The organism is Micromonospora sp. NPDC007230, from assembly GCF_042869115.1.
In the GTDB taxonomy this organism is placed as follows: domain Bacteria; phylum Actinomycetota; class Actinomycetes; order Mycobacteriales; family Micromonosporaceae; genus Micromonospora.
The window spans coordinates 57,672-173,014 of record NZ_JBIAFE010000012.1 but is presented as its reverse complement, the minus strand read 5'-3'; the positions used below and the strand labels follow the sequence as shown (position 1 = coordinate 173,014).

Genomic DNA, 115,343 nt, shown 5'->3' with positions numbered 1-115,343 from the left:
AGGCCGGGCAGTTGTCCCGCTCGAACGAACCGTGGCGCAGGCTGAGCACCATGTCGGGCGTACCGAGGTGCTGCACGAGCAGGAAGCCGGGGCGGTCGACCGGGCTGGCCTTGCCCGCCGCTTCGAGCACGTCGCGGCCCAGGTTGTAGCCGAGCAGGCCGAATGCGCTGGAGACGGCGTGCGCGTGCCAGCGCGGTCGGGCAGCGCTGGCCGGGGCCACGTCAGCCTCGAAGGCGGCCCGGGCGGCGTCCGCGACCAGGTAGTTCTTCAGGTCCAGGGTGTACCACAGCGTGACGCCGTGCTTATCGTGCATCGTGGCGGCGTACTCGTCGACGAACGCGCGGCCGAGGGCCTTGACACCCTCCGGGTCGCTGCCGGTGTACCGCAGCAGCGGGTTGACCTGGCGCGACCGCGGATCGGCGGCCAGCGCGTCGTGGCGGAACTTGTGCCGGGCCGACTGCGGTGCCAGCACCACGATGGACAACTGCTCCGGCGTCACCAGCCCGGCCGCGTAGGCACGGGCCACCGAGTCGCGCAGCGCGACGCCCTTGTTGCCGGAGGTCGGCGTGAAGATGCACAGCCGGGTCCCGGTGCGCCGGACGTGTTCCACCGCGCGGGCGACGATCACCATCGACGCGAACGTCTTGGTGGTCTGGGTACCCGGGTTCGCGGTCAGGTCGAGCAGCTGGAGGTGATGCCCGCCATATTCGCCCAGCTGCGACCAGCTCGCGGTGGCGGCGGCGTAGTACTCACGCACCATTGGGGTCAGCTCGGGCAGGTCGAAGCCGGGCGCGAAGCCGGGCGTCCCGGCAGGGCCACCGGGGACGGCGCCGCACTGATCCACCGCTGAGGCGATGACGTCGTAATAATCGGTGATCAGGTTGCGTGTGGTCGGGGCGGTCACGGACATCGGGATTCCTCCAACACACGAGGGGCATGCGCCGGCGTCGGTGGCGCCGTTCGCAGATGGTCGCGCAGGGCGATGAACCGGGCGAAGACCTCAGGCAGTTCGGTCACGGGCCAGCCTTCGGCCAATTCCGGCTGGTACGCCGACAGCGCTGCCCGGGCACGCTCCGGATAGCGCACGTGGCCGTCGCTGACCTCGACGCCGTCACGGTGCCCGGCGGCGCTGTTCCAGGCGACGGCCTGCGCCGCGCTGACCTCGGGCGGCAGCCGCAGCTCGGCCCGGCCACCGCTGAGCCGAACCGGATAGCCGCCCGGCAGCCCCAGCGGCCCGGGCAGGCTCGCCACGACCTCACCCGCGTCGGCGGCGAGCCCCGCCACCAGGGCGGCAGCGGCATGCCCGGCCAGCGCGTTCAGCTGCGGCCGGGGCACGGCACGGTAGCCGGCCAGCAGCCCGGTGACGTCCGGGACGGGCAGGCCGTCCAGCCAGGCGCGTACCTCGGCGGTGTCGTCCCCGGTACGGTCCGGGTCGGGCGCGGCGAGGTGGGCATGGTGGCCGAGCACCGCCAGCCGCCGCGGCCCGGGACGGCCCAGCGCGGCGTCCAGACACGCGGCCAGGGTCGCCACGTTGCCGATGCCGCACAGCACGGGCAGATTCAGCGCTGCCAGCAGCGGGTTGACCGCGTCCGGGAAGCAGCCGTTGACCAGCAACGCGTCCGGTGCGCCGCCGGCCAGCGCGGCGGCCAGCCGGGACACCAGCTCGGCCTGCAACGCCAGCGTCACCCCGAAGCCGGCCGTGGCGACCAACTCCGTCCAGGCCGACGGCGCGTGCACCCGCTCGTACGGCGACTGGGGCGATGCGGCGCAGACCAGCACGTCAGGGCGGAGCCGGGCCATCGACACGGCGTCGGCGGCGTACCCGTCGCCGGGGTCGGTGGACGGTTCGGCGGTGAACGGCTGGGCGGTGAAGCTGACCCTGGTCCCGGCGACCGCAGCGCGCACCTGCGCGCCCCGGGCCGCGCCGAGGGCGGCGGCCAGGTCGCGGGCCAGCACGGTCACGCGTACCGGGTGGGGGGTGTGAATCGAGGCCAGGGAATCGCACAGCGAGCGGGCGAGCTGGCCGCTGCCGACCACGACGACGTGCCGCGGCGCGTTATCGAGGGGGCCTGACATCGTGTCTCGCGTCCGTGACCCGGGCCAACCAGTCGGCGAAGGACCTGGCGCGCAGGCAGCTCGCCGGGGACACTTCCAGGTCGGCCATCTCGCGCACCCGGTGCGCCACCCGCAGCGCGGTCAGCGAGTGCCCGCCGAGGGCGAGGAAGTTGTCGTCGTCGTGGACGGCATCGACGCCGAGCGTGACCCGCCACGCCTCGCGCAGCCGGTCGGCGAGGGCGCTGCCCTGCTCCGGGGCCGCTTCCGCATGCCGGCGGGGTGGCGGCGGCAGCTCCAGCCGGGCCACCTTGCCGTTGGGCAGGCGGGGCAGGCTGTCGACGAAGACGAGCTGGTCCGGGTGCATCGCGGGCGGCAGCACCGACGCCAGGTATCCCTGGAGCAGCCCGGTCGTCAGCAGCTGGTCGGCGGGCTCGTCCCAGGGCGAGGACGTCTTCGGCTGCTCCTGCGGCCGCATCGCGTAGATGTAGCTGACATCGGCGTCCGCGCCGACGTTCCAGTCACCGATCTCGTGCACCTCGAACCCGGCCGCTGACAGCAGCTCGCGTACCTGCGGCGCGGTCACGCTGCTGCGCTCGACCTCCAGGCATATCTGGCCGATGCGGGGCCAGTGCTCCGGGCGCAGGCCACGCAGCACACTCAGCTCGGCGCCTTCGGTGTTGACCTTCAGCAGGTCAACCCGGTCCAGCTCGAACCGGTCCAGCAGCTCGGACAGGGTCATCGTCGGCACCACGTGCGCCACCGAGGTCAGGCGCCGGTGCGCGTCGGCCAGCAGCGCGGCCTGCTCGGCCTCGTCGGCGTCGCCGCCACCCTGCCGGTAATGCGACCGGACCAGGTCCGATGCGGCTTCGACCCGGTCGGCGCCCAGGCCGGACAGGTAGCTCAGCTCGGGAAACGAGATCAGCTCGGCCGTGCCCGCCACATCGGTCACCGCAGCCTCCACGACGGATGCGGACTCGGCGTAGAGGCTGAGGTTGGCCCGAAGGTAAGGCAGCGTGTCCGGGTTCGGCTCGACCGCGATCAGGTGCACGTCGCGCGCCTGCCGGGTCGCCCAGAGCGAGAACAGGCCGATATTGGCGCCCACATCGACAACGACCGCACCGTCACCGAGCCGTACGCCGAACCGCGAGTATTCCGCGTGGTCGAAGATCTGCCGGTAGAGGAAGACCGCCTCGTCCGGCGACGCCGCCGTCACCGCCATGCCGTTGGGCAGCCGGAACCGGGGCAGCCCGCCGATCGTCGGGGCCCGCCGTGGCTGCGGCACCACGTACCCGACCAGGCGCGGCCCGGAATCCTCGTCCGGCACGGCCACGACCACCGCGTCGTGCACGGCGGGATGCTTGCGCAGCATCGCGGCGACCTCGCCCGGCTCCACCCGGATGCCCCGGATCTTGACCTGGTCGTCAACCCGGCCTCGGAACTCCAGGTAACCCGCCGGCGCGACCCGCACCAGGTCACCGGTGCGGTAGAGCCGGGCACCCGGCTGTGCCGGATCGGGCCGGAAACGTTCCGCCGTCCGCTCGTCGTCGCGCAGGTAGCCCAGGCCGACCGCGACCCCGCCGATCCACAGCTCACCGGTCTCGCCGTCGGCGACCGGCCGGAACTCCTCGTCCAGCACCCGGGCCGACACCCCGCCGATGATCCGACCGACCGGGGCGATGCTGCCGGCATACGCCTCAGAGCAGTCCCAGTAGGACACGTTGATCGAGGTCTCGCTCGGGCCGTACCCGTTGAACAGCGAGCACGGCAGCGCCTCACGCCACCGCCGGACCAACTGCATGTCCAGCGCCTCACCGCCGCACAGCACCCGTCGCAACGTGACGCATCCGGCGAGTTCCGGCTCGTCGAGCACGTGCCGCAGCATGGTCGGCACGAAATGCACGGTGGTGACGGCTTCCCGCTGGATGAGCCGGACCAGGCCGAGACTGTCGAATTGCAGGCCCGGCCCCGCGATGACCACCGTGCCTCCCGCGATGAGCGGGGAGAAGATCTCGTGCACCGACGCGTCGAACCCGATCGACGCCTTGTGCAGCACCCGGTCGTCGGCGGCGAACCCGAACCAGTCGTGGCCCCAGGCCAGCCGGTTGACCAGCCCGGCGTGGTGCAGCACGACACCCTTCGGCTGGCCGGTGGAACCCGAGGTGAACAACACCAGCGCGGGCTGCTCCCCCGGCGGCAGCCAGCCCGCGCGATCCAGCAGATCGGTCCCCGCCACCACCTTGGCGGTACGCACATCGCGCCAGCGAGTGCCCGCCGGCGCGGCGACGGTAGCGGGCCGGTCCGCGTACAGGACGAGCCGGGGTGCGGCTATGGCGAGCATCTGCTCGGCCCGGCCGGAGGGCAGCTCGGGATCGACCGGCACCGCGACCGCGCCCACCGCGAGCGTCGCCAGCAGCGACGTCACGTAGTCGGCGGACCGGTGCAGGTAGAGGCCGACCAGGTCACCCGGCCCGATCCCGGCCCGGCGCAGCAGTTCGGCCGTCGCGCCGATCCGCTCCCACATCTGTGTGTAGCTCAGCTCACCGTCGGGGGCGACGATCGCGGGCCGGCCGGCGTCGGCGCCCGAGGGCCGGTGTACGAGATCGAGCAGGTAGCGCGGGCTGGACATGGAGGTCACGCCGCCCTTGTCGCGACCGCGACGATCGCCATCCGGGGCACCTCGGCGACGAACTGCCCATCGGCCCGGTAGACCACCGGCCGCGCCGGGATGCCGTCACGGCCGCCGAGCGCGGCCAGGTAGCCGGTGTGGTCGAAGTGGTGCGTCAGCAACCGCCACACCTCGTCATCGCTCAGCGTCGCGAAAAACTCCCGTACCCCGTACATGTCGCCGACATAGTCGCGAATCCGAGCGCACGCGGACTGGGCGGTATCGGCGCGCACAATCAGCGGGTCATAGAGGTCGACGATGCGCACCGGCAGATCGGCCTGGGCGAACAGGCTGGCCAGTTCCGCCCGGCTGAAGTGCTGGTAGTCGTGGCCACCGGAGGCGTGCGAATGCACCACCTCAGCGAAGAATCCGGCCATCGGGCTCGACTCGTCGAAGTCGTGCAGCACGATCCGGCCACCAGGGCGGACCACCCGGGCCGCCTCCCCCACCGCCAGCGGCCGCTGGCGTGCCGGGATGTGATGCGTTCCGTAGGCGAGCAGCACCGCGTCCAGGCTGGCGTCGCGCAGAAACAAGAAGTGCGCGGCCTGACGTACGGCGGGCAGGCCGTGCGCGAGCGCCTTGTCGACCATGTGGCCGGACAGGTCGCCGGTGATGAACGCCAGCTTGGACTCGAAACAGGCGGACTGGCTGCTCGCCGCGCGCGCCACGGTGCCGTCGCCGCCGAGCACGTCCAGGATGAGGGTGACCGGCTCGGATCCGGCCGGAGCGGCCAGCTCCAACAGTTGCCGCATCCCGGTCCAGCGCACCAGGGTGTCGCGCTGGGCCCGGCGATAAGAGTCGCCCCGGCCGGTGGAGTCGGTGTCGAACTCGCTCACCGTGGCGGCCAACTCCGCCAGCGCCGCGGCCGCACCCGGGCGCTCGAAATCAAGCACCTCGCGCAGCTGGGGGTGGAGGGTCGCCACCGTATGCAAGTACTCACGCAGAACCAAGGACGGCAAGTACGACGGGCTCATGAGCACCTCGGCGCACGCAACGGTTTGCCGCCTCGTCAGCGACGTCCCTTCGATGAACGGATGGCGAACTCTAGCACCGCATTTCGCCGGTCCGCCAGGTCGCACACCCGACACAAAGGAAGCCCTGGTGTGGACAAAAGTCCTTACACATCCTTTGTCGAGGATTACGTCACAGCGGTGTGACTGGCGACGATGCGGCGCATAAGTTCCAAGATTTCCGACTGGTAGTCAGTCAGGAAGAAATGCCCACCGGCGAACACATGTCGCCGTGGCGGAGCCGTGCATTCCAGCGCCCACCCGGCCGCCCGCTCCAGGTCCACGTGCTCGTCCCCGTCGCCGAGCAGCACGTGCACCGGCAGTTCCAGCGGCGGCTCGGCACGGTAGACGTACCGCTCGGACAGGGCGAAGTCGGCCCGGATACCCGGCAGGATGATCTCCATCATCTCCCGGTCCACCAGCAACCCGGCCGGGGTGGCCCCGAAGTCGCGCAACGCCTCGATCAGGCCGGTGTCGTCGAGTTGGTGATAGCGCTGCGTGATCAGGCGGGTCTGCGGCGCCTCGGCCCCGCTGACCAGCAGCGCCAGCGGATCGGGCGCACCCCGGCGACGCAGCTCCCGGGTAACCTCGAACGCCACCAGCGCACCCAGGCTGTGCCCGAACAGCAGGAACGGCCCCGACGCCCGCTCGATGACCGCCGCCGTCAGCTGATCCACCAGCTCCGTAATGTCGTCCACGGGCGGCTCGTGCAGCCGGACTCCCCTGGCCGGCATCAGCGCGACCTGCAACGACAACTCCGGCTCCGCCATCGCCTGCCACTCCATGAACGACGCGGCGATGCCACCGGCATACGGGAAGACGAAGACCTGCGCATCGCCGGTGGACTGCGCCAGCGACCCGAACCAGCGGCTCGCACCGCCCGCACTCACCGGGGACATGACCGCGAGCATAGGTCAACCAAGGAGCAGAGCCGCCCAGACCGTGACCCCGAGCGGCTCCGCAACGGATAACGGTCAGACGGCCAGCAAGGTTCCCCAGCCGGTCAGCGGTACGCACGCCCCGGACAGCCGCAGGCAGTGGCTCCCGATCGGCGCAGACTTCCACTACCCGGCAGACAGTGATGGGAACACGGTCGGACTCATACTGGGGGTGTGGAAATGAGCTCGTACGCGGACGTGAACGTGGTCTGGGCGGGAACGTCGCCGGCCTCGGGGCGGTTCCACCCAGCCGAGATCAAGTCGACTGCGGCTGAGCTGTTCGACCGCTTCGGGGAACTCAGGTCCCGAGGGGAAGGGTATCGGGAGGTCCGGATGCCTGATCAAGACTTCCCGCTGCTCACCGTGGGCTTTCGGGGGGAGTATGCAGTGATCCACCGTGCTGATGCGCCGGATTCAATGTCGCTCCTCCAGGGAGGCAACTCGATGCCCATCGATGAGGCTGTCGAGGTCCCGGTCATGGACGATCCTGTCGATTTCACCGGCGATTTCGTGTCATCGGTAGACCACGCGTGCCGGACCTTGCAGGAGTTCGTGCGAACCAGTGAGTGAACAACTGGGTGACGACCGGGGCGGCCAACGCCGGACGCCCACGGACGATGGTGGACTGTTCCGGCAGCTCGTCCCGGCTACACGCTCAGCTCATCAACGATTGATCATTCTTCGGGACGAAACGATCGTGGATCTTCCACGGGCTAAATGCGCCCAATCAGGAGGAGGGCTCGAGCTGTGGTCAAGGTGCCGCACTCGCGTATTGACGAGAACTTCCGACGATTTCGCGCCGCACTCGTCGAGCTGCGCGACTTGCTCCGTCGGCATGACAACGAACATTGGGCGCAGTGGGCAGATCGGGCGCTGATCCGAGTCGACGCCGGAGACGCAGGCGGGCTCGACCATTGGCTGAGCGCGTACGGCGGCATGGGGAGCATCAACGACCTGTCGCCCAACTGGAGCAAGCTGCCGCCACCGGATCAAGAGCGGAGCGCCTACGAGCGGATCGACGAACTCCGAGGCCTGTGTTACGGGTTAGCGGGTCAGCTCAAGATCGACCTTCGAGAGAACGACCCGTAGGCATTCAGGGCCGAGGGTGCCCGTTGCGTGCCCGTCGGGTCGGTCAACAGGGGTGAACAACGGACGCACCTAATACTCCAGCCGGGGATCGTGATCACGGCTCGATTAGGGCTTGTCGGGCGTAATGGCTGTTCATGGCGCGGGCTTGGTGGCGGCGTCGGCGGATCGACCAGAGCAAGGGGTCGGTGTGGCGGCGGGTGGGCTCGATGATCAGGACGTTGAACAGGTGGCGTAGCTCGTTGACGGTTAGCGGAATCAGCCCGGCTGGGTCGGGCCGGTCGCGGTGAGCGGTGGCAGCGGCGAGGAAGGCGTGGGCGAGGATCGCCAGGGTGGTCCAGCGGTGCCAGGACGTCCAGCGGCGGTTTTGGTGCTGGTCGAGGCCGAGGCCGGTCTTCGCGGCTTGGAACGACTCTTCAATTTTCCAGCGGCGCCCGGCCACTGTGACGAGGGTGTGCAGCGGGACGGGTTCGGATGACCAGCAGCGGTAGAAGGCCAGCTCGCCGGTTGTCCGGTTGCGGCGGATCAGGAGCCAGTGGTGTCCGCCGTGCTGGTCGCGGTGGGCGGGTAGGGCGGTGAAAGACCAGTCGTAGTAGCGGTGTCCCTTGGCGCCTCGACCGGCGGACACGCGCTGCCAGGCAGAAGCGGGCAGTCCCGTGGCCAGCGCGTCCACGCGGTAGATGGCTGGTGGTCACCTGATGCGAGCAGGCCACCGCCAGGACGTAGCCCAGTTGCAACTGACGAAGCCGGGCGGCCAGGCGCGGGTCAGCGCCGTAGGCTTCGTCGCCGGCCACCCAGCGGCAGGGCAGCCCGGCGGTGACCGCGGTCTCGATCATCCGGGACGCCAGCTGCGGCTTGGTCGCGAACCGCACCTGCTCCGGGACACCCGCCTCAGCCCGGCGTTGCGTGTCGTCGCACCACGATTTCGGGAGGTAGAGGGCTGCGTCGAGCATCGCGTGAACCACCTCGGTGGCGTAGACCAGATGCACGGCGAGCTGGCAGTTCTCGATCTTTCCGGCGGTGCCGGAGTACTGCCGCTGAACGCCGACGGTGTGCCGGCCCTTCTTCAGATCACCGGTCTCGTCGATGACCAGTACCGCTTCGGTGTCGCCGAACTGCTCGCAGACGAACTCACGCACGTCGGCGCGGACCGCCACGTCGTCCCACTTCACCCGGGTCAGTAGGTCCTGCATCCCGTCCGGACCGGCGTCGCCGGCGTGTTCAGCGATCGTCCAGCAGTTCTTACGCGGTAGCGGCGCCAGCAGGCCCCGGACAAAGTCCCGTACCCGCCGCCGGGGCTCCGGCCTGCGGAAACGTTGGCCGACAGTGAACAGTAGGTCGTCGAACAACATCCGCCATCGTTGGGCGTCTACCCTGTATCCGGCAGCCACCGCTGCGTCATGGTCAGTCCACACAACCGTCCATGATCGACGGTGGCTGCCCTCATTCCCGCGCCGCATCACGCCACAGCTCAGCCAAGGTCAACATCCCCGGCTGGAGTACTAGGGACTGCCGGTATCCAGCGGCCCCGGTCGGGTGACCAAGGCCGGCCCGGAGGGCAACTCGACCTGTTCTGCGTCGAGCGCAGTCAGGAGCATCATGGCCCATGTCAATCGTCCCGCTGATCTAGGGTGACCTGGTGCCTTCGAAACCCGTGACAACCGTCCTGTTCGATTTCGCTTGGACCCTGTTCGCCAGGGACCCCAACCGCTGGGTCGGCAGCGCGGCGGCCTTGATCGGCCGGGAGGTGGCCGCCGGTGAGGCGGAGCGCATCGCCTCGGATTTCGCTGAGTTGCTGCGGACGACGGCTACGGACCCTGCTCACATCGCCCGGGACTTGGACCCACAGGTGTGGGACCGGGCGATTCTGGCTGTCCTGCAGCAAATCCGTGGGGTGGACTTGCCGTTTGCGCGAGCCCTGCACGAAACGCGCGCCGAAGCGCTGGCGCCGTACGCGGATACGGCGTCCACTCTCGCCGCGCTGAGTGCCCGCGGTATTCGCCTTGGCGTGGTCAGCAACGTGGGCTGGGACATTCGCATCTGCTTTGCGAGGCACGGGCTTGACCGCTACATCGATGCATTCGTTCTTTCCTACGAGGTCGGCTTCGTCAAACCCGATGTACGGATCTGGCGCACCGCAGTCGAAGCCCTGGCGGCACAGCCAGATCGAACGTTGATGGTTGGCGACCATCCCGGATGCGACGGCGGTTCCGTGGCCGTCGGCATACCGGCCCTGGTGCTGCCGATGGTGAGTTCGCCAGCCCAGCTTCGCGGGTTCGATCAGGTGCTGGCGTTGGCCGGAATCTGAAGCCGGTTCGGTTCCTGGTTTGGTCGAGGTTGCCCAATGCGCTGTGGGAAAGATCTCCGATTCTTCCAGCATGAAGTCGAGCCGAAGGCAGTCAAGAACCGGATGCACTTCGATATCCACGTCGGCGGCGGCCGGCACGAGCCGTTGGAGGTGCGCTGGCCGCGGGTCCAGGCGATCGTCGACAAACTGGTGGCAGCAGGCGGGACCGTCCTCCGGGTCGACGCACCTGACGGTGCCCTTGACCATGTGACGATGGCCGACCCAGAGGGCAACGAGTTCGACGTCCTTGAGGCCCGTTCGGCCGGGCAGTTGGCCAAGCCGTAGCCGTCGACAGCGTCACGCAGGTCCTGATACCGACCGTGTCATGCAGGACCCGAGACCGGACAGCCGGCTGCCGGCATGTCGGGTCTCAGGACGTGCGTGACAGATCGGTCTCGGGACGTGGGTGACACATCCGGCTAGGCGACCCGGAGCGCCGATGAGATCTCCAGCAGGTCGGCGGGCGAGTGCGCGGTCGGCCCCTCGGGGTTGCGCCGGCTGTACCGGTCATCGCAGACGAGAGCATCGCCTTGCTGACGCCAGTGCGGCCAGTCCTCTGGGTCCTCCAGTAACCATTCGGCGAGTGCACCGGCCCGCGACCCGGCGCCGCAACTCGTCAATGCGGCCGTCAGCATCGCCGTCGCATCCGCCGGCAGGTCCGCATCCCCGAACGCGGGTAGTAGTAGCAGCAGCCGGGCGTCCGGCTCCACCACCCCATACGGCGCGCTCGACCAGGTCGCTGCGGCGATCAGCTCGGACCAGCTCAGCCCTGGACGGAACTCGTGTCCACCCACGTTCGCCAGGTCTAGCTTGTGCTTCCCACCGGACCGGCACAGGACGTACTCCGTGCCCATGTCTCCGGTCAGGTTCCGGTAGACCACGTCGATCTCGTGCCCATCGCGCAGCCCGAGCCGAAATACCGGCCATGCGTCCGGATCCGTCAAGCGATCGAAGTAACTGAAACAATCCTCCTGCTCGACCTCAAACGCGGCGGTGACCAGCGAGTCATCGTGGGAAGCCATCGTGGCGGACAAGTAGGTCGGCCAGAAACAGCGAGTCAGTCAGGAACGGACGGCCGTCGACCAGCGGGTCGTTCTCGTACCCAGGAATCAGCACCTCCGCATAGTGCCGCCAGGGCAGAGACCACGCGACCCCGACCCATGCTCGGCTGACGCGCTAGCGCCTCGCAGAGTGTCACGCAGGTCCTGATACCGATCTGTCACGGAGGTCCTGAGACCGGACAGCCGGCTGCCGGCGATGCCTGGTCTCGCATGAAGGTTGACGAAACGGCGTCGCAGGACGCTTGACGCCAGGTCATGATCGAATACTGGTGATCTGGTGTTGGCTTCGATGGTATGGCGCGGCGGTAGTCTGTCTGGCCGGCGGCTCCGCGTGTCGTGTTAGAGGAGCCGGAGGACCTCGACGAGTTGAGAGAAGGTCGGGGCGACGGCCTGCCAGGAGCATTGCTTCGGGTCAGTCCAGAAATCGCTGGCGACGACCTGGGGGTCGGCGGGGTCGGTGCGATAGTCGAGGGCCATCGCGACGTCATCACCGGGGATGCGGTTGACCGCGATCAGAACTGCCTGCTCCACGTCGAGCCAGGGCAGCTCGACGCTGGCGGTGGCGATGCTTCCCCGTGTTTGCCGGAACAGGTGCGAGGAGGGCGGGTCGTCGGCAAGCAGGGTGAGCGATCTGCTCTCGCGGCGCATCCCTTCGATGCTGGTGAGAAAGTCCAGCGGAGATTCGAACCAGGGCATGAGATCACGCAGGACGTCGTCACCTGGGTGCCGCCAGCGGCCACCGTTGAGCAGTTCGATCAGCAAGGCGGGCAGCACCAGGCCATTGACGTGCAGGGCTTTCTCCACGCGGTCTTTCCCGTTTCCTCGGCATGGTGCTGGCGGACGCGTTGGCCTGCGGGCACGGTGTCGATGACGAGACTAGGCGTCGTGTCGAGGTCATCGCCGGGAGGTAGTTATCTGGTGCTTGGCCTTGGTTCGGTTCAGGTCGGTGGTGCTGCGGCGGGGAACGGCTGTTATCGGGGTGTCGGCGTCGTAGACGGTGACGGTTGCGGCGGACCGGTCGCGGTCAGTGCGCCTCCGGCGGGGGCGCAACGACTCCAGGATGGCCGGGGCTCCGTCCGCGCCTTGCGGTCCGTGGGTGGTTGCGCCGGGCCATCCCGCCAGCCGCCGACTCGGGCGAGCCGAGCAGACCACCGCCCGGCCCGCCAGCGTCCGTACGAGCCGTCAAGACATCCCATGAGCTTTGTTGTCAAGCAGCGGCTTGTAGATCTTGTTGATGGTGGACCCATGCGGTGGCTTCGTCATAGGTGGTAGCGGTCTTGAGACAGCCGTGCAGGATGCCGACCAGGCGGTTGCCGAGCTGGCGTAGTGCCGCCTGGTGGCCGATGCCGCGGGCACGCAGCCGGTCGTAGTAGGCGCGGGCGCCGGGGGAGGCGTGCAGCGCGGAGAACGCTTGGCGGTTGAGGGCATCGATGAGCCGATCGTTGTGCACGTGGCGGGCAAGCACGGTCTTCTTCTTGCCGGACTGGCGAGTGATCGGGCTGGTCCCGGCGTAGTTTTTGCGTGCTTTCGCGTCGGCGTAGCGGTTTCTGTCATCGCCGAACTCGGCGAGCACCCGGGCGCCGAGAATGGCGCCCAGACCGGGCTGACTGAGGTAGATCTCAGCGTCCGGGTGCTTGCCAAAATGCGCCTCGACCTGCTCCTCCATGGTTTTGATCTCGGTGTGGAGGGTGCTCAGGATGGCCACCTGAGCCCGGACGCTGGCCCCGTAGGCGGCGGTCACCACGGCCGGCTGGCCCAACTGCTCGGCGCGCAGGGCAGCCCGGATCGCCTGCGCCTTCTCGGCGATGTTGCGGCGGCGGGCATGCTTGAGCGCCGCCGTGATCTGGCCATTGGTCAACCGGCCCGCTGAAATCGGATCGGGCGCGGCGCCCAGCAGCTGCAAAACATCCGGGGCGGTCAAGTCATCGAAGGCGGCCAGCGCGGCCGGGAAGAACTCCCGCAGAGCGTGGCGCAGCCGCAGCATATGCCGTGTGCGTTCCCAGATCAGCGTCTTGTGGGCCCGGGTGATGACCTTGACCGCCTCCGCTTCGACGCTGTCGCCGGCGACCGGGCGTAGCTGATGACGGTCGATGCGGACCATGTCAGCCAAGGTATGCGCGTCGCGGGTGTCGCTCTTGCCGCCGGACACACTGTGGCGCTCCCGGTAGCGGGCCACCTGCAACGGGTTGACCGCGTAGACCTGGTAGCCGGCCGCGACCAGCGCCTGCACCCAGCCGCCGCGGTCGGTCTCGATGCCGACCACCACCTGCGTCGGCTCGTCATCCTCCCCAACATGCTCGCCGATCATCGCGTGCAGCCGGGCAATCCCCGCGACACCCTCCGGCAGCTTCGCTCTGCCCAGCACCCGCCCGGTCGGGTCCTGCAGCTCGACGTCGTGGTGCTCCTCGGCCCAGTCATCGCCAACGAACAGCAATCCCATGCTCCCATCCATAGCGGACATCACGCCTACGGCGGCCCGCGGGAGAACTACCAGCGACCTAATGAACAAGTGCTCACGCCAGAGCCAGCGGGCACGACATCCCATCAGCGGTCTGATCTCCCGACCACCAGCAGGGGCACGATCTTGACATAGGACTGCAAGCGTCCCGGTCCGCAGAGTGCTCACCCACCGGCGGCTACCGGACCGGAGTCTGCCCGAAGGCCGACCCGGTAGCTCTCATTAGGTCCGCTTGACGTGGCGGACCGGGCGGCGGCCCGCTCCCCAGGAGGGCGGGCCGGCGGCAGACAGTGAGGATGGTGGGGTGGGTCGCCGGGCCGGTCTGACTCACCGGCAGCCCGACGGTTGCTGTCCTCATCCCGATCCGTCGGCCGGCCCGGTGGCTCCGCGAGCTGCATGTCACCGGTCCGGCGTCGTGACCTGATAGGAGCCTGTGCGAGAGGCGCCCACCACTGTGTTGTCCCTCTGCCTGACCGGTGACGTGTCCACACATCTCGACGCAGACGAGAAGGGCGGACCTCACCAGCATGGCAGCCAAGAAGCGACCCGTGATCGGTGGTGTCGACACCCACCGCGACACTCACCACGCCGCCGTCATCGACAGCACAGGCGGACTACTGGCCGACGCCGAGTTCCCCGCGACCACCGCCGGCTATGCGGAACTGCTGGCCTGGATGCGCTCCTTCGGCCGCTTGCTCGCCGTGGGCGTCGAGGGCACGGGCAGCTACGGCGCTGACCTGGCGCGTCACCTGACCAGCGCAAAAGTCACCATCGTCGAGGTGGACCGGCCGGACCGCCGGACCCGCCGGACCAAGGGCAAGTCCGACCCGATCGACGCCATCGCCGCCGCTCGGGCCACCCTCGCCGGCACCGCCATGGGCACCCCGAAGACCCGCACCGGCCCCGTCGAGGCGATCCGCGCCCTGCGGGTCGCCCGGCAAGGCGCGGTCAAGGCCCGCACCGCCGCGATCAACCAGATGCGCGGCCTGGTCACCGCCGCCCCCGAACGTCTGCGAGCCCAGCTGACCAAGCTCAGCGCCGCCGTGCTGATCAAACGGTGCGCCACCCTCGCCCACGACCCGGCCATGCTGCACGACCCCGAACACGCCACCGCCGCCACCCTGGCAGGACTAGCCCGACGGGCCACCGCCCTGACCGAGGAAATCACCACCCTCGACCGGCAACTCACCCCACTGGTCCGCCGAGCCGCACCCCGCACCAGCGCCCTGTTCGGCGTCGGCACCGACGTCGCCGCACAACTGCTCACCACCGCCGGCGACAACCCCGACCGACTCCGCTCCGAAGCAGCACTGGCCCACCTCTGCGGCGCCGCACCCATCCCCGCCAGCTCCGGACGGGTACGCCGCCACCGCCTGCACCGAGGAGGCGACCGCGGCGCCAACCACGCCCTGCACACCATCGCCCTCTGCCGCCTGCGCTACGACCAGAGAACACGCGCCTACCAGCAACGACGCGTCTCAGAGGGCTTGAGCAAGCAGGAAATCCTGCGCTGCCTCAAGCGCTACATCGTCCGCGACGTCTACACCGCCCTCCGCGCCGACTTCGCCGCCCTCACCCCTTGACCTCCATAGGAGCATCGGGTTCGAACCGCCTGCCGGATAACGCAGCGGCCCGGACTAGCGGCCGGTGTGGATGAGAAGAGGAGCGATGACCGCTGCGATCGCGGCGGCGCCAGCGTCGTTGGGGTGCAGGTGGTCGCCGGAGTCGTAGGTTGGCCGCAGCGCATCCCGATCAGCCGGGTCGGCGAGCGCCCGGTCCAGGTCGGCCACCGCGTCGTACTCGCCGCCATTGCGGATCCAGGTGTTCACGGCGTCGCGGACCGCCTCATTGGCCGGCGTGTCGTAGCCGAACGCGTCCTTCATCGGCAGCATGGTGGCTCCGATAATCCGCACGCCCCGGGCGTGCGCCGCCCGAATCAGCTGCCGATGCCCGTCGATGACCTGTTCGGCAGTCACCACGGGGGACGCGCCGCAGCCGAAGTCGGGGTAGCCGCCGCCACCGATGTCGTTGACGCCCTCGAGGACGACCACAGCGCGGACTCCCGGTTGGTCCAGCGCGTCCCGGCCGAACCGGGACACGCCCGCCTCGCCGAAACAGGTCGAGTCCGCGAGCAGTTTGTTGCCGTTGATACCGGAGTTCACCACGCTCATCGGGCGACGACCGGAGGCGAGCCGTTCGGCCAGCTCATCCGGGTACCGGTTGTCGGCGTCGACCGTGGTGCCGTACCCGTCCGTGATCGAGTCGCCGAACGTCACCACCACGCCGTGGGCGTGTCCCGGCTGGCCGGCCGTGTCGATGCCGGCGAGGAAGTACCAGGATGTGCTGGTCTCGGCGAAGGCGCCGGCCCGGGCATCGAACCGCCGGTCGCCGGCCGTTCGGTAGGTGGTGGCCGTCGCGTTCTCGTGGACGGTCGCCGGACCGGTGGGGCCGGCGAAGTACAGCGTCACCGCGAGGGAGTCCAGCGCGCGTGTCGGCAGCGGCGCGGGGTCGGAGGTGAGCTCGCCTCCGGCGGGGATGATCGCCGTCGTCGATCGGCCGAAGGTCAACGAGCGGAGGCTGCCCGGTCGCACGGCCGCTCCGCCTGCGGCGAGCGCGATCGTTGCGCCGGTCACCGTCAGCGGTCGGTCGCCGAAGCGGTTGGACAGTCGTACCCGCACCGTCGAGCCGCCGGCGCTGACCCGGACCACCTGCCGCAGCGACTGGTTTGCAAAGCCGTTGACTGACCAGTTCGGCGTACCGAACCCGTCGAACGGGTGGTGCGCGGCGGCGGTCCACGCCGCCCGCCAGTCGGCGGAGGAGAATGCGCCGGCGTGGCCGGACTGCGCCGCCGGCGCCTTGGCGGTCGCCGCTTGGGCGGGCGCGGTCAGGAACAGTGCTGCCGCGACGCCGGCTGCGAGCGGTTGAAGCTTTGGATGTCTCATTGGGTGTCCTTTGCAGGCGTTTCTGATGGGATGGGTGCTGGCCGGGCCGGCGTGAGGGCTACGCCGGTCCCGGTGCGGTCAACCGGCGATGCCCGCGCCGGTTTCCAAGAGCGACTTGAGGTCGCTGAGCACGAAGGACCAGCCGCCCCCGGTGCCTGGGGTGGCGCCCGTGACCAGTGCCGCGGTGTGTGGAGCCCCGGTGAGGTCGTGCGTCACGGTTAGGGTGGTCAGTCCGCGCTCGTCCTGGCCGATGTCGTACGTGAGTCGGGTGGGTCCTTCGGCCGCCATGGCGGGGTCGGCGGTCATCCGCCAGGCCAGGGCGAGCCGCCGGTCGGGTTCGGCCTCGATGATCTCGCCCTCGATGATGACCATGTCGACTCCGCTGCCCACCAGGGCCTCGCTCGCGTAGCCGCGGTAGGCGCCACCGGGGCGCGGGTCGATGTCGATCCGGCCGCCGTACCCGTAACGCCTGGTCAGCTCCGAGCGGGTGAGCGCGGCCCAGACCTCCTCGGGGCTGGCCTTGAGATAGATGCGGTGAACCACTTCACCTGGCTGCTGCACCGTGCCCGTCATGGCTACTCCTCTGATCACGAACGCCGGAATGGCGTTACCGTCGGTGATCAGCCTCCGCCGCACGGCTCGCCGGCACATCCGTGGCCACACGGATCCGACCACGGAACGCACCACGGAACGGGGACGGCGGTCAGCCCCCCATTGCCGCCAGACCCAGCGACCTCAGCTCGGCTCGGCCCTCGGCTTCCCGGCCGGGCAGGAGCGCCAGCGTGCAGGCGTACTCGATGCGGGCTCCAGCCTGCTGAAACCCGGCCAGCCCCGCGGCGAGCGCCTCGACGTCCCCAGTCAACCGGCCCCGAGCCCGGGCCAGGCAGGCGGTTGCCCACGCGTTGTCGGTGATCGCCTCCTCGGCGAGCGTGAGGCACCGCGCCGCGCCCGGCAAGCCGGCGGCGACCGCCAGCTCCGCGGCGGCGGCGCGGGCGTACGTCTCGTACCGGTAGCCCGGAAAGGCGTTGAATGCCAGCCCGACCAGCCGGGACGCGTCGTCGAACTCACCGAGGTGAAGGGCGGTGCGACAGTCCGCGTACACCACCGACGCGAGTGCGGACAGCTCGATCCCGGCGGCGGAGGCGCACGCCGCCAGCCGGTTCCGCCACCGCGACAGGCCTTCCCGATCGCCTCGGAACCCGCACGCCACCATGGCGAATGCCATGGCGCCGGCCACGCGCCCCGTCGGTGGGCGGCCGACCCGCTGCCACCCCTCCCACAAGGCCTCCGCCTGCGTCAGCGACTCGTCGAGTTCACCGGTGAGCGTCAGGGCGGGCACGAGGGTGCCGGTGGCATGAGTACGGCCTCCGAGCAGGTCGTCATCGATCATCCGTCGCGCGACGTTCAGTGCGGCGGGCAGGTCACCGGCCTGGAACGCAACGGTGGCCGCGACGTGGAAGGTGTCACCGATCTCCGGTGCCGCCTGCGGGTCGGTGGGATCGAGCGCACTCAGCAGCGCGAAACGCTCCGCCCCGATCCGCCGCGCCTCGGCTGGTCGTCCGGCCTGCGCCGCAGCCGTAGCCAGCAGGTCCAGACCCGCGCTGACCAACACCGGCACGCCACAGCGGCGGGCGGCCGCAGCGGCGACGGCGGCGAGATCCGGGTCCGGGTGGAACCGGCGGCCTCCGGCGTACCACGCCTCGGCGATCGCCACGGCGGCGGCGACTGCGGGATCGGCGGGGTTGCCGGCGGCTCGGGCCCGTTCCAGCAAGACGGTCAGCCGTTCGCGGGACATGTCGCTGCTGATGCGGCCATCGAATCGGTGGACCATCTCGACCACCCGGGCCAGGGCAAGCGCCTGGGCGTTGCCGTCGCCGGCCGCCCCGGCAAGGTCGGCGCAGGTCAGCATCAGGTCCAGCACCTGCTGTCCGGTCGCGGTGCCCACCAGCGCGCAGTCCGCCGCGTTGCGCAGGTCCGCCACCGCCTCGGTGGGGCTCGGTGCCCGTGCGGCCGCCTGCCGGTAACAATCCAGGGACTCGGCCAGGAAGCGACGGGTGTACGTCAGGCGACCGAGCGACCGAGCCAGTTGGTGCGGGGCCGAGCCGACGCCGCTGCGATGGCCGAGCAGCGCTGCGCGCAAATCGTCGGCAACGAGATCGAAGTCCTCGCGCCACACACCGTTCAACCGCCCGACGAGCTCGGTGGCCGCCGATGTCGCCCATTCGAGGTACCGATCGAGCACCTCACCCCGGACCGGGTCAGTGACGAGTTGTTCCCGCGCGAACGCCCGGACCGTACCCAGCATCCGCCAGCGACGCACATCCGGGTCACGGGTCACCAGGCTCTTCTCCACCAGTCGGCCGAGCAGGTCGGCGGTCCCGGCCACATCGCCCACCATCGGCACCCGGGCCGCGGCGGCCAGGTCGAACCCACCCACGAACACGGAGAGGTGCCGCAACAGCGTCTGCTCGGCTGGGTCCAGCAGGCCGTAACTCCAGTCCAGGACGGCCCGCAGCGAGCGGTGCCGCTGATCGGCGTGTCGCGCGCCGGTCAACACCCGCAGCGGATCGGTGAACGCCGCGAGCAAGCCTTCCACTCCCAGCGAGGCGCTGCGGGCAGCGGCAAGCTCGATCGCCAGCGGTACGTTATCGAGCTGGGCGCAGAGCTCACCGACCACCATCGGGTCGCCGGGCACGTCGGCGCCGGCCGCCCGGGCGCGGTCGTCGAAGAGGGCCCGCCCATCGGGCTCGGGCAGCGGCAGCACCTGCACGACCTGCTCCCCGGGCACCCCCAACCGTTCCCGGCTGGTGGCCAGCACGGTGACGCCGGGGCACCCGTTGAGGACCTGCTCGGCGAAGGCCGCTACCGCGTCCAACAGGTGTTCGCAGTTGTCCAGCACCAACAGCGACCGTTGCGCGCCGAGTTCGTCCGCTATTGCCTCGGACATGGGCTGGCGCGGGGCGGGGGTGAGGCCGAGCGTGGCGGCGACGGCCTGGGCCACGGAGCCGTCGCGCACCGGCACCAGGTCGACGAAGGCGCCGCCGGCAGGAAACCGGGACACCAGATCGGTCGCCAGTTCGACGGCGAGTCGGGTCTTTCCCACCCCTCCGGCACCCACCAGTGTGACCAGCCGGGCGTCGCGTAGCGTTCTGGACAGTGACTCCCGCTCCTGTCGGCGACCGACGAAGGTGGTCCGCGGTACGGGGAGTCCGGCGACGACGGCGTCCGCCCGGTTCGTTGTCGCCCCCGGGGCGGCCGATGCCAGTGCCGACAAATCGTGTCGATCGGCGACGCCGTACTTGCGCAGCAATGACGAGACGTGGCTTTCAACGGTGCGAACGGAGATGAACAGCCGCTGCCCGATCTCGGCGTTGCTGCACCGCTCGTTCAGCAGGGCGAGCACCTCGGCTTCCCGTGCCGAAACCTCGATCTTCACCGTCACAGCCCCCTCACCGCCTCATCCTCGCCGATGCCGGCCCGATCCGTCACGTCCCGCCACACCGCCGCGCGGGGCGGCGGCGGGAGGTGCCGCACGCGTCGGTACGGCCCGGATTCAGCAACTGGCGGCACCGGCGCAGTCGCGCCGCGGTGGTCGGGAAACCGGCCGCCGAATCGCCGGTACACCGCCTGTCCGGAGGCGAGGCCGGGTGGGAGTTTGAGGCGAGTGAGCGGCGGTCGCTGCTTGGGCGAATGAAGATAGCTCCGATTCGGAATAGTCAGCTCCAGCGGATCTGGCAGATCTCAGCCCCTGCGCGGCGGGCAGCGGAGCAGGAAGGCCGGCGGTACTCTTCGGCGGATCGGCCGTCGCCGAGGTCGCCCCGCTCTGTGGGCAACCGATCGCCGAACCCAGGCGTCTTGTCAGATGTTCGCCCGAAGTGATCGAGTTAGGGGTACGGGTGCGAAGGCTTTTGTCACTCTGCGTCCTTGCGATGTTTGTGGCCGCCGCTGCCGGCTGCAGCGAGCCGAGCGCGCAGGCGGAGACGCCTGGTCTCGCACCCCGCGGCACGACAATGACCACCGTGCAGCCCACCCGCCAGGACCTTGCAAACAAAGTGAGCCTGTCCGGCAAGGTGACCATCAACCCGGTATTCGGGATCGTGGCCCCAGTCGCAGGGCAGGTGCGGTATCGCGATGTCACGCCGCCGCGGAGTACGCCGACCAAGCCGACGAGGGTGGCGAGCGTCTGGGCGTCCGGCAAGGCGCACCGCATCGAGGTCCCGGCGGGTGCGGTGTTCGCCGGCCGACTGGTGGACGACGGCTCCAAAGTGACCGCCGGAATGCCCATCGTTTCGGCTAAGAAGGTCGGCTACGGGCTCGTCGCCGACATCGACGGTGCCCAGGCTTACCAGATCTCGGATGCCCTCGCGACGGTCCAGGCCCAGATCAAGAACGGCCCCGGGCCTTTCCCGTGCAAGGTGCTCGGCACCATCGCGGCCCTGCCCGCCGGCACCATCCCGGACCCGCCGGCCGTCGAGCCGTCCGCCGCGCCGTCCGGCCAGCCGTCCGCTCCGCCAGTCGTCCAGGCGTCGCCAAGCCAGCAAGAGCGGACCGAGCCGTCGGAGCCGACCGGGATGCGCCTGGTGTGCACCGCGCCCGCCAACGTGAAGCTGATCAACGGTGCCAGCGCGACGCTCGAGGTGGTGACCGCGAGGGCCGCCAAGGCGCTGGTGCTCCCGGTCGAAGCGGTCGCCGGCGGGCAGGGCCGCGGCAAGGTGGACGTGGTCAAGCCGGACGGTACCCGGGAGACCAGGGATGTCGTGCTCGGGCTCAGCGACGGCAAGGTCGTGCAGATCAAGTCCGGTCTCACCGGCGAGGAGACGGTCGCCGTCCCTGGCCCCAACCTCCCACCCGCCAAACCAGGCGTTGAGGGCGACCCGTCCGCTCCGATGGGTGGAAAATGACGGCGTTGCTGCAGCTCCATGGCATCACGAAGACGCTGAAGGGCCAGAAGACGCCGCGCATCATCCTCGACGGAACCGACCTGACCGTCGACGGTGGTGAGAGCGTGGCCATCCTCGGACGGTCGGGATCCGGCAAGAGCACGCTGCTCAGCCTGATCGGCCTCTTCGACCGGCCCGACGGTGGACAGTATCTGCTGAATGGCCGGGACATCACCCGGCTGCCGGAGCGGAAGGCGGCAGCTCTGCGCAGCGCCGAGTTCGGCTTCGTGTTCCAGCGGTTCTTCCTGCTCAAGCACCTGACCGCCGCGCAGAACGTGGCGATGGCCCTGGTCAACGGCCAGGGCTGGCTACCGCGCCGCAAACGCAGGGCCCGCACCCTGGAGGCCCTCGACCGGGTCGGCATCGCCCATCTGGCCAAGCACCGGCCGGCCCGCCTGTCCGGCGGCGAGCAACAGCGGGTGGCGATCGCCCGGGCGCTCGTGCGGCAGCCGCGTCTGCTGCTGGCCGACGAGCCAACCGGTGCGCTGGACACGGAGACGGGCAACCTGGTGATCGAGGTGCTGCGCTCGGCGACCGACCGGGGCTGTGGCCTGATCCTGGTCACCCACGACTGGGACCACGCCAACAAGATGCAACGCGTGCTGCGCCTCAGCGACGGAAAACTCCACCCGGCTACCGACACGAGGAGCGTGCGTCAGTGAGCGGGCCAGCACGGCACACAGCTGAGGTCGGAACGGTGCGAGCCGATGCTGAGCGAAGCGGGGTGGCCGCGTGATCCGGCTCTCCGGGCGGTTCCGGTCAGCTCTGATCATCGGTGGTCAGGGCATCCGAGCCCGCAAGACCCGCACCCTCCTGTCGATGGTGAGCCTGTTCCTGGGGGTGCTCGCCGTGGTGGTCGTCCAGGTCGGCGCCGAGACCGCCAAAAGCGCCCGGCTGGCTGACCTGGAACTGCACATGGGCAAGGACGGCACCCGACAGACCTACCTGCCGGGCAACGCCGACACCATCCAGATCAGCCAGGACACCCTGAAAGGGCGCAACGACGCAGTCGCCGTCTCCACCACCCAGGCGATCATCGGAGAGCCGAACGTCAGCCCGGTCAACCCCGGCGCGGCACCGTTCGACCAGCCGGGCGGCGGACCGTACGCGGGCCCCGGTGGCGGCGACATGTACTGCGACCCCCGCGGCTACTGCCAGCCGATGAACGGGCCCGACGACGCCCCAGCCGTTCCCGTGCCCGGCAAAGCGATCGAGCTGAGCCTCAACGCGCTCACCGGCGACATCCGCCAGTTCCGGCCCTTCCGGCCGGTATCCGGCCAGTGGCTGGACTTCTCCTCCGACCCGTCGCTGTCCCCCCGGATCGTCATCAACCTCGAAGCAGCCAAAGGCTTCACCCGCCACCAGGTACCAGCCGAGATGCGCATGGAAGGGGTCACCGCCAACCCGACGCCACGCATCATCGGCGTCATCGACGACGGCAACCCGCAGCCCACCGCCTACACCCGAGCCGATGAGCTACAGAACTGGGTACCCCGCGCGAGCAACGGCGGCGACTACGGACCCGGGCTGCAAGTGATGCTCGCGCCCACCGCGGCCGACGTGGAGCAGCTACTACGGATCCGCCTCACGGCCAGCGGGATACCCGCCGACCAGATCCACTTCGAGACGATCCAGGCGCGCAAGGACATCGCCAAGGAGCTGGCACTCATCCGCTGGATCTTCCTCGGCATGGCCGGCCTGGTCCTCCTCATCGGCGTCGCCGGCATCCTCAACGTCGGGCTCGCGACCGTCGGAGAGCGGGTCGAGGAATTCGCGCTGCGGCGCGCGGTGGGCACCTCACGGTCGCCGCTGGCCGGCATCGTCCTCGCGGAGACGCTGTTGACCGGCCTGCTCACCGCAGCCGCCGCCATCGGACTGTCCGCGCTCGCACTCACCGCGATCAGCACGCTGTTCGGCGATCGGGAGCAGCTCCTACGGGACCTCGTGTTCCCCTGGCAGGCAGGGGCCGCAGGTGTCATCGCCGGCCTGATCGCCGGACTGCTCGGCGGCCTCGTCCCGGCCATCCGCGCCGCCCGCATCCCGATCGCCACCGTCATGCGCGCCTGAGCGGGTATGACGGATCGGCACGCACATCGCCCGAACAGATATTGGGAACGCTGCTAAGCCCGGCGGTGGCCTGGACTTCATGCACCCCGGCGACACCCTCGTCATACCGGGCACTGGACCGGCTCGCGCTCGGCATCAGCCCCGGCACGCTCTACCACCACATCCCCGACCTGCGGGAGCTGCGCGCCGCCGGCCGAGCCCGCCACCAGCTGCCCGCCGGCGTCACCGGCTGACCGGATACAGGATCACCGGCGTTCGGGCGGGCGAGCGGCGGGACAGCAGGCATCCAGTCAGCGCGGCGGCGAGGCCGGCCAGCCCGGCTGCCGCGAAGCCGCCCGCTGGCACGGAGACGTCGATCGCCAGCCCGACGATCGGGGATCCGAGCGCGAAACCCGCGCTCTGCGCCGAGGATTGCAGACCTGTCGCCTCACCCCGCACGCTGGCCGGCGCCAGCCGGCTCACCGCGTCGGCCACGGTGGAAAGGGTCGGCGCGGTGAGAAGCCCGGTGCCGACAACGGCCACGCACAACCAGGGCCAGTCGTGGGCCAGCCCGGCGGGAATCGTCACGAGCCCGAGCAAGCCGAGCAGCAGCCACGTGGGCAGCGGTCGGGGCAGCGCGCCATAAATCAGCCCGCCGGCGACGGAGGCCACGCCGAACACGGCTACGACCACGGCGGCCCAGGACACCTGACCTGCTTCTTCGAGCGTGGCGACGATGGCGAGGTCGACGCCGCTGAGCAGCGTCGTGGTGCCGAACGCCATCATCAGCACGGCGATCATGCCGGCGCCCAGCCATTCCCGGCGCGGGGGCCGTCCGGGCGCGCCGGCATCCGCCTCGTCCTCGGCACGCAGCGGCGGGTTGAGCAGGGCGATCCCGGCTCCGCCAGCCGCGATCGCGGCGCCGACCCCCCACGCGACCACACTGGGGGACATCGTCGCCGCACACAGGATCACTACCGCCGGGCCCACGATGTACGACAGCTCGCCCTGCACCGATTCGAGCGCGAACGCGGCCTGGCGCTGTCCCGCCGTGGTCATCGCGGCGATCGCCTGCCTGGTCACCGGCTGGGCCGGCACCATCAGCAGACCCGCCGCGAAGGCAGCGCCCAGCAGGATCCCGTACGGCAGGGCCGGCACGCTCAGCCAGAACACGACCTGCAGTACGACAGTTCCCAGCAGCACAGTGCGCGGGCCCCGCCAGTCGATCATGCGGCCTAGCAGTGGCCCGCCCAGCGCCACCCCGGCGGTCAGAGCCGCCGCGACGCCACCGGCTGCCGTGTAGCTCATTTCCAGGCCCAGCACGACATACATCGTCAGCGCCATCACGTCAGCCGTGATCGCGGCACGGGCGAGCAGCGAAACACCCAGCAGCGGTGCCATCCCTGGCACGGCGAGTACCTGTCGATATCTGGTCACCTGCGGGACGCTAGGTCGTCCGTAAGATCATAGGAAGTGCTTAACTTCTTGGGCCTGGCATAATGAATGCTTATGGCAAGGGATCTTGAGACCGCGCTGCTGCGGTCGTTCGTCACCGCCGTGCGGGCGGGCAGCATCACCCGCGCCGCGACCGCGCTCGGACATACCCAGCCCGCGCTCAGCCAGCAGCTGCGCAAGCTCGAGAGCGTCGTCGGCCGCCCGCTGCTTCACCGATCGCCGTCTGGCGTCTCGCCGACCCGGGCGGGTGAGGAGCTCCTGCCCTACGCCGAACGCATCCTCTCGCTCTCCGCACAGGCACTCACCGAAACCGGGCGCGCGCTTACCGGCCGCTGCGGCGTCGGGTTACTCGAAGACCTCGCCGCGTCCCAGCTTCCACAGGCCCTCGCCGACCTCGCCCGGCTGCACCCCGGCGCGACGCTGGAGGTGCTCACCTTCTCCAACGCCGCGATGCGGGAGGCCTACGACGCGGGCCGCGTCCAACTCGTGCTCGACGAGGTGCCGTACCTTCCCGGGCCGCCGCGCTGGACGGTACGCCGCCCGCTGGTCTGGGCAATCGGCCAAGGCGTGGACGTCGCTGCCGATCCGCTGCCGGTGGTGCTGTTCTCCAACCCGTGCTTCTGGCGTACGTCAGTGCTGGAAACGCTCGAACGTGCCGATCGGCGCTGGCGGGTGGCGTTCGAAAGCAACAGCCTGCTCGGTGTGCTCGCCGCGTTACGGGCCGGGCTCGGCGTCGCGGCGCTCATGCCCGCGAACCTCGAACCGATCATGGCCTGCCACGACGCGGACGCCCTGCCGACCCTGCCGGACGTCGAGCTCGGTCTCGCACGGCACCCACGGACCGAAGGTGATCCGCTGATCGATGCCGTGGAGACCGCGCTACGACGCACGATTTGAGTTTCGCGGCTGGTCAGCGCGCGGTTTCGAACACGCCTCGCGGCCCCGCTCGGCAGCTGCTTGACGAGCCGGCATTCCCGGACCGACTACCAGCTACGCCCCAGTCGATCGGTGTCACGGCCGTGCATCGAGGAATCGCGTGATTGCCGCCGCGACGGCTTGGTGGTCTTCGAGCATCGGTAGGTGCCCCGTATTCAGGTCGTTCTGCCAGGCTGCGCCGAGTCGCTGGGCGCATCGTTGTTGCAGCGCCATCGGCAGCTCATGGTCGTCGGTGGTGCGCAGGTAACCGCGCCACCCGCTCCACGACCGGTGGGCGGTCCGGTCTCGGTAGAGGGCGGGTGACTCGGGGGTGAAGTCGGCGATGATGCGGTCGGCGACCTCCTCGTCCAGACCATGGGCGAGGCCACGTCTGATCGCCGAGTCCGGCGGCCGGGTACCGGCGAGTCGCATCGCGGCGTTGAGCACCCACCGGTTCGGCACCGGCATCGCCGAGATGAACGATCCTCCCGGCTGCGGGATCACGGCACTGATCGCCAGGAACGCGCTGACGCGTTCGGGCACGAGCCGGGCGACCTCGGCGCCGATCACACCACCGGCCGAATGCGCGACGATCGCGAACCCACCGGGCGGTGCGGAGTCGATGACCGCCTGGGCGTAGTCGCGCAACCGGGCCCGGCCGCCCTGCGGTCGGGAAGCGACACGGGTCTGCTGCCCTTCGCCGAGGTCGCGGCGGACGTCATCCCAGATCCAGGCGGGAAGCCCGGCGCCGCTGAGGAACATGATCGGATCGCGTGCAGTGCTCATGACACCAGCGTCACCCCCAGCGATGTCACCGGTATGTCACTATTTATTGGATGAACCGAACCGACCGTCTCTACGCCCTCCGCGAGGACCTGCGGCGCGCGGGGTCCGCCGGGCGCTCGGCGGAACGACTCGCCGAGGTCTTCGAGGTCAGCGTCCGCACGATCAAACGGGACATTTCGGCTCTGCAACACGGCGGCTTCCCGGTCTGGGCTCGACCCGGACCCGGTGGTGGCTACGTCGTTGACGCCGCCGCGACCCTCCCGCCGGTGAACTTCACCGACGCCGAGGTCTCCGGCCTCGCCGCCGCCGTGGCCGCCCACCGCGGACAGCCCTTCGACAGCCACGCCCGCGCCGCCCTCGTCAAGGTGCTCAGCGTGATGGACACCCGCACACGAGAAAACGCCACCGCGTTGAACGGTCGTGTCTGGATCGACCACACCGACACACCCGGCGACGCCCGGACTCGGCACGCCATCGAGCAAGCACTCCACGCACAACGCGTCCTCGTCGTGGACTACCGCGACCGGCATGGCACGCCCACCACCCGGCAACTCGATCCCGTGCTCCTGGCCCGCACCCAAGGACACTGGTACCTCGTCGGGCACTGCCACACCCGTCAAGCGATCCGCTGGCTCCGCCTCGATCGCATCAGCGCCGCACGCCTGACAACCCAGCCCGCCACTCGTATCCCCATCGAAGCCGTTGGCACACCGCCCAGCACCGCCGAAGCCATCGCTGAACTGTGACGCCACCCTGTGCGGCTCGAATATTCGATTCGGCCGTCTGAAGTGCGGCTCGTCGCTCGCGCACGACAACGCCGGAACGGCTACCTGCACACCGATCCCGAGGACATCGCCGGCGTCGCCACGCAACTGCGGCTGTACGACCTCACCCGACGGCGCACCGTGGCGGTGGCCGACGGGGTGGGGCTGGTGTTCTGCCGGGGCGACGTGCTCTGGTGGTCCACCGGCCGGCGTACGGTGACCGCTTGGCAGACCCTGGACCTGCGCACCCTGACCTGAGCCGGGCGGTGCCCCCGGCCGGTCAGACGTTCAGGTGGAAGTGCACCGCGAAGTAACCGGTGTTCGCCGTGGAGTTGGACGCCTCCACGCCGACCCACCCGTGGAACGTCCCAGTGTCGCCGATCACCTGGAGCTGCGGCTTGCGGTGCGAACCGCCGGTGTAGCAGGTGCTCGACGTCAGGCAGGTGCACCAATGCTCGTAGAAGTTTCGCCGGCCTGCTCCCGCGAGGTAGTAGCGGATCGGGGCGGAGGTCGCGCCGTTCGGGCAGGACGAACAGGTGGCGGTCGGGGGGCTGAGCCAGCTCAGGCAGTTCCCGTTGCATCGGGCGAACGACCGGAGGTCCATCCCGCTGGGGCCGGCGGCACCGGTGCTTCCGCTGTAACCGGCGTACCGGCCGGTGTACTGGGCCAGCGGGATATTGCTGACCGGCGTGTACGCGTCGCTCGAGGCAGAACTGCCGAAGCCCCAGCCGACGGTGACCCCGTAGTTGGAGCTGACGAAGTCGAGCCGGGCCAGGTCGCTGGCGGGCTGGCTGACCGCCCAGGTTTCCTGGACATCCCCGCTCCAAGTGATGGTGATGCTGTCACCGGAGTTGGTGTACGTGCCGCTCAGGGACTTCACGACGCCACCGGGCTGGAACTCGGCGGCCGTCCGCACCTCGCAGTCGTGGCCGGTGCAGCCGGTCGTCCGGACGCCCGTGCCGGCGGCCCCGACGACGGTGGCCCGGTTCCAGTACCAGAAGCTCTCGGTCACCGTGCCGTTGCCGAAGAAGTAGTAGGTCGCCAGCCGGACCCAGACCGGACCGGTGGCGGGCGCGCCGGCGGCGGGGATGGCCCCGAGCGCGACGCTGTAGATGCGCCGCCCGCCGGGGTAGTCCACCGCCTGCGCGGGCGCCGGCAGGACGACCGCTCCCATGGTCAGCGCCAGCAGCGCGGCGGCGAGATACCGCCAGGTGATCCTCCGTCGACGACCCATACGTCACTCCCCTTACGACCGACCGGTCGACATATCGTATCTGATCGATGCCGACCGGATGGTCCGGCGACGCGGGACGCCCAGCGAAGCCGCGCCGGGCAGGGGCCGAACGGGTCGGGCCGACGTTCCAGGAGTTCGTGCAGGGTCGGGAGTGTCAGTTAACGGCTGATGACCTGTTCAAAGAGCGGGGCGTACCCGAACCTGGCCAAGCACATCGAGGCGGCGCAGAACAGCGGGCTACCGGGCGAGTACCCGAACGGCACGCCCCTGCGGCGGCTCGTCGACTCCGCGCAGAAGCGCCTCAACGGCGACACGGCCCGCCCGCAGGGATTGATCCGGCCGGGAATACTTCATCTGGCTCACCCCGTGAGGGCGCGTACGGACGTCCTGCAATATTTACCGTGCGGCCGAGGCGCCGCTTCGTGCGGGATCCAGGGGCTGCTCCCCCACCGGCCAAACAAAGCGACAGGATCTCATCCGGAAAACCGGGCAATGGCGAGTAGTTGTCGGCCATGCGGCGCAAATTCCGCCCATCGTGCCGAGTGGTGTGGTTGGCCGGTCATCGCCGACAACACCAGCGACAGCACGTAGGTCGGCCGTGATGTAGGTGGCGAAGATCCGAGGCTGGCGGTGTGGCCCGCTCGATTGCCGCACCGGGCTGCCCCGGTGCGGCACGCTCAGCGGGCGGGCGAGATCGCCTTCACCTGGAACTCCCCGGTTGGCCCGACCTCGATGACGGGCAGCCGCCGTCCGACGGCGTTGCCAGTCGTGGCGTCCAGCGTGAAGGTGCCGCCGGCGCCGTGCACCTGGTTGCGCTCGCGGTCGGAACGCCCCAACTCGGAGCGCACGGTTTGCCGCGTGGGTAACTCCCCGGGCTTCAACCCGTTGGCGGTGCGGCTGATCGTCTCCGTCAGTGCCAGCATCGCATCGTGCATCATGACCCCCCACCCGTCGGCAAGGTCGGTCGTGTCGAAGCCGAGGCGTTCGAACTCGGCGGTGAGCCGATCGAACTCGGCGATCCCCATTGCCCGCGCGGCCTCCGGGTCGACGTGCGGGGCGTAGACGATGGACAGGCCCGGCTCGCCGCTCCGAGGGAGCAGGTCTGGCCTGGTACGCAGCATCGACGCGTCTGAACCGGTGACGAGGGTGATCCGACGGTCCCGCGCGCAGCCGCGCTGGCGCAGATTGTTGATCAGATCGTCCACCAGCACGGCGCGGCCAGCGTAGAGCACGGTGTCCGGGGCGCCGTCACCGCAGAGGTCTTTTGTGATCTCGCGGAACTGGGTGTCCAGCGACGCCTCGGTGTCGAATCGGCTCTCCACACTGATCGAGAGCGTCCCTGATCAGCTTAGCGATCTTGAGTCGGATGGAGTTTCCGGGATCGTTTCCCACCGTGGTGGAGATGCATGGACGTGGAGATGGAATCCTGCGCCCAGTGCGGCTCCGCGTGGCCGGTGGCCGGCGATGGTGGGTGTGCTGATCGTGTTCACGCCCTGGTGCCGGTGGGCTGCACGGGGCAGCCTGGGCCGGTCCGTTGGTGCGTGTCCCTCCGGACGCTTACCCGCCTGACCGTGAGGCCGGGTGGGGGAGGGTGCCCTGCGTCGCCTGGGCGCGGGGCGTGAGGTGCGGGGCCGGGTGGGGCCGGTCTTCGACCGGTCTCTCCGGGTGGCATTAGAGGTGCTGGGGGTGACGACGGCTGCGGCTTCGAGGGTGTCGACGACCGTGCGGATCACCATGGCGCCGGTGGTCTTGTCGGTGACGGTTTTGCCCTGATGGGTGAGTCCGCGGGCGGCGATCCTGCGCCAGGCGCCGTGGTCACGGTCGCCCTGCCAACCGCACCCGGTGTTGGGGCAGATGGCCCACTTCCATCCGGGTGTGGTGGGCCGGTCGGGGGCTTTGCGGTGCTGTAGCGGGGTCAAACATTGGGGGCAGTGCTTGGAGGTGTTGCGGGCGGGGACGGTGACCACGGCGATACCATGCTCGGCGGCGAGGTGCCGGATCCGGTCGCTGATCTTTCCGCGGACCTGTTGGGACAGGCGAGTATTCAGGGTGCGCCCCATACCCTTGGCTTCCATCGATCGTAGGTCTTCGAGGTAGATGACGGTCGCCCGGGCGGCGATCGCCTGGTCCACCATCCAGCGGGCGGCAGCCCACGCGAGCGCATTGTTGAGGTTGGAGCGGCGGGTGGACACGTGGCGGATCTCGCCGGCCAGCACCTCCTGTTTCGCCCTCAACTGCTCGTCGGGGCGGCCGCCGAGCAGCCGCGCGTACTGGTCGGCCTTCGCATGCAGCCGCTCTGACAGGCGCCGGAGCCGGTGCTGCTTGGCCAGGATGCCGGCGGCCCGGAACTGTCCACCCGCCCCCAACGCCGTGACCCGCCCGTCCGCCTGTAGTCGCAGGGCACCCGCGCTGAGGAGCGTGTTGAGGCCCCAATCCACGCCAAGCGCCACCGAGTGACCGGTAGCCCGGGCCTTCGGCACGGCATGCGTGTACGCCATGTCGGCACGCACCGTCCCGTCGGTGACGCGGAGGGTGGGCAGGTGCAGCACCGCCGAGGCAGGAACCGTGGACGGCAGCCTGATCGGACACGCCACCCACGTCCAGTCCCGATACCCTCGCGGATCCGGACGGGTGGGCAACTGCAGCCGCAGCAGCGCCCTACCCGGGTCGGTGTCGCTGCGTTCGATGATGGCCTGCTGCCGGTCACACGCGGCCAGCAGCAGCATCCGCGGAATCCGCGGGACGCCTTCCAACTCGAACACGTCCACCGGCAGCCGGCCGTTGGCCTTGGCGAACGTGGCAATCTGGCGGGTGCGGCCCTTGATGACATTCGACGGCAGATGCTGCCCGCCGGGGATCGAGGCCCGAACCTGATCCCACTCGGCGGGGGTGCGCTTGCGCGAATCGGCCGGCCACGCCGCCAGGACCCCGACGGTCACGTCAGCGCGCCACTTCACCGACCGCAGCGCACGCCCCGCCTGCTCCTGCGCCATCCGCACGACCCGATCATTGACCCTCACACCCCCAGGCGCGGTCACCGCCCAGCCCAGACGCCGCAGCGCCATCCACGCGTTCGACGGCAACCGCCGCCCGCCCGGGTCCACCCCGCCGGCCAGCACCTCCACATCCACGCGGTTCCAGTGCTCGCCGATCAGCGTGGCCACCATGCCCGCCACCAGATCAGCACACCGACCGACCCGCTGCGCCAGCACCGCCCGAGACAGCACCTCGCCGGTTGCCTCATCCACCCCCGCGCGCAGCACAGCACGGGCACACGCGGTCCGGGCAGCCTCACCCTCGACCAGCCGCAGCTTCCCGCTCACCGACTCAACGCCTCAACACGCATCCAGAAAAACCGGCTCTCACCGCCGACCCACACCACCGGAACCCTCCCCGAGCCAACCCAGATGTGATGCGTCACGGGGTGAACACCGACACGCTTCCCGACCTTGGAAAGCCGAAAACGTTCCACACAGGCAATCTATGATCACTGATCATCGATCATCAAATCGGTTAGCCTTGTCACGACTCCTGTGTCGAAGGATCGCACAGGCTCCGACCCTCGCGCCGCACCAACACCAGCCGCCATTTGAGACGCTGCTGATAGGAGCAGGAAGACGTGGACACGTCCGCCACGTGATCGTCTCTACGTGGACTCGAAAATGAACCGCGACGGGCGAAGTGGGCGGCGGTGGAATTGGCTGACGTCACCGACGTGACCGAGGATCTTGGGAACAGCACGATGGCGGTGCCGTGGACTTCGGACAAGGTGCTGCCGGTTGCGGTGACCGCCTCACCAACGCACCCCTGCCCACCCAGGGCATCGGCGCCGGCAAGAAGATCGCCGGATGGTGGAGAAGGTGGCCTCGACGACGGCGTTGCCGAAGCACGACCGGACCCGGCCCATCGACTGGCGCACCTTCCATCGGGCGCCTGGGCGAAGCCGCCCTCACTGCCGCTGTCGCTCTGAAAGATCACCCCTTCGACGTGACCACCGCGGGTGACGGCGGCCATGTTCAACGCCCTCCCCAACCACCCGACCTGACCCATTCAGCAGACCCAAAGACGAGCGCCTGGTTTTGATGTCTATTCGGTTACCGCCAGTGCTGCCGCCCGCGGGGATGGATCCGGCCAGGAAGCAAGTCTTGCTACGAGTACCCGGGTCGACGAAAGCAGGATGCGGCGCAGCCACCCCACGGCACGGCCCGCATTTTCGCACCGCCCAACACCTCATGGCGCGAGATGGATCCCGCGTGGCCCCCGACCGGCATCACCGGCCCGACTAGCTGGTCCTCGTGCATCCGTCCGGCTACCGCACGCTCAACCCTGCGGGAAGCTTCGTCGCCACCACGGCAAAATCCCCGCCTCTCGGGACGAGATCACGCAGGACACGAAAAACCATCACGCTTCGTGTGGAATAACGTGTCCGGTTCGATCACAAATACACGACACCCATGCTCAGGGCGGGTGCTCATGCCGTGAGCGCACCAGCGTAGCTTTCATCGACCACGCGTCTGCTGCATCGTGCGGCGGATCCACCCACGCTTCTGGGCGAGGTGGTGAGTGCCGACCGATTCACTTTTGTCGGTGCTGTGCCCGGCCGCAAGCGGCCGGGAACAGCCGGTCCACGACGTGTCAGTCGACGACGGGTGGCGCCGTCTTCGCCGCGGCCGCCAGGGCCGCCGCCGCGCTGGCGTACGGGTTGTAGGCGTACGTCCGAGACATGCTGCCCGGGATCGTGAAGTACTCGACGGACAGCTTCGCGGGGTCAGTGGCGATCTGGCCCCGGGCGGGCAGGTCGTCGCGGTCGTCCCAGCCCCACGGCGCGTTGGCCGAGTTGATCGAGCAGTCGAGCGTGTCCACGCCACAGTCGCCGGAGTCGTCACCGGCGAAGGTACCGAGGTTCGCGAACAAGCTGGTGTTGGCCCGCTGCGCCCACAGGCCGTCACTGGCGAAGATGTCGATAAGCTTGTATTGCACGTCGCGGTCGTCGCCGCTGCTCGGCGTCTCCGCCACGGTCGACGGGTAGTACACGATGCCGTCGCCGACGATGTTGTACTGCGGGTATGCCTTCAGGCCGTGGCCCTTCGCCTCCTGCGCGGTCACCGGGTGCAGGAACGCGTCGTGCGGCGACGCCTGGAGTTGTAGGGCGCCGTCGACGCTTTCCCGGCCGCTCGTCCAGGTGCTCCCGGCCGGGGTGTACGAGAAGAAGTTCGTGTGCGCCACGGTGACCGCGGAGCGCAGCACCCCGTACATGGATCCGTCCCGCTGGATCGCGAGAAGCACACCCTCGCCGTCGTTTTCGTGTTCGGTATCGAAGAAGTTGTCCGTCCAGTCCCGCGGGTGGAAGAACAGGTACGTGATGTACCAGTGCGTGCTCGTCTCCAGCACGGAGTAGTAGGCATGCGCGGCGAAGGATACGCCCGCCTGGCCGGCGCGGTCCCAGTTGTTGCGCCCGTTGAGATCGCCGTCGAAGTCGATCTTCGTGATGTAGTCGGACCTGCCACCGAGCGCATGGCTGCCCGTGACGTCGACGTCCTGGTAGTGGATCGGCGCCCAGCGCAGCGCCATCTGCGCCCTGGTGACCGTCGCGCTCGCCGGTGCGGGCACCGCGAACCCCGCCGTCACGAGCGCCGCAGCCGCCACGGTCGCCACCAATGATCTCCCAGCGATCCTGCTTTTGTTGGGCATGCGTGCTCCCCCGTCCCGGGGTATAGATAGACCGATGACAATCTATCTGGTTCGCGGCCCCCGGCGCGTGACCACCGGACGAAGAAAATCAACGGTGGTGAGGTAGATGAGCAGGAACGGCAGCGGGAGCCCGCGCCCCACCGCAGACAGGCGGACGTCGACTAGAAACGGTCGCCGTTCCATCCTGGAGGGTAGAGCTCGCTGCAACAAGTGCCTGTTCTCCTGCCCTGCATTCCGCACCGTCGTCAGAAGCCCGCCCGCAACCAGGGCGGCGGGGATTTCCGATCCGAATGTCATCGAGCATGCGGCGGCGGCTTGTATCAGTCGGCACCAGCGGCGCGCCCGCCCAAGCAAGGCCGGCCGGCGGTAACCACCCGGGTCGGGAACAGGCGTCGACTGTTGACGCGGGCCTGGTTACGTGATGTGCTCGGAGCGTAACGCTAACGGCAATCATGGTCGTTAAGCCTTGAAGGAGGACCATGTCTCTCACCGTGCCGCCTGCCCTGCTCGAAGCCGCCGAGACCGGCCCCGTGGACGACGAGGCTTTCGTCGCCTGTGTCCGGGATTCCCTCCCGTACGCCTGGGACACCGTCAGTCGTGTGGTCGCCGACCTGGAATCGTCCGACGCCGAGTTCGCCGACAACGTCGTACCGCCGCCTACTGAGGCGGAGCGTGGGCAGCTGCTGCGTGCGCTGGCCAGCGATGCCATCCGGGCGAGCTTGGAGCGCCACTTCGGGGTGAAGCTGGCGTTCCAGAACTGCCATCGGGTGGCGGCGTTCCGGGTGGGTGCCGTGGACTCCGGCACGTACCGTCGTTTCATCTCGACTCGGGGACAACTGCTCAACCAGTCACCAGAGCTGCGTGACTGCTGAACCGCCCGGCAGTTCGCGGCCCGGCGAGCAGGCCCAATGGCACCTGTTCCTGCTCGCCGGGCACCGCGCCGGCCGCGCCCACGCGCAGGCGCTGGCGGACGCGCACCGCTACGGCCTGGCCGCGGAGGCCGCCGGCTACGCCGGCGTCTGGGTCGCCGAGCACCACTTCATCTCCTACGGGGTATGCCCGTCTGCCATCACCTTCGCGGCGCACCTGCTCGGGGCGACCCGCCGCATCACTGTCGGCACCGCCGCCTGCGTGCTGTCGGTCCGGCATCCGGTGAGCGTGGCGGAAGAGGCGGTGCTGCTCGACGAGTTGTCCGGGGGCCGGTTTCGGTTGGGGGTCGCCCGGGGCGGGCCGTGGGTCGACCTGGAGGTTTTCGGCACCGGCCTGGATCGCTACGCGTACGGCTTTGCCGACGCGGTGGAGATCGTAGTGCGGTGGTTGTCGGGCGCGGCGCAGGTCGCCGGCAACGGGAGGTTCCCCTTCCGGCCGGTGCAGGTGGTGCCGCGGCCCCGCCGGCGGGTTCCGACGTGGGTCGCGGCGACCTCGCCCGCCACCGTGGACCTCGCCGCCCGCCACGGCCTCCCGCTGCTGCTCGGGCTGCACGCCGACCTGCCGGAGAAACGGTCGTTGCTCGACCGGTACGCGCAGGTCGCCGCCGTGCACGGTCACGACAGCACGCAGGTGCCGCATGCCAGCGCCCATCTGGCGCACGTCGAGGACGCCGACGCGGATGCAGCTCGGACGGTACGAGAGCAGATGCCCGGGCTGCTGGCCGGCACCAGGGAGTACGTCCGTCTCGACGGCGCCGCGGCCGGTCCGCCCGACATCGACGAGTACGTCCGGCGTCTGATCGCTATGCATCCGGTCGGGTCGCCGCAGCGGTGCCGGGCGGCCGTGGACGCGGCCGTGGCACTTCCCGGTGTGCGGCATCTGCTGTTTCTGGTCGAGGTGACCGGGGACCGCGCGACGACCCTGCGCACCATACGGCGGCTCAGCAGGGAGGTGTTGCGCCGGAGGTAGTGACGACCGAGAAGTGGGTGAACTGCCCGATGGCGAATCGTTACGGCGAGTCGCGGGGATACCGCTCGGCAGGCCTGAACCATCACGTACGCTCGCGCTCATGGCAACGGTTTCCAATAGAGTGGGAGGGCATCAGCGGTGAAGGTCGCGTTCGTGGGCAAGGGCGGCAGCGGCAAGACCACTCTCGCCGCGCTGTTCGCCCGGCATCTCGCCGGCCAGGGCGTGCCGATGCTGGCCGTCGACGCCGACATCAACCAGCACCTCGCTGCCGCCCTCGGCGGGGATGCGGACGCGCCGCCGCCGGTGAAGCCGCTCGGTGAGCACCTGCCGGCCATCAAGGACTACCTTCGCGGCGCCAATCCCCGCATCACCAGTGCGGATCGAATGGTCAAGACGACTCCGCCGGGGCGCGGTTCGCGGCTGCTGCGGGTGGTCGAGGACAACCCGATCTACGCCGCCTGCGTACGGGAGGTCGGTGGGGTGCCGCTGGCGGTCACCGGCGAGTTCGCCACGGAAGATCTCGGCGTGGCCTGCTACCACTCAAAGGTGGGAGCGGTGGAGCTGCTGCTCAACCACATGCTCGACGGCCCGGGCGAATACGTCGTGGTGGACATGACCGCGGGCGCGGACTCGTTCGCCTCCGGGCTGTTCACCCGCTTCGACCGCACGGTGCTGGTGTGCGAGCCGACGGTGCGCAGCGTCGGGGTCTACCGGCAGTACGCCGGCTACGCCCGCGACTACGGAGTGGCCCTGTCGGTGGTCGGGAACAAGGTCGAGGACGCCAGTGACCTCGAGTTCCTCCGCGAGCACGTCGGCGGCGACCTGTTGGCCTGGTTCAGCAGGTCAGACTACGTCCGCCGAGCGGAGCGGGGCAGGGTCGGCGCACTGGTCGAACTCGAGGCCGCCAACCGGGCAGCCCTTGTCCGACTGACGGAGGCGGTGGACGACACCATGCAGGACTGGGCGGCCTTCACCCGGTGGGCGCATGAATTCCATCGGCGCAACGCCGCCGCGTGGGCCAACGAGCGCGCCGGGGCGGATCTCACCGATCAGATCGACCCGGAGTTCCGGATGGGACCGCAGGCGGTCAGCGAGCCCGCGGTGGTGGGTCGCTGATCCGGGGAGCCCCTGGTCAGGCGGCGCACTTATCGCAGGTGCCGAAGATTTCCAGGGTGTGACCGACGTCGGTGAAGCCGTGCTGGCTGGCGACCTGGTCGGCCCACCGCTCCACGGCCGGGCCGGCGACCTCGACCGCACGCCCACACTCCCGGCACACCAGGTGATGGTGGTGCCGGCTCTGGCTGCACCGCCGGTACAGGTACTCCCCGCCCGGCAGCCGCGTCGAGTCGATCTCGCCGCCGTCGACCAGCATCTGCAATGTCCGGTAGACGGTGGTCAGGCCGACCCGCGCCTTGCGGTCGACGAGCATCTGGTGCAGCTGCTGCGCGCTGTGGAAGCCCTCCACCTCGCGCAGCAGCGCCAGCACCTCGGCACGCTGCCGGGTGTTGCGGGTCGCTGTGGGCATTGCCTCGGTCACCGTCCGCCGTCTCCGCTCGTCACAGCGCCTGCTCGACGCCCGATTCCCTGTCCTCCGTGACGCTGGTGGTCACGTGATATCCGAACCCATTATGCATTGCGCATATGTTCACACCGCCTGTCACCGCCCGGCACCGGTGGTCCAGCGAATGAAGGAGTCGTGGGTGCGGCTCCAGGCGGTTGACGGTATGCCCGCCTGGAGGCAGGTCGACGGCTAGGCAACGCCAGCGGACATCGCCGAGTTCGACTACCGGGACTCCCCCGCCTGGACGCGGTCACCGCCCCGGGGCACGGTGACTCTCTGGCCAACGATGCGGGCGCCACCGCCACCGGCGGTCACAGTGAATGCCACGCCCGCTGCCGGCCGGCAACTGTTCGGCGGGCTCAACCTGATCACCGACGAAGGCGGGGTCGTGGGCCGCAGCGCAATCGGCGCTGCGAAGAGGTCCCCATTCGCGATGTCCGTCCCCGGCTCCCCAGGGTTCTTGTCCCCGGGCCGGACCGGCAGCCCATGCTCGCCCGCATCGTGCTGTCCTGCTGCGCCGCCGACGGCGTCCCCATCAAGATCGGCCTGCGTGGCCAGGTTCCGCAGGCGCCGGCGAACACCTGGGTACGGGCCACTGGCCGGTGGATTCCGCACACTGCCAAGGACCCCGTCAACGACGCCGATGTTCCCTATTTCCAGGTGGAGGACTGGCAACACATCCCCGCACCCGCCGAGCCGTACGAGTAGGACCGGCGATGGTTGCACAGGTGCTGATATGAGCACCTGACAGCTAGACCCAGTTATTGGAAATGACTACCGTTCCGCTCATCCAATGAGCAAGGAGCGGTTGTGACCCTATCCATCCGTACGCTCGGCACCGTCCTGGCGATAGCGACGATCGGCGCCGCCGCCGGCTGCGGTGCCGACACCAACACCGGCACCGCGACCGCGGCGAAGAACGGCACCATCGCCGTGGTCGCCACGACGCCCGAGGTCGCCGATTTCACGCGCAACGTCGGCGGCAACGCCGTCAGCGTCACCCAGATCATCAAACCGAACGTCGACCCCCACGACTACGAGCCCACCCCCGCCGACATCCAGGCGATCGGGGCCGCCAAGCTCGTCATCAAGAACGGCGTCGGACTCGAGGAATGGCTCGATGACACCATCTCCTCGGCCGACTTCAAGGGCACGGTCGTCGACACCTCGCAGGGAGTGGCGCTGCGCAAGGGCGACCCCGGCGACGAAGAGACGAAGGACGGCGATCCGCACATCTGGCACAACCCCCGCAACGCCAAGATCATGGCGGAGAACATCGAGAAGGCCCTCGTCACCGCCGACCCCAGCCACGCCGACACCTACCGGGCGAACTTCCAGGCGTACGCGGCGAAGCTGGACAAGCTCGACGCGGACAACGAGCGCAAGTTCGCCGCCCTGCCGGCAGACGCCCGCAAGCTGGTCACCAACCACGACGCGTTTGGCTACTACATCGACCGCTACCAGCTGCAGTTCATCGGCGCGGTGATCCCCAGCCTGGACACCAGCGCCGAACTGTCCGCCACCCAGATCAACGACCTGGTGGCGAAGATCAAGGCCACCGGCACCAAGGCGATCTTCAGCGAGAGTTCCCTGCCGCCCAAGGCCGCCGAGGCAATCGCCCGCCAGGCAGGCGTGAAGGTGGTCGGCGGGGAGGACGCCCTCTACGGCGACAGCCTCGGCCCCGAAGGCACCCCCCAGGGCACCTACCTCGGCGCCGAGGAACACAACACCGACACCATCGTGGCAGCCCTCGGTGGCTGAGCCCACCGGCGCGCCGGTAGCCGATTCCGCCCTGCACCTCGCGCAGGCCGACGTCGGCTACCGGCGCCACGCCGTCCTCACCGACGTGAACCTCACGGTGGAGCCCGGCCAGATCGTCGCCCTCGTTGGCGCCAACGGCGCCGGCAAGTCCACCCTCATCAAGGCCGTCGTCGGGCTCGCCGACGTCCTCGCCGGCACGATCACCGTCGCCGGACAGCCGGCGCGGCAGGCCCGCGGCGCGGCCGCCTACGTGCCGCAGGTCGACACCCTCGACGCCGACTTCCCCGTCACCGCCGCCGACGTCGTGCTCATGGGCCGCTACCATCCCACCCGCTGGCTGCGGCAAATCCGTGCGACCGACCGCGCCGTCGCCGCGGACGCATTGGAGCAAGTCGGGCTGGCCGACCGCGCACGCACCCGCTTCGGGCTGCTGTCCGGAGGCCAACGCCAACGGGTCCTGCTCGCCCGCGCCATCGCCGCCCAGACCCGACTGATGCTCATGGACGAACCCTTCAACGGGCTCGACGTCACCAGCCAGGACGTCATCGTCGCGCAGCTGCGGGACCTCGCCGCCGCCGGCACCGCCGTTCTGCTCAGCACCCACGACCTGCGCCTGGCCCGCGACCTCGCCGACACCGCCTGCCTCATCCACGGCGGGCACGCCGTCACCGGCCCCACCGAACAGATCCTCGCGGAGCTGCCCGGCACCTACGGCTACGGCAGCCAGGCCGCCGACCTGCACGCCGCGCGGCCCGGACGGTGACGGCATGAGTGCACTCGTCGCCCCGTTCAGCGTGCCGTTCATGGGCCGCGCCTTCGCCGAGCTGCTCCTGCTCGCCGTGGTGTGCGGGCCGGTCAGCGTGCTGGTCTTCCTGCGCCGGCTGGCCTTCGTCGCCGACGCGCTGACCCACACCGTCTTCCCCGGCGTGGTCATCGGATTCCTCGTCGCCGGCTGGACCGGCATCGCTGGCGGCGCACTCGTCGCCGCCCTGCTGACCGCGGTCGCGCTCACCGTGCTGACCCGCTGGGGACGGCTCAGTGACGACACCACGGTGGCTGTGCTGCTGACCGCCATGTTCTCTCTCGGCGTGGTGCTCGTGTCCCGTCAGCACTCCTACACCAGCGACCTGACCGCGTTCCTGTTCGGCCGGCTGCTCACCGTCACTCCCGCTCAGCTCGCGCAGACCGCCGTGCTGGCCGCGATCGTGCTCACCGGCCTCGCCGTCACCGCCCGGCCGCTGATCCTGCGGGCCTTCGACCCCATCGGCGCCGCCACCGCCGGGTACCGCCTCACCCTGCTCGATCTCGGGCTCAACACGGCCGTCGCGTTGGTCGTCGTCGCCGCCGTGCAGGCCGTCGGCACCATCCTGGTGATCGCCCTGCTCATCGTGCCCGCCGCCACCGCGCGCCTGCTGACCGACCGGCTCACCGCCATGGCAGTGATCGCCACCGCCGTCACCGGCCTTGCCGCCTACCTGGGCCTGCTGGCCAGCTGGACCGCCTCCGTCCGATACGGCGTCCGGCTCACCTCCGCCGCTGCGGTGGTGCTCACCCTCGTGGCCTGCTACCTGCTCGCCCTGCTCGCCGGCCAGCTCCGCCGCCGGCCGCACCCGCCCGCCGCGACGGTGACCCGGTGAGCTGGCTACTGCAGGACACCTTCGGCCGCGCCCTGGTCGAAGCCATCGCCGTCGGAGTGCTCACCGGACTGGTCGGCGTGCACGTCGTGCTGCGCCGGCTGTCGTTCTTCACCATGACCATGGCCCACGCCACGTTCCCCGGGGTGGTCGCCGCGTCCATCCTCGGCATCAACATCTACCTCGGCGGCGTGGTCGCCGGGCTGCTGACCGCCGCCGCCGTCGCCGCGCTGGCACGTACCCGCGGCCAGGAGAACACCGCCGCGACCGGAGTGATCCTCTCCGCCGGCTTCGCGCTCGGCGTCGCGCTGGTCGCCACCCAGAATGGTTTCAGCCGGGACCTGTCCGCCTTCCTCGTGGGCTCGATCCTCACCGTCACCACCGAGAACCTGGTCGTGACCGTCGTCCTGCTGGCGCTGACCGCGGTCGCGCTCGCCGTCGGCGGCCGACACCTGCTGTACGTCGGTTTTGATCCCGCCGGCGCCCGCGCCGCCGGATACCGCGTCCGGCTGCTCGACCTCGCTCTCCTGCTGCTGGTCGACCTCGTCGTCGTCGCGATCGTGCCCGCCGTCGGCACCATCCTCGCCCTGGCGCTCATCGTCGCTCCCGCCGCGGCTGCCCGCGCCTGGACCGACCGTCTCGCCCCCATGACCACTCTCGCCGCCACACTCGGTGCCGGCAGCGCCGCCGCAGGACTGTGGTTCTCCCGGCTATGGGATGTTGCTGCCGGTGGCAGCATCTCGCTGACCGCCGCCGCCGTCCTGCTCGTGTCGCTGGCGGCACACCGCCTGCGCGACGGGTTCCGCACGACCTTCCTCACCGCGCCGTGACCGGCGAGCCCGCCTCGATTGAGGAGATCAGCGAGCTGCTACGCACCATCGCCCACCCGGCGCGCATCCGCATCCTGCAGCAGCTCACGCGAGCCGACGCGTGCGTCACCGAACTCTCGGGCGCGCTGCAGCTACCCGCCTCACACGTGTCGCACCAACTTCGGCACCTGCGCCACGCCCGCCTCGTACGCCGCTACCGCCAGCAGGGCCGGATGCACTACGCGCTCACCACCGTCCCCGCCGTCTCTCTCGTCCTGGACGTGCTCAAACACTGCACGTGAGCGTGCCAGGCGTCGACGGGCACGACGCCGGACGAACTGTCGATGCAGCGTGGCTCCTCGCCTGGCCCGGAGAGGAGCCACGCCGCATCGGGTTGTCCAACCGGACTCACCAGTCCCCCTGCTGAGGCATCCGCTCCAGTTGCCTCCGCTGTCGGCAAGGACGAGCGCCCGCGCCGACAGCGGCGCGGGCGCTCAGCGCGGTGGTTGGCGTTGTTACCAGGACGCCTTGCGGATCCCCGGCAGCTCGCCCCGCAGCGCCATCTCCCGGAACCGCACCCGCGACAATCCGAAGCGGGTCAGCACGCCTCGCGGCCGGCCGTCGATGACGTCCCGGTTGCGCAGCCGCACCGGGCTGGAGTCGCGGGGCAGCCGCGCCAGGTGGCGGACGGCGTCGTCCCGCACCGCCGGGTCGGTGTCCGGGTGGGCGATGGTCTGCTTCAGCTCGGCGCGGCGCTGCGCGTGGCGAGTGACCAGGTCGACTCGGCGGGCCTGTCGGTTGGCGAGACTCTTGCGGGCCATGTCAGCGCGCCTCTCGGAACTCGACGTGCCTGCGGACGACCGGGTCGTACTTGCGCAGCACCATCCGGTCGGGGTCGTTGCGGCGGTTCTTGCGGGTGACGTACGTGTAGCCGGTGCCGGCGGTGCTGCGCAGCCGGACGATCGGGCGGACGTCGGTCTGCCGGGCCATCAGACCGTCACCCCCCGGGCGCGCAGCTCCGCGACGACCTTTTCGATGCCCTTACGGTCCACGGTCTTCAGCGCCTTGGCGGTCAGCGTCAGGCGGACCCAGCGCCGCTCCGAGGGCAGCCAGTAGCGGTGGTTCTGCAGGTTGGGGTTCCACCGGCGGCGGGTGCGCCGGTGGGAGTGGGACACGGCGTTGCCGAAGCTCGGCTCCGCGCCGGTGACATCACAGCGACGGGACACAAGTACTCCTCAAGGTTGCCATAACGATAATGGTTTTCATTCTTACCTTGGCTGACCGGGCGGCCTCCACTCGGGGTCCCCAACGACCTCGACCGGCACTGACGAACCGAGCCAGCACCTCCAGGGCAGTGGCCCGAGAGCGGGACCGCCGGCAGAGTCGCGGACCCAAGAGGAGGCGTGCCCGGCTCGGCACCAAAGCGGGCGCCACGTCTGTGCCGACCAGACGCCGGGGCGTGACACCCGCACCACGACCCCACGCCACCGGCGTCGCCGGGCCGCCCGGCACTTCCTGCGAGAAGACCTCGCCTGCCACTCGCCGTTGACCACGTGCCTATAATGACAATCGTTTTCAACTAAGTCGAGAGGACTGTGATGTCGACGTCCCCGCTCGCATCGGCCGACGCCGGAGTTCCGGCGTCCGACGCCCGACCGTCGTTGACCGTGCTCAGTGGCTTCTGGCCGTCCACCACGTACGCCGTAGCCCGCAGCCTGCTCGCGGCGGACCCGTCGTTGCTGCTGATCCGGCACGACCTCGCCGGCCTCGGCACCGGCACCGTCCACCGGATCGTGCGCGACGGCGAGGGAATACTCGAGGACGAGCGCATCACGCTCGCACATGGCTGTGTCTCCTGCACCCTGCGCGAGGACGTACTGCCGACCCTCGCCCGGCTGGCGCGCGCCCACCCGCACCGCGACCTGGTGCTGATGCTGCCGGAGGTGGTCGAGCCGGAAGCCGTCGCCGCCGTCTGCGCACACTGCCTGGTCGACGGCGCGCCGATCACCGACCTGCTGCACGTCGACTCGTACGTCACCGTCGTCGACGCCGAGCACCTGCTCGACGGGCTGGCCAGCACCGACGACCTCAAGACCCTCGGCATCCACGCCGCCGACAACGACGACCGCGGGCTCGCCGACGTCATCGTCCGCCAGATCGAGTACGCCGACACCCTCGTCCTGTGGGGACAGTCCCGGGAGGGCGCATACGACACCAGCCGGCTGGCGGTGCTGCTGGAGCGCATGGCGCCATGGGCGACCCAGGTGCGGGTCGACGGTGACGTCATCGACGCCGGCACCCTGACCCGCCAGCTGCGCGGCACCCGCCGGCACCGCCCCGAGACCCCCGGAGTCCTGACCCGCGGGCTGGAGGGCTACCACGTCGGCCTGCACGAGCCGCACCCCGACTGCGGAGTGGTGTCCGTGGTCTTCCGCGCCCGCCGCCCCTTCCACGCTCGACGACTGCACGACGTCCTCGAGGAGATCAACGCCGAGGTGATCCGCTCCCGGGGGCACCTGTGGCTGGCCAGCCAACCGGACACCGTCATCGCCTGGGACTTCGCCGGCGGCGGCCTCAGCCTCGGCTCCCTCGGCCGCTGGCTGGCCGCACTCCCCGACCCGCACTGGGACGAGGTGTCCGACCATCGCCGGCTCGCCGCTGCCCTCGACTGGGACCCCTACTACGGCGACCGGCACCAGCACCTCGTCTTCATCGGCCTCGACCTCGACCCCGCCGGCCTGCACCGCACCCTCACAAGCTGCCTGCTCACCGACGCCGAACTCGCCGACGGCGAGGACACCTGGCGCGGCTATGACGACCCGTTCACCGGCTGCTTTCCGCTCGCCGATCTCGACCCGACCGACACCGACACCGACACCGAAGGAGACACCGCATGAAGCCCGACATCCACCCCAGCTACAAGCCCGTCGTCTACCGTGACCGCGCCGCCGACTTCGCCTTCCTCACCCGCTCCACCGCCACCAGCGACCAGACGATCGAGTGGACCGACGGCAACACCTACCCCGTCATCGACGTGCAGATCTCCTCCGCCAGCCACCCCTTCTGGACTGGCAAGCAACGCCTACTCGACACCGAAGGCCGGGTGGAGAAGTTCCGCGCCAAGTACGCCCGCCGCGGACGGCAGCAACCACGATAAGCACGGCGCGCTTCGGCTGGCCGCGCACGCGCACCGCCTCGTCGGCGCCGCCGCAGACGATCGGGCCTGGTACCAGGCCGTCGGTTGCGGCTGCGCCGGCATGACCTCCGCCCTGGCCCGGCACATGCGCTGCGGCGCGTCGACCGCGTCCAGCCCAGCCGTGACGGGTTCCTTTCGGCCCGGCTGGTCGTGGCGCATCATGGCTTCCCAGTCGCGCCGCCATCGCGTGGCGTCCTGTGGGGCGAGGGCGTCCCGCATCGTCAGCCCGGCACCGTGGTCGGTTCGGCATGGTCGTGGTCGTGCAGGTCGCCGAGATCCCATTCGGGGAACGGGTCGGGCAGTGCCCGCCACGTGTCCGCCCCGGCAGTGATTTCGGCATCGGTAAGCAGGCAGCGCTCCAGCGCGGCGCGGAGGCCGTCGGCGTCCAGGCCGACGCCGATGAGGACGAGTTCCTGCTGCCGGTCGCCGAAGACCGGATGCCAGCGGGTTTCCAACTCGGCCCGCTCGGCGGGATCCTCCGGCTATTCCCCGGAAACCGCGACCGGCACACCGACCGGATCGCAGCGACCCGACGGCCCGGCCTGCGACCACAGGGCCTGCACGTCCGGCCGAGCGGCCAGCCACAGGAAGCCCTTGGAGCGCACGACGCCGAAGCGGTCAAGCCCGTCGGTGAGCAGATCCCACAGCCGCTGCGGGTGGAACGGTCGGTGGTCGCGGAACACGATGCTGGAGATGCCGTACTCCTCGGTCTCCGGCACATGCTCGCCGTTGAGTTCGGCCACCCAACTGGGCGCGGTCCGCGCGTTCGAGGTCGAACCGGCCCGTGTTCAGGATCTCCACCGGCGGCACCCGCCCGTGCACCGCCCGGACCTGCCTAGCCGCAGGGTTGAGGCGGGTCAGCAGCGCCTCCACCAGGGCCAGGTCGTCCGCGTCAACCAGGTCGGTCTTGTTGACGACCAGCACGTCGGCGAACTCGATCTGATCGACCAGCAGGTCGGCGATGCTCCGGTCGTCACCCTCGTACGCCGACAGCCCGCGCTGCTCAAGAGTCTCCCCCGCTCGATGCGTGCCAGCAGTCCGGCCATGTCGACCACCGTTACGGCCGCGTCCAGCCGGGCCAGGTCGTCGAGCACCTGCCCGCCCTCCACACCGAAGGCGAACGTGGCCGCCACCGGCATCGGTTCGGAGATTCCGCTGGACTCGATCAGCAGGTAGTCGAAACGACCCAGCCGCGCAAGCCGGGCCACCTCGTCCAGCAGGTCGTCGCGCAGTGTGTAGCAGATGCAGCCGTTGGTGAGCTCTACCAGCCGCTCCTCGGTGCGCGACAGCGCCCCGCCGTCGCGGATCAACGCGGCGTCGATGTTGACCTCGCTCATCGGAATTGCGGCGTGGAAACCCGGCCGTTTACGGCCGGGAGGAAACGCCGCCCCTCCCCTCAGTGATCGTCTTACATGGACGGTTGGTAGGGTGTGAGGCGTGGGTGAGGTGGTGAAGCGGGCGTACAAGTACCGCTTCTATCCATCTCCTGAACAGGCCGAACAGTTGAACCGCACGTTCGGGTGCGTGCGTTTGGTCTACAACCGGGCGCTCGAGGCGCGCACCCGGGCTTGGGCAGTGGATCGTCAGCGCACCACCTACGTGCAGTCGTCGGCGTGGCTGACCGAGTGGAAACGCACCGAGGAGCTGACGTTCCTGAACGAGGTGTCGTCGGTGCCGTTGCAGCAGACGCTGCGGCATCTGCAGGCGGGGTTCGTGGCGTTCTGGGACAAGCGGTCCCGGTATCCGCGGTTCAAATCCAAGCGCAAGTCGCGGGCGTCGGCCGAATACACCCGCTCCGCCTTCCGCTGGCGGGACGGCCGGCTCACCCTGGCCAAGATGAACGCCCCGCTGGACATCGTGTGGTCCCGGCCCCTGCCCGAAGGGGCGGAACCCTCCACGGTCACCGTGTCCCGCGACGCCGCCGGCCGCTGGTTCGTCTCCCTGCTAGTGGAAGACCCCACCGTGAAGCGGCTGCCGCCCGCAGCGGCCGAGGTCGGTGTGGACGCGGGCATCACCAGCCTGCTCACCCTGTCCCACCCGATCCCCGGAATCAGCGACGAGGAAGGCAAGGTGGCCAACCCGCGTTACGGGCAGGCCGACCGGCGCAAGCTGGCCAAGGCGCAGCGGAACCTGGCCCGCAAACAGAAGGGCTCCGCGAACCGGGCGAAGGCCCGAATGAAGGTGGCCCGCATCCACGCCCGGATCGCCGACCGGCGTCGGGACTACCTGCACAAGCTGACCACTCGACTCGTCCGTGAGACCCAAACGGTCGCGATCGAAGACCTCAGCGTGCGCAACATGCTCCGCAACCGCCGCCTGGCCCGCGTCATCTCCGACGCAGGCTGGGGTCAGTTACGGAGCATGCTGGAGTACAAAGCTGACTGGTACGGGCGTGAGGTAATCCCCGTCGACTGGTGGCTGCCCACGTCCAAAACCTGCTCCGGTTGCGGACGGATCAACACCACCCTCGCCCTCAATGTCCGCTCCTGGACGTGCCCGGGCTGCGGGGTCGAGCACGACCGGGACATCAACGCCGCTAAGAACATCCTCGCCGCCGGGCTGGCGGAGAGGTAAAACGCCTGCGGAGCTGATGTAAGACCCCAAGGGAAAGTCCTCCCGGAAAGGCAGTCGGCGATGAAACAGGAAACCTCACGGGCGACCGTGAGAATACCGGCCCTTCAGGGCCGGGAGGATGTCAAATCGTTGACGATCACCGCGACGCGCAGCCCGTCCCGGTTGGCGAGGACGTGGTTGAGCAGGCTGGTCTTGCCGGCCCCGAGGAAGCCGGACATGACGGCCACCGGCAGGCGACCGGTCACGGCTCCCCCACCACCTGGCGGCCCTTGTAGAGCCCGCAGTGCGCACAGGCCCGGTGCGGCACCACCATCTCCTTGCGGGGGCACGGGCACGGGGTCAACTGCGGCACCTGCGCCTTCCACTGCGCCCGGCGGTGCCGGGTGTTCGACCGCGACATCTTTCGCTTCGGTACGGCCATGAGGGTCTCCTTCACGTGTCGAGCCAGGCTGAACAGACACCGTAAACGATAATGGTTTTCGTTTGACTCCTCGACGGCGGGTCGAACCTTCGGGCAGCACCTGCACCTCTTCGGCGGACCGGCGCAGGCCGTGCGGCACGAGACGACGCAGGTCGCGGAGCCGTGCGACCACTGGAGGCGCCGGCGTGGTCGCCGACTGGCCGTCGCACCCGCCGAGGATGTCGGTGCATCCGGCTGGGCGGTCATTAATGTCCCGATCCGTGCGGCCAGAACCTCCAAGGAGATGCCTCACCGACGGGTCGCCTGCTGGAGACGCCACGACCCAGGCCCACCAGCCGAAGAACACGTTGACCACCCAGCAACCACCCGGCGGGCCCGCATCCCGCCAACTACTTGACAACGGTTTTCATTTGCTGAGAGGCTGCGTTCCGGCGGGGCGAGTTCATGAGCGTTGATACCCAAGACCGGCCACGGGGCTCACGTAACTTTCGCCGCCATCACCGTTGGTCCACCCCGGCCACGTCTCGACCCGAAACGGACTGCTGCCTCTGCTATGCGTTCACTCATCGGTGTTTCCGTCGTCCTGCTCGGCATCGCCCCGCCGATAGCCGTACCGGGACCGGCGCCTACGCCGCCACCCGCTGGCGGCTCTCCTAAAGCAGTGGCGCCGGCGGCTGTGACGTGGGGGGTGAGTCCATCGAGCCCGAAGGGGCCCAACGGGCGTGCGGCATTCGCCTACAAGCTTGATCCCGGTGCCAGGTTGACCGACTACGTCGCTGTCACGAACCACTCCGCGCGGCCAATCACCCTGAGTGTCTACGCCAGCGATGCGGTCACCACAGCGCAGGGTGGCTTCGACCTGTTGCCCGCGGCGCGGCGGCCGGTCGATGTGGGTTCGTGGGTCAGCCTCACCTCCCGGCAGCTGACGATCCCGTCGAGCTCCCGGGTGGACGTGCCGTTCACCGTGAACGTGCCGGCCAACGCCACTCCGGGTGATCACGTGGGCGGTGTCGTGGCCTCGCTCACGGCTACGACCACCGACGCCCACGGCAATCAGGTGGCCGTCGACCACCGGGTCGGTACTCGCATCTATCTGCGAGTCACCGGCGAACTTCGCCCGGCGCTGGCGCTGGAAGACGTGCGGGTACAGCACCGCGGTTCACTCAATCCGTTCGGTGGCGGCGAGGTCACCGCTACGGCCACGGTTCGGAACACCGGCAACGTCCGGCTCGCCGGCGCGCCGACCGTGCACGCTGCGGGACCGCTCGGCCTGACCGCCGGGTCTGCGTCCGGCGGGACGCTTCCTGAGATCCTGCCCGGCGACGCGGTACGGACCACCGTGCGGCTCGCCCAGGTCCCGCCTCTGTTCCGGCTCACCGTCACCGCCGCTGTCACACCGGCAGCCGTTGCCGGGCAGACGCTCGACCCGCCGCCGGGCACCGTGTCCCATCAGGTGACCGTTTGGGCCGTGCCGTGGTCCCAGCTGCTGATGCTGGCCCTGCTCGCCGGTGCCGCCTGGACGCTGGTGGCGGTCCGTCGACGGCGACGGCGCGCAGCGGCCCGAGACTTGGCGCACGCCCTGGCCACCGCTCGTGAGCAAGGCCGCGCCGAAGCCGCGGTGACGACAGCGGCACCGACCGAGAAACCTGCGGCCGACATGACCGCGGATGCCTTGTCGCGCGGGATAGGGCGCAGTCCAGACGACGTACCGGCGGCGCCCGTGCCGACTCCAAAGGTCGAGGAGTGACCGGCCCGCAGCGCGCGGGGGTCCGCAACTTCGACAGACGACGGATCCAGTAGGGAGAATGATGAGAACAGCACCTCTGCGTGCTGCGGTCGCGGGATTCGCCCTGGCCGCTCTGGTATTGCCGGCCGGCGCTGTACCGGCGGGGGCCGCCGCGGTGTCGGTCGACGCCGCCGGGGCGGATCTGGTGTCCCTGTCGGTTGTCGACGGCGCGCTGTCGCTACGCATCCGGGACGCCACGCAGGTGGCCCGGCAGGCAGTCGGGCACGACCCGGCCGAGGTGACGCTGGGGCCGGACGGCGGGGTGGCCGTACGGGTACCGCAGAATAAGGCTTTCTCGTTCCTCGGTAGCCCCGGCACGTCGATCTGGTCGCTCACTCCCGGAGACACCGGTTTACCCATGCTCGACACCAGCGGGGTGCGGCGTGGCCTCGTGCGGGGGGACGTGGTGACGCTGTCACTGACAGCGGCTGAAGGTCCCGGGAACTTCACCGCCTACACCCTGTCCGGCCTTGGCGCGCCCCGCCATCTGCTCGGCCGGGCCGCACGGGACATCGCGTTGCCGGCCGCGACCCGCACTCCGGTGGTGTGGGCGTTCGACTCGGCCGGGGACTACCGGCTGGCCTTCGCCGCGTCGGCGACGCTGTCCACTGGCCGATCCGTTACCACCGAGGCGACGTACCGGATCAGTGTCCCGCCCATCCAGCCGGGTCCTGCCGCGCCGGCACCCGCCCCGGCCGCTGCGGTCAAGACTCCCCCGGCCCCGCCGGCGCGTGCCATGGCGGTCCCGAACGCCGCAGCGGCCACGCCCACGGCCACATCCTCGCCCCCGCTGCCTGCGGCCGCGAACGCGGCCGCTGCCAGGTCGGCAGCCACCGGCGCCCGCCGGGTGATCGCTGATGGGCACGTCGACATGGGGCCGCAACTGTCCGGCGACGCTTGGACGATTCGGGTCCGGGACGACACGGCCAGCCCACCGGTGTGGCGCGAACTCGCCGACGTGGTCCTGCACGTCAAGGACAAAGCCAAGACAACGGTGCCGGCGGGGGCGGACTTCCTCGGCAAGGCAGGAGAGGCGATCTGGTTGCTGCCGCAGGCCCAGCAGGCCGGAATCGTCTGGCCCGGCTGGAACACCCAGCACGAGTCGGTCATCACCGGCACCCGGGGCAACGTGACCTGGACTCTCGCCGGCGTCGACGGTCCAGGACGCTTCACGCTCTTCCTGACCGGATCGTTTGGCAACGCCAACGTCCTGTTCGACTCGGCCAAAGGCCTGCCGCAGCGGCTGCCCATCCCACCGAACACGCACGCCCACGGCAATTGGGCCTTCAGCAAGCCTGGCCTCTATCGGCTTGCGGTACAGATGAGCGCCACCACCACCGCCGGAAAGACGGTCACCGACAGTAAGACGCTGACGATCGCGGTGGGCGACAGCACCAACCCGAACTCCGGGTTCGGCAGCGGATCCGGCACCGGCGGTGACGGCAAGCCCGGCATCGGCGATTCCGGCGGCACCGGCCGATTGCCCCGCACCGGAGAGTCGTGGGTCATTCCGGTCTCCGCCGGTGGGCTCCTGCTCGTGCTGGTCGGAGCGCTGCTGCGGATCGCCGGTCGTCGTCGCCGCGACCCGGCGGCGGCACCCGCCGGACCCATCCCCTAAGCGCCGAGGAGAGGAGGATGCAGGTGTCCGTTGTCGGTTCCGGGGCTCCCCGCGCCTGCCCGCGCCGGGCCTGCGCGTGGCCGCGACTTCTGGTGTTGCCCCTGCTCATCGGGGTGCTGGCCGGTTGCCGCGCCGAAGTGGCGTTGAGCGCGCACGACCAGCGGGTCCAGGTCATCACGACCACCGGGATCCTGCGGGACCTGGCGAGCCGCGTCGGCGGCGACCGGGTACGGGTCAGCTCACTGGTGCCGGACCGGGCCGATCCGCACAGCTACGAGCCGTCTCTGCGCGACGTCCGCAACGTCGTGTACGCCGACGTCGCGTTCAGCAACTACCTGCTGCTGGAGGAGCAGGCCGTCATCAAGACGCTGGACGCGAACCTGCGCGACGGCGTACCGAACATCTCGCTGGCCGAGGGGGCGGTGAAGTACGCGGCGGAGATCATCCCGCTGGTCGAGGACGCCTCGTTGGACACCATCTGGCTGGGCATGCGCGTGCGCGGCACCGGCACGGCGCACGGCGCGAACCGCTCGTCCGACGTGCTCCTCACCGCCACCGCAGCGCACGGGCCGGGTGACCTGGTCGCCTACCTGACCGAGTCATTCGGCAACCCCTCGTTCTACGTCGACTCCGCCGACGGGTTCGAGCCCGCCAACGGCTACCGGGACGACACGGCCCGCCTGCCACCGGACGCGCACACCCACATGAGCTGGGCGTTCACCAAGCCGGGCATCTACCGGCTGACCATGCGTGCGCAACTCGCGGTCACCCCGCAGGCGGCACCGGTCCCGCTCGGCGAGCAGACGTTCACCTTCGCCGTGGGAGTGGATCCGCATTCGGTGCCGGGCATGGCGGGCGCGGCGGTGCTGAACTCCGGGCACGCCGACCTCACGGCGGACATCGACGAGGGGCGGCTGTACCTGTTCGCCGATCCGGAGGGAAGCGGCGAGGCGAACCAGCGGGTGTACGACCCCGCTCGTACCGTGATCGAGGTGCCGAACAAGGCGCTGCTGGAGGTGCCCGGTGACCGCCGGTTCCGGTTCCTCGGCCGGCCCGGCACGCGGGTCCACCAGTTACCGCAGGCGGTGCTCGGCAAGCACGTGCACGGGGAGATCGACCCGCACCTGTGGCAGAACGTGCGCAACGCGATCTCCTACGTCGAGCTGATCCGCGACACACTGGTCGGGGTGGACCCGCCGGGCGCGGCGACGTACCGCGCCAACGCCGCGGCCTACATCGCCGAACTCGAGCGGCTGGACGGCTACGTCCGGGACACGATCGCCCAGATACCCCCGTCCCGGCGGCACCTGGTCACCACGCACGACGCGTTCGGCTACCTGGGCCAGGCCTACGGAATCCAGATCTCCGGCTTCGTCACCCCGAACCCGGCCACCGAGCCCAGCCTCGCCGATCGGCGCCGGCTCACCGAGACGATCCGCAACCTCGACATCCCCGCCGTGTTCCTGGAACCGAACCTGGCGGCCCGCTCCACCACCCTGAGCGAGGTGGCCCGGGAAGAGCGGCTGCGGGTCTGCTCGATCTACGGCGACACCTTCGACGGAAACGTCACCAACTACATGGACATGATGCGGTTCAACGCCCAGTCGCTGCGCGATTGCCTGACCAGGGCGGATCGAGGGAGGCACAAGTGACGGCACGACGGGCGCGTTCGCGCGCGGTGCGGACGGCGACGGCGATCAGCCGATGGGCGGTCGCAACCCTGGTCGCGGTGGTGGCGACGCAGACGCCTGCCGTGGCCGGGCAGCCGGCGCCGAGCCCGGGTCAGTCGATCGCCGCGGACCAGCCCATCGCCACCGGCCGGGTCGTGCTCGACGCCGGGCACGTGGACATCGGACCCCGCTACGTCGACGGCCAGTGGACCCTGCTCATCCACGACGGCACACAGCCGCAGCCGGTGTGGCGCAGCCCCGACGAGACCGTGCTACGCGTCTCCGACGCCGCGCTGCAGGCCGTTCCCGACGACCCCGCGTACGCCTTCCTCGGCATCGACGCGGGCAAGCGAGTCCACGTGGTGCCACAAGTGCAGAACCAGAACGTGGTCTGGATCGGCTGGAACACCCAGGACCCCCAGGTGATGCAAACCATCGACCGCGGAGCCACGCTGAACCTGCTCGGCGTACGCGGGCCGGGCACGCTGACCACGTTCCTCCAAGCGGGCAACTTCGCCGCGCCGCAGGTCTTGTGGCGCTCCGCCGAGCCGGCCGCCCAGCCATTCTGGGTCGAGGTCAACACCCACACCCACGCCAACTGGGTCTTCTCCACTCCCGGCGTCTACCTGGTCACCGTGCAGGTGTCGGCCGACCTGATCAGCGGCGAAAAGGTCTCCGCCACCCGGACGCTGCGCTTCGCGATCGGCGACGCGACCAGCACCGACGAAGCCTTCGCGGCTGTTGTGGACCGCAGCCGCATGCCGGTTGGCGAGGCGGCGGCCGGTGCGTCCCGCGACGCCGCTGGCGCACCAGACGACACCTCGCCGTTGCCGCTGGTCGTCGTGCTGGCGGGTGCCGCGCTCCTGCTCACCGCCGGCCTGCTCCTGGTCCTGCTACGCGGGCGCGGCGCGAAGCGCCGAGCCGAACGGGAGCGCAGCACGTCACCGTCGGGGGCTCAGCCGTGAGAGCACTGGACATCGAACACCTGAACGTGGACCTCGGCGGACGGCCGGTGCTGCGCGACGTGCGGCTGCACCTCGACCGCGGGGAACTGGTCGGGCTGCTCGGCCCCAACGGCGCGGGAAAGACCACCCTGCTGCGCGCCATCCTGGCGCTGATCCGCACCAGGGGCGGCCGGGTGCTGGTAGAGGGCAAACCGTCCCGGCCCGGACGCTCGGCGATCGGGTACGTCCCCCAGCGCCATGAGTTCACCTGGGACTTCCCTATCTCCGTCGAACAGACCGTGCTCAGCGGCCGAACGGGTCGGATCGGCCTGCTCCGCCGCCCCGACGTGGCCGACTGGCGGGCGGTCGGCGACGCACTCGACCGCGTCCAGCTGTCCGCGCTGCGCGCCCGGCCCGTCGCCGAACTCTCCGGAGGGCAACGCCAACGTGTCCTGGTCGCGCGCGCCCTCGCGCTCGCGCCGAGCATCCTGCTACTCGACGAACCGTTCACCGGACTGGACATGCCCACCCAGGAACTGCTGGGCGACCTGTTCGCCAACCTCGCCCGGGAGGGCCATGCGGTGCTGATGACCACCCACGACCTGGTCGCGGCGATGGAATCCTGCACCCGGCTGGTCCTGCTCAACGGCCAGGTCATCGCCGACGGACGGCCCGACCAGCTCCAGGACGTCGAGGTGTGGATGCGCACGTTCGGGGTCAGTGAGACCTCCCCGCTCCTCAAACTCGTAAAGGCCAGCTAGTGCCCATTACCGATTTCCTCACCGACCTGCTCAACCCCGACCTCGCGTTCCTGCCCAAGGCGCTGGCGATCGCGGTGATGTCCAGCATCGTCTGCGGCGTGGTCGGCTGCTACGTCGTCCTGCGCGGGATGGCCTTCATCGGCGACGCCGTCGCACACGCCGTCTTCCCCGGCCTCGCCATCGCCTTCGTCCTGCAGGGCAGCCTGGTACTCGGCGGCGCCGTCGCCGGCGTCGCCACGGCCCTGCTGATCGCGATCTTCTCCCAGAACCGGCGGGTCAAGGAAGACTCCCTGATCGGCGTCTTCCTGGTCGCCACGTTCGCCCTCGGCATCGTGATCATCTCGCAAGCGCCCGGATACTCCGGCTCGCTGCAACAGTTCCTGTTCGGCTCGATCACCGGCATCCCGGACCGCGACCTCTACCTGGTGGGGATCACCGGGCTGGTCATCCTCGGCCTGGTGCTCGCGCTGCACAAGGAGTTCGTCGCGGTCTGCCTGGACCGGGAGATGGCCCGCTCGATGGGCCTGCCGGTGTTCTGGCTCGACATCGTGCTCTACGTCCTGGTGACCCTGGCCGTGGTGATCTCCCTGCAGACCATCGGCAACATTCTCGTCCTGGCCCTGCTGATCACTCCCGCCGCGGCCGCCCGGCTGCTCACCGACCGGCTCGGCGTGATGATGCTGCTCGCCCCGACGATCGGCGGCACGTCCGCGCTCGTCGGGCTGTACCTATCGTGGAGCTACGACACACCGGTCGGCGGCACCATCGTCCTGGTCGCCACCACCATCTTCCTCACCGCCTGGCTGCTCGCCCCACGCCACGGCCTGCTCACCAAACGCCGCACGCGGATCCAGCGGCCTTCCGGCGAGGCAGAACCCGCCGCCGGCTCGGCCATCGCGGCCGGACATGTCTCGCCGATGCGCTGATCCGCGTCGTACGTCCGGGCACGGTGTCGGTCGGCAGAGCTCCAGGTGCCGGCCGACGCCGAGCCGGGGCTGCCGATCCCGCCACCGGACGCTGCAGAGCAGGTGTTCGTGGTGGAACTGCCCGCTACGTGCAGGGATCGGGGTTCGGGTTCGCGGGAGCGAAGTCCGCAGCGAGTCACTGGGCGGCGCGTACGCCGAAGGCGAACCGGACGGTCGTGGTCAGCACCAGGTCTCCGCCGACGCGGGTCAGGACCCGGCTGGCGTCGGCGAGCGCGGCGGGAAGCCGCTCGGTCGGAATCCGTTCCAGCAGGGCACGAGCCCCATGCGACCAGGCCCACGTCATCCAGTGCTCGACGTCGCGGAACTGGCTGCGGAAGGTCGCCTCCTCAACCGTGACCCGTCGGTAGCCCGCGGTTTCCAGCAGCGCGGCGGTTGACTCCGGCGTGGCGAAGAGGCCCTCCTGAGCCGCCGTCGGCGACTGACGTTCTCCGTCGGGCAGGTGCTGCGCCAGAACGCGCAGTGCGTCGGTGAACCGGAGGTCGTGGGCGGCGAACGTGGTGAATCCGACCCGCCCGCCTGGGCGGAGCAGACGCCGATACACGCGCAACGCCTCAAGGGGGGCGGGGAGCAGGAACAGCACAAGGCCCGCGAGCACCGCGTCCCAGGCGGTCTCGGGCAGCGGTGGAGCCTCGGCGTCGGCGACCTCCACCTGCACCTGCGTGAGGCCGGCAGCCCTGGCCTCGGCTCGGGTGAACTCGACCATCCGCGGAGCCAGGTCGATGCCGATCGCCCTGCCTGTCGGCCCAACGGCCGCCGCCGCTGGGAGCAGGACGGCGCCCCGCCCGCAGCCCACGTCGAGCACGCGCTGCCCGGGGCGCAGGTCGGCTCGGCGTACCAGCTCACGTCCCATCGGACCGAAGAACTCGACGCCGACCCGGTCGTAGGTTGCGGCGCCGCGGTCGAACATCCCCGCCATGGCTGCCTTCATCCGCCTCGCCTCGCTGGAGGTGAGTTTCACCTCAGGTCTCCTCGTACGGTTGTTGCCTTCGCTTCCGGAACCCACGTCAGTTTCGCCGTCTCGGCGGCCACGGACTTCGCCGAAGCCGCCGAGACGGCGTAATGGATCTAGATGGCGGTCAGGGTCAACGTCGCGGTGTACTGGCCCGCGCCGGTATCGGTGGGCAGTTCCAGGTTGAGCCCGGCACCGAGCCGGGCTGTGCCCCGTCCGGCACCGACCGGTGCGGAGCCGAGCACGCTGCTGGCGGCCAGACCGTTGCCGGAGGCGAAGCCGGGCTTGACCTCCTGGCCCGCCGCCACACCCTGACCGTTTGCCTGTGCCAGCACGGTGGGTGCCCAGCCGAGGTACTTACCGCCGACCCGGGTGGCCCCGGAGGTGAAGTCACTCAACCGGCCGGCGACATTCCAGCCGGGCGCGCCCGGTCGGGTGTCGGTCACCGTGACAGGGCGCAGCTCACCGCTGCTCTGCCACCGGTCGCCAGCCGTGGACAGCACGGCCGCCGGCAGCGTCACCGTCCGGTCGTTGGGGTCCACGCTGACGACCAACGCCCCCTGTGTCCCGTCGATGGTGACCGTGATCGTCTGCGACGGTGCCGGCGAGGTGGCATCGTCGACGTTCAGCGTCGCCGGACCGCTCTCCGCGACCACCACCTCACCGTCGCGGTACAGCCGGACCAGGTACTGGCAGTCGTCCAGCTGGTTTGTGGCGGTGAACGAGTACGCCGCCGAGGTCTCGCCCGGCACCGCGGTGAACTCCTCCGTGCCTGGGCACTTGCTGAACCAGCGGTACCGGTTCAGGTCGCTGGTGGGGGTCTGGACCGCGGTCAGCGTCACGGTCGCGCCGGGAGCGTACGCCGGCTGCAGGCCCTGGATCGACAGCTGAACCTGCGGGTCGGGATCCGGCAGGTCGCCCACCACGAACCGGTACGCCACCGAACCGGTGGACACCTGCCGCCCGTCGGTGAGCGTGGCGTCGGCGCGGAACGTCAACGTGTAGCTTCCCAGCGCCCCGAACACCCAGTTGGCGTGGGCGTGCGTGCCGACCGGCACGTCGATCGCATCCGGCAGACCATCGTCGCTGCGGAACTTGATCAGCGGCTGCCCGACCGGGTCGGTCATGAACACCGAGACGCGGCCCGGTCCGGAGACGTCCACCAGGCTCAGGCTGAGCTTCTCACCCCGGAACACCCCGGTCGGCAGCCGGGTGGTGTTCCACCCTGGCCATAACAGGTTCGGATCCTGCGTCATCGGCAGCAGCCACACCGTCGAGCCAGCCGGCCCGAGAAACGCGTACTCCGGCAGATCCGGCACCTCGACCGCAGCCTGCGGCAACACCTGGAACGCCACGTCCCCGGGGTCCCGGCTGACCGACGGCTGCACGGTGTCGTCGTGCACCTTCAACACCAACCGACCGTCCGCATAGTGCACGTCGACCGCATCGACGTGGCCCGCGGACAGCACCACATTCTCCTGAGCCGAAGCGGGGCCGGAGACGGCCACCACCAGGCCGCCGACGGTTGCGATGACCGTGCCGGCGGCGGCGGCGAGGCGCTTCAGTCTTCTCGCCCTCATTTCCCTCCCTCCAAAACATAAAATGAAAACCGATGTCAGATACGCGGGGGAAGCTAGCACGGCCTCATCGCCATGTCGAGACGCCTGGACCGGCATGCGGCCCAGGCGTTCCACATACGCCTACGTGACGCGTCAGCTCGTCACCCCTGTCCTGTGTCGCGGACGGGACGACACGCTTGACAGCTTCATGGAAACGATTATCGTTTCCGACTGCCTGCGACGTGGTGTCGCGGGCGTGAGGAGGAGTTGCATGCGAGCCAGGATGTCGGCACTGACCGCCGTCACGGCGGCGATGACCGCCGGCGTACTGGCCTGGGCCGCACCCGCCCAGGCCAGTACCGTGGTTCTGTCCCAGGGGCACGTCGACGCGGTTGACGTCGCCTTCGAGAACGGCGCGCTCGAGATCTCGGTCCACGACGAGACCGTCGACCCGGACGTGGAGCGCGACCCGGCCGACGTGGTGTTCGTCGTCAAGCCTGGGGCGGCCATGACCGTGCCGGACGACCCGAGGTACGCGTTCCTCGGCGCTCCCGGTGCCACCGTCCACGTCCTCCCCGAGGTCCAAGACGAGAACCTGCTGTGGCCCGGCCTCGCCACGGAAGAACTGCAGTCGGGCGTCTTCGCTAGCGACAGCATCCAGATCAGGGTCACCAGAGTCATCGGTCCGGACGGGTTCAGCCTGTTCACCACCGACCCCGTGGGCGCGCCGAACGTGCTGGTCGACAGCGAGGACGGCCTGCCCGACGCGATCACCAGGCCAGTCGGCAGTCACCTGCACGCCAACTGGGCGTTCGAGAAGGCCGGCACCTACCGCATCAAGGTCGAAGCGACCGGAATCCTGGCCGCCACCGGCAAGCGGGTGACCTCAGCAGCGGCGTGGCTCACCTTCCAGGTCCAGTGCTGACCCGCACCACCAACCCAGCTTTCAGCCGGTAGAACGGAGAAACAGATCATGAGGCTTACCAAGCGGCTGCTGGCGGTCACCGCCGCCGTCACCGCCACTGTCCTCGGCCTGGCCGCCGCACCGGCGTCCGCCGCCACCATCGAGACCGGGCACATCGACGTCCTTGACCTCGACTACGCCAACGGTTCGCTCACCCTCGACATCAGGACGTACAGCCCCGCCAACGACGACCTCTCCCCGGCGGCCACGACCCTGCGGCTGCCGTCGAGCTCCGCCATCACGGTGCCGAGCGGATCCGCCTGGAACTGCCTCGGAACGGCCGGCTCCACCGTCTACGTTGCCCCGCAAGCCGAGAACACCAACCTGCTGTGGGCCGGCTGGAACACCGAGGACGTGCCCGCGGACCAGGGACCGATCAAGATGGAACTGGTCAGCGCGTCCTCGGTCCCCGCCGGCGGCCGATTCACCCTCTACACCACCAACGCCTTCGGCACCCCCAGCTACCGGCTCAACTCCAACACCGCCACCGGCTGCCCGATCTCCACCTGGCCGGGGGGCATCAGCGCCGGCACGCACGCCCACGGCAACTGGGCGTTCTCAGCACTGGGCACCTACACGCTGACGTTCAAGGCCACCACGCAGGGCGGCTCCGGGGTCGCCAGCCCCACCGTCAGCTACACCATCCAGGTCGGCTGACACCGTAACCATTCCCACGGCCCCCGACCGTCCATCAGGACCCGGTCGGGGGCCGTGGGCAACGTGATGGTCTGTCGACGGCGACCCTGTCCAACTGGTTCAGCGATGCCATGCCGGTGCTGGCTCCGGCGCTCTACCTGCTCGGCGGCTGAGATCTCCTCCGGCTTGCTCCTGGCGCAGTACGGACTCGCCCGTTCACCTCCTCTTCGATTCCGGTTGGGCAGCGCACTCTCATCGCCCTCTTGTGGCCTCGCCGATGCCGCTACTGGAAATAGTTTTCGTTTTCGTGTTCTAATGCTTGCCCGAAGCCGCCCGGAGAGGGAGACGTATGACCCAGCCGTACCGGCCAGCCGAGTGCCTGGAGGCCGTGAGCGACTGCCTGGCGGAGGTGCTCGATCTCGACCCGCTGCAGGTGCAGCCCGAGGTGCTGCTCACCGAGCTGGGCCTGGAGTCGTTCACGGCCGTGCGGCTGCGGCGCCGGCTGCGCGAGGATCTCGACGCCGACCTGCCGCTGACCGTCTTCCTGGACGGGGCGACACCGCGCACGGTCGCGGCCGCGGTGGAGTCGGCGCGCCTGCAGGCCACCGACACGATCCGAAGCGTGCCGGCGCAGGAAAACGCCTCCGCCGACCCCGGACGCGAGGCGTTCCCCCTCACCGCGGTCCAGGCCGCCTATCTGGTGGGCCGAGATCCGTCCTTTCCGTTGGGCGGCGTCGCGACCTTCTTCTACTTCGAGTACGACCGGCAGCCCGCCGACGATCCGGAACTGGACGTGCTGCGGCTGGAAGCGGGGTGGAACCGGCTGATCGCCCGTCATCCCATGCTGCGGATGGTGGTCGACGCCGACGCGCGGCAACGCATCCTGCCCGCGGCGCCGCCCTACCGCATCGCGGTCGTCGACCTGCGCGCCTGCGACGACGATGACCTCGCCGGTGAGCTTGCCCGGCTGCGGCACCAGTGCTCTCACCAGCTACGGCCCGTTGAGGTGTGGCCGCTGTTCGATGTGCGGGCGGCGCTGCTGCCGGACGGGCGGACTCGCCTGTTCGTGGGGATGGACATCATCGCGCTGGACATGGCGAGCTGGATGCGGCTGATGCGCGAGTGGGGGCAGCTCACCGCTGATCCCGACGCGGACCTGCCGGAGGCGTCCACGACGTTCGCGGCGGTGCTGGCCCGCCGCGACCGCGATCCGGCTGAGACGGCGCGGCGGGCGACGGATCACGCCTACTGGTCGCAGCGGGTGCCGGCCCTGCCGCCCGGGCCGGCCCTGCCATGGGCGAGGCCGGCCGCCGACCTCGGCGTGCCGCGCTTCACCCGGTACGCCGCTGAGCTGACCGACCAGCAGTGGGCGGGTCTGCGGCGCCACGCTGCGGCCCGTGGCCTGTCCGCGACGGCGGTGCTGCTGGCCGCATGCGCGCTGGTGCTGCACCGCTGGGGTGCCACCGCGCCGTTCTGCCTGAACACCACGCTGTTCGACCGGCCCGACGGTGCCGACCTCGACGCGGTCGTGGGCGACTTCACCACCACGGTGCTGAGCGAGTCCCCGGCCCTCGACCTCACCGCATGGGACGGGTTCGGCTCGTACGCCGCCGTGGTGAACCGCCGGTTCTGGACGGACCTGGACCACCGCTCCGTCTCCGCCGTGGAGGTGCTGCGCGAGCATCGCGACGGCGATCTCACCCCGGCCTACCCGGTGGTGTTCACCAGCGGTGTGGGTCTGGGCGGCGACGGCGAGGCACCGACCGCCTGGCTCGGGCGGGAGGTGTTCGGGGTGTCGCAGACCCCGCAGGTGCTCATCGACCACATCGTGTGGGACGAGGCCGACCGCCTGCGGATCGCCTGGGACACCGTCGACGGCTGCCTGCCCGACGGCTTCGCCGCCGCGATGCGCGATGCGCACCTGCGCCTACTGAGGCGTCTCGCCGACGATGAGGCCGCCTGGTCCGACCCGGCGCTCGGGTGGGACCCGTCGTTCCTGCCGGACGAGCCGATGGACTGTGCACCGTTCGGCGACGCGGGACCGCTGATCGACGACCCGCTGCGGGCAGCCGCCGCGCTGGCGCCGGACGCGGTCGCGCTGCTCGGCGACGGCGACCCGGTGACGCACGGCGATCTTGCGGCGCGCGCCGGGCGCACCGCCGCAGCGCTGACCGGCCTGGGTATCGGGCCCGGCGATCTGGTGGCGGTGGCGGCACCCAAGGGAGCCGCTCAGGTCGCCGCCATCCTCGGTGTCACGACCAGCGGCGCCGGCTACGTCCCGGTGGAGCCGACCTGGCCGGCGCCCCGCATCGCCTCGGTATGTAGCCAGGCCGGCATCCGGCATGCCCTCGTGGTCGGCGACCCGGCGCCGACGTGGCCGCAGGAGGTGCGGGTGCACCAACTGCAGCCGGACGGCACCCTGCCGGCACCGCAGGTCGACGACCGCCGCCGGGCGGCACCGGACGATCTGGCGTACACCATCTTCACCTCCGGCTCGACGGGGCGGCCCAAGGGCGTCGCGGTGGAGCATCGGCAGGCCCGCACCACCCTCGACGACTTGGCCGACCGGTTCCCGCTGGCCGCCGGCGACCGGGTCCTGGCGCTGTCGGCGATGAGCTTCGACCTGTCGGTGTACGACGTGTTCGCCATCCTCGGCGCCGGCGCGGCGATGGTGTTGCCGGATCCGTCCCGGCAACGCGACCCGGGCCACTGGCTGGGCCTGATGCAGCGTCACCGGGTCACCGTGTGGAACACCGCCCCGGCGCTGCTGGAGATGCTCGTCGAGTACGCCGAGATCGACCCGGACGCGGCCAGGGCCGCGCTGTCGGCGCTGCGGCTGGTGCTGCTGTCCGGTGACTGGATTCCGGTCACCCTGCCCGACCGGCTGCGGGCCCTGGCCCCCGGGGCGCAGGTGGTCAGCCTCGGCGGCGCCACCGAAGGCTCGATCTGGTCGATCTGCTACCCGATCGGGCAGGTCGACCCGTCCTGGCCGAGCATCCCGTACGGGCGTGCGCTGCGCGGCCAGTCGTTCCACATCCTCGACGACAGCGGCCGGCCATGCCCCGTCGGGCAGGCCGGGGAGCTGTACATCGGCGGTGACGGGGTGGCCCGCGGCTACATCGGCGACCCGGAACAGACCGCACACCGCTTCTCCACCCACCCGGTGCTGCGCCGCCGCGTCTACCGCACCGGCGACCTCGGCCGGTGGCGGCCCGAAGGCACCATCGAGTTCCTCGGCCGGGTCGACCGGCAGGTCAAGATCCGAGGTCACCGCATCGAGCTGGGCGAGATCGAGTCCGTGCTCGACCGGGCACCTGGCGTGCGGCAGTGCGTGGCCCGCTCCGTGCCCGGCCCGGATGGCCGTCCCCGCCTGGTCGTCTACGTCGCGGCCGCCGAACCGGCCGCCGCGGCCGGCGATGAGGATCTGGTGGCCCGGCTGCGGGCCAGCCTGCCGGACTACATGGTGCCGAGCCGGTTCGTCCGCCTGGCCGCGCTGCCGGTGACCGAGAACGGCAAGGTCGACCATGCCGCCCTGCCGAACCCGTACGAGACTTCTTCGTCCCCGGCTGCTGCCGTCGCGACCGGCCCGGCCGGGGCCGCTGAGACTCCACGTGCGCCGCAGCCTGCCGCCGACCGGTTGCCGGCGTTGCTGCAGCATGCCGTGCGCCTGGGTCTACAGCTGCGCGTCACCGTGCACCCGGGACGCCTGGACCCCGCCGCGGCCCTGGCGGCGGCGGCCGCCCTGGCGGCCGCCGGCCCGCTGCCCCTCGCCGACGGGTACGAGATGACTCCCCGCCTGACCGACGACGCGCTGCTCGAGCTCACCGTCACCGCCCGCTCGGCGCCGCCGGCCATCGACAACACGGCGATGGAGCCGTCGCTCGCGGCGCCCGCCTCCGCGGTCACCCCGGGGATTGCCGATCTGCCGAACCCGGAGCTGGAGCGAGGCATCGCCGCCGTGCTCAGCGACCTGCTGGGCACGCCGGTCGACGTCACCACCCCGTTCTTCCGGCTCGGCGCCACCTCGCTGACTCTGGTCCGCGCCCACCGCAGGCTGGCCGCCGAGATCGACGGCGACCTGGCGGTGGTCGACCTGTTCACCCACCCCACGGTGCGCGACCTGGCACGTCACCTCACCGCCCGACGGTCCGGCGGCGCACCCACCGCCGCCGGAAGCCAGGACCTTCCCGCATTGGTCGCCGCCACCGGTCCCCTGGATGCCAGCACCCACTCCCCTGCCGGAGAACCGCCGCAGCCGCCCGTCATAGCGCCGCGGCCGGCAGGCCGGCGGCAGGCTCGGGCCGTCGCGGCGGAGGCCGCCCGATGACCGGCGGGCCGATCGCCGTCACCGCCGCGTCCTGCCGGTTTCCCGGCGCGGCCGACGTCGACGCCTTCTGGCGACTGCTCGTCGACGGCCGCGAAGGGCTGACCCGGTTCACCGACGAAGAGCTGGCCGAACGCGGTGTGCCGCGACGGCTGCGCCGCGACGCGGGTTACGTGCCGGTCGGTGGGCTGATCGAGGGGCAAGAGCTGTTCGACCCGGCGCCGTTCGGGCTCACCGACGCCGAGGCCGCGCTGCTCGACCCGCAGCAGCGGCTGTTCCTGGAGTGCTGCTGGCAGGCCCTGGAGCAGGCCGGGCACGGCGGGGGCCGCGACGCCGGTGCGGTCGCCGTGTTCGCCGGCGCGGCGCACAGCGCCTACCTGACCAGCAACCTCGCCGGCCGATGGGACCCCACGGGCGGCGGCGCCGACCCGGGCGGCAGCCTGCAGACCGCGATCAGCACCCACACCGACTACCTGCCGCTGCAGGTCGCGTACCGGCTCAACCTGACCGGGCCGGCGATCGCGGTCAACACCACCTGCTCCACCTCCCTGGTCGCGGTGCACCTGGCCGCGCAGTCGCTGCTGGCCGAGGAGTGCGACACCGCGCTCGCCGGCGGGGTGTCGCTGATCGTGCCGCAGGGCCGCGGCTACCGGCACGTCCCGGACGGGATCTTCTCCGCCGACGGGCGGGTCCGCCCGTTCTCCGCCCGCGGCTCCGGCATCGTCTACAGCCAGGGCGTCGGTGTGGTGGTGCTGCGGCGGCTGGCCGACGCTCTCGCCGACGGCGACCCGGTGCTCGCGGTGCTGCACGGCAGCGCGGTCAACAACGACGGCGCGGACAAGGCCGGCTTCACCGCCCCGTCGGTGCGCGGGCAGGCCCGCGTCGTGGCCGAGGCCCTCGCGGTCGCCGGTGTCGAGCCACGCCAGGTCGGTTACGTGGAGGCGCACGGCACCGCCACCCGGCTCGGCGACCCCGTCGAGGTGGAGGCGCTACGGCGGGTTTTCGGCGCCGACGGGCCGGCCTGGTGCGGGCTCGGCTCGGTAAAGGGCAACATCGGCCACGCCAACTCCGCCGCCGGCATCGCGTCGTTCATCAAGACCGTGCTGGCCCGCCGCCACGGGATCGTGCCGGAATCGCTGCACGCCAAGCCGGTCAACGACCTGCTCGGCCTGGACGGCTCCCCGTTCGACGTCGTCACCGAGACCCGGCCGTGGCCGGCCGCGCCGTACGCCGGGGTCAGCTCGTTCGGCATCGGCGGCACCAACTGCCATCTGGTGCTCGGCCCGGCACCCCAGCGGCCACCGTCCACCCCGGACGCGCGGCCGCAGCTGCTCGTCGCGTCCGGCCACACCCCGCAGGCGGCCGCCGCCGCGGGGGCCGCGCTGGCCGCGCTGCCGGCCGACGAGCGGCTGGCCGACGTCGCGTACACGCTGCAGGTGGGCCGCGCGCACGGCCCGCACCGGGTGGCCGGCGTGGCGGCCGTCGGGCACCGGCGGCGGATGCCGGCGCCGGTGCCCGCCGCGACGCGGCCACCCCGGCTGGTGTTCGCCTTCCCCGGCGCCGGCAGCGCGTTCGCCGGCATGGGTGGGCAGCTCTACGAGCAGGAACCCGTCTTCGCCGCCGCCATCGACACCTGCGCCGACCTGCTCGCCGGCGGGCTCGGCGCCGACGTACGCGCGGCGCTGCACCCGGCCACCGATCCGGCACGGCTGGCCGACGCCGCGTTCGGGTTGCCGGCGCTGTTCGCCGTCTCCGTCGCCACCGCCCGACTGCTAGACAGCTGGGGTGTGCGACCGGACGTGGTGCTGGGCCACAGCGTCGGCGAATACGCCGCCGCCGTCGCCGCGGGGGTGTTGAGCCTGCCTGAGGCCGCCCGGCTGGTCGCCGTGCGGTGCACGCACGTGGCCCGGTCGGCCGGCGGCGGGGCGATGCTGGCGGTGCCGCTGCCCGCCCACGAAGTGACGGGGCTGCTCGCCGGGCACCCGGCGCTCGACCTCGCGGTGGTCAACGCGCCGGACGCGTGCGTCGTGGCCGGCCCGGCGGCGCCACTGCAGGCACTGGAGGAGGCGCTGCAGGCCGACGGCATCGCGGTGACCCGGCTGCGGGTGTCCGCCGGGCTGCACTCCCGGCTGGTCGAGCCGGCCCTGCCGGCGCTGCGTGCGGCGGCCGACACGGTCCGCCCGCGGCGGCCACGCATCGAGTACGCGTCAACCGTCACCGGTGCCCTCGCCGACGCCGAGCTGACCGACTCCGGCTACTGGGTGCGGCAGCTGCGCCAGCCGGTCAGGTTCTCCGAGGCGCTCCGTGCCGCCGTCGGCGACGCACCGGCCGTGCTGGTGCAGGCCGGGCCGGGTGCCGCGCTGGTGACCCTCGCCCGACGGCACGGGTTGGCCGCCCTGCGCGACGCGCTCGCGACGCTGCCCGCCGACGAGCCGGGCACCGACGCGGTCACCCTGCGGGAGGCGGTCGGCGGCCTGTGGTGCCACGGCAGCCCGGTCGACTTCGCCGCCCTGCACCTGCCGGGCCGCCACCGGGTCACCGCGCCCGGGTACGCCTTCCAACGCCGGCGCCTGTGGATCGACCCGGCGGACACCAGCAGCATCGCCGGCGCCGGCCCGCCCGACACCGACGAGCCGCTGCTCGTGCCGGTCTGGCACCAACAGCCCCCGGCGCCAGCCGCGCCGCGGCTGCCCGGCAATTGGCTCGTCGTGCCCGGCGTCGACCAGCGGCTCGCCCGGGCAGTCGTCGACGCTGTCCGCGCCGCCGGTGGCGCGGCCCGCACCTGCGACGCCGACAGTGACTTCGCGGCCCAGGACGAGCCGGCGTGGGCCGGACTGATCGTCCTGCCCGGCGCGCCGGTCGCCGAGGACATCGTGGCTGCCGATGCCGATGCCGGTGCGGGCGCCGGCATCGGTTCCGCGGCGGCCGAGGTGGACCGGGCCGCCACGCTGGCCGGCCAGCTCGCCGCAGCCCCGGTCCCGCTGCTCGTCCAGGTCACCCGCAACGCCGTCGCGGTCCTGCCGGCAGAGCGGCCGGATCCCGGCGGCGCCGCGGCCCGCGTGCTGCCCCGCGTCATCGCCCAGGAGCGGCGCGGGCTGCGGTGGCGCACCATCGACATCAGCGGCGACGACAGCACCGAGATGGTCGCGGTCCACGTGGTCGCCGAGGTGGCGGGGCTCGCCGACGGTACCGGGTCGGGCGTCGAGGTGGCTGTCCGCGGCGAGCAACGCTGGCGGCGCACCGTTGTGTCGTGGCGCCCAACTGCCGGGGACTTCTCCGAAGCCGCCGCAGCGACCGCGGTGATCGTCGGCGGGCTCGGCGAGGTCGGCCTGACCATCGCCGGTCACCTCGCCGGCGCCGGCCACCGCGTGGTGCTCACCTCCCGGCACGGCGAACCGCCGCCGGACAGCGACCGCGACCGGGCGCTGACCGCGCTGCGCGACGGCGGCGCCGACGTCACGGTGCGCCGGCTCGACGTCACCGACACGGCCGCCACCGCCGCCCTGCTCGCAGAGCTGTCCGACCGAGGGCCGCTCGCGCTGCTGGTGCACGCCGCCGCGGCAGCCGGCGACGACCGGTGGGTGATGCTGCGCGACACCGCACCCGCCGACATCACCCGGCACCTCGCGCCCAAGCTGACCGGCGCAGGCGTCCTGCGCGACGCCGTAGCCGCGCTGCCGGACGAGCGGCGCCCCGGGCTGGTGCTGCTGATGTCCTCTGCGGCCACCATGCTCGGCGGCGTCGGCACCGGCCCGTACGCGGCAGCCAACGCCGCCATGGAGGCGTTCGCCCACACCGCCGGCACCGGACGGACCCGGTGGCTGGCGGTGGCGTGGGACGGCTGGCGCACCAGCGCCCACGGCGAAGATGCCGCCGTCACGCTGACGAGCACGCTGGACGCCGCTGGCGGCCTCGCCGCCTTCGACCGGCTCCGCGACGCGGTCACCACACCACCGGTGGTGGCGGTGTCCCACCGCGACCTGGTCACGGCGATGGCCGATGCGGCCCGGGCCGGAGCGCAGGCCGCACCGGTCACACCGGTCGCGTCGGCGGAATCTGCGCTGACGGCGGTCGAACGCGCGGTCGCCGACGTGTGGGCGCGGTTGACGGGCAGCCCGGTCGACAGTCCGACGGCTGACTTCTTCGCCCTCGGCGGCCACTCCCTGCTGGCGACGCGGATGCTCGGCGAGCTGCGCGACCGGTTCGGTGTCGACCTGCGCCTGCGTGACCTGCTCGACCACCCGACCGTCGCTGGCCTGGCCGCGCTGCTGAAGCCGGCCGCCGGTGTCCCGGCAGCCGAACCCGCAGCGGCAGCGCTGCCATCGGCGGCTGGTCCATCGGGCGTCGATGCGGAGGGCACATTCCCGCTGACCCGGGTGCAGCATGCCTACTGGGTCGGCCGCGCCGGCGGCTACCGGTGGGGCGACCGGCCCTGCCACTTCTACCTGGAGTACGACTGCCCAAACCTTGACCTCGACCGCTACCAGCAGGCGTGGCGGCAGGTAATCGACCGACACCCGATGCTGCGGGCCGTCGTCACCACCCAGGGCCGCATGCGCGTCCTCGACCACCTGCCCGCCTACCGCATCCGAGGCCACGACCTGACCGGCGCCGACGATGAGTACCGGCAGCGACGGCTGGCCACGCTGCGCGAGCGGATCTCCACCCGGCCTGGCCCGCCGGAGACGTGGCCGCTGTTCACCGTGCAGGCCGCCCGCCTGCCCGACGGGCAGGTCCGGCTGTTCATCGGCGTCGACGTGCTGATCTGCGACGCGTCGAGCTGGTGGCTGATCGACCGGGAGCTGCACGCCTTCTACACCGACCCGCACGCCCCGCTGCCAGCACCAGTGGTGCACCCCGCCGCCTGTGTGGCGGCGCTCGAGGCCCGCCGCGCCGGCCCGGCCGCGGCGAAGGCCGCCGCGTACTGGCGCGAACGGTTGCCCGACCTGCCGCCAGCGCCGTCCCTACCCGTGGCCGAGCACACCAGCGCCGGGTTCGTCCGCCGCACCGCCCGGCTGTCCCCCACCCGGTGGCGGGCGCTGCAACGGCACGCCGCGCGGCACCGGCTCACTCCGAACGCGGTGTTGCTGGCCGCCTACGCCGATGCCCTGCAGGAGTGGTCCGGCAATGACCGGTTCAGCCTCATGCTCACCCTGTTCGACCGGCCGGACGACCTGCCCGGCGCGGGTGCGGTCGTCGGTGACTTCACCTCCCTGATCGTGCACGAGGTGGACCGGCGCGCACCGGCGCCGTTCGACGAGCGGGCCGCCGCAGCGCAGCAGCGGCTGTTCGCCGACCTGGACCACCGCGAGTTCTCCGCGCTGGACGCCCTGGCCGAACGCTCGGCCGCCGGAGGACAGCTCGCGTCGGTGCCGGTGGTGTTCACCAGCGCCCTCGGTGTGGCCGACATGATCGGCGAGGACCACGACCTGCAGTGGGCCGGCCGGCAGGTGTACGGGGTCAGCCAGACCCCGCAGACCCTGCTCGACCATCAGGTCCTCGAACAGGGCGGCGAGCTGTGGCTGCAGTGGGACGCCCTCGAACCGGTCCTCGACCCCGACCAGGTCCAGGCGGCGTTCGACGCCTACACCACCGCGCTGACCCGCCTGGCCGACGACGCGGACGCCTGGACCGACCAGCCGGCCGCCGGCTCACGCACGCCGGCACCTCAGCCAACCGCGTACCGGCCGGCGCCGGTCGAGCTGCCGGACGTCGCGCTGCCGATCCGTGCCGGCACCGGCGCGCATACGCTGTTCCTGATGCACCCGTCCGGCGGGGACATCCTGTGCTACACCGAGCTGGCCCGGCTGCTCGACGAGCGGGTGAACGTGGTGGCGCTGACCGACCCGGCCCTGGTCGGCGCGGCAGCGCCGGACACCATCGCCGACCTCGCCGCGCTGTACCTGGCCGTGGTGCGGCGGGTGCAGCCGGCCGGGCCGTACCTGATCGGCGGCTGGTCGATGGGCGGCAGCGTCGCTCAGGAGATGGCCCGCCAGGCCCACGCCGACGGCATCCCGGTGCCGCTGCTGGTCATGGTGGATTCCAACGACCCGACCTACATCCGCCCGATTTCCGGCACGCCGCCGCAGGTGCAGGCCGATCTGGTCGTCCGCCACCTCGGCGCGCTGGAGGCCTATCTCGGCATCGACCTGGACAGCACCCGGCCCGGCCTGCGGGACCGGCTGGCCGCCGCCACCGAGGACGACCGATACGGCCACGCCGAACGGCAGCTACGCGCCCACCGCCTGCTCGGCCGCGGCGAGCAGGTCCGGGACCGGCTGGCGGTCCTCGACCGTCACCTGCGGGCCCTGGCCGCCCACGAGCCTGCCCGTCTCGACACTGCCGGCACCACCACCCTGCTGGTACGCGCGGCGCAGCCGGCGCCGCGCAACTCCGGCATCGGCATGGGCGTCGACGACACCCCACGCGGCGAAGCCGGCCTCGGCTGGACCCGGCATCTGACCGGTCCGCTGCGCGTCGTCGGCGTCGACGCCCACCACTACTCGGTGCTGCGCCGACCCGCGGTCGCCGCCGTCGCCGACGCGATCAACGAAGCACTTCACCCGCACCTCTCCACGAACAACGACATCCGATCCTGAAGGTGATCATGGCAACTCCTCTACGTCGCCGGCATGCCGGCGTCCTGACCGTCCTCGCGCTGCTGGCCACCATGGCCGCCTGCGGCGGCACCGCCGCGCCGGCCACGACGACCTCCGGCGACACGCTGCGCTACGTGTCGATCGGCTCGCCCGCCACGGCCAGCAACGACCCCCACGGCGGGCTGGCCAACGAGTCCGACGCGCTGCGCTTCGCCCTGACCTACGACGTGCTCACTGGCCAGGGACCCGACGGCCGCACCCAGCCGCGGCTGGCCGAAACCTGGCAGCCCGACAAGACCCTGACCAGATGGCGGTTCACTCTGCGCCGCACCGCCGTGTTCAGCGACGGCCGGCCGGTGCGCGCCGCGGACGTGCTGTACTCGCTGCGGCGCATCGAACGCAAGGCCGCCGAGAACTACGGCCGGCTCGCCGCGTTCGACCTGGCCGCCTCACGGGTCGTCGACGAGCACACCGTCGAGATCGTCAGCCGGCAGCCGTTCGCCGACGTGCCCCGCGCCCTGGAGTCGGTGACGTTCGTGGTGCCCGAGGGCAGCGACGACTTCACCACCCCGGTGCCCGGGTCCGGGCCGTTCCGGCTGGTCAGCAGCGACGCGCAGACCGCGGTGCTGGAACGCCACGACCGGTGGTGGGGGCCCACCCCGCCGCTGCGGCGGATCGAGGTTCGCGCCGTGGCCGACCCGCAGGCCCGCGCGCAGGCCGTGCTGTCCGGGCAGGCCGACGTGGCCGCCAGCATCGCCCCGACGGCGGCGAAGCAGGCCGAAGGCCGCGCCGATCTGACGCTGGTGCGCCGCCCGGCGGTGACCATGTACCCGTTCGTGATGCGCACCGACCGTAAGCCCTTCACCGATCCCCGGGTACGCGAGGCGGTCAAGCTGGCCGCCGACCGGCCGGCGCTGGTGCAGGCGGCGTTCCTCGGCTACGGGCAGGTCGGCGACGACGTGCTCGCCCCGGCCGACCCGTCCGCCCCGACTGGGCTGGCCCCGCGCCAGCGCGACGTCGCCCGGGCCAAGCAGCTGCTGGCCGAAGCGGGATACGGCAACGGCCTGACGGTCACGCTGCACACCACCACCTCCTACCCGGGCATGGACACCTCCGCGACCCTGTTCGCCCGTCAACTGGCCGAGGCCGGTATCACCGCGCAGGTGAAGCTGAACCCGCCGGACACCTACTTCACCAACGTGTGGGCCAAGCAGGACTTCTACACCGGCTACTTCGGCGGCATCCCGTTCTTCGACGTGGCCCGGGTGGCGCTGCTGTCCACCTCCCCCACCAACGAGACGGCCTGGAAGCGGCCGGCGTTCGACACCGCCCTGAACGCCGCCCTGGCCAACCCCGACGAGGCCGCCCGCAACCGGGCCCTGGGTGAGCTGCAACGGCAGATCCGCGACGAGGGCGGCTACGTCGTGTGGGGCACCGGCGACGGCCTGGACCTGACCCGCAGGGGCGTGCAGGGCCTGCCCACCGGTCCGGGGTTCGCCCGGCTGTTCATCGACCAGGTTCGGATCGGCGCATGATCCGCCGGCTGGTGCGGGCGCCGCTGCTGCTGGTCGGGGTCTCGGTGCTGGTGTACGCCGCTACCGAGGCCCTGCCCGGCGACGCCGCGGACGCCCGCACCGCCGGGCGGGCCACCGCCGCGCAGCTGGCCGAACTCCGTACCCGCACCGGCCTGGACGCCCCGGCCTGGCAGCGGTACCTGGACTGGGTCGGCGGGCTGCTGCGCGGTGACGCCGGTGTGTCGCTGCTGTCCGACCGGCCGGTGGCCGACCTGGTCGGCCAGCGGCTGCCGGCCACCGCCACCCTGGCTGCCGCCGCCCTGGCGGCGGCCGTGCCGGCGATGCTGGCGCTGGCCTGGGTCGCCGGCACGCCGTCGCGGATCGGCCGGATCGCCGCAGCCGCGGTCACCGCCGTGGCGGCGGTGCCGCAGGTGGTGGTCGCCGCCGGCCTGACCGCCGTGTTCGCCGGGATGCTGGCCTGGCTGCCGCCGGTGTCGCTGCTGCCGCCCGGCGGCACCCCCGCCGACCCGCGGGCGCTGGCGCTGCCCGTGCTCAGCCTGGCGCTGCCGTCGGCGGCGTACGGGGCAGCCCTGCTGCACGGCGTCGTCGCGGACGCCGCCGCCCGGCCGTACGTGCGCGACGCGCACCTGCGCGGGCTGCCCCGGTGGCGCGTCGCTGTTCTCTACGTCGGCCCGATGCTGCTGGCCCCGGCCGCGCGGGTCGTCGCGGTGGTCGCCGGTGGTCTGGTCGCGTCGACCGCGGTGGTGGAGACCCTGTTCGGCTACGCCGGGCTCGGTGAGCTGCTCACCGGGGCCGTGGCCAACCGGGACACCCCGGTGGTGCAGGCGGTGGCGATGCTCGCCGCCGCGGTCGTGCTCGCCGGTCTGTTCCTCGCCGACCTGCTCGCCGCCGCCACCGACGCGCGGCGTTCACCGACATGACCGGCCCCGCTGCGTGGCTCTCCCGCGTCCGGCATGGCGCCTGGACCGGGGTCGCGGCCGTAACGATCGTCGGTCTGCTGGCGGTGGCGGGCGGCATCCTGGCTCCCCACGATCCCACCGCTCCGGTTGGTGCCCCTTGGACGCCGCCGGGCCCCGACGCCGTGTGGGGCACCGACGCCCTCGGCCGCGACGTGCTGTCGAGGGTGCTCGTCGGCGGCCGGTATCTGACGGTGACCGCCGCTGCGGCGGCGGTCACCGCCAGCACGCTCGGGGTGGCCGGCGGGCTGGTCGTCGGCTGGCACCGCGGCCGGGTCTCCCGGCTGCTGACCGCCGGCATGGACCTGCTGCTGGCGGTGCCGCTGCTGCTGATCGCGATGGTCCTCGCCGTCGCGCTGCCGGGCCCGGCGGCGGTGGTCGCCGGCACGGTGTGCGGGGGCACCCCGTTGACTCTGCGGGTGGTCGCCGACACCGTCACCGCGGTGCGGCACACCGGGTACATCGAGGCCGCTCTCGGCCGCGGCGAGTCCGACCCGGTGATCCTGGCGCGGGAGGTGCTGCCCGCGCTGGCCGGGCTGGTCCGCGCAGACCTGGCCGCCCGGTTCGTCGTCGCCCTGCAACTGGCCGCCGCGCTGAGTCTGCTGGGTCTGGGGCCGGCGCCACCTGCGCCGGACTGGGCCGCCATGATCCGGGAGAACCTCACCGGCGCCGCGCTCAACCCCGCTGCGCTGGCCGCGCCCGCGGCCGCGCTGGCCGTGGTGTCCCTGCTCGTCACGGTCGCTGGTCAGCTCGCCGGCCGCACCCGCGGACGGCCGGCATGACCGGCAACGGCTCTACATCAGACGCGGCGGCGGCCCGCGGGCTGTCCGTCACCGGCCTGCACGTCCTGGACGCTGACGGACGCACCGTGATCGGCCCGGTCGACCTGCACGCCGCGCCGGGCGAGGTCGTGGCGCTGGTCGGCCCGTCCGGCGCGGGCAAGACGGTCCTGCTGTCGGCCGTGCTCGACGCGCTGGCGCTGCCGCTGCGACGCGCGGCGGGTCAGGTGCGCTGGCAGGGCACGCTCGTCGCGCCCGGCGCGGCGGCCCGCCGGTGGCGGCGTCGCCACGTCGGGGTGGTCGGCCAGGATCCCGCCCAGGCACTGCACCCGTTGCGGCGCGCCGCCGCGCTGATCGCCGAAAGCGGCGCCGACGCCGCATCCAGCCGGGCAGCGCTCGCCGCGGTCGGCCTCGCCCCGGCCAGGTACGCCGACCGCCGTGCCCACCAGCTCTCCGGCGGACAGGCCCAGCGCGTCGCCGTCGCCCGGGCGGTGGCCGCCGAACCCGATCTGCTGGTCCTCGACGAGCCGACCAGCGCTCTGGACGAGGCGGCCATGCAGTTCGTGGCCGCCGCGGTCCGCGTCCGGCGTGGCGATCCCCGCTGTGTCACCCTGCTCGTGTCGCACGACGCCGCCGTCGTGGCCGCCCTCGCCGACCGCGTCGTGCAGATCGGCGCACCGGCGACGTCCACGGCGACCGGATCGGTGTCGCGGCCGGCGCCTGGGGCCACACCGCTGCTGAGCGTCCGCCGCCTGACGGTGTCGCAGCCGCCCGGCGGCGCCGCCCTGCTGCGCGAGGTCGACTTCCAGGTAGCCGCCGGCGAGTTCGTCGCGGTGCGCGGACCGTCCGGCTGCGGAAAGAGCACCCTACTGCGGACCCTGGCGGGGCTGCACCCGGTCGACGCCGGGCACGCCCGGCTCAGCGACACGGACCTGCCCTGGCCGGTCCGCCACCGAACCCAGCCGCTGCTGCGGGCCGTCCAACTGGTCGGCCAGCACCCGGCCGACGCGCTCAACCCCGCCCACCGCGTCGGCGCCACACTGGCCCGCCCGCTACGCACCCTGGCCGGCGTCGACGCCCCCGACACTCACATCGCGCGGCTGCTGACCCAGGTCGGCCTGGCCCCGGACATCGCCGCACGCCGCCCCCACGAGCTGTCCGGCGGGCAGCGGCAACGCGTCGCGCTCGCCCGCGCCCTGGCGGCCGGACCGCGGCTGCTGCTGGCCGACGAGATCACCGCCGCGCTCGACGCCGCCACCGCAGCCGGTGTCCTGGACCTGCTCGACCAGCTGCGCGGCGACGGCCTGGCGGTGCTCACCGCCAGCCACGACCCGGCGGTCGCCGCCCACGCCGACCGCGTCCTGCTCCTGCACGACAACGACCTCACCGCGGAGGACCCTGCCCATGCCCGTTAACTCGCCCACCCCATCCAGTGAGGCCGCCGCCGCGCTGGCCGCGCACCCGTGGATCGCTGCCGCGTACCCCGACGAGGCGGGCGGCCTGCGGATCGCACCGGACCCCGCCGCGCTGGCTGTCGGCGACCACCCCGGCGCGCTGGTCGTCGAGTTCCTCGACCACTGGAGCGAGCTGTACGAGGCGACGTACGCCGGCGCTCACGGCCGCCACGCCGACGACCTGGACCTGTCCGGCTGGCGGGCCACCGACACGGGCCAGCCGCTGCCCACCGACCACATGACCGAATGGGTCGGTCGCACCGTCGCGCTTATCCGTGGCACCGGAGCCCGTCATGTGCTCGAACTCGGCTGCGGCACCGGGCTGCTGATGCACCGCCTGTACCCGCACCTGACCGGCTACGTCGGCACCGACGTCGCCGAACACGCCGTAGCCACCCTGGCGGCGGCCGCGCCGGCCACCGTGCGGGTGCTGCGCGCCGCCGCCCACGAGCTTGCCGGAGCGCCCGTACGACGGGCCCTGCACGAGCTGGGCTTCCCGGGCGGGCGGCCGGACTGCGTCGTGCTCAACTCGGTCACCCAATGCTTCCCCACCGTCGCCTACCTGACCCATGTCGTGGCCACCGCCATCGACCTCGTCGCCCCGGGCGGCGCCGTGGTCGTCGGCGACGTGCGCCACGCCGGCCTGCACGAGCACTTCTGCCGGTGGGCCGAACGCGCCGCCGACCCAGACGCCGACGACGCCACCGTGGCCGCGCGGGCGACGGCCCGCGCGGCCCGGGAGGAGGAGCTGCTCGTCGACCCGGCCACCATCGCCGCCGCCACCGGCGGCACCGGCCGGGCCGTCCATGTCGGCGTGTACGCCAAGACGATGCGGGCCGACACCGAACTGACCCGCTACCGCTTCGACACCGTGCTGCACGTCGACACCGCGGCCCCGGCGTCGCGTCCGCCCGCCGTGCGGTGGGCTGACCTGCCGGTACCCGACCGCCTCGACGTGGTGCGGAAGCTGCTGGCCGACGGGCCTGTCCACGTGCACGGCATCCCCAACGCGCTGCTGCACCCGGACGCCCCGGACGCGGTCACCGCGCACGCGCTGCACGACGTGGTAGGCGACCGCGGGGCGGTGCTGCTGGACCCGCGCGACCCCACGCTGCTGGAACTGGTCGCACCAGCCGACGCTGCTCCGGTTCCGGCCGCTGCCCTTGCCGGCGGCGACCGGCAGGCCCACGAGCCGCTGCCCGCGTTCGTGCGCCGACGCCTGACCGAGGAGGCCCGCCGCGCCCTGCGCCGCCGCCTGCCCGCAGCCGCCGGCACCCCCGTCCGCGTCGACCTGGGCCGGACCGCCGGATGAGCGTCGAGTTGATCCGGCAGCGGGCGGCGCAGGCCGGCGAGCAGGCCATGGCCGGGGTGAACCGGGCGGCGTTGCCGAGCTTCATGCGCCGGCTCGACGAGGCGGCGCTGGTGGCCATGGCGGCCACGCTGCACGCTGGCGGCGCCTTCCGGGCAGGTGTGGCGCGCACCGCGGACGAGGTCGGTGACCTGCTGCGCGTCGCCCCGCGGCACCGGTGGATCCTGCGCCGCTGGCTGGCCGTGCTCAGCACCGAGGGCTGGCTGCGTCACGACGCCAGCCCCGGCCGCTACCACGGACTACGCCCGGCCACCCGCGATGATCTGGCCGCCACCGCCCGCGACCTCGACGCCGCCCGCGCCGGCCTGGGCTACCCGGCCGCGATGACCCGGTTCTTCACCACCACCGCGGCGAACCTGCCGCAACTGCTCCGCGACGAGGTCCCCCTGCAGGCGCTGCTGTTCGCCGACGACGACCTGGCCACCGCCGAGGCCGCCTACAAGGACAACGTCATCAACGGCTACCTCAACGCGGTCACCGCCGCCGCCCTCGCCGCGCTGGCCAGCCGGCACCACGGGGCGCAGCCGCTGCGAATCCTGGAACTCGGCGCCGGCATCGGCGGCACCACCACCGACGTACTGCCCACGCTGGCCGGGCAGCCGGTGACCTACCACTTCACCGACGTGTCCCGGTTCTTCCTCGACACCGCCCGGGACCGGTTCGCCGCCTACGACTTCCTCACCTACGGGCTGTTCGACATCAACCGCCACCCCACCGACCAGCTACCCGCCGGCTCGCAGGATGTCATCGTCGCCGCCAACGTCGCGCACAACGCCGTCGACGTGACCCGGCTACTGGCGGGGCTGCGCACACTGCTGACACCCGGCGGGCACCTGCTGCTCATCGAATCCTGCCGCGAGCACTACCAGATCGCCACGTCGATGCAGTTCCTCATGTCCGCCCGCCCGGGCACCCCGGCTGCCGGAAGCGGCGACCTACGCGCCGGCACTGATCGGATCTTCCTCACCCGCACCCAGTGGCTGGCGCAACTGTCCGCCACCGGGTTCACCGCCGTGCTGGACCTGCCGCACCCCGACGATCCGCTGAGCGCCCTCGGCCAGCACGTCTTCCTGGCAGCCCGGTGAGCCGCCCCGGACGTCCTGCCGCTGCGGCCACCGGCCGTCGCGGTCCCGCTGCCTCACCCGACGCGTACGGCACGGACCACATCCATGGGGCCGACCTCGGCACGCAGCCCCGCCTCGGCCAACTCGGCCCTCAGGTCGTGCTCCGACAGTACGTGCCAGGGGTAATCGACGGTGTATTCCCGCAGCACAACGTCGCCGTCGAGCACTCGGTAGCGCATCCGCCAGGTCACCGTGTCGGGCCCGGCCGGCTCGGCGCTGCCGCCGCCCTCATAGGTGTGCCGGCCGATGCGCACCGCGCCGAAGGTGGTGAACCCGACCACCGCCGGCTCGGCCGGCGGCTGCAGGTTGACCACCAGGGGCGCGCCGGGCGCCAGGCGCGCGGCGACCCGATGCCAGAATTCGCGCCGGTCCTGCGGGGGCAGGTGCCCGATCATGTTGGCCGCGAGCACCGCGCCGAGCCGCTCGGGTAGTGGCGCGCCGAGTGCATCGCCGGCCAGCACGGTGACCCGCTCGCGCAGGTCCGCGTCGGCGGCCACGCGGGACAGCAGCACCGCCCGCAGGACCGGCGACGGCTCCACGGCCAGCACCGCCGCGGCGGGGCAGGCGCCGGCCAGTATCTGCGTACCGAGGCCGGTGCCGGCGCCGACGTCGAGCACCGGCCCGTGCTCGGGTTCGACCCCGCGCAGCGCCGCCCGCACCGGGTCGCGGAGCACCTGCCACGCCGGTCCACTCAGGACGTCGATGAACTCCCCGGAGGCTTCGTACCCATCTTCCATGCCGCCAGGTTAGTGGAAACCGTTCTCATTTTCGACTAGGCTGCCGTAGTGACATCCCGGCCATCACCGCTGGAGGCTGCGCCGCCCATGACCCTCACCTCGACCGCCGCCCCCACCGAGCATGACCAGACCACCGTGCTGGCCGGCATCTGGGCCGAACTGCTCGGCATCGACCCCGACGCGCTACCCCGTGACGTCAGCTTCCTGCGTCTGGGCGGCGACTCCGTGCTGGCCGTACGGATGTCCGCGCTGGTCCGTCGGCGACTCGGCGTGCAGCTCGCCCTGTCCGACGTACGCGTCGACACCACGCTCACCGAACTGGCCGCCCTGGTCGCCAGCCGCGCCGCCGGCACCACGACCGGCGACCGGCCCCTGCCCGTAGACCTGCACCGCCGCGCCGACCCGGCAGCACCGTTCCCGCTGCTGCCGCTGCAGCAGGGCTACTTCGTCGGCCAGCAGGACGGCTGGGAACTGTCCTACGACTCCGCGCACTACTACCTCGACCTCGCCCTGACCGACGTCGACCCCGACGAGGCACCGGAGGCGCTGCGCGACGCGCTGCAGCGCTTGGCCGCCCACCAGCCCACCCTGCGGGCCCGGGTCACCCCGGAAGGCCACCAGCACGTGCTGCCCCTCGAGCATCCCGGCGCGGTTCCGCCGCTGCACATGCTCGACCTGCGCGACGATCCGGACCCCGACGCTCGGCTGGAGGTGTTGCGCCGCGAGATGAGCACCCGCGGCCCCGATCCCACCCGCGGGCCGGGCGTCGACGTGCGGCTGAGCCTGCTGCCCGCCGGCCGGGGCCGACTGCACCTGTCGCTGAGTCTGCTGCTGGTCGACGGCTGGTCGTCCAACGTGCTCACCCGCGAGCTGCTCACCCTCGCCGCCGACGTCAACGCCACCCTGCCCGCCCTCGACGTCGACTTCGGCGACTACGTCAACGCCCTCGAGCAACTTCCCGCCACCACCGGGTGGCGAGCCGACCGAGATTGGTGGCGGGCGCAACTGCCGAGCTGGCCGCCAGCGCCGGCGCTACCGCTGACCCGCGACCCCACCGAGGCGACGCCTCAGGTGATGGCGAACCGGGAGGCCCGGCTGCCGGCAGCCGTCTGGACGGCGCTGCGGCAGCGGTGCGCCGAGCAGGGCGTCACACCGTCCGTCGCCCTGCTCACCGTCTACGCCACGGTGCTGGCCCGCTGGGCCGGGCACCACCGGCTGCTACTGAACACGTTGCAGCTCAACCGGCTTCCGCTGCACCCCGACGTGCACCGCCTCGTCGGCGCATTCGCCTCCACCATGCTGCTGCCGGTCGACCTGCCACCCGGCGCCAGCTTCGCCGAACTGGCCGGGCAGACCCAGCGCCGGTTCGCCGAGCACACGGCCCACAACCTTGTCTCGGGTGTCGAGATCGCCCGCGACCTCGCCCGCCTGCGGGGCACCCACCGACCGGTCGCCCCGGTGGTGTTCCTCAGCACCATCGGCATGGACGCAGCGATGGGCGAACGGGCGCCCCGGCACGCGGGCCCGCTCGGCAACGTGAACGCCGCCGACCACCACCACCAGCTGCGTACCCCGCAGGTGGCCCTCGAAGCGCGGCTGTTCGAACTTGACGACGAACTCGTACTTGTGTTCAGCACCGTCGCCGAGATCCTGTCCGCCGAGCAGGTCGACCGGGCGTTCGCCGAGTTCGTCGACCAGGCTGCCGCCCTCGCCGACGCCGACGCCTGGCATGAGGCGGTGCCGCTGCCTGCCACGCCGGACCCCGACCCGCTGGCCGGTGGCCTACGCCTCGGGCTGCTCGACGAGGCACCGCAGGCTGGCGACGACGAGCCCGGCCCACCCCGCGATCGCGTCGAGGAACAGATCGCCGCCGTCTTCGCCGACCTGCTCGGCGTCGCGGTCACCGACCGCACCGCCAGCTTCTTCGCCCTCGGCGGTGACTCCCTGCTCGCCGTGCGCGCCCTCGCCCGGCTCGCCCGCGACGGCCTCACGGGCGCCACCGTACGGGACTTCCTCGCCGCGCCCACCGTTGCCGGCCTCGCCGCCGCCGCTCGCCCCACCCCGACCCAGTAGAGGGAGCACCAACGAGGTGTACGACGTCATCATCATCGGCGCCGGCTCCGCCGGACTCAGCGCCGCCCAGGTCCTCGGCCGCCAACAACGCCGCACCCTGCTCATCGACGGCGGCCCACCGCGCAACCACCCCGCCGACGGCATCCACATGTACCTCAGCCGCGACGGCTTCCCACCCCTGCGCCTGCTCGAGACCGGCCACCGCGAGCTGGCCGCCTACCCCAGCGTCGAGATCCGTCAGACCCGCGTCGAAGCCGCCCACGGCAGCATCGACGACTTCACCGTCAACCTCACCGACGGCACCACCCACCACGCCCGCCGCCTGCTACTGGCCACCGGCCAAGTCGACGAACCCTGGCCCATCGACGGCGTCGCCGAACGCTTCGGCCGCAGCGTCTTCCACTGCCCCTTCTGCCACGGCTGGGAAGCCCGCGGCAAGAGCATCGCCGTGCTCGGCCGCGAACCCGCCCAGGTCATGCTCGCCGCCTACCTCGCCGACCGGTACACCGACGACGTCGTCGTCGCCACCCACGGCCCGCACCAGCTACCCGAGCCGATCCTGGACAACCTCAAGACGCTGAACATTCCCCTCATCGAGCAGCCGGTCACCGCGCTCACCGGCGACCTCGACGCCCTGCAGCTGCACCTCGCCGACGGCACCACCCTGGACCGGCAGGTCGTCTTCCACCGGGCGCCCACCCGCCAGCACGCACCCCTGGCCGCCCAGCTCGGCGCCGAACTGCTGCCCGACGGCTACGTGCGCGTCGACGAGTTCGCCCAGACCACCGTGCCCGGCGTGTCCGCCGCCGGCGACCTCGCCCGCCTGCCCGCCCTACCCGACGGGCTCACCCTCGTCAGCCAGGCCACCGCCGACGGCGTACGCGCCGCCGTCTGGCTCGAACAGGGCCTGTTCCGCGCCGGCCTACCCGTCCCACTTGGCTGACAGCCCCTTGGCCGGCTGCCAATCGCTGTGCTCGGCCCGGCGGGGCGTCATGGGCACATCTATGGTTCGAACGCCCGCCGGCCTCCGGCGCGCCCTACTCATACGGGTTCTTGGGTGGCGCGATCTTCTGCCAGGTGTCCACCTCCAGGTACGGGATGTCGGATCCGTTGATCGGGTCCTTGGCGGTCTGCGGAACCCACCGGCCGGTGGCCTGCACCCAGCTATCGGCGGGCAGACGGGGCACATCGCCGCTGAGGCCGATCTTGACGGGCATTCCGTCTGCGGCACAGCAGCTGAGGATGATGCGGGCGAGCATGGGTTGGCCGTCCGCGCCGGGGGCGATGAAGCCGGTCAGCTGGACCTGCCGGTCGCGCAGCGTCTTGCCCTCGCCGTAGAGGGCGCGGGATCCGTAGTCGAGGAGAGTGAGCTTGACCGGGTCGCCCGACGGCAGGGGCGGGAAGGGGCTGTACTCGCCCGACGTTCCCTCGGTCTCCTGCCGGCTGCTGGTCAGGGCGGAGCCGGCGCGAGCGGCGGTGTCGGCGCCAAGGGCCGACGGCGCGACGAAGAGCAACGCAAGAGTCGGCAGCAGTAGCAGCCAACCCGCCGCCGGCCCGGAGTGGTCGTGCCCGTGCCCGTCGTCGTCGGCGGAGTGGGCATCCGCCTGGCGCGGGCCACGGAACTCCTGCACGAGGGCCACCACAGCGGCGATGATCAGCAGGATCGCGGCGGCGATGAGGAACGGCTGTAGTCCCTGTTTGACGTAGCGTAGATACACGTCGGTGACGCTGGCGCGCAGGATCGCACCACCGAAGAACACCATCACCACGGCCTGAGCGCCCCGGTTCACCAGATCACCATCCCCACTGCCGCCGCGACCAGCACGGCCAAGACGAAGGTCGCCGGCGCGAACCGGACGGCGAACCGCCGCCCGAACATGCCGGCCTGCATGGACACGAGCTTCAGATCGACCATCGGACCGACCACGAGGAACGCCAGACGAGCGGTCAGGGAGAACTGCGACAACGACGCGGCGACGAACGCGTCCGCCTCGGAGCAGATCGACAACAGCACCGCCAGCGCCGCCAGCGCCAGCACCGACAACACCGGCCGGGCCGCCAGATCGTGCAGGAACTGCTGCGGCACCGCCACGTTGATCGTGGCCGCGGCCATCGCGCCGAAGACGAGGAAACCGCCGGCGTGAATGATGTCGTGCCGGCAGGCCGCCCAGAACGCCGCCATCCGCGGCAGCCCGTCGAGGTGCGCCCGATGCGGCAGCCGGATCCACTCGGTGCGGCCCAGCCGCAGCCACAACCATCCGATCAGCATCGCCACCACCAGGCTCGCCCCGCCACGGGCGGCGACCATCTCCGGGTTACGCGGGAACGCCACGGCGGTCGCGGTCAGCACGATCGGGTTGATCGCCGGCGCGGCGAGCAGGAACGCCAACGCGGCGGCGGGCGTGACCCCGCGGCGGATCAACGATCCCGCGATCGGCACCGACCCGCACTCGCAACCGGGCAGGACCACCCCGGCCATCCCGGCGACCGGCACCGCCAGTGCCGGATGGCGGGGAAGCGCCCGGGCCCAGAACGAGCGCGGCACGAACACCGCGATGACGGCCGACAGCACCACCCCGAACACAAGGAACGGCACCGCCTGCACCATCACCGACACGAACACCGTCAACCAGGTCTGCAACCGCGGGTCCGCCACCAGCGCGCCGATTTGCCGGTACAGGACGCCGACGAGGATGAGGAGCACGCACAGCACTTCGACAGAACCGATCACCCGATCGCGTTTCGGCCGCGTGGGCTTCGAATCCGTCCCCGCTGGCAGGTGCGGGTGCTGCTCGCCGGCCGGCGCGGCAGAGGGCGCGGAATCGGTCGTGCTCAGGGCGATCACCTTCTCCGGGTGTCCAATGCAGGGGCATGCTGGAGTGATCAGAACGTGAGGCAGGGCCCGTAGCGGCGAAGGCCACCACCCCCTGTGTCGGCCTGCGCCGCTAGGGTCCGCATGCCTGCGGGGATGACTGACTCACGCACGGACTCCTCCGACGACAACCACCCAGCGGCGGGGCGAACGAGGAGCATCATCCGGCTATTGAAATCGACTGTCACTACGTCTCCGCCGGTCGTAATCACTCTGTGACAAGACACCACGTCGCCCTAGGTCACCTGCAGCACGCGGCCGCTGCCGCAACCCCCGCGGAATCCGCTAAAGGAAATCGGTTGCCAACTTGAGCAGGCTCGCCGGGTTCAGCGACCGCTTTCCCAGCCGTCATCCAGGCCCGCCGTGGCGAACTCGCCGGCGATCCGCCCCAACCGGACGTGATCGGCATCAGACATCGGCCCAGCCCACGAGCGCTTCCAGATCCGATGCTCCATCCGAACCGGCACACCCATGAGCGCTGTGGGCCGTTGAGTCCTGCGCCGGCCGGACAACCGGGGCTGAGTCGGCATACGAGGCCTCGCCTGTCCGGCCACGGGCCACTGTGGTGTCAGGCTGAAGATCAAGCCGACGCGCCTGATCGCGCGATTGATGTGCGTCCTGCCCGCCTCCTTGCCGGTCATCTTTCGTATCGACGGATGAAACTTCGTGTTCTCTGAGCAGAACTATCGACTGGGCGTGGTCAAAGGGCTTACGCTCCGAGCCAAACAACCATCGATGCGGGGGATGCCATGTCCCGTCGAACCGGAAGACCGTCCTACCTCCTGGCCTCACCTGCCCGGCAACAGCGATCCACGACAAAGGTGGGCGCGGGCGCTGCCGCGGCGGCATTGGCTCTGTGCCTGGTCGGCGGACTGATCGGATTCGCCGTGGGCCAGCCGAGCCCGACCGAAGCAGGCATCGCACAGATGCGCGAAGCCAACGCCAAGCGCGACGTCCAGCAGATCATCGAACTCACCGAGATGGCACGCGGAACAGCGGACCAACTCTCGCCGATCCTTCTCGCCATCAAGCAGGACTCGGACGCCGGACGGACGCCCGAGGCATCTCAGGTCCACCAATGGCAGCAGACCATGCGCCAGCTAACCGAACAGTTCGACGACCCACCGTCGGGCACGACCGCAACCAACGTAGCCCGTGGTGGCCTCAAAAGCGCCGTAGAGCAGGGCGGCATCGCGGTCGACTCTGTCGCCCTGGCCGTCACCAGCCCCGCCCCCGTACGCAAGAACCAGCTGGCGCTGGCGGCGCGGCAAGGGGCTCAAGCGTCCGTCGCATGGTCGATTGCCGCGGCTCAGCTTGACCAGATCAATATCGACGCCGGCCGGGGCCACCAACACGTCTACCTAGACGCTGGGGATGCAGAGGGTGCTTTCACGCCAGATGGCGCCGCCGAAGGCGCCGACGGCTGAGACCGACCGCCGCCCTGGTCATCGCCGGGTAGCGGTCAAGGAAGCGTGAAAGCCGCCGGGTCTACGGTGGAGCCGTCATCGGCATCGGCGCTGGGGTGGTCGTTCTTCCATGCTGCGGCATCGCGGGGACCGCTGCAATCGAGCCGAGGTCGACGGCGCGTTCGGCCCGGCGGGCACCGGCTCCACCACGTCCGCCTCAAGGGCGAGCAGGCGCAGCGACCGGATCTGGGTGTGGCGCTGGGGCGTTGCGCAGCCGTCGGCGGGTCGACCCGCCGTCAATCGACGTCCAGGTCTGGTCGGTCGGTCCGTGACCGCATCGAAATCCGCTGCCGGCCCTTTCCGACGCGGATCGGAGGCGCGCGAGATCAACCCCGCTCCGGGAGCCGTCAATGTCGCCAGCAGGATGGCGCCAGCCGCAACAGGCGCCAGATCGTAGTCCCGGCCCAGAGTGCGCCGGCTCGGTAGCCGAACCGGCGGAGCTACCGGTGAGAGCACCGCGAGCCCAGGCGCAGGCCGGCAACACCTTCATGACCGATGGCCGTCGAGGTGTTTGACAGTTTGCGCCGTGGGCGACGTCGTTGTCTGTAACCCTGACCCGGTGGGCACAGCAGCTGGGGGCGAGGCCGTCGAGTTGCGCGTGCACGGGGTGTCCGGCGCGTCGGCGGAGACGCTTCTCGACCATCCGATCGTGGTGCGCGTGGCCGGGGATCGGTACGCCGGGTTCTACCGGGTGCGGCCGGACAACGGCGCGGCCGGCGGCGCCACCGCCGGAGTGGCCGCCGAGGCCTACCGTTGGGGTGCTCTGACGGCCGGTGCGGCGGTGCGGACGGCGTCGATGTTGTTGCTGCTGCCGTTCATGCTGGGCAACGTCGCGATCTGGTTACGCCCGAGATCGACCGACCGGTTCGGTCTGCTCGGCGCGTTGTGCCGCCTGCTGGCCAGCTCCCTCACCGTGGCGTTCACGCTGGCGATCATCGGTGTCACGATGAACCTCGTGGGCTGGCAGTGCGTGCCGTACGTGCAGTGCCGTGCGGACCGCCCGTACCTGTCCTGGCTCGCCGCACTGCCGATGGGTCCCCGCCTGGCCGTCCTGGCGCTGATCCCGCTGCTCGCGCTGCGTCTGTTCTGGGCGGTCGGCGCCCGGTCCGCGCGGGCGTTCGAGGGCTTCGGGCCGACAGCGGCCGAGCCGAAAGCATCGGAGGGGACCGAGAGCCTCAGCACGCCGGGGTTCTGGGACGACGAGCGGATGACCTCGTGGCTACGTCAGATCCACGTCGGGCTCGGCGCCGGCACGGTCGACGTGAGCCTGCTCATTGGTGTCTCGGGCGGCGGACGGAGTCTGGTCGGCGCGCTGCTGCTGGACGCCGCTGCGGTTCTGGTGCTGTTCTGCGCGGCGCTGCTGTGCCTGCCCGTGCCGGCCAGCCAGGCGCGGGCGCGTCGTCTCCTGCGCCCGCTGTGGGTGATCACCGCCGTGGTGACCGCGGGAAGCCTCAGCTACGCCGCTTCCAGCCGATCGGGGCAGTTGACGGCCGGGCAATTGCCGGGTTACGAGGGCAGCGCCGCCGGCCTGGTCGCGGTGCAGGGCGTCCTGCTCGTAGCGATCGCCGTCGTCACGCTTGAGAGGGCGCGGGCGAACCCGACCGGGAGCCGCCCCTACCTCCGGGGTCTGGGCACGCCGGTCGTGGCGGCATTGTCGGTCAGCGTCTCCGCCGCGTTCACCGCCACCCTGGTCTTCCGGGTCGCCGACCACCTTGACCGCGGCAACATTCCCGATCCCATCCGGCCCAACCCGCCGGCCCTCGGCCCGCTGGAGCCCCCGGTGGCGTACTGGTGGGCCGCGCTCGCCGGGCTCGCCGCCCTGCTGATCGTCGCCGCAGCAGCGACCGCCACTCTCCTGCTCAACCGCCGGCGGAGACGGGCCCTGGCCGAGCAGGTCGTCGCACACGACTACCCCCACGTCCCCCCACACGCAACGCGCCGGCTCCATCTGGTACGCGAAACCGTCGCCAAGTCCCACCTGGCGGAGGAACTGGGCCCGATGCTCGTCGCGTTCTTCCTGATCTCCTCCCTCGGCCTGGCCACCATCGCACTCGACCTCATCGGAGTCGGCCCCACCCAGCTCGCGGCCCAACTCAGCGGGCAACGCGACGGAACCGCAGTGCTCGCCGCCTACCTCACCGACGTCGGAATCTGGATCATCAGTCTGCTCGTCATCGGCCTCATATTCCTCGGGTACCGGTCATACCGGTCGGCCGAGACCCGACGCCTCGTCGCGATCCTGTGGGACCTGGGCACCTTCTGGCCGCGCACCGTCCACCCCTTCGCACCCCCCTGCTACGCCGCCCGGGCAGTGCCCGAACTGACCAAACGGGTCACCGCCCTCGCCGCCCGAGGCCCCGTCGTCATCTCCGGACACAGCCACGGCTCAGTCCTCGCCGCAGCCACCGTCCTCCAACTGCCCGCGGCCACCCTGCCCAACGTGGCGCTGCTGACCCACGGCAGCCCACTCGGACGCATCTACGCCCGCCTCTACCCCGCCTACCTCGGCCAACACGTGCTGTGCGACCTCGGCGAACGGCTCGACTGGCGATGGCACAACCTCTGGCGAGACACCGACCCCATCGGCGGACCCATCTTCAACCACCGCGCCGCCAAGCCCACGTGCGACAACCCCGCAGCAAGCCATGTCGACATCCGACTCCGCGACCCCCGCGCCCTGACCATCGACCCGGCGGACACCGTCCCACCACCAGTCGAGCGCCATTGGCCCTATCACACACAACCCCACTACCAGGAGGCCGTACGGGAACTCGTCGACCGAACCAGCCATTGCGATACCGACCAGCACCACTCCAACCAGTCAGACACCGACCACCGGCCAGGCCATCACCCCTAGTCCGTATCGAGACGAGCCGCTACTCAGGATGAAACCGCTCAGTGAGTGGGCGGCGTTCTCGTGCGGCCGCTAGGTGATCGAAAAGAGGCGATCAGCGGGGTCCACGACGGCGGCCAGCAACGCGCCGGGCACGAGGGCCGGGTCGTCGGCGCGGATCGTGTCTGCTTCGAACGTGGCGAACCCGGGCCCGCTGATCCGCAGGTGGAGTTCCAGCCCAGGATCCTCTCCGCCCAGGTGGTTCGCCACCGCGAGAATCTCCGCTGTCGCGGCGACACCAGCGGCGGATAGCCGACGCGCGTCGCGGCGCGAGCGGGTGACCAGCCGCCAGCCGAAGACGCCGAAGCCGACACCGACGATCGTCACCAGTACGTCACCAGCGAGTAGGCCCCAGAAGTCTGCGGGCGACCGCAGTGGATCTGACGTCACAGCGGCGGCGAGCAGGACCGGTCCGGGCAGGCAGATGGCCAGGAACGCCAGTCGGCAGAGTAGCGCGCCGATCGGACCGATGCGCGCTTCCGCTTCCCGGGGGGTACTCGTCACCCTCGCACCCTAATGCAGCGCCCAACGTGACTGACTGAGTCGTTTTCTTCCGTCGTAGCGGGCAGCCCGGACAGGAATGGCGCCTGGCCCGTGGGTCACCGGGACAGGCGCCATTCCTGGACACGAACACCGTTGGCCTTGCCGACCGCCCACCGAACGTCCGCCGGTCTGTCAGACACCCACTGGTTCGCGGTCCTTGGGCGAGGCGTTGCTGCGGTGCGGGAGCAGTCGTATCAGCCAGGGGCCGGCCACCAGAAGGACGGCCATGGCCAGCACCACCAGTGCGATCGGGTGCGTGAAAACGATCAGCAGGTTGCCGTTGCCGAGGGCCGACGTCTGGGTGAGCGCCTTCTCGAAGAGCGGGCCGATCACCAGGCCGAGGACCAGCGGTGCCATTGGGAGGTTGTAGCGCCGCATGAAGTATCCGGCGATGCCGGCGGCGAAGACGACCCAGACGCTGAACATGTTGTTGTCGATGGAGTAGGCGCCGACGAAGCTGGTGAACAGGATGATCGGATACAGGTAGGCGTATGGGATGCGCAGCATCTGGGCGAACATCGGTGCCATCGGCAGGTTGAGCACCAGCAGCATCACGTTGCCGATGAAGAACGACACCAGCAGGCCCCAGACGAGCTTCGGCTGGCTCTCAAACAGCAGCGGTCCGGGCTGCAGTCCGTAGATGGTGAACGCGCCGAGGAGGACTGCGGTCGTGCCGCCGCCGGGGATGCCGAGGGTGAGGGTTGGTACGAAGTTGGCGTTTGCGGCTGCGTTGTTGGCGCTCTCCGGTGAGGCGACCCCTTCGATCGCTCCGCGGCCCAGTTGATCCTTGTTCTTGCCGACCCGCTTCTCCACGCCGTATGCGATGAAGGAGGCCAGCGTTGAGCCGGATCCAGGGAGGCAGCCGAGGAGGAAGCCCAGGATGCTGCCGCGTCCGATCGGGCCGATGCTGCGCCGCAGTTCGGTTCTGGTGATCAGCAGGTCGCGGAACCGGGTGCGGATCGGTGCGGCGGCGCCGACGCGGATCTGGTACATGACCTCGCCGACGGCGAACAGTCCGATCATGACCTCCACGAACGGTATCCCGCCGAGGAGGTTGATGCTGTCGAAGGTGAAGCGGGAGGTGCCGGTGCCGGCGTCTAGGCCGACGGTCGCCAGCAGCAGGCCGGCGGCGGCCATCGCGAAGCCGCGGGTTCGTGAGTCGCCGGAGAAGCTGACGATGGTGGCCAGGCCGAGGATCATGATGGCGAGGTTTTCGACCGGGCCGAACTTCAGCGCGAAGCCCGCGAAGGGCGGTGCGAGCACCATCAGCAGGACGAGGGAGAAGATCGCCGCAACGAAGGAGCCGATCGCGGCGATGGCGAGCGCTGCGCCGGCCCGGCCGTTACGCGCCATCTGGTAGCCGTCGAGGGTGGTCACGACGCTCGACGCCTCGCCTGGGGTGGAGATCAGTACTGAGGTGATGGTTCCGCCGTACTGCGCGCCGTAGTAGATCCCGGCGAGCATGATGAGCGCGGTGACGGGCTCGAAGTCCAGGGTCAGTGGTAGGAGCACGGCCACGCCGGTGGTTGATCCGAGGCCGGGGAGCAGCCCGATCACGGTGCCGGCGAGGACGCCGACGAAGCACCAGAGCAGGTTCTCGGGGGTTAGCGCGGTCTGGAAGCCGAGCAGAACGTTGTCGATCACCGATCAGCCTTCCGTACCGAGTCCGAGCAGCCCGCCGGGCAGGGGCACTCTGAGGAAGAGTCCGAACACGCCGTAGATCAGTGCGGCGGTGAGCGCGGCGATGAGGGCGGATCGCACCAGCGACTGCCGCTCGATCCAGGTGGAGATCACGAAAACCAGCCCGGCGAACGCCACCAGGAATCCGACGACCTGCACCAGGAGGATCGCGCCGAAGGTCAGCGCGAACACCGCCCAGAGGTTGCGGACTCGCTCCCGGCGGCTGCGCCCGGTGATGTCGATATCGTCGTCGGCGTCCGGCGCTTCAGCAGGCTCTGCCGCGTCGGTCTCACCGGCGGGCTCGACCCCCGATCGGACCGCGATCCAGCCGCACAGCAGAGCGGTCAGCCCGCCGGCGACGACCGGGAGGAAGCCGGGACCGACCCGGCCGTGGTCGACGAACACGCCGTAGGAGAGGCCTCCCGCCGCGGCGGCGAGGCCGAGCAGGGCGAGGACGGCGTACGCCGTTGCCTCGCCGCTGCCGCGAAGCCGAGTCAGCGCGCTCACCTACTTACCCAGCGCCTTCTTGAGCAGGTCGTTGTTGTCCCTCAGGTACTGGGTGAAGTCGTCGCCGAACAGGGCGTTCGGCTGTAGGTAGTTGCTGGCGATGTACTGCTTGGCCTTGTCGGACTCGACGAACTTGCGGCTCGCGTCGATCCAGAACCGCTTGGCTTCCGGGCTGATCCCACCGGGTGCGATCATGCCCCGGAACTGGGCGTACGCGACGTCGACGCCCTGCTCCTTGGCGGTGGGAATGTCCTTGAGTTCGGGGTAGTCGTACCGCTTCTCTGAGAAGGCGCACAGCGCCTTGAGCTTGCCGGCCTTGAGCTGCTCGACGACCTCGCCGGGGTTGAGGGAGGCGACCTGGATCTGGTTGCCCAGCAGCGCCGCGAGCAGTTCGTCGCCGGATTCGAACGGAACACGGTCGAACTTGGCGCCGGTGGCCTGCTCGGTCAGCGTGAAGACCACGTTGTCGAGGCTGGTCGCTCCGGAGACACCGGCGAGCACCCGACCGGTCTTGCTGGCGTTCACCACGTCGGCGCAGGTCTGCCACGGGGAGTTGGTGGGAACGACGGCCAGGGTGAAGTCGTCGCCGATCTTCATGATGGGGGTGAAGGAGGTGTAGTCGAAGGTCACCTTGGTGTTCAGTGGCAGGGCCAGCAGGGCGGTCTCGCTGGGCAGCAGGTAGTTGGGGTCGCCCTTCTTGCTGAGGAAGTAGGAGTAGCCGACCGCGCCCGAGCCGCCGTCCCGGTTCTCCGTGTTGACGTGCAGGCCGGGAGCCACCGCCTCCAGGCCGGCGGCGATCGACCGGCCGGACACGTCACTGCCGCCGCCCGCACCGAACGGGACGACCATCGTGACGTTGCCCCTGGGCTTGAACGATCCGCCGTCCGATTGCTGTCCGTTGGCGCTGCTGCAGCCGCTGGTCGAGAGGACCGAGGCGGCCACGACTGCGGCCAGCAGGGAGGTACTGCTCTTCATGATGAACCCTTCGTGTGGTGGTGGGTGGGGCTGCGTGTGTGCTGTGCGATGAAGGGGTGTGGGCCCACCGCTCCGGCCACGGGATCCCACGCCGGCGCGTACGGCTAGCGCCGCGCGGTTTCCGGTTCAGCCTGTTGTGCCACGTCCGTTGCGATCCGCAACAGCCGGAGGTAGCCGTCCACCGGCCAGGCGCTGCGCCCGATGAACAGCCCGCGTACGCCGGGTGCCTGCAGCAGTTGCCGGGCGTTCGCGGCGTTGACCGAGCCGCCGTACAGCACGCCGGAGATTCTGTCGCCGTACTCGGCGACGAGTACCTCGGTGACCTCGGCTACCTCGGCGACGGTGGGCTCTCGGCCCTGCTCGCCGATCGCCCAGACCGGCTCGTACGCCAGCAGCACCGCCGACGGCCCTGTCGCCTGATCCAGGGCGGTGGCGGTCTGCCGGAGCACGTACTCGGCGGCCCCGCCGGCGGCCCGCACCTGGGCCGGCTCCCCTACGCAGACCAGCGGCGTGAGGCCGTGCCGTAGCGTGGCCTGGACCTTCTGGTTGACCGTATCGTCGGTCTCGCCGAAATGCTGGCGCCGCTCCGAGTGTCCGATCTCGACCAGCGTCGCCCCGGCGTCGGCTACCTGGGGCACCGATAGTTCCCCGGTCCAGGCGCCGGCGTCGGCCCAGTGCGCGTTCTGTGCGCCGACGATGATCGGCGACGACGGTCCTAACACGTCCCGGACCACGGAGATCGCGGTGGCGGGGGGAATCACGAACGGCTGGACACCGGGCCAGCCACCCGGCGGGACCGCCGCTCGCAGCGCCTCGGCGTATGCTGCCGCGTCGGCCCGAGTCTTGGTCATCTTCCAGCTGGTGCCGATCCACCGGACCATGCCGTCAGTCCCCCTCGTACGAGCAGATCGCGGCGACCTTGGCCGCGGAGGCGGAGGTGGGGTCGAAGGAGTAGGTCAGCCACTCCCTGGCCAGCCGGCGGGCCAACTCCAGCCCGATGACGCGCTGGCCAAAGGTCAGCACCTGGGCGTTGTTCGACAGGATCGCGCGTTCGACCGAGAACGAGTCGTGGGCGGTGACCGCCCGGATGCCGGGTACCTTGTTCGCGGCGATGGCGACGCCCAACCCGGTCCCGCACACCAGCAGGGCACGGTCAGCGGTGCCCTCGACGATGAGGCGGGCGGCGGCGACGGCGACGTGCGGGTAGTCGGTGTCCTCGCCGGAGGCGACGCCGACGTCGATGACCTCCCGCACCGCGGGGTTGGCGGCCAGGTCCGCCTTGAGGGTCTCCTTGTAGCTGAAACCGGCGCTGTCCGCGCCGACGACGATTCGTAGCGTCATCCTTGCTCCCCAGGCTGATCGGTGGCGACGTGGTCGGTGAGGGCGGTGACGATCAGGGCGAAGGAAATCGCCCCGGCGTCGGGGGCACCGATGCTGCGGTCGCCGTGGGTGCGGGCCCGGCCCAACCGGGCGGGTATCCGAGCGGTCGCCTCGGCGGCAGCGGTCGCCGAGGCGGCGGCGACCGACCAGGCGGCGGCCAGCGATGCTCCGGCCGCCGTCTCGGCTGTGAGGACCTGGTGGAACGGCACGGCGGCATCGACCATGGTCTTGTCGCCCGGTTGCGCACCGCCGAGCCGGACGATCGTCTCGACGGCCGCCGTGACCGCGCGGACGACGTCACCGGATGTCGGTAGCTGATCGTCGTCCAGCGCGGCGCCGGCGGCGGTGAGGGCAGCGCCCCAGAGCGCACCCGACGTGCCGCCCGCCCGCTCGGCCCAGGCGTCGGCGGCGGCGACCAGCAGTCCCCGAACCCCGGCCTGCTCGGTTACCGCCGCCGCGGCGGCCTCGGCGGCGGCCATGCTGCCCCGCGCCATGCCGATGCCGTGGTCTCCGTCGCCGGCCACCGCGTCGATCTCGCCGAGCCGGGTCTCGTGCGCGAGCACGACGTCTCGGACCGCGGCCAAGGCCTGCGCGACCCGGGTGGCGCCCAGCTGCGCTGCGGGCGGTGCCGGCCGCAGGCGCGGCCGGATCGGGGCAGCCGGCAGCACGGGGCGGGGCGGGTGTTGCGGCGCCGGACGGCGCTGGAAGGCGGGCGCGTCGGCGGGAGCGATCCAGTACGCCTCCAGATCGTCGTCGAGGAAGGTGAGGCTCAGCGACAGCCCGGCCATGTTCAGGCTGGTGACATGCTCGCCGACCACCGGGCGGACGATGGTCAGACCGGCCCGCTGCAACCGGTGGGCGACCCGGCGGTAGATGACGAACAGCTCTTCGTACTTGATCGACCCGAGCCCGTTGACCAGCACCGCCACCCGGCTGCCCGATCCATCGGCGCCGGCCTCGTCGAGGATCTCGTCGACCAGCAGATCCGCCACCTCGTCGGCGCTGGGCAGCGGCTTCGCGCCGATCCCCGGTTCCCCGTGGATGCCGAGCCCGACGGCCATCTGTCCGCCGTCGACGGTGAACAGGGGGTGGTCGGCGCCGGGCAGGGTGCAGCCGTCGAAGGCGATGCCGAAGGATCGGGTGGCGGTGTTGGCGCGCTGGCCGATCGCCGTGACGGCGGCAAGGTCGAGGCCTGCCTCGGCCGCCGCGCAGACAATCTTGAAGACGATGAGGTCACCGGCGACACCGCGGCGGCGGTGCCGCTGTTCGGACGTGGCCGAGGCGATGTCGTCGACCACTGCGATGGTGCGAACGTCGATGCCGTCGGCGCGCAGCCGCTCGGCGGCCTGGCCGAAGTGCAGGACGTCTCCGGCGTAGTTGCCGAAGCCGAGGATGACGCCGCCGCCGGCTTCGGCGGCGCGGGCGACCGAGTGGATCTGGTTCGCCGCTGGCGAGGCGAAGGTGTTGCCGCACGCGGCGCCGTGGGCGAACCCCGGGCCGACCCAGCCGGCGAAGGCTGGGTAGTGCCCGGAGCCGCCACCTAGCACGACCGCGACCTGACCGGGCGGGGTGGCCGCGGCGCGCACGACGCCGCCGTGAACCGGGAGGACGTAGTCCTGATGGGCGGCAACGAATCCTTCAAGCGCTTCCCTGGCGAACTCTGCGGCGGCGTTGACCAGGCGCGTCATCGTACGGCTCCGAGCTTCGTCCGGAGAAGGCCGCGCAGGTAGTCGCGGTTGCGGGCTGACACGCCCAATCCGTCACCGCCGTAGTGCTCGACACATATCGGGCCCTGGAAGCCGGCATCGAGGGCGATCTCGATAGCGCGCCGGTAGCTGATCAGGCCCGACTCGGCCGGAGCCGGGACCGTGAAGTACGCGCCGGTGGCGGGATCGTGGTCGCGGTAGTAGTTCTTGATGTGCCAGTAGTTGGCGTACGGGAGCGTCTTGAGGTGTAGCTGCTCCCAGTCGGGTACGGGCCGGTGCAGGCGGACGAGATTGCCGATGTCGGGGTTCAGCCCGACGTTCGGCAGGTTGATCGCCTCCACCAGCGCAACTGCGTCTTCCGCCGTGCCGAGCAGGGTGTCCTCGTACATCTCGAGGGAGAGCGCGACACCGAAGGTGGCGGCGTGCTGGCCGATCTGCGTGAACCGGTCGACCGCGAGCGCGAAGCTCGCCCTGTCCTGCTGTGTGTCGGGCGGGCCGGGCTCGGTCCAGAACCACTGGGCCGCCTGCTGCCGGGCAGTCAGTGGACGGTGCAGGCCCAGGCAGACCACGCTGGTGCCGATGGCTGCGGCCGCCTCGATCGTGCGCAACGCGTACCGGAGGTTGGCCTCACCGTCGCGGGCGTCGAGGATGCTGCGCCGGACGACGGAGATGGCGGTGACCTCGAGGTTGCACTCCTTGAGCGTGCCGGCCAGCTCTGCCCGCTGACGATCATCGAGGTCCCCCGGACGCAGCCAGCTGTCGGTGATGTCGACGTGGTCGAACCCGCAGGCGCTGACCTCGGTGAAGACCCGGGCCCATTCGGCGGGGCCGGCGTCCTGGACACTCGTCCCCGCTCGGGTCTGTCCGGGGAACTGGATCAGGGCAGCGCCGATGGGCCACTGCTCTGCCGTCCAAACCATTCCTGTCTCCGATCGAAGTCGCCGGGTCATTGCCGTCCCGTTGCCACGGCGTTGCCGCACCGTTGCGCCTAGATCCTGTAGGATCCATGACCATGCGCCCCGTGTCTAGAGGTGGGACCGGTAGGATCTCAGCCACCATGACAACCCCGACGACCCCGAATTCCGCCCGGCTGGAGCCCGACCTGGGCCGCGCGGTCGAGCGGCGCGCCCTGCGCGACGGCGTCTACGACGCGATCCTGGAACTGCTGCTGGAGGGTCGGGTCAAGCCGGGCGGGTCGTTGAGCATTGACGCCCTCGCCCGGCAGCTCGGCGTCTCGCCCACACCGGTCCGCGAGGCGATGGTGCAGCTCGAGCACACCGGCCTGGTCACCCGGGCCGCGCTGAAGGGTTACCGGGTGGCGCCGCCCTTGTCAGCCGACCGCATGTCCGAGCTCGTCGACGCCCGCACCATCCTGGAGGTCGCCGCCGTCCGCGGCGCCGTTCCGATGAGTGACGGCGCCCTGCTGGAGCTGAAGGCCGCACACTCCGACCACGTGATGGCGGCCGAATACGTCAAGCGCCTACGGGCCACCAGCGACGAGACGAGCTGGCCGGTCATCCGCCGGTACTACACCGCCGACTGGGCGTTCCACCGGGTGATCCTGCACCACTGCGGCAACCAGTACCTGTTGCAGCTGGCCGAGGGCCTCTCCCCCCAGGTGCACCGGATGCGCCAGTCGCTCGGCCACGGGCTCACCGACGTGGACCAGGCGGTGGCCGAGCACGGAGTGATCCTCGAGGCGATCGCCACCGGCGACGACCAGCGAGCCGAGGACGCCATGCGGGCCCACCTGCTGGGGGTACGGGCCCGCTCGTTGGCGGAGAGCTGACCGCTCGCCGAACCCGGGGCTTGACGCATCGAGACAGCAACCTTGATCCTATAGGAAACATGAATCTGCCCGTGTGTGCTCGCGACGAGCACCGGGATGCAGGAGAGGAACCACATGCCGCAGACCACCGCCGAGGAGCTCCGGCCCCGGATCGCCCTGACGCTGGGTGACCCGGCCGGGATCGGACCGGAGCTTGCCGTCCGACTGCTGGCCACGCCCGGCAACCTCGACCGGGCCGAGGTGCACGTGCTCAGCGACGCCGCCGAGTTCAAGGCGGTCGCCGGCGAGTTCGGCGCGGACGTCCGGGTGGCCGACGTGGCCACTCCGGGTCACGCCGTGCTCGTCGGCAGCGACCTGTCCGGGCGGCCGGTGGCGCGGCGGACGGTCAGCCGGGAGGCCGGTGAACGGGTGATGAGCGATCTGCGCAAGGCGCTGAGCCTCTACCAGGCGGGCACGGTGGACGCGATCATGTTCACCCCGTTGAACAAGGCATCCCTGCACCTTGCCGGAATGCACGAGGAGGACGAACTTCGCTGGTTCGCCAAGAACCTCGACTACACCGGCACCACCTCAGAGCTGAACTTCGTACCCGGGCTGGTCACCTCTCGCGTGACGTCGCACATCCCGCTGAAGGACGTGGCGGCACGGATCAACGCCGGCTCCGTGCTCGCGGCCATCCGCCTGCTCGACGACGTGATCAAAGGATCAGGGATCGAGGCACCCCGTCTCGCCGTCTGCGCGCTCAACCCGCACGCCGGCGAGAACGGCCAGTTCGGCCGCGAGGAGATCGACCACATCGGGCCCGGCATCGAGGCCGCCCGGGCGGAAGGGATCGACGCCAGCGGGCCGTACCCCTGCGACACGGTCTTCATCAAGGCTCGGGACGGCCACTTCGACGGCGTGGTCACCATGTACCACGACCAGGGCCAGATCGCGATGAAGCTGATGGGCTTCGACCGGGGCGTCACCGTCCAGGGCGGCCTGCCGGTACCGATCGCGACCCCATCACACGGCACCGCATTCGAGATCGTCGGCAAGAGGATCGCCCACCTCGGACCCACCCAGCACGCGTACGACCTGGCCGTCGCCCTCGGCCGGCGGGTACGCCAGCAGCGGGGATAGGCCGCCTCCTGGCCCTGGCGCATTACACCGAGCCAGTCGCGTCCAGGCGGCCGGTCTCCGCCACTTTGGCAAACGCGTCCGCGCTCGGCTTCGGTATCCGGGCGAAGTTGTCCTCGCGGTCGACGGCGATGAGGCCGAACTTCGGGCGATAGCCTTCGCTCCCGGCGGTTGAGAAGTCGGGGATGCGCGTTCAGCGGCAGCAGCCGCACGTGGTGGTCCAGCCACGGCAACATCCCCGCGACACCGCGAGCGCGGTGCGGTCGAGCAGGGCATCCTGGCCAGTCACGGTGGCGACGTTAACCCACTTTACCTACCTGCAAAATAGGTATTCTACGTGCTGGGACGTGAGGCGTGAGCAGAACGTCATCGTGGCCGCTACCCTTCCCGGCGGCGAGCACCTACAGCACCGCCTTCCGCAAGTGCCCGAAGAGCCAAGCGGGGTGATACTGCCCGAGCCAGTGCCGGACCTTGCCACGCCCGCGCTCGAAGCGCTGCACTTCGTGGCCGGTCCCGGCGGGCCATAGCATCAAGGATGGACGACCGAGACGGACCAAGGCGAGGAGCAGCAGACCATCGACGCCCTCACCGCCATCCTCGAAGCAGCGAACTCGTAAAGACCACCAGACACACCACTCAACCGAAGACCACGAACGGCGGCTGCCGTACTGGCAGTGGAAACGCCTCTCGACGTCTCACACCACTCCCCTGCCGACCGTCGACCTGTTGCCGACCAGATGCGGACCGCTCATCTGTTCAGGCGATCCGGAGCGTCATCCGGCTGTACCAGGATGGAGCTGTGCTCGCCGAACCGGCGATGCTCCTCGTCCACAGTCCGGCTGCTCACCACGGCGGCGTGGGACGCGCTGCGGCTGCACCTCGAAGCACCTTCGACCCCCGGTGCGCGTACAGTTCCGGGTCGGACTTGGGGCGGGCCGGGTAGATCCGGCGCAGGGAACGGGACGAGACAGCGACGGCATGACGGCGGACAACATTACCGAAACCGGTCAACCCGGCATTGACCCGACCCGGCTGGAGACCTGTCTCAGCGTCTTTGAGGCATTGGAGGACCTCCCTCCCGATCACCCCGACGTCGTGCGGGTGCAACGGGCCACCGCGAGGCTCTACAAGATGATCAAGCAGCGGCGACGCGAGGAACGACGGGATGCCATCACGGCGGCCGACCGCGCGGTGACGGCGGCCACCGCCACCGGCGCCCCGGGCCGGATCGACGACGAGACCCAGGGCATCCCGCTCGCCTCCCCCACAGTGGGTGCCACGGCCGGCTTCCTGCACAAGCCGCGCGGCTGCTACGTCTGTAAGCAGCGCTACCGCGAGGTGGACGCCTTCTACCATCAGCTCTGCCCGCCCTGCGCCGCGCTCAACCGGGAGCGCCGCAACGCCCGCACCGACCTGACCGGCCGGCGCGCGCTGCTTACCGGCGGCCGGGCGAAGATCGGCATGTACATCGCGCTGCGGCTGCTGCGCGACGGCGCGCACACCACGGTCACCACACGGTTTCCGCACGACGCGGTCCGCCGATTCGTCGCGATGCCCGACAGCGGGGACTGGTTGCACCGCCTGCGGATCGTCGGGATCGACCTGCGCGACCCGGCCCAGGTGACCGCCCTCGCTGACTCGGTCAGCGGCCAGGGACCACTCGACATCCTGATCAACAACGCGGCGCAGACCGTCCGCCGCACACCCGGGGCGTACGCGCAGCTCGTCGCTGCGGAGGCGGCCGCCCTGCCGGACGGCCCGCTGCCGGAGATGATCACGTTCGCCAAACCAGCCGGCCGGGGCGACTTGGCGGGCAACCTGAGCGCCTCGCCGCAGGCGGCTGCGATCCCCCCGCACGCGCTCACCGCGCTGGCGCTGACCAGCGGCTCCGCCTCGCCGGAACGGATCGCGGCAGCCACCGCCATCGACGCCGGCGGCCTGGTGCCGGACCTCGACCCGGTCAACAGCTGGGTGCAGCGGGTGCACGACGTGGACCCGATCGAGCTGCTTGAAGTGCAGCTGTGCAACGTGACCGCGCCGTTCGTGCTGGTCAGTCGGCTGCGATCGGCGATGGCCGCAGCGGCCGCCCGCCGCAAGTACGTGGTGAACGTGTCGGCGATGGAGGGCCAGTTCGCCCGCGGCTACAAGGGGCCGGGGCACCCGCACACCAACATGGCCAAGGCTGCGCTGAACATGCTGACCCGCACCAGCGCCCAGGAGATGCTGACCGATGGCATCCTCATGACCAGCGTCGACACCGGCTGGATCACCGACGAGCGGCCCCACCCGACGAAGATGCGGCTCGCGGACGCCGGCTTCCACGCCCCGCTGGACTTGATCGACGGCGCGGCCCGGGTCTACGACCCGATCGTCCGCGGCGAACAGGGCGAAGACCTGTACGGCTGCTTCCTGAAGGACTACGCGCCCTGCGCCTGGTGATCGGCACGCCTACCCGGCCATCGGCCGCCCAGCCTCAAGAGCGCATGGGCAAAGTCAGCGGGGCGGCCTGATCGAGAGGGCTACACCGCGAGGGTCGGCACGGCGGAGGCGAAGATGTTGTCCGGGTCGTAGCGGCGTTTGGCGCTGACCAGCCGCTCGTAGTTGGGGCCGTAACTCGGCGGGACCCGCTCGGGCTCATCCGCGCCGAGCAGGTTCGGGTAACCGCCGGGCAACGCCAGCGGCGCCAACCGTTGCGACGTTTGGTCGGCCCAGTCGCCGTATCCCGCTTCGGCGTCCTCCGGCGCCCACGCCCCGACGATCTCGACAAGCAGGTGGTCCGTGCGCAGCCCGAAGGCGGTCTCGGCCTGGCCCACTCGGGCGGCGGCGCCGTGGAAGTGGTGCATGGAGATGGCCGAGTATGGTGAGGCGATCTGCGCGGCGGCGTCAGTAAGCTCCTCGGCGGCGGCCTCGGACAGGTGAGACAGCCAGCGGGTACGCAGCCGGTAGTGGTTGCCCTCACGCATGGCGCCGTCGAACATGCTCAGCGCGTCGTGGTACGGCGTTGCGGCGATCTGGCTCATGACCGGGTTGCCCAGCCGCTCCAGCCCCGCGATGAGCCGCTCGCCCTCGGCGAGGTCGGCTCCGCTCCACATGGGACAGAGGAACACCAGGGGCGGCCCGTCCGGGTTGGGCAGGAACCCCGCCATGATCGTCGCCTCGTCGGCGGCGGTCGCCACGATCTCGCGGTACCCCGTCAGCACGGTGGCCGCCTGGGCGAACGGGAACAGCATCATCCCGGACAGGACGGTCGGCAGCTCGTGCAGCCGGTACATCAGGCTGGTGACGACACCGAAGTTGCCACCGCCGCCGCGCAAGGCCCAGAACAGTTCGGCGTCGCCATCTGGGCTGGCGGTCACGAGGCGGCCGTCGGCCAGTACGACATCGGCGCGCAGCAGGTTGTCCACCGCCAGCCCGTACCGCCCGCAGAGTGGACCGTAACCGCCGGCGAGAGTCAGACCGGCCATCCCGACCGTCCGTACGGTCCCCGTGGGCGTGGCCAAGCCGTGCTGCTGCCCAGCGCCGGAAACATCGCCGATGTGCGCCCCGCCCCCGACCGTGGCCGTACCCGCCCCGGTATCCACCGCCACCTGCCGCATGCCGGACAGGTCAAGCACCAACCCGCCGTCGCGCAGCGCCCGCCCCGCCCAGTCGTGGCCCCCGCCGCGTACGGAGAGCGGCACGTCGTACTCGCGGGCGGTCAGCACGGCGGCGCGTACGTCGTCGTTGTCGAGGCACCGGACGATCGCGCCGGGCCGGTGCGTGACCGCACAGTTCCAGATCCGGCTAGCCGACGCGAACCCATCGTGTGTGGGCAGCAGTAGCCGGTCACCGAACACGGGGCGCAGCCGCTCGGTGGCCCGAGCCACGTCGGCGCTGGCGTTGATCGAGGTCATTGCGGCTCCCGACGAGGCAGCGGCCCCCGCCGTACAGGAGGTGTGACGGTGGGCGGGGATCCGAGGGGGTGGCGGCGACGCTAACATCGCCACGCGGAGGACGCTGTCCGGAACCGGACCCTTATCAGTGGGCGTTGTTCGTGGAGTTCGGCCGCCCAGCTCGCCGCGCGCCGCCGACCCGGATACAGCCGACCGGCGGCGGCGACGCGGGCTGGGCTTCCGGGGGCGTCAAGCCGTTGCCGCCGGGCGGATAGGGTGGGCGACGCATGCTCGACGGTGGTCGGATCAGCAGCTCACCGGCGTCGTCGAGATACTGTTGTGGACTCACGGCTGCCAGGCCGTCGGTCCCGCCCAGCCTCTGCCAGGGCCACGGCCCGGCCGATCCCGCGCGAAGCCCCTGTTACCAGCACGCGCCTCATCGCGTGAAGACCTGGGACTCGTCGCGGAACGCCTTGAACTCCAGCGCATTGCCGGCCGGATCGTGGAGGAACATCGTCCACTGCTCCGCCGGCTCGCCGGGGAAGCGGCGATAGGGCTCGATGACGAACTGGGTGCCCGCCTTGCGGAGTCGGTCGGCGAGCGCGTGGAAATCGTCGGTCGACAGCAGCAGCCCGAAGTGCGGGATAGGCACCGCGTGCCCGTCGACCTCGCTGCTATCGGCAGGCGCAGTGCCACCGGAGACCACATGGGTCACCAACTGGTGGCCGTGCAGGTCCCAGTCGACCCAGTGTCCGGTGGACCGTCCCTCGCTAAGCCCGAGGACATCTCCGTAGAACTGGCGTGCGGCTTCCAGGTCGTCGACGGGTATGGCCAGGTGGACAGCGGGACGCACGGACATGTGAACGCTCCTTCGGCTCGGTCGTCTCACCTTGCATCAGCCAATGTCCGAATGTCGACATTAAGCCGGCTATTTGCTGCCCACGCCATTGTCAGGAGGCAGTTCGGTTGTACGGCCGGTCCCCTGTACGTACTTTCCTGATGGATGTTGGGATGAGGGTAGGGCTATGTCACGGGGAGCCGGGCCGTCGTAGTCCGCGAGTAGTGGCGGCGGTAGCGGGCCCTTGATCCGTCGCCCTGAGCCGCGCTCCTCCCATGCGTGGGCGAGGATGCCCACCGAGCGGGAGAGAACGAACAGGCCGCGGGCCAGCTCGGGCTCGAAGCCGAGTTCTCCGTAGACCACCGCCGTGGCGCCATCGATGTTCATCGGTACCGGACGCGATCGGCCCTCGCTCAGCCAGCGCTCGATCTCCTGGGCGGCGCGTAGGTGGCTACCCGCGAGGTGTCCCGCCGCGACTCGCTCCGCTACTGCGTTGAGCAGTGGATCCCGGCGTGGGTCACGTGGATGGAACCGGTGCCCGAATCCGGGTACGTGGGCTTTGCGGGCTCGGAAGTCGGCGAGGACGTCGCAGACGGCCTCGTCGAGCGGGACGTCGGAGCGGGCGACCAGCGCGTCGAGCAGTTGCAGGCACTGTTGCCCTGCGCCGCCGTGCACATCGCCGAGCAGGTTGACGCCGGTGGCCACCGCTGCATTGAGACCGACCCCGCAGGTGGCGGCCATTCGTGCGGCCGCGATCGAGGGGGCTTGCGGGCCGTGGTCGACGGCGGCGACTAGGGCCATCTCGAGGAGTTCGGCCTGTGGCATGGACGGTAGCTCGCCGCGCAGCAGCAGATAGGCCATGGCGGGGAAGGACACCGAGCCGATCAGCTGTTCGACGGGATAGCCGCGCAGCCGGATGACTCCCGGTTCAATGTCGGAGACCGCGGTTGACCACCAGGCGGTGGCGTCTGCGGTGGTGACTCGGGCACGCGCTGCCGCGTGTGCGTCGGTCATACGGCTCCCTCCGCCCGGAGCCTGGCTATGTCCGCTGCTCGGAACCCGAGCTCGGCGAGCACCGTGTCGGTGTGTTCGCCGAGCAGCGGTGGTCGGCTGCTGGGGCTCACCGGGGACCCGTCGATGTGGGTGGGCAGGCCGAGCACCTGGAGGGTGCCACCGTCGGTTGCGGGGGACGGCACCTCGGAGACCAGCCCACGGTGAGTGACCTGGTGGGATGCCAGTGCGTCGGGGACCGATACCACCCGGGCCGCGGGCACCCCGGTGGTGGCCAGCAGTTCGTCCCACTCTCGGGCCGGACGTTTCCGCAGGCTTAGTTCCAGCTCTTCCCGCAGGGTCTCCCGGTGCCGCTTCCGGTCCTCCCGGGTACGGAAGCGCGGGTCGGCGAGCAGCTCCTCGCGGCCGAGAACGGAGCAGAGCGCCTCGAACTGCTCCTGCCGGTTCGCGGCGATGTTGAGCATGTCGTCGGCGGTGGCGAACGTCCCGGAGGGAGCCGACGTCGGGTTCTCGTTGCCCATCGGCTCGGGTTCACGGTTACCGATCAGGTAGTTGGAGACCACCCAGCCCATGGTGCTCAATGCGGCGTCGAGCATGCTCACGTCGAGGAAGGCTCCCTGGCCGGTTCGCTGCTTGCGTACCAGGGCACCCGCCACCGCGAACGCGGCTGCGAGGCCTCCGATCGAGTCGCACACCGGGTAACCGACCCGCAGGGGCGCGGTCTGCGGCGTTCCGGTGACGCTCATGATGCCGGACAGCCCCTGGATGATCTGGTCGTAGGCCGGTCGCCGGCTGTCGGGGCCGGTCGAGCCGAATCCGGACACCGCGCAGTAGATGAGCCCCGGGTATTGGTCACATAGTCGCTCCCAGCCGAAGCCGAGTCGTTCCAGCACGCCGGGGCGGAAGTTTTCGATCAGCACGTCGGCGCCGGCCAGCAGTCGCTCGAAGACCTCTCGGCCGGCCGGGCTCTTGAGGTTGACGGTGACCGAGCGTTTCCCGGCGTTCTGAGCGAGGAAGGAGATGCCGAGTCCCTGCCGCGACAGCTCGGCGTCGGCGCCCAACTGGCGGGCCAGGTCACCGGTGCCGGGCACTTCCACCTTGATGACGTCAGCGCCCAGCAGGGCGAGCTGGTAGCCGGCGAAGGGGCCGGCCAGCACGTTGGTCAGGTCCAGCACACGGACCCCGGAGAGCAGGGGTGTGCCGGTCACAGGAATGCCTCCACGCTGCCGAGCCCCTGGTCGCTGATCCGCTGGGCGGCGGTCACCACCGCGTTGACGTAGGCGGCGATGCGGTCGGCGGTGAACCGCGAGGTGGGGCCGCTGACCGAGAGGGCGGCGAGCACCCGGCCGTCGTGGGCCACGATCGGGGCGGCCACGGCGGAGGCTCCGAGTTCACGTTCGCCGTGGCTGAAGGCGTATCCGGTCTCGCGTGTCGATGCGACCGTGCGGGCGAGGGCCTCTGGGTCGAGGCCTTCTGCCGCAGCGAGCCGTTCCAGCAGCCCGTTCGGGGCGCCGGTCAGCAGCACGCGCGCCGTCGCGCCGCGTGACAACGGCATCGGTACGCCGAGCGGCACGACGCTGCGTACCGTCGCGGTTCCCTCCTCCTGCGCGATGGAGACCCGCTCCGTGCCTTGCCGGACGTACACGTTCACGGTTTCACCGCACTGGTCGACGAGTTCGCGCATCATCGCGCGGGTGTGGTCCGAGACGTCCCACAGCGACGCTGCCAGATGGGCCCACCTGAGGAAGGCGGGCCCTGGTGCGTAGGTCGTCTCACTAGGCCGGAGCAGCAGGCCACGGGCTTCGAGGGTCGCGCAGACCCGGACCACGGTCGTCTTCGGCAGGCCGGTGGCGGCCACGAGGTCCCGGAGTGTGCGGGTCGGGTGCGTGGTGTCGAACAGTGCCAGCACGTCGATGGCGCGGGCGATGCTGCGCACCCCACCGTCGTGCGGTTCCGTCTCGTCGGACCGGGCCATAACGCCTCCTGGATCAACTGCGTGGCGGTACGACCGTACCGCCAGATGGTTTAGCCGAGTCAATCCTGTCCGACAACTCGGCCTTCTCGATTCCCTAAACCATTACGTGGTCCGGGGGGTTCACACAGCGGTTTGCTTGCGCTAGCGTGACGGCACTCACCCACCCCCACCAGCACCATCACCCCTGAGGAGGAAGGCCATGCGTGCGGTTCGGCGCCCGGCTACTCGACGTACTGCCGCGATCGCGGCGGGTCTGGCCCTGAGCACCGCGCTGGCGGCCTGCGGCCAGAACGCCGGCGGGTCGTCATCGGGTCAGTACCCGTCCAAGACGATCAACTTCATGGTGCCGGCGGCGGCCGGCGGTGGCTGGGACTCCACGGCTCGGGCCATGCAGCAGGTCATCCAGAAGAAGAACCTGGCCAACAAGCCGGTCGAGGTCTTCAATGTCGCGGGCGGCGGTGGCGCCACCGGGCTGGCCCAGCTCCAGAAGGAGAAGGGCGACCCGCACGCGCTGATGATGACCGGACTGGTCATGATCGGCGCGCTCACCCGGGCGAACTCGCCGGTCTCCCTGAAGAACACCACGCCGATCGCCACCCTCACCGCCGAGGCAGAGGCCTTCGTCGTGCCGGCAAACTCGAAGTACAAGACCATCCAGGACGTCGTCAACGCCTACCAGCAGGACCCCTCGTCGGTCACGTTCGGCGGCGGCAGCGCCGGCGGCTCCGACCACCTCGTCACCGGCCAGCTGCTGAAGGCCGCCGGCGCCGATCCGAGCAAGCTCAAGTACGTCGGATACTCCGGCGGCGGTGAGGCCACCGCGGGCATCCTGTCCGGCGACGTGGGCGTCGGGGTCTCGGGCGTCAGCGAGTTCGAGAGCCAGATCGAGTCCGGAAAGATGCGCCTGCTGGCCATCAGCACCGCAACGCCGCAGGAGGTCGCGGGCAAGCCCGCCCCCACCCTCAAGGACGCCAGCTACGACGTCGACTTCAGCAACTGGCGCGCCGTGGTCGCCGCACCGGGCCTCTCCGACAAGGACAAGCAGGCGGTCACCGACCTCGTGGACAAGCTGCACGAAACCCAGGAGTGGAAGGACGTACTCAAGACCAACGGCTGGGACGACTTCTACAAGACCGGTGACGAGGCACAGCAGTACATCGAGGGCGAGACAACGCGCGTCGAGCAGCTGTACAAGGACCTCGGGCTGTGAGTCACCCGAACCCGACGGACGGCGGAGCCCCTGACCGCGGGGGCGCCACCGTACGGAACCCGGAGATCGCGGTGCACGAAGCGGAGCCCGACCAGCCGGGTGCCGAGGAGCACAGCGCGGCCGGGCGCTCGCCGGTCGGTCCGCTCCTGGTGGGAATGGTCATGTTGGCCCTCGGCGTGCTCATGCTCGCGCAGACCTTCAACATCAAGGGAGGCGGCTTCGAGCCCAGCGGTCCGCGATTCATGCCCTTCGTGGTCGCGTCGCTGTGGACGGTGCTGGCGCTCATCTACCTGGGGCAGCAGGTCTCACGGCTTGTCAGGCGTGCCGACAATCTGCCGGCCGAGCGGTTCACCCACATGCTGGGCGCGGCCGCCCTGGTGGTGTTGCTGGTGATCTACGCCTACCTGCTGGACCCGCTCGGTTACGTGATCGCCACCAGCCTGTTCTTCCTGGGCGCGTCCCGGGCCATGGGCTCCCGCCAATGGTTCCGTGACCTGATCGTCGCGGTCGCGCTGTCACTGCTCGTGTATCTCACCTTCACGCGCGCCCTCGGCGTGCATCTCCCGGAAGGGGTTTTGGGCCTGTGAGCTCCTTCGCTGAACTGCTCGGGGGATTCGGGACGATCCTGTCGCCGGAGAACCTGCTGTTCGCGGTGATCGGGGTGACACTCGGCACGCTGGTCGGCGTGCTGCCCGGGATCGGCCCCGCAGTGACCATCGCTCTCCTGCTACCGGTCACCTACAACTTCGACGACCCGATCCCCGCGTTCATCATGTTCGCCGGCATCTACTACGGCGCCATGTACGGCGGGTCCACCACGTCGATCCTGCTCAACACGCCCGGGGAGTCAGCGTCCGTCGCGACCGCCATCGAGGGCCACGAGATGGCCAAACGCGGGCAGGCCCGCGCCGCACTCGCAACCGCGGCGATCGGCTCCTTCGTGGCGGCACTGATCTCGACCGTCCTGCTCGCTCTCGTCGCCAAGCCGGTGGCCGGCATCGCCATCTCGTTCCGCGCCACCGACTACTTCGCGCTCATGATCCTGGCGTTGGTCACGGTGACCTCCCTGGTCGGCCGCTCGCTGGTGCGTGGACTGGCGTCCCTGCTGCTCGGTATCTCGATCGGCTTCATCGGCCTCGACGGCGTCTCCGGCGAGCCCCGCTTCACCTTCGACAGCCCGATGCTGTTCAACGGGATCGACTCAGTGCTGCTCATCATCGGCCTCTTCGCGATCGGCGAGACGCTGTACGTCCTGGTCAAGGGCCGCACCCGGCCGGGCTCGGTGACCCCGCTCGAGCCCGCATCCGGCGGATTCACGTGGCTCAGCCGCAACCAGTGGCAGCGCTCCTGGGCGCCCTGGCTGCGGGGCACCGCCTTCGGCTTCCCGTTCGGTGTGCTGCCCTCCGGAGGCGCCGAACTGCCGACCTTCCTGTCGTACTCCTACGAGAAACAACGGTCCCGCGGCCGCAAGGAGTTCGGCAAGGGCGCCATCGAAGGCGTCGCCGGGCCGGAGGCCGCCAACAACGCTTCGTTCTCCGGCGTACTCGTGCCGCTGCTGACGCTGGGCCTGCCGACCTCCGCGACGGCCGCGGTGATGTTGGCAGCGTTCAAGATCTTCAACCTGCAGCCGGGACCGCAACTGTTCGACAAGTCCCCCGACCTGGTCTGGGCGCTCATCGCATCGCTGTTCATCGGCAACGTGATGCTGCTCGCGCTGAACCTCCCGCTCATCCGGCTCTGGGTAAAAGTGCTGGAGATCCCACGGCCGCTGCTCTACGCCGGCATCCTGGTGTTCGCCACGCTCGGGATCTACTCCGTCTCCGGCGCGATCACCGACATCCTGATCGCCTACGCCATCGGCGTCGTCGGCTTCCTCATGCGCCAGTTCGACTTCCCGATCGCACCCACGATCCTGGGTGCCATCCTCGGGCCGGAACTCGAAGACCAGTTCCGCCGAGCGCTGAGCATCGGCAACGGCGACCTGACCGTATTCCTGCACCGGCCGCTCACCGTCGCCATCCTGGCGCTCGCCCTACTGGCGCTGCTGCTCCCCTACGCACCCAAGGTGGTGGCCCGACTGCGCGGTCGACCCGTCGAGGGCACGACCAAGCTGGCCTTCGCCGATGAGGACTGAGAGGACGGCCATGCCGGCTCCGGACACCACGATCGTCGTCGGCTACACACCCACTCCCGCCGGCGAGGCAGCAGTTCGCGCCGCCGTGGAAGAGGCTCGCCTGCAAGGCGGCTCCCTGTATGTCGTGAACGTCAGCCGCGGCGACGCCTACGTCGACCGCAACCTGGCCAGCCGCCAGCACCTCAACAACTCCAACGGCTGCTCGCCGAGCCGGGCATCCAGCATCGGGTGGTACAGGAGGTGGGCCGGGGAGAACCCTCAGAGGAGTTGTTGCGTGTCGTAGAAGAGACGAATGCGGCACTGGTCGTCATCGGGCTCCGGCACCGGGCCCCGGTCGGCAAGCTCCTGCTCGGCAGCACCGCCCGGCAGATCCTGCTCGATGCGCCGTGTCCGGTACTGGGCGTCAAGCCGTAGCTCACCGCCTGGTCCACGACGGTGAGACGATGGTGGACGGGCCGGCGAAGCTGTCGGCGCAGGTGCGGGTGTTCGCCACCGGCAACGGCCGCAAACCCGACCCGGTGGATGCGCACTCGGTGGATATGTGTGGCTTCCACACGCTGACCGTGTCCGGTGCCGGCATAGCTCAACTGTCGGCGGCGCCGATCGGCCTACCTGTCACGGCGTCCCACGCGGCCATCGCGTATGTGACGACGTCGTTCAGCGCGGTCTGGTCGGCCCCGTCGCGGGCCTGTGCGGACATGCCCTGGAGCACCGCTGTGATGAAGCGGGCCAGGGCGGCGGAATCCGTGTCGGGCGGCACGTCGCCCTCGGCCACGCCACGCTCGATGCGCCGCTGCAGGGTGGCCAGGTCCTCCGTCCGGCATGCGGCCATGAACTGCCGGATGTGGTCGTTCTCCACCGCGCCGGTCGTCGCCGCCAACAGGACGAGGCAACCGGTCGGATGCCCGGGCTCCACGTAGGCGTACGCGTTGTGCTGGAGCAGCGCTTCGATTGCCGCCCGGGCGGTCGGTGCCTGCTCGAGCGTGCGTTGCGGCACGGCGCCGTGGGTGGCGTTGTAATGGGCGACCGCCTCCCGGAACAGCGCCTCCTTGTTTCCGAATGCGGCGTAGAGACTGGGGGACGCGATGCCCATGGCCGTGGTCAGGTCCGTGAGGGAGGCGCCTTCGTAGCCGCGTTCCCAGAAAACCTGCATGGCCCGGTCGAGGGCAGCGGTTCGGTCGAAGGTACGTGGCCGTCCTCGCGTACCCAATGTCTGCGTCCTTTCCTGGCTCGGAACCGCCGCACCGTGCACCGGTGAACTCGGGCAACCGCTTCAATCCCACACCGGATCCCCCGATCCGGCGAACCGCGGGTCGGTCTTGCCCGGCTGCCGCGGAGGAGTCTGCCAATCAAGGCCGGCAGGCGGCGGGGCCGGGGTCCCGCTGAGCCGTTCAGCCCTCCACGGCCTTGAGTCCGATGATCCCGACGAGGATCAGGGCGAGGAAAGCGAACCGCTGCGGTGAGGCGCTTTCGCCCAGGGCGACGATACCGGCGACGGCCACGCCGACGGCACCGATGCCCACCCACACCGCGTACGCGGTCCCGACGGGCAGGTTCTTCATGGCCCATGACAGCAGCACGAAACTCAGCGCGGCGGTGGAGACGGCCAGCGCCGAAGGCCAGAAGCGGGTGAACCCCTCGGTGTGTTTGAGCGCGGTCGCCCATACCACCTCGAGCAGGCCGGCGGCGATGAGAATGATCCAGGCCACGGGGTGTTCCCTTCGGAGTGGGCGGCCGCCGCGCACGAGCGCCGGTTCGGCACCCGTGGTCGGAGGCCGTGAACGACGGACTCAGGCGGCAAATCCGCCGTCTACGGCGATCGACGCGCCGGTGATGTACCGGCCGTCCGGGCCGGCGAGGTGGCTCACCGTGGCCGCGACGTCCGCAGGCTCGGCGTAGTGCCCCAGCGCGATGAAGCTGCGTTCGTGGTCGGCGCCGTCGCCGCTGGCCGGGTTCATGTCCGTGTCGGTCGAGCCCGGGTGCACCACGTTGACGGTGATGCCACGCGGGCCGAGGTCGCGGGCCAGGCCCCGGGTCATGCCGATCAGCGCACTCTTGCTCATGGCGTACAGGCTGACCCCGGCGTACGGGACACGTTCGGCGAAGCAGCTACCGATGCTGATGACCCGGCCGCCGTCGCCCATCTGCCGCACCGCCGCCTGGGTGGCCAGGTAGACACCGCGCACATGCACCGCCAGGGTCCGGTCGACCTCCTCGGTCGACACGTCCTCGATCGACGCGTACGGGAAGACGCCGGCGTTGTTGACCAGGATGTCGAGCCGGCCGAACTCGGCGACCACGCGCTCGACCGCCGCCACGACCGCCGCGCCGTCCCCACTGTCGGCTTGGACGGCGAATGCCTTGCGGCCGTCCTCCTCGATCGCGGCGACGACGGCCTTGGCCTTCTCTCCGGCGCTCAGGTAGGTCAGCGCCACGTCGGCGCCGTCCTGCGCCAAGCGGGCCGCGATCGCTGCTCCGATGCCCCGGCTTCCTCCAGTCACCAGGGCGACCTTGCCGGCCAGACGCGTCACCTGAGCCCTCCCCTCTCTCGCTCCACGTTTCTGTATCGAACGATACAGTATTCTCGCGGCATCGGGGAAGGGGCTGAAGGCCGACGGTCGCACCGTCCCGGCGCCGTACCGCTCGCTGCAATCCGCATCGACCGCTCCACTTCATCGGTGACGGGCAGCGGCACCCCGCCCCGTAGCCGCCCCCGCGGACTACCGGCACCCGAACCGCGAGGCACCCTCATCTCGGCTCCTCACACCCGCCCGCAGTTTTGGCCCACCGCCGGGTCGTAGCCGCAGGTTGGAAGGACGAAAATCACCGCCCCGAGATTCCCGAAACGCCTGCTGGCGGCAGGGAGTGGGTCGCGGCTCGTGCCCGCTCGTGCCCGTCCGGGGTACCGGCTACTGGCACGTGGCTGGCACGACGCCGCCATCTGATCCCTAGAATCCCAGGACCGCTCCGCGCGGTTGCCTACCAGTCGGACAACTCAAGATCGAAGACGTCTGAACCCACGCCCGAGCGCGCACTCCATTCGGCCCTCTGGTCGTTGTCACTGCTGGCGTTCAGGGTCTTGGTCCGTTCGTCGTCGCCCGCCACAACCAGCGGCCAGGTGGGCGTTCCGCGCTGGCCGTCCTCGCCGGTGAACGAGAAGGGCGCGGTGAAGGTCCATTGCCGGCCCCGCCGGTCGAATCCTGGCCGGCCTGGTCCTGACCTACGTGTCGATGCTGCCCGCGGTGGTCATCGCCGCAGTGGCCACCGCAGCCACGGTCGCCCCGCTGGACTTCCTGCTCGCCGTCGGAGCCGTCGCGGTGATCTCCGTGCCGTTCACTCTGATGGGCCTGGCCATCGGATACTCGCTGTCGAGCAAGGCGGCGATCGTGGTTGCACAGCTCGTCTTCTTCCCACTCGCCTTCGGCGGTGGGCTGCTCTCCAACCCGGACGACGCACCCGGCTTCATCAAGGCGATCGCCCCTACCTGCCCACCCGGGGCGCGGTGGAACTCATGTGGGCGGCGGTCACCGACTGGCGACCGAACCCAGTCTCCGTCGTCATGCTCGGCGTCTGGATCGTGGTGCTGGCGGGGATCGCCGGATGGGCGTACCGACGGGACGAGGGACGGCGCTTTACCTGACCTTTTCGCGGACTTCTGCCCGCAAGTCATCGGACGGTGCCGCGATTCGTGCGGTCATGGCACCTTCCTGATCACCACGACCCTCTTCCTGGTCGTCCTACGGACGCTCTGGCACTGGTTCACCCGGCGCGTGGTGCTGTTCGCGGTCGTCTTTGGCGGCATCGAGCGGGCCTTCTTCACTGCGAACCTGGCCAAGGTCGGCCATGGTGGCTGATTGGCGCTACTCATCTTGATCATCGTCTTCACCATCCTGCTGGCGTGGCGGCGCGGAGCTGAACTGGTCACCGCCAGACGGGTCGACGCGAAGGCCCGCTACCCGACTTCATCGACACCCTCCATGCCACGAACAATCCCTGGGTGTCGGGCGCCGCGGTGTTCCCCACCCGAACAAGGGGACTATCCCGCTGGCGCTGCGCGCGAGCGTCGCGCACAACCACGTCCGGCACGAGCGAAAGTGCTCTCCCGCTGGAGAGGAAACGGTCCATCAGCGCGCGCAGATCGTTCCGCAGGTCGTCCTGGGGGTCGAGACCGCACCGGCGTACCGCCAGCGCCGCTAGGCCGTGACCACACCACCTGGCGAAGGTTCCTCCGCACCCAGGCGTCGACCACGCTCGCTTGTGACTTCTTTCATGTGGACTGCCCGCTCAACCTCCCACACCTGTACGTGTTCTTCGTGCGTTGGAATGTGCGGTCGAGCAGTTACGGGCCTAGGTCACGCAGCTGCTGGGCATGGATCCAGTCAGATCTCGCTGAGGCATTTCGTTACGAGCGGGCCCCGCGCCGGGACGTCAATCCACACGCACGGGGCCCCTCGAAGAAGCGCAAAGGTGTCACTCGTGGGGGTCGTCGACGGAGGGACCGCGCTCCCGAATGTTCTCAACCGGCTCGAGGCTCGCGGTCTCCCACGACCCGTCGGCAACCGCCTCCAGGATCGTCATCCCCGCCACCTCGGCAGTCTTGGCAATGTAGCCGTTGGACTTGGCGTCGATGTCGCCACGCATCTCGAACAGCACCGAGGCAGAGCCCAGTAGCCCGTAGGCGTTCCGGGCGATGCCGGGGGTGGACGTGCTCGGGTAGCGCGTAATGTTGGCGTAGCCGTACTGGTCCAGCGAAGTCAGCAGCACCGACACCGCCCGCTTCGACCGGGTGACCGTGTCCGCGAACTCATCGGCTATGCCCAGCCGCTCCGCCTCGGCCTCGGCATTGGGCCACATCGTCGAGCCGGTGATGAGCCCGCCCTGCTCATCGACGTACGAGCCCTGGTGGTGGAAGTCGAGGACCAACTCGGGTCGCCGCTGTTCCCACAGCAGGCGCATCGCGATGGCCTCCGGGACCGGGTTCAGGTTGTCGTCGCCCGCCTTGTACGGGTGGTCGTACGCGTTGCTGCTGTAGGAGTGGTAGCGGTTGATGTCGTAGCCTCGCCCGACCTCGTAGAACGGGTCGCACGGTGCCTGAGTGCAGCTCGGGTCGTAGTTCTGCCGCCACGGTGTGGTGCGTCCCGCCAGGTCGGTGACGTCGGCGTCGAACCCGTCGACATTGACGCGGGGTACGACGGTGATGGTGAGCGCCTCGCGCAACGCCAGCGCCGTTTGCGAGTTACCGCTGATCTTGCGGATCAGGTTGATCATCGCCTCGGAAACGACGTACTCGTCGCCGTGCTGGTTGGCGATGTACATCACCGACGTAGGTCCATCACCGACCGTCACGACCGGGATCTCCCGGCCAGTGTTGCTCGTCAGCGGCGCGGCGGAGAGGTCGAACGAGCCCTGGGCGCGGTTCTCGATCTGTCGCAGCGTGGACCAAAGCTGGTCATAACTGTGGATCGCAGCCAGGCTAGAAGACTTCTCTCCGGACCACGGTCCGTTCGGAGTGGTCTGCGGGTCCGCCGCCGCCGGCACGGCCGGGCCGACGGGAAGCAACGCGATGGCTGCCGTGACAGCGATCAGCCGTCTCCGCGTCAACCGCCACCGGAACCGGCCCGCGGCAGACGCTTGAAGGGAATGGGAAGCGGTCACGCCGATCTCCTTTGACCAGGAATCGCGAGCGGCCAGCATTGCCCGCCCTGAAGAAACCTGTCAAGAGGTTCTCCGCCATCAATGGGTGGGATTTGCGGGGTGGTCCGCCGCGCCGGCGCCAGCGCGGATGTCGGCGTCAGTGGGGGCAGTCCCGGTGGCGCGAGGTGACGCAGGATCGCTCGATGCACCTGCCGGAGGCTGTCGGGGAGCTGCTCGGGCGCGGCGGGGCCGATCTGTCCGGATCGCATTGTCCGGCTGCGCGCGGGAATCCACCCGGCTCTGCTCCTCATTGGGGTGGCGGGTGCGGCGCCTATCGCCTGGCGCAGGGCAGCGCGGATGCCCTCGCCAGTAGGCTGATCTAAGCGACAGGCCGCCGAACCATCGCCGGTGCCCCCATCACGTCCACGCCGTTGACCAGGATCGACGGAGACGGGTAGCCCCCTACGACCTCGGTGACCACCGTGATGGGCAGACCGACGTCGGCCAGCGCCGCGCGCAGCTCATGCCGAGCCGGCGCGAGGTTCGGACAGTCCGGCACCGAACGAAGGTCGACAGCCACCCGACCTTCTGCTGCGCGATCTGCTGCCGCGGTCATCACAGCCCTCCTAACAAACGGCCCCGGTGGCATCACGCGCCACCGACTGGCC

General features: G+C 70.6%; 99 protein-coding genes and 3 pseudogenes (1 of these 102 only partly in view). 53 read left to right on the top strand and 49 right to left on the bottom strand.

Annotation, left to right across the window (positions count from 1 at the left end):
- The 5 genes in view from ACFYML_RS19125 to ACFYML_RS19105 are tightly spaced (at most 50 nt apart) and all read right to left on the bottom strand, a layout consistent with a single transcriptional unit that may run on beyond the window.
- Window positions 1-910, bottom strand: the 5' portion of a protein-coding gene (locus ACFYML_RS19125) for a DUF6002 family protein (RefSeq protein ID WP_387421872.1). The gene continues 452 nt to the left of window position 1, outside the view; only the first 910 of its 1,362 coding nucleotides appear in the window; the start codon lies at window positions 908-910; its stop codon lies beyond the left edge, outside the window.
- Window positions 901-2,076, bottom strand: a complete 1,176-nt coding sequence (locus ACFYML_RS19120; protein ID WP_387421871.1) for a potassium transporter TrkA — start codon at window positions 2,074-2,076, stop codon at window positions 901-903. Before ACFYML_RS19120 ends, ACFYML_RS19125 begins: the two co-directional genes overlap by 10 nt.
- Window positions 2,057-4,681: an amino acid adenylation domain-containing protein gene (locus ACFYML_RS19115; RefSeq protein WP_387421870.1), complete on the bottom strand. Its 2,625-nt coding sequence runs from the start codon at window positions 4,679-4,681 to the stop codon at window positions 2,057-2,059. Before ACFYML_RS19115 ends, ACFYML_RS19120 begins: the two co-directional genes overlap by 20 nt.
- A 5-nt stretch (window positions 4,682-4,686) precedes the next feature.
- Window positions 4,687-5,808 carry a class I SAM-dependent methyltransferase gene (locus tag ACFYML_RS19110; protein ID WP_387421869.1) on the bottom strand — a complete coding sequence of 374 codons (1,122 nt, stop codon included), beginning with the start codon at window positions 5,806-5,808 and terminating at the stop codon, window positions 4,687-4,689.
- A 50-nt stretch (window positions 5,809-5,858) separates the two neighbouring features.
- Window positions 5,859-6,629 (bottom strand): thioesterase II family protein, encoded by a 771-nt coding sequence (locus ACFYML_RS19105; protein WP_387421868.1) that lies wholly within the window; start codon window positions 6,627-6,629, stop codon window positions 5,859-5,861.
- 219 nt (window positions 6,630-6,848) lie between these two features.
- On the opposite strand from ACFYML_RS19105, the gene ACFYML_RS19100 reads away from it, so the two are divergent.
- Both ACFYML_RS19100 and ACFYML_RS19095 read left to right on the top strand, forming a co-directional pair.
- Entirely contained in the window at window positions 6,849-7,238 is a 390-nt protein-coding gene (locus tag ACFYML_RS19100) for a hypothetical protein (protein ID WP_387421867.1), read from the top strand.
- Between the two features lie 177 nt (window positions 7,239-7,415).
- Window positions 7,416-7,757, top strand: a complete 342-nt coding sequence (locus ACFYML_RS19095) for a DUF6966 domain-containing protein (protein WP_387421866.1) — start codon at window positions 7,416-7,418, stop codon at window positions 7,755-7,757.
- A 94-nt stretch (window positions 7,758-7,851) separates the two neighbouring features.
- Here the strand turns inward: ACFYML_RS19095 and ACFYML_RS19090 are convergent.
- Window positions 7,852-9,088 (bottom strand): annotated as a pseudogene (locus tag ACFYML_RS19090) (IS701 family transposase).
- 320 nt (window positions 9,089-9,408) lie between these two features.
- Here ACFYML_RS19090 and ACFYML_RS19085 point away from each other — a divergent pair.
- Window positions 9,409-10,062 carry an HAD family hydrolase gene (locus ACFYML_RS19085; protein ID WP_355059405.1) on the top strand — a complete coding sequence of 218 codons (654 nt, stop codon included), beginning with the start codon at window positions 9,409-9,411 and terminating at the stop codon, window positions 10,060-10,062.
- Between the two features lie 36 nt (window positions 10,063-10,098).
- Window positions 10,099-10,386 (top strand): VOC family protein, encoded by a 288-nt coding sequence (locus ACFYML_RS19080; RefSeq protein ID WP_387421865.1) that lies wholly within the window; start codon window positions 10,099-10,101, stop codon window positions 10,384-10,386.
- A 134-nt stretch (window positions 10,387-10,520) separates the two neighbouring features.
- On the opposite strand, the gene ACFYML_RS19075 is transcribed toward ACFYML_RS19080, so the two are convergent.
- From ACFYML_RS19075 to ACFYML_RS19065, 3 genes are all read right to left on the bottom strand, one after another.
- On the bottom strand, window positions 10,521-11,135 hold the full coding sequence (locus ACFYML_RS19075; RefSeq protein WP_387421864.1) for a hypothetical protein: 615 nt from the start codon (window positions 11,133-11,135) through the stop codon (window positions 10,521-10,523).
- A gap of 366 nt (window positions 11,136-11,501) precedes the next feature.
- Window positions 11,502-11,966, bottom strand: coding sequence for a hypothetical protein (locus tag ACFYML_RS19070; RefSeq protein ID WP_387421863.1), 465 nt, complete (start codon window positions 11,964-11,966; stop codon window positions 11,502-11,504).
- 403 nt (window positions 11,967-12,369) lie between these two features.
- Window positions 12,370-13,596, bottom strand: a complete 1,227-nt coding sequence (locus ACFYML_RS19065; RefSeq protein ID WP_387421930.1) for an IS110 family transposase — start codon at window positions 13,594-13,596, stop codon at window positions 12,370-12,372.
- Between the two features lie 572 nt (window positions 13,597-14,168).
- On the opposite strand from ACFYML_RS19065, the gene ACFYML_RS19060 reads away from it, so the two are divergent.
- Complete coding sequence (locus ACFYML_RS19060) at window positions 14,169-15,203, top strand: IS110 family transposase (protein ID WP_387421862.1); 1,035 nt, start codon at window positions 14,169-14,171, stop codon at window positions 15,201-15,203.
- 54 nt (window positions 15,204-15,257) lie between these two features.
- Here the strand turns inward: ACFYML_RS19060 and ACFYML_RS19055 are convergent, their stop codons facing one another.
- From ACFYML_RS19055 to ACFYML_RS19045, 3 genes are all read right to left on the bottom strand, one after another.
- The gene (locus ACFYML_RS19055; protein ID WP_387421861.1) at window positions 15,258-16,562 is read right to left on the bottom strand and encodes an SGNH/GDSL hydrolase family protein; all 1,305 of its coding nucleotides are present in this window, start codon (window positions 16,560-16,562) and stop codon (window positions 15,258-15,260) included.
- Window positions 16,563-16,640: 78 nt separating this feature from the next.
- Window positions 16,641-17,135 (bottom strand): SRPBCC domain-containing protein, encoded by a 495-nt coding sequence (locus ACFYML_RS19050; protein ID WP_387421860.1) that lies wholly within the window; start codon window positions 17,133-17,135, stop codon window positions 16,641-16,643.
- Between the two features lie 130 nt (window positions 17,136-17,265).
- Complete coding sequence (locus ACFYML_RS19045) at window positions 17,266-19,998, bottom strand: ATP-binding protein (protein ID WP_387421859.1); 2,733 nt, start codon at window positions 19,996-19,998, stop codon at window positions 17,266-17,268.
- Window positions 19,999-20,572: 574 nt separating this feature from the next.
- On the opposite strand from ACFYML_RS19045, the gene ACFYML_RS19040 reads away from it, so the two are divergent.
- The 4 genes from ACFYML_RS19040 to ACFYML_RS19025 all read left to right on the top strand — a co-directional run bounded on the left by ACFYML_RS19040 (window position 20,573) and on the right by ACFYML_RS19025 (window position 23,802).
- Window positions 20,573-21,463 (top strand): efflux RND transporter periplasmic adaptor subunit, encoded by an 891-nt coding sequence (locus ACFYML_RS19040; RefSeq protein WP_387421858.1) that lies wholly within the window; start codon window positions 20,573-20,575, stop codon window positions 21,461-21,463.
- Entirely contained in the window at window positions 21,460-22,164 is a 705-nt protein-coding gene (locus ACFYML_RS19035) for an ABC transporter ATP-binding protein (RefSeq protein WP_387421857.1), read from the top strand. The genes ACFYML_RS19040 and ACFYML_RS19035 overlap by 4 nt, the downstream gene beginning before the upstream one ends.
- Before the next feature lie 70 nt (window positions 22,165-22,234).
- On the top strand, window positions 22,235-23,569 hold the full coding sequence (locus ACFYML_RS19030; RefSeq protein WP_387421856.1) for an ABC transporter permease: 1,335 nt from the start codon (window positions 22,235-22,237) through the stop codon (window positions 23,567-23,569).
- Between the two features lie 65 nt (window positions 23,570-23,634).
- Window positions 23,635-23,802 (top strand): hypothetical protein, encoded by a 168-nt coding sequence (locus ACFYML_RS19025; protein ID WP_387421855.1) that lies wholly within the window; start codon window positions 23,635-23,637, stop codon window positions 23,800-23,802.
- On the opposite strand, the gene ACFYML_RS19020 is transcribed toward ACFYML_RS19025, so the two are convergent.
- Window positions 23,792-24,949 carry an MFS transporter gene (locus ACFYML_RS19020; RefSeq protein WP_387421854.1) on the bottom strand — a complete coding sequence of 386 codons (1,158 nt, stop codon included), beginning with the start codon at window positions 24,947-24,949 and terminating at the stop codon, window positions 23,792-23,794. The two genes, ACFYML_RS19025 and ACFYML_RS19020, sit on opposite strands and share 11 nt — an antisense overlap.
- Before the next feature lie 102 nt (window positions 24,950-25,051).
- Here ACFYML_RS19020 and ACFYML_RS19015 point away from each other — a divergent pair, with 102 nt between their 5' ends.
- Window positions 25,052-25,900, top strand: coding sequence for a LysR family transcriptional regulator (locus tag ACFYML_RS19015; RefSeq protein WP_387421853.1), 849 nt, complete (start codon window positions 25,052-25,054; stop codon window positions 25,898-25,900).
- Between the two features lie 114 nt (window positions 25,901-26,014).
- Here ACFYML_RS19015 and ACFYML_RS19010 read toward each other — a convergent pair whose 3' ends face one another.
- On the bottom strand, window positions 26,015-26,704 hold the full coding sequence (locus tag ACFYML_RS19010) for an alpha/beta fold hydrolase (protein ID WP_387421851.1): 690 nt from the start codon (window positions 26,702-26,704) through the stop codon (window positions 26,015-26,017).
- A gap of 50 nt (window positions 26,705-26,754) precedes the next feature.
- Between ACFYML_RS19010 and ACFYML_RS19005 the strand changes: the two genes are divergently transcribed.
- Together ACFYML_RS19005 and ACFYML_RS19000 are read left to right on the top strand one after the other, a co-directional pair.
- Window positions 26,755-27,450, top strand: a complete 696-nt coding sequence (locus ACFYML_RS19005) for a helix-turn-helix transcriptional regulator (protein ID WP_387421849.1) — start codon at window positions 26,755-26,757, stop codon at window positions 27,448-27,450.
- Between the two features lie 42 nt (window positions 27,451-27,492).
- Window positions 27,493-27,726: a hypothetical protein gene (locus tag ACFYML_RS19000; RefSeq protein WP_387421848.1), complete on the top strand. Its 234-nt coding sequence runs from the start codon at window positions 27,493-27,495 to the stop codon at window positions 27,724-27,726.
- 22 nt (window positions 27,727-27,748) lie between these two features.
- On the opposite strand, the gene ACFYML_RS18995 is transcribed toward ACFYML_RS19000, so the two are convergent.
- The 4 genes from ACFYML_RS18995 to ACFYML_RS18980 form a co-directional block, all read right to left on the bottom strand.
- Window positions 27,749-28,702: a hypothetical protein gene (locus tag ACFYML_RS18995; RefSeq protein WP_387421847.1), complete on the bottom strand. Its 954-nt coding sequence runs from the start codon at window positions 28,700-28,702 to the stop codon at window positions 27,749-27,751.
- Window positions 28,703-29,379: 677 nt separating this feature from the next.
- On the bottom strand, window positions 29,380-29,913 hold the full coding sequence (locus ACFYML_RS18990; RefSeq protein ID WP_387421846.1) for a hypothetical protein: 534 nt from the start codon (window positions 29,911-29,913) through the stop codon (window positions 29,380-29,382).
- Between the two features lie 132 nt (window positions 29,914-30,045).
- On the bottom strand, window positions 30,046-32,025 hold the full coding sequence (locus tag ACFYML_RS18985) for a zinc ribbon domain-containing protein (RefSeq protein ID WP_387421845.1): 1,980 nt from the start codon (window positions 32,023-32,025) through the stop codon (window positions 30,046-30,048).
- 1,312 nt (window positions 32,026-33,337) lie between these two features.
- A complete protein-coding gene (locus ACFYML_RS18980) occupies window positions 33,338-34,357 on the bottom strand; it encodes a hypothetical protein (protein ID WP_387421844.1) in 1,020 nt (339 codons plus the stop codon).
- Window positions 34,358-34,872: 515 nt separating this feature from the next.
- On the opposite strand from ACFYML_RS18980, the gene ACFYML_RS18975 reads away from it, so the two are divergent.
- The 3 genes from ACFYML_RS18975 (at window position 34,873) to ACFYML_RS18965 (ending at window position 37,408) form a co-directional block, all read left to right on the top strand.
- Window positions 34,873-35,265: an SCO5389 family protein gene (locus ACFYML_RS18975; protein ID WP_387421843.1), complete on the top strand. Its 393-nt coding sequence runs from the start codon at window positions 34,873-34,875 to the stop codon at window positions 35,263-35,265.
- The gene (locus ACFYML_RS18970; RefSeq protein WP_387421842.1) at window positions 35,255-36,292 is read left to right on the top strand and encodes an LLM class flavin-dependent oxidoreductase; all 1,038 of its coding nucleotides are present in this window, start codon (window positions 35,255-35,257) and stop codon (window positions 36,290-36,292) included. Before ACFYML_RS18975 ends, ACFYML_RS18970 begins: the two co-directional genes overlap by 11 nt.
- Window positions 36,293-36,430: 138 nt before the next feature.
- Complete coding sequence (locus ACFYML_RS18965) at window positions 36,431-37,408, top strand: ATP-binding protein (RefSeq protein WP_387421841.1); 978 nt, start codon at window positions 36,431-36,433, stop codon at window positions 37,406-37,408.
- Window positions 37,409-37,424: 16 nt separating this feature from the next.
- On the opposite strand, the gene ACFYML_RS18960 is transcribed toward ACFYML_RS18965, so the two are convergent.
- Window positions 37,425-37,817: a Fur family transcriptional regulator gene (locus ACFYML_RS18960; protein ID WP_387421840.1), complete on the bottom strand. Its 393-nt coding sequence runs from the start codon at window positions 37,815-37,817 to the stop codon at window positions 37,425-37,427.
- 522 nt (window positions 37,818-38,339) lie between these two features.
- Here ACFYML_RS18960 and ACFYML_RS18955 point away from each other — a divergent pair.
- The 6 genes from ACFYML_RS18955 (at window position 38,340) to ACFYML_RS18930 (ending at window position 42,359) form a co-directional block, all read left to right on the top strand.
- A complete protein-coding gene (locus tag ACFYML_RS18955) occupies window positions 38,340-38,561 on the top strand; it encodes a hypothetical protein (protein WP_387421839.1) in 222 nt (73 codons plus the stop codon).
- 102 nt (window positions 38,562-38,663) lie between these two features.
- On the top strand, window positions 38,664-39,614 hold the full coding sequence (locus ACFYML_RS18950) for a metal ABC transporter substrate-binding protein (RefSeq protein WP_387421838.1): 951 nt from the start codon (window positions 38,664-38,666) through the stop codon (window positions 39,612-39,614).
- A complete protein-coding gene (locus ACFYML_RS18945) occupies window positions 39,607-40,377 on the top strand; it encodes a metal ABC transporter ATP-binding protein (RefSeq protein ID WP_387421837.1) in 771 nt (256 codons plus the stop codon). The genes ACFYML_RS18950 and ACFYML_RS18945 overlap by 8 nt, the downstream gene beginning before the upstream one ends.
- A gap of 4 nt (window positions 40,378-40,381) precedes the next feature.
- Window positions 40,382-41,251, top strand: coding sequence for a metal ABC transporter permease (locus tag ACFYML_RS18940; protein WP_387421836.1), 870 nt, complete (start codon window positions 40,382-40,384; stop codon window positions 41,249-41,251).
- Window positions 41,248-42,078 (top strand): metal ABC transporter permease, encoded by an 831-nt coding sequence (locus ACFYML_RS18935; RefSeq protein ID WP_387421834.1) that lies wholly within the window; start codon window positions 41,248-41,250, stop codon window positions 42,076-42,078. Before ACFYML_RS18940 ends, ACFYML_RS18935 begins: the two co-directional genes overlap by 4 nt.
- Entirely contained in the window at window positions 42,075-42,359 is a 285-nt protein-coding gene (locus ACFYML_RS18930; RefSeq protein WP_387421833.1) for an ArsR/SmtB family transcription factor, read from the top strand. The genes ACFYML_RS18935 and ACFYML_RS18930 overlap by 4 nt, the downstream gene beginning before the upstream one ends.
- A 213-nt stretch (window positions 42,360-42,572) precedes the next feature.
- Here ACFYML_RS18930 and rpsN read toward each other — a convergent pair whose 3' ends face one another.
- From rpsN to rpmB, 3 genes are read right to left on the bottom strand one after another with little or no spacing between them, the layout of a single operon-like run.
- Window positions 42,573-42,878, bottom strand: coding sequence for a 30S ribosomal protein S14 (gene rpsN, locus ACFYML_RS18925; RefSeq protein WP_387421831.1), 306 nt, complete (start codon window positions 42,876-42,878; stop codon window positions 42,573-42,575).
- Window position 42,879: 1 nt separating this feature from the next.
- On the bottom strand, window positions 42,880-43,047 hold the full coding sequence (gene rpmG, locus ACFYML_RS18920; protein ID WP_089006390.1) for a 50S ribosomal protein L33: 168 nt from the start codon (window positions 43,045-43,047) through the stop codon (window positions 42,880-42,882).
- The gene (rpmB, locus tag ACFYML_RS18915) at window positions 43,047-43,283 is read right to left on the bottom strand and encodes a 50S ribosomal protein L28 (RefSeq protein WP_357444439.1); all 237 of its coding nucleotides are present in this window, start codon (window positions 43,281-43,283) and stop codon (window positions 43,047-43,049) included. The genes rpmG and rpmB overlap by 1 nt, the downstream gene beginning before the upstream one ends.
- A gap of 372 nt (window positions 43,284-43,655) precedes the next feature.
- On the opposite strand from rpmB, the gene ACFYML_RS18910 reads away from it, so the two are divergent.
- Entirely contained in the window at window positions 43,656-44,954 is a 1,299-nt protein-coding gene (locus tag ACFYML_RS18910; RefSeq protein WP_387421830.1) for a CobW family GTP-binding protein, read from the top strand.
- Window positions 44,951-45,214, top strand: a complete 264-nt coding sequence (locus ACFYML_RS18905; protein ID WP_387421829.1) for a type B 50S ribosomal protein L31 — start codon at window positions 44,951-44,953, stop codon at window positions 45,212-45,214. Before ACFYML_RS18910 ends, ACFYML_RS18905 begins: the two co-directional genes overlap by 4 nt.
- Window positions 45,215-45,474: 260 nt before the next feature.
- Here ACFYML_RS18905 and ACFYML_RS18900 read toward each other — a convergent pair.
- Window positions 45,475-46,593 (bottom strand): annotated as a pseudogene (locus tag ACFYML_RS18900) (CobW family GTP-binding protein); the annotation flags it as partial.
- Between the two features lie 97 nt (window positions 46,594-46,690).
- On the opposite strand from ACFYML_RS18900, the gene ACFYML_RS18895 reads away from it, so the two are divergent.
- Window positions 46,691-47,827, top strand: coding sequence for an RNA-guided endonuclease InsQ/TnpB family protein (locus ACFYML_RS18895; RefSeq protein ID WP_387421828.1), 1,137 nt, complete (start codon window positions 46,691-46,693; stop codon window positions 47,825-47,827).
- Window positions 47,828-47,946: 119 nt separating this feature from the next.
- Here ACFYML_RS18895 and ACFYML_RS18890 read toward each other — a convergent pair.
- Window positions 47,947-48,072, bottom strand: a pseudogene (locus ACFYML_RS18890) (GTP-binding protein); the annotation flags it as partial.
- Window positions 48,069-48,248 (bottom strand): 50S ribosomal protein L32, encoded by a 180-nt coding sequence (gene rpmF / locus ACFYML_RS18885; protein WP_357444415.1) that lies wholly within the window; start codon window positions 48,246-48,248, stop codon window positions 48,069-48,071. The pseudogene ACFYML_RS18890 and the gene rpmF, both read right to left, overlap by 4 nt.
- Window positions 48,249-48,801: 553 nt before the next feature.
- Between rpmF and ACFYML_RS18880 the strand changes: the two genes are divergently transcribed.
- The 6 genes from ACFYML_RS18880 to ACFYML_RS18855 all read left to right on the top strand — a co-directional run bounded on the left by ACFYML_RS18880 (window position 48,802) and on the right by ACFYML_RS18855 (window position 55,953).
- Window positions 48,802-49,995 carry a WxL protein peptidoglycan domain-containing protein gene (locus ACFYML_RS18880; protein ID WP_387421825.1) on the top strand — a complete coding sequence of 398 codons (1,194 nt, stop codon included), beginning with the start codon at window positions 48,802-48,804 and terminating at the stop codon, window positions 49,993-49,995.
- 61 nt (window positions 49,996-50,056) lie between these two features.
- A complete protein-coding gene (locus tag ACFYML_RS18875) occupies window positions 50,057-51,652 on the top strand; it encodes a TIGR03773 family transporter-associated surface protein (protein WP_387421824.1) in 1,596 nt (531 codons plus the stop codon).
- A gap of 17 nt (window positions 51,653-51,669) precedes the next feature.
- Window positions 51,670-53,304, top strand: coding sequence for an anchored repeat ABC transporter, substrate-binding protein (locus tag ACFYML_RS18870; RefSeq protein WP_387421823.1), 1,635 nt, complete (start codon window positions 51,670-51,672; stop codon window positions 53,302-53,304).
- Window positions 53,305-53,348: 44 nt separating this feature from the next.
- Window positions 53,349-54,287 (top strand): choice-of-anchor M domain-containing protein, encoded by a 939-nt coding sequence (locus ACFYML_RS18865; protein ID WP_387421929.1) that lies wholly within the window; start codon window positions 53,349-53,351, stop codon window positions 54,285-54,287.
- Window positions 54,288-54,313: 26 nt separating this feature from the next.
- Window positions 54,314-55,027 carry an anchored repeat-type ABC transporter ATP-binding subunit gene (locus ACFYML_RS18860; protein WP_387421928.1) on the top strand — a complete coding sequence of 238 codons (714 nt, stop codon included), beginning with the start codon at window positions 54,314-54,316 and terminating at the stop codon, window positions 55,025-55,027.
- Complete coding sequence (locus tag ACFYML_RS18855) at window positions 55,027-55,953, top strand: anchored repeat-type ABC transporter permease subunit (protein ID WP_387421820.1); 927 nt, start codon at window positions 55,027-55,029, stop codon at window positions 55,951-55,953. The genes ACFYML_RS18860 and ACFYML_RS18855 overlap by 1 nt, the downstream gene beginning before the upstream one ends.
- 175 nt (window positions 55,954-56,128) lie before the next feature.
- On the opposite strand, the gene ACFYML_RS18850 is transcribed toward ACFYML_RS18855, so the two are convergent.
- Together ACFYML_RS18850 and ACFYML_RS18845 are read right to left on the bottom strand one after the other, a co-directional pair.
- Window positions 56,129-56,920, bottom strand: coding sequence for a class I SAM-dependent methyltransferase (locus ACFYML_RS18850; protein WP_387421927.1), 792 nt, complete (start codon window positions 56,918-56,920; stop codon window positions 56,129-56,131).
- A 158-nt stretch (window positions 56,921-57,078) separates the two neighbouring features.
- Window positions 57,079-58,542: a choice-of-anchor M domain-containing protein gene (locus tag ACFYML_RS18845; RefSeq protein ID WP_387421925.1), complete on the bottom strand. Its 1,464-nt coding sequence runs from the start codon at window positions 58,540-58,542 to the stop codon at window positions 57,079-57,081.
- A gap of 250 nt (window positions 58,543-58,792) precedes the next feature.
- On the opposite strand from ACFYML_RS18845, the gene ACFYML_RS18840 reads away from it, so the two are divergent.
- From ACFYML_RS18840 to ACFYML_RS18795, 10 genes are all read left to right on the top strand, one after another.
- The gene (locus ACFYML_RS18840; protein WP_357444388.1) at window positions 58,793-59,446 is read left to right on the top strand and encodes a choice-of-anchor M domain-containing protein; all 654 of its coding nucleotides are present in this window, start codon (window positions 58,793-58,795) and stop codon (window positions 59,444-59,446) included.
- A gap of 48 nt (window positions 59,447-59,494) precedes the next feature.
- On the top strand, window positions 59,495-60,142 hold the full coding sequence (locus ACFYML_RS18835; RefSeq protein WP_387421818.1) for a choice-of-anchor M domain-containing protein: 648 nt from the start codon (window positions 59,495-59,497) through the stop codon (window positions 60,140-60,142).
- Between the two features lie 328 nt (window positions 60,143-60,470).
- Window positions 60,471-64,448: an amino acid adenylation domain-containing protein gene (locus tag ACFYML_RS18830; protein WP_387421817.1), complete on the top strand. Its 3,978-nt coding sequence runs from the start codon at window positions 60,471-60,473 to the stop codon at window positions 64,446-64,448.
- Window positions 64,445-71,044: an SDR family NAD(P)-dependent oxidoreductase gene (locus ACFYML_RS18825; protein WP_387421816.1), complete on the top strand. Its 6,600-nt coding sequence runs from the start codon at window positions 64,445-64,447 to the stop codon at window positions 71,042-71,044. The genes ACFYML_RS18830 and ACFYML_RS18825 overlap by 4 nt, the downstream gene beginning before the upstream one ends.
- Window positions 71,045-71,052: 8 nt before the next feature.
- On the top strand, window positions 71,053-72,579 hold the full coding sequence (locus ACFYML_RS18820; protein ID WP_387421815.1) for an ABC transporter substrate-binding protein: 1,527 nt from the start codon (window positions 71,053-71,055) through the stop codon (window positions 72,577-72,579).
- A complete protein-coding gene (locus ACFYML_RS18815; RefSeq protein ID WP_387421814.1) occupies window positions 72,576-73,499 on the top strand; it encodes an ABC transporter permease subunit in 924 nt (307 codons plus the stop codon). Before ACFYML_RS18820 ends, ACFYML_RS18815 begins: the two co-directional genes overlap by 4 nt.
- The gene (locus tag ACFYML_RS18810) at window positions 73,496-74,317 is read left to right on the top strand and encodes an ABC transporter permease subunit (protein ID WP_387421813.1); all 822 of its coding nucleotides are present in this window, start codon (window positions 73,496-73,498) and stop codon (window positions 74,315-74,317) included. The genes ACFYML_RS18815 and ACFYML_RS18810 overlap by 4 nt, the downstream gene beginning before the upstream one ends.
- On the top strand, window positions 74,314-75,729 hold the full coding sequence (locus ACFYML_RS18805; RefSeq protein ID WP_387421812.1) for an ABC transporter ATP-binding protein: 1,416 nt from the start codon (window positions 74,314-74,316) through the stop codon (window positions 75,727-75,729). The genes ACFYML_RS18810 and ACFYML_RS18805 overlap by 4 nt, the downstream gene beginning before the upstream one ends.
- Window positions 75,719-77,080 carry a methyltransferase gene (locus tag ACFYML_RS18800; protein ID WP_387421811.1) on the top strand — a complete coding sequence of 454 codons (1,362 nt, stop codon included), beginning with the start codon at window positions 75,719-75,721 and terminating at the stop codon, window positions 77,078-77,080. The genes ACFYML_RS18805 and ACFYML_RS18800 overlap by 11 nt, the downstream gene beginning before the upstream one ends.
- Window positions 77,077-78,222, top strand: coding sequence for a class I SAM-dependent methyltransferase (locus ACFYML_RS18795; RefSeq protein WP_387421810.1), 1,146 nt, complete (start codon window positions 77,077-77,079; stop codon window positions 78,220-78,222). The genes ACFYML_RS18800 and ACFYML_RS18795 overlap by 4 nt, the downstream gene beginning before the upstream one ends.
- 53 nt (window positions 78,223-78,275) lie before the next feature.
- Here the strand turns inward: ACFYML_RS18795 and ACFYML_RS18790 are convergent, their stop codons facing one another.
- Entirely contained in the window at window positions 78,276-78,998 is a 723-nt protein-coding gene (locus ACFYML_RS18790) for a class I SAM-dependent methyltransferase (RefSeq protein ID WP_387421809.1), read from the bottom strand.
- 87 nt (window positions 78,999-79,085) lie between these two features.
- On the opposite strand from ACFYML_RS18790, the gene ACFYML_RS18785 reads away from it, so the two are divergent.
- Window positions 79,086-81,071 (top strand): condensation domain-containing protein, encoded by a 1,986-nt coding sequence (locus ACFYML_RS18785; RefSeq protein WP_387421808.1) that lies wholly within the window; start codon window positions 79,086-79,088, stop codon window positions 81,069-81,071.
- A 16-nt stretch (window positions 81,072-81,087) separates the two neighbouring features.
- Window positions 81,088-82,014 (top strand): NAD(P)/FAD-dependent oxidoreductase, encoded by a 927-nt coding sequence (locus ACFYML_RS18780; protein WP_387421807.1) that lies wholly within the window; start codon window positions 81,088-81,090, stop codon window positions 82,012-82,014.
- A 94-nt stretch (window positions 82,015-82,108) separates the two neighbouring features.
- On the opposite strand, the gene ACFYML_RS18775 is transcribed toward ACFYML_RS18780, so the two are convergent.
- From ACFYML_RS18775 to ACFYML_RS18765, 3 genes are all read right to left on the bottom strand, one after another.
- Window positions 82,109-82,861 carry a TIGR03943 family putative permease subunit gene (locus tag ACFYML_RS18775; protein ID WP_387421806.1) on the bottom strand — a complete coding sequence of 251 codons (753 nt, stop codon included), beginning with the start codon at window positions 82,859-82,861 and terminating at the stop codon, window positions 82,109-82,111.
- A complete protein-coding gene (locus ACFYML_RS18770; protein ID WP_387421924.1) occupies window positions 82,858-83,850 on the bottom strand; it encodes a permease in 993 nt (330 codons plus the stop codon). Before ACFYML_RS18770 ends, ACFYML_RS18775 begins: the two co-directional genes overlap by 4 nt.
- A gap of 419 nt (window positions 83,851-84,269) precedes the next feature.
- On the bottom strand, window positions 84,270-84,584 hold the full coding sequence (locus tag ACFYML_RS18765) for a hypothetical protein (RefSeq protein WP_387421805.1): 315 nt from the start codon (window positions 84,582-84,584) through the stop codon (window positions 84,270-84,272).
- 180 nt (window positions 84,585-84,764) lie between these two features.
- On the opposite strand from ACFYML_RS18765, the gene ACFYML_RS18760 reads away from it, so the two are divergent.
- Together ACFYML_RS18760 and ACFYML_RS18755 are read left to right on the top strand one after the other, a co-directional pair.
- Window positions 84,765-85,370 (top strand): hypothetical protein, encoded by a 606-nt coding sequence (locus ACFYML_RS18760; RefSeq protein WP_387421804.1) that lies wholly within the window; start codon window positions 84,765-84,767, stop codon window positions 85,368-85,370.
- 598 nt (window positions 85,371-85,968) lie between these two features.
- A complete protein-coding gene (locus ACFYML_RS18755) occupies window positions 85,969-88,266 on the top strand; it encodes a hypothetical protein (protein ID WP_387421803.1) in 2,298 nt (765 codons plus the stop codon).
- 69 nt (window positions 88,267-88,335) lie between these two features.
- On the opposite strand, the gene ACFYML_RS18750 is transcribed toward ACFYML_RS18755, so the two are convergent.
- The 8 genes from ACFYML_RS18750 to ACFYML_RS18715 form a co-directional block, all read right to left on the bottom strand.
- The gene (locus ACFYML_RS18750; protein WP_387421801.1) at window positions 88,336-88,806 is read right to left on the bottom strand and encodes a hypothetical protein; all 471 of its coding nucleotides are present in this window, start codon (window positions 88,804-88,806) and stop codon (window positions 88,336-88,338) included.
- Window positions 88,807-88,977: 171 nt separating this feature from the next.
- Complete coding sequence (locus ACFYML_RS18745) at window positions 88,978-90,489, bottom strand: tripartite tricarboxylate transporter permease (protein ID WP_387421800.1); 1,512 nt, start codon at window positions 90,487-90,489, stop codon at window positions 88,978-88,980.
- A gap of 3 nt (window positions 90,490-90,492) precedes the next feature.
- Window positions 90,493-91,032: a tripartite tricarboxylate transporter TctB family protein gene (locus tag ACFYML_RS18740; RefSeq protein WP_387421799.1), complete on the bottom strand. Its 540-nt coding sequence runs from the start codon at window positions 91,030-91,032 to the stop codon at window positions 90,493-90,495.
- Window positions 91,033-92,007, bottom strand: coding sequence for a tripartite tricarboxylate transporter substrate binding protein (locus ACFYML_RS18735; protein ID WP_387421798.1), 975 nt, complete (start codon window positions 92,005-92,007; stop codon window positions 91,033-91,035).
- Window positions 92,008-92,111: 104 nt separating this feature from the next.
- Entirely contained in the window at window positions 92,112-92,888 is a 777-nt protein-coding gene (locus ACFYML_RS18730) for a triose-phosphate isomerase (RefSeq protein WP_387421797.1), read from the bottom strand.
- Between the two features lie 4 nt (window positions 92,889-92,892).
- Window positions 92,893-93,348, bottom strand: coding sequence for a ribose-5-phosphate isomerase (locus tag ACFYML_RS18725; protein ID WP_387421796.1), 456 nt, complete (start codon window positions 93,346-93,348; stop codon window positions 92,893-92,895).
- Window positions 93,345-95,075, bottom strand: a complete 1,731-nt coding sequence (locus tag ACFYML_RS18720; protein ID WP_387421794.1) for a dihydroxyacetone kinase family protein — start codon at window positions 95,073-95,075, stop codon at window positions 93,345-93,347. Before ACFYML_RS18720 ends, ACFYML_RS18725 begins: the two co-directional genes overlap by 4 nt.
- Window positions 95,072-96,013, bottom strand: a complete 942-nt coding sequence (locus tag ACFYML_RS18715) for a sugar phosphate isomerase/epimerase family protein (RefSeq protein WP_387421793.1) — start codon at window positions 96,011-96,013, stop codon at window positions 95,072-95,074. Before ACFYML_RS18715 ends, ACFYML_RS18720 begins: the two co-directional genes overlap by 4 nt.
- 137 nt (window positions 96,014-96,150) lie before the next feature.
- Here ACFYML_RS18715 and ACFYML_RS18710 point away from each other — a divergent pair, with 137 nt between their 5' ends.
- The 3 genes from ACFYML_RS18710 to ACFYML_RS18700 all read left to right on the top strand — a co-directional run bounded on the left by ACFYML_RS18710 (window position 96,151) and on the right by ACFYML_RS18700 (window position 100,440).
- Entirely contained in the window at window positions 96,151-96,882 is a 732-nt protein-coding gene (locus ACFYML_RS18710; protein WP_387421792.1) for a GntR family transcriptional regulator, read from the top strand.
- A gap of 114 nt (window positions 96,883-96,996) precedes the next feature.
- Window positions 96,997-98,004: a 4-hydroxythreonine-4-phosphate dehydrogenase PdxA gene (locus ACFYML_RS18705; RefSeq protein WP_387421791.1), complete on the top strand. Its 1,008-nt coding sequence runs from the start codon at window positions 96,997-96,999 to the stop codon at window positions 98,002-98,004.
- Window positions 98,005-98,979: 975 nt separating this feature from the next.
- Entirely contained in the window at window positions 98,980-100,440 is a 1,461-nt protein-coding gene (locus ACFYML_RS18700) for an SDR family NAD(P)-dependent oxidoreductase (protein ID WP_387421790.1), read from the top strand.
- Between the two features lie 80 nt (window positions 100,441-100,520).
- Here ACFYML_RS18700 and ACFYML_RS18695 read toward each other — a convergent pair whose 3' ends face one another.
- The 5 genes from ACFYML_RS18695 to ACFYML_RS18675 form a co-directional block, all read right to left on the bottom strand.
- Window positions 100,521-101,894, bottom strand: coding sequence for an FAD-binding oxidoreductase (locus ACFYML_RS18695; protein ID WP_387421789.1), 1,374 nt, complete (start codon window positions 101,892-101,894; stop codon window positions 100,521-100,523).
- Window positions 101,895-102,309: 415 nt separating this feature from the next.
- Window positions 102,310-102,732 (bottom strand): VOC family protein, encoded by a 423-nt coding sequence (locus ACFYML_RS18690; protein ID WP_387421788.1) that lies wholly within the window; start codon window positions 102,730-102,732, stop codon window positions 102,310-102,312.
- A 69-nt stretch (window positions 102,733-102,801) separates the two neighbouring features.
- Window positions 102,802-103,725 carry a citryl-CoA lyase gene (locus tag ACFYML_RS18685; RefSeq protein WP_387421787.1) on the bottom strand — a complete coding sequence of 308 codons (924 nt, stop codon included), beginning with the start codon at window positions 103,723-103,725 and terminating at the stop codon, window positions 102,802-102,804.
- On the bottom strand, window positions 103,722-104,930 hold the full coding sequence (locus ACFYML_RS18680; protein ID WP_387421786.1) for a CaiB/BaiF CoA transferase family protein: 1,209 nt from the start codon (window positions 104,928-104,930) through the stop codon (window positions 103,722-103,724). Before ACFYML_RS18680 ends, ACFYML_RS18685 begins: the two co-directional genes overlap by 4 nt.
- Entirely contained in the window at window positions 104,927-105,697 is a 771-nt protein-coding gene (locus ACFYML_RS18675) for an IclR family transcriptional regulator (protein WP_387421785.1), read from the bottom strand. The genes ACFYML_RS18680 and ACFYML_RS18675 overlap by 4 nt, the downstream gene beginning before the upstream one ends.
- A 199-nt stretch (window positions 105,698-105,896) precedes the next feature.
- On the opposite strand from ACFYML_RS18675, the gene ACFYML_RS18670 reads away from it, so the two are divergent.
- The 5 genes from ACFYML_RS18670 (at window position 105,897) to ACFYML_RS18650 (ending at window position 109,455) form a co-directional block, all read left to right on the top strand.
- Complete coding sequence (locus ACFYML_RS18670; RefSeq protein ID WP_387421784.1) at window positions 105,897-106,907, top strand: Bug family tripartite tricarboxylate transporter substrate binding protein; 1,011 nt, start codon at window positions 105,897-105,899, stop codon at window positions 106,905-106,907.
- Between the two features lie 71 nt (window positions 106,908-106,978).
- A complete protein-coding gene (locus tag ACFYML_RS18665; protein WP_387421783.1) occupies window positions 106,979-107,494 on the top strand; it encodes a tripartite tricarboxylate transporter TctB family protein in 516 nt (171 codons plus the stop codon).
- Window positions 107,491-109,041: a tripartite tricarboxylate transporter permease gene (locus ACFYML_RS18660; RefSeq protein ID WP_387421782.1), complete on the top strand. Its 1,551-nt coding sequence runs from the start codon at window positions 107,491-107,493 to the stop codon at window positions 109,039-109,041. The genes ACFYML_RS18665 and ACFYML_RS18660 overlap by 4 nt, the downstream gene beginning before the upstream one ends.
- The gene (locus tag ACFYML_RS18655) at window positions 109,031-109,324 is read left to right on the top strand and encodes a hypothetical protein (protein ID WP_387421936.1); all 294 of its coding nucleotides are present in this window, start codon (window positions 109,031-109,033) and stop codon (window positions 109,322-109,324) included. The genes ACFYML_RS18660 and ACFYML_RS18655 overlap by 11 nt, the downstream gene beginning before the upstream one ends.
- A complete protein-coding gene (locus ACFYML_RS18650) occupies window positions 109,270-109,455 on the top strand; it encodes a universal stress protein (protein WP_387421781.1) in 186 nt (61 codons plus the stop codon). The genes ACFYML_RS18655 and ACFYML_RS18650 overlap by 55 nt, the downstream gene beginning before the upstream one ends.
- Window positions 109,456-109,624: 169 nt before the next feature.
- Here the strand turns inward: ACFYML_RS18650 and ACFYML_RS18645 are convergent, their stop codons facing one another.
- The 3 genes from ACFYML_RS18645 to ACFYML_RS18635 all read right to left on the bottom strand — a co-directional run bounded on the left by ACFYML_RS18645 (window position 109,625) and on the right by ACFYML_RS18635 (window position 111,572).
- On the bottom strand, window positions 109,625-110,194 hold the full coding sequence (locus ACFYML_RS18645) for a TetR/AcrR family transcriptional regulator (RefSeq protein ID WP_387421780.1): 570 nt from the start codon (window positions 110,192-110,194) through the stop codon (window positions 109,625-109,627).
- Window positions 110,195-110,432: 238 nt separating this feature from the next.
- Window positions 110,433-110,750, bottom strand: coding sequence for a quaternary ammonium compound efflux SMR transporter SugE (sugE, locus tag ACFYML_RS18640; protein WP_387421779.1), 318 nt, complete (start codon window positions 110,748-110,750; stop codon window positions 110,433-110,435).
- An 81-nt stretch (window positions 110,751-110,831) separates the two neighbouring features.
- Window positions 110,832-111,572, bottom strand: coding sequence for an SDR family NAD(P)-dependent oxidoreductase (locus ACFYML_RS18635; RefSeq protein ID WP_387421778.1), 741 nt, complete (start codon window positions 111,570-111,572; stop codon window positions 110,832-110,834).
- A gap of 699 nt (window positions 111,573-112,271) precedes the next feature.
- Between ACFYML_RS18635 and ACFYML_RS18630 the strand changes: the two genes are divergently transcribed.
- Window positions 112,272-112,895, top strand: coding sequence for a KUP/HAK/KT family potassium transporter (locus ACFYML_RS18630; RefSeq protein WP_387421923.1), 624 nt, complete (start codon window positions 112,272-112,274; stop codon window positions 112,893-112,895).
- Window positions 112,896-113,511: 616 nt separating this feature from the next.
- Here ACFYML_RS18630 and ACFYML_RS18625 read toward each other — a convergent pair.
- Together ACFYML_RS18625 and ACFYML_RS18620 are read right to left on the bottom strand one after the other, a co-directional pair.
- Entirely contained in the window at window positions 113,512-114,735 is a 1,224-nt protein-coding gene (locus ACFYML_RS18625) for a M14 family zinc carboxypeptidase (protein WP_387421777.1), read from the bottom strand.
- 319 nt (window positions 114,736-115,054) lie between these two features.
- Complete coding sequence (locus ACFYML_RS18620) at window positions 115,055-115,291, bottom strand: hypothetical protein (RefSeq protein WP_387421776.1); 237 nt, start codon at window positions 115,289-115,291, stop codon at window positions 115,055-115,057.
- Window positions 115,292-115,343: the final 52 nt, after the last annotated feature.

Coding starts and splice junctions, on each gene's coding strand:
- ACFYML_RS19120 (WP_387421871.1), bottom strand. CDS start 2,076: ATGTCAGGCCCCCTCGATAACGCGCCGCGGCACGTCGTCGTGGTCGGC.
- ACFYML_RS19115 (WP_387421870.1), bottom strand. CDS start 4,681: ATGTCCAGCCCGCGCTACCTGCTCGATCTCGTACACCGGCCCTCGGGC.
- ACFYML_RS19105 (WP_387421868.1), bottom strand. CDS start 6,629: ATGTCCCCGGTGAGTGCGGGCGGTGCGAGCCGCTGGTTCGGGTCGCTG.
- ACFYML_RS19100 (WP_387421867.1), top strand. CDS start 6,849: ATGAGCTCGTACGCGGACGTGAACGTGGTCTGGGCGGGAACGTCGCCG.
- ACFYML_RS19080 (WP_387421865.1), top strand. CDS start 10,099: ATGCGCTGTGGGAAAGATCTCCGATTCTTCCAGCATGAAGTCGAGCCG.
- ACFYML_RS19055 (WP_387421861.1), bottom strand. CDS start 16,562: ATGAGACATCCAAAGCTTCAACCGCTCGCAGCCGGCGTCGCGGCAGCA.
- ACFYML_RS19050 (WP_387421860.1), bottom strand. CDS start 17,135: ATGACGGGCACGGTGCAGCAGCCAGGTGAAGTGGTTCACCGCATCTAT.
- ACFYML_RS19040 (WP_387421858.1), top strand. CDS start 20,573: ATGACCACCGTGCAGCCCACCCGCCAGGACCTTGCAAACAAAGTGAGC.
- ACFYML_RS19035 (WP_387421857.1), top strand. CDS start 21,460: ATGACGGCGTTGCTGCAGCTCCATGGCATCACGAAGACGCTGAAGGGC.
- ACFYML_RS19020 (WP_387421854.1), bottom strand. CDS start 24,949: ATGGCACCGCTGCTGGGTGTTTCGCTGCTCGCCCGTGCCGCGATCACG.
- ACFYML_RS19015 (WP_387421853.1), top strand. CDS start 25,052: ATGCTTATGGCAAGGGATCTTGAGACCGCGCTGCTGCGGTCGTTCGTC.
- ACFYML_RS19010 (WP_387421851.1), bottom strand. CDS start 26,704: ATGAGCACTGCACGCGATCCGATCATGTTCCTCAGCGGCGCCGGGCTT.
- ACFYML_RS19005 (WP_387421849.1), top strand. CDS start 26,755: ATGAACCGAACCGACCGTCTCTACGCCCTCCGCGAGGACCTGCGGCGC.
- ACFYML_RS18995 (WP_387421847.1), bottom strand. CDS start 28,702: ATGGGTCGTCGACGGAGGATCACCTGGCGGTATCTCGCCGCCGCGCTG.
- ACFYML_RS18975 (WP_387421843.1), top strand. CDS start 34,873: ATGTCTCTCACCGTGCCGCCTGCCCTGCTCGAAGCCGCCGAGACCGGC.
- ACFYML_RS18960 (WP_387421840.1), bottom strand. CDS start 37,817: ATGCCCACAGCGACCCGCAACACCCGGCAGCGTGCCGAGGTGCTGGCG.
- ACFYML_RS18955 (WP_387421839.1), top strand. CDS start 38,340: ATGCTCGCCCGCATCGTGCTGTCCTGCTGCGCCGCCGACGGCGTCCCC.
- ACFYML_RS18940 (WP_387421836.1), top strand. CDS start 40,382: ATGAGTGCACTCGTCGCCCCGTTCAGCGTGCCGTTCATGGGCCGCGCC.
- rpsN (WP_387421831.1), bottom strand. CDS start 42,878: ATGGCCCGCAAGAGTCTCGCCAACCGACAGGCCCGCCGAGTCGACCTG.
- rpmG (WP_089006390.1), bottom strand. CDS start 43,047: ATGGCCCGGCAGACCGACGTCCGCCCGATCGTCCGGCTGCGCAGCACC.
- ACFYML_RS18910 (WP_387421830.1), top strand. CDS start 43,656: ATGTCGACGTCCCCGCTCGCATCGGCCGACGCCGGAGTTCCGGCGTCC.
- ACFYML_RS18905 (WP_387421829.1), top strand. CDS start 44,951: ATGAAGCCCGACATCCACCCCAGCTACAAGCCCGTCGTCTACCGTGAC.
- rpmF (WP_357444415.1), bottom strand. CDS start 48,248: ATGGCCGTACCGAAGCGAAAGATGTCGCGGTCGAACACCCGGCACCGC.
- ACFYML_RS18880 (WP_387421825.1), top strand. CDS start 48,802: ATGCGTTCACTCATCGGTGTTTCCGTCGTCCTGCTCGGCATCGCCCCG.
- ACFYML_RS18875 (WP_387421824.1), top strand. CDS start 50,057: ATGAGAACAGCACCTCTGCGTGCTGCGGTCGCGGGATTCGCCCTGGCC.
- ACFYML_RS18870 (WP_387421823.1), top strand. CDS start 51,670: ATGCAGGTGTCCGTTGTCGGTTCCGGGGCTCCCCGCGCCTGCCCGCGC.
- ACFYML_RS18850 (WP_387421927.1), bottom strand. CDS start 56,920: ATGTTCGACCGCGGCGCCGCAACCTACGACCGGGTCGGCGTCGAGTTC.
- ACFYML_RS18845 (WP_387421925.1), bottom strand. CDS start 58,542: ATGAGGGCGAGAAGACTGAAGCGCCTCGCCGCCGCCGCCGGCACGGTC.
- ACFYML_RS18840 (WP_357444388.1), top strand. CDS start 58,793: ATGCGAGCCAGGATGTCGGCACTGACCGCCGTCACGGCGGCGATGACC.
- ACFYML_RS18835 (WP_387421818.1), top strand. CDS start 59,495: ATGAGGCTTACCAAGCGGCTGCTGGCGGTCACCGCCGCCGTCACCGCC.
- ACFYML_RS18830 (WP_387421817.1), top strand. CDS start 60,471: ATGACCCAGCCGTACCGGCCAGCCGAGTGCCTGGAGGCCGTGAGCGAC.
- ACFYML_RS18825 (WP_387421816.1), top strand. CDS start 64,445: ATGACCGGCGGGCCGATCGCCGTCACCGCCGCGTCCTGCCGGTTTCCC.
- ACFYML_RS18820 (WP_387421815.1), top strand. CDS start 71,053: ATGGCAACTCCTCTACGTCGCCGGCATGCCGGCGTCCTGACCGTCCTC.
- ACFYML_RS18815 (WP_387421814.1), top strand. CDS start 72,576: ATGATCCGCCGGCTGGTGCGGGCGCCGCTGCTGCTGGTCGGGGTCTCG.
- ACFYML_RS18810 (WP_387421813.1), top strand. CDS start 73,496: ATGACCGGCCCCGCTGCGTGGCTCTCCCGCGTCCGGCATGGCGCCTGG.
- ACFYML_RS18805 (WP_387421812.1), top strand. CDS start 74,314: ATGACCGGCAACGGCTCTACATCAGACGCGGCGGCGGCCCGCGGGCTG.
- ACFYML_RS18800 (WP_387421811.1), top strand. CDS start 75,719: ATGCCCGTTAACTCGCCCACCCCATCCAGTGAGGCCGCCGCCGCGCTG.
- ACFYML_RS18795 (WP_387421810.1), top strand. CDS start 77,077: ATGAGCGTCGAGTTGATCCGGCAGCGGGCGGCGCAGGCCGGCGAGCAG.
- ACFYML_RS18790 (WP_387421809.1), bottom strand. CDS start 78,998: ATGGAAGATGGGTACGAAGCCTCCGGGGAGTTCATCGACGTCCTGAGT.
- ACFYML_RS18785 (WP_387421808.1), top strand. CDS start 79,086: ATGACCCTCACCTCGACCGCCGCCCCCACCGAGCATGACCAGACCACC.
- ACFYML_RS18765 (WP_387421805.1), bottom strand. CDS start 84,584: ATGACCGGCAAGGAGGCGGGCAGGACGCACATCAATCGCGCGATCAGG.
- ACFYML_RS18735 (WP_387421798.1), bottom strand. CDS start 92,007: ATGAAGAGCAGTACCTCCCTGCTGGCCGCAGTCGTGGCCGCCTCGGTC.
- ACFYML_RS18730 (WP_387421797.1), bottom strand. CDS start 92,888: ATGGTCCGGTGGATCGGCACCAGCTGGAAGATGACCAAGACTCGGGCC.
- ACFYML_RS18725 (WP_387421796.1), bottom strand. CDS start 93,348: ATGACGCTACGAATCGTCGTCGGCGCGGACAGCGCCGGTTTCAGCTAC.
- ACFYML_RS18720 (WP_387421794.1), bottom strand. CDS start 95,075: ATGACGCGCCTGGTCAACGCCGCCGCAGAGTTCGCCAGGGAAGCGCTT.
- ACFYML_RS18715 (WP_387421793.1), bottom strand. CDS start 96,013: ATGGTTTGGACGGCAGAGCAGTGGCCCATCGGCGCTGCCCTGATCCAG.
- ACFYML_RS18710 (WP_387421792.1), top strand. CDS start 96,151: ATGACAACCCCGACGACCCCGAATTCCGCCCGGCTGGAGCCCGACCTG.
- ACFYML_RS18705 (WP_387421791.1), top strand. CDS start 96,997: ATGCCGCAGACCACCGCCGAGGAGCTCCGGCCCCGGATCGCCCTGACG.
- ACFYML_RS18700 (WP_387421790.1), top strand. CDS start 98,980: ATGACGGCGGACAACATTACCGAAACCGGTCAACCCGGCATTGACCCG.
- ACFYML_RS18695 (WP_387421789.1), bottom strand. CDS start 101,894: ATGACCTCGATCAACGCCAGCGCCGACGTGGCTCGGGCCACCGAGCGG.
- ACFYML_RS18690 (WP_387421788.1), bottom strand. CDS start 102,732: ATGTCCGTGCGTCCCGCTGTCCACCTGGCCATACCCGTCGACGACCTG.
- ACFYML_RS18685 (WP_387421787.1), bottom strand. CDS start 103,725: ATGACCGACGCACACGCGGCAGCGCGTGCCCGAGTCACCACCGCAGAC.
- ACFYML_RS18675 (WP_387421785.1), bottom strand. CDS start 105,697: ATGGCCCGGTCCGACGAGACGGAACCGCACGACGGTGGGGTGCGCAGC.
- ACFYML_RS18670 (WP_387421784.1), top strand. CDS start 105,897: ATGCGTGCGGTTCGGCGCCCGGCTACTCGACGTACTGCCGCGATCGCG.
- ACFYML_RS18655 (WP_387421936.1), top strand. CDS start 109,031: ATGAGGACTGAGAGGACGGCCATGCCGGCTCCGGACACCACGATCGTC.
- ACFYML_RS18645 (WP_387421780.1), bottom strand. CDS start 110,194: ATGCAGGTTTTCTGGGAACGCGGCTACGAAGGCGCCTCCCTCACGGAC.
- ACFYML_RS18630 (WP_387421923.1), top strand. CDS start 112,272: ATGCTGCCCGCGGTGGTCATCGCCGCAGTGGCCACCGCAGCCACGGTC.
- ACFYML_RS18625 (WP_387421777.1), bottom strand. CDS start 114,735: ATGCTGGCCGCTCGCGATTCCTGGTCAAAGGAGATCGGCGTGACCGCT.
- ACFYML_RS18620 (WP_387421776.1), bottom strand. CDS start 115,291: ATGACCGCGGCAGCAGATCGCGCAGCAGAAGGTCGGGTGGCTGTCGAC.